The organism is Streptomyces monticola (genome assembly GCF_042665355.1).
In the GTDB taxonomy this organism is placed as follows: Bacteria; Actinomycetota; Actinomycetes; order Streptomycetales; family Streptomycetaceae; genus Streptomyces; species Streptomyces monticola.
In genome coordinates, this window is record NZ_JBHTCF010000012.1 from 1 (window position 1) to 115,343 (window position 115,343).

97 protein-coding genes and 1 riboswitch (1 of these 98 running past the window's edge) are annotated in these 115,343 nt (G+C 71.8%); of the genes, 47 read left to right on the forward strand and 50 right to left on the reverse strand.

The genetic code is table 11. The features are described from left to right. Positions 1-447: 447 nt before the first annotated feature. Positions 448-897, forward strand: coding sequence for a PTS sugar transporter subunit IIA (locus tag ACFQVC_RS25460; protein WP_381834755.1), 450 nt, complete (start codon positions 448-450; stop codon positions 895-897). Positions 898-978: 81 nt separating this feature from the next. Beyond that, positions 979-2,649: a phosphoenolpyruvate--protein phosphotransferase gene (ptsP, locus tag ACFQVC_RS25465; RefSeq protein WP_381834757.1), complete on the forward strand. Its 1,671-nt coding sequence runs from the start codon at positions 979-981 to the stop codon at positions 2,647-2,649. A gap of 78 nt (positions 2,650-2,727) precedes the next feature. Here ptsP and ACFQVC_RS25470 read toward each other — a convergent pair whose 3' ends face one another. Further along, positions 2,728-3,615, reverse strand: coding sequence for a hypothetical protein (locus tag ACFQVC_RS25470; RefSeq protein ID WP_381834759.1), 888 nt, complete (start codon positions 3,613-3,615; stop codon positions 2,728-2,730). Between the two features lie 79 nt (positions 3,616-3,694). Continuing rightward, complete coding sequence (locus tag ACFQVC_RS25475) at positions 3,695-5,680, reverse strand: acetoacetate--CoA ligase (RefSeq protein ID WP_381834761.1); 1,986 nt, start codon at positions 5,678-5,680, stop codon at positions 3,695-3,697. 215 nt (positions 5,681-5,895) lie between these two features. On the opposite strand from ACFQVC_RS25475, the gene ACFQVC_RS25480 reads away from it, so the two are divergent. Next, on the forward strand, positions 5,896-8,271 hold the full coding sequence (locus tag ACFQVC_RS25480; protein ID WP_381834763.1) for a glycoside hydrolase family 31 protein: 2,376 nt from the start codon (positions 5,896-5,898) through the stop codon (positions 8,269-8,271). Positions 8,272-8,426: 155 nt separating this feature from the next. After that, the gene (locus ACFQVC_RS25485) at positions 8,427-8,813 is read left to right on the forward strand and encodes a GNAT family N-acetyltransferase (protein WP_381834765.1); all 387 of its coding nucleotides are present in this window, start codon (positions 8,427-8,429) and stop codon (positions 8,811-8,813) included. A gap of 13 nt (positions 8,814-8,826) precedes the next feature. Here ACFQVC_RS25485 and ACFQVC_RS25490 read toward each other — a convergent pair whose 3' ends face one another. Then, the gene (locus ACFQVC_RS25490; RefSeq protein ID WP_381834767.1) at positions 8,827-9,453 is read right to left on the reverse strand and encodes an NUDIX domain-containing protein; all 627 of its coding nucleotides are present in this window, start codon (positions 9,451-9,453) and stop codon (positions 8,827-8,829) included. Between the two features lie 59 nt (positions 9,454-9,512). Between ACFQVC_RS25490 and ACFQVC_RS25495 the strand changes: the two genes are divergently transcribed. From ACFQVC_RS25495 to glpK, 6 genes are all read left to right on the forward strand, one after another. Then, on the forward strand, positions 9,513-10,322 hold the full coding sequence (locus ACFQVC_RS25495) for a M15 family metallopeptidase (RefSeq protein ID WP_381834769.1): 810 nt from the start codon (positions 9,513-9,515) through the stop codon (positions 10,320-10,322). Positions 10,323-10,493: 171 nt separating this feature from the next. Further along, the gene (locus ACFQVC_RS25500) at positions 10,494-10,937 is read left to right on the forward strand and encodes a Zn-ribbon domain-containing OB-fold protein (protein ID WP_381834771.1); all 444 of its coding nucleotides are present in this window, start codon (positions 10,494-10,496) and stop codon (positions 10,935-10,937) included. Continuing rightward, positions 10,934-12,127, forward strand: a complete 1,194-nt coding sequence (locus ACFQVC_RS25505) for a lipid-transfer protein (RefSeq protein ID WP_381834773.1) — start codon at positions 10,934-10,936, stop codon at positions 12,125-12,127. The genes ACFQVC_RS25500 and ACFQVC_RS25505 overlap by 4 nt, the downstream gene beginning before the upstream one ends. Positions 12,128-12,316: 189 nt before the next feature. After that, positions 12,317-14,233 (forward strand): EAL domain-containing protein, encoded by a 1,917-nt coding sequence (locus tag ACFQVC_RS25510; RefSeq protein WP_381834775.1) that lies wholly within the window; start codon positions 12,317-12,319, stop codon positions 14,231-14,233. A gap of 321 nt (positions 14,234-14,554) precedes the next feature. Next, positions 14,555-15,283, forward strand: coding sequence for an MIP/aquaporin family protein (locus ACFQVC_RS25515; RefSeq protein WP_381834777.1), 729 nt, complete (start codon positions 14,555-14,557; stop codon positions 15,281-15,283). Positions 15,284-15,465: 182 nt separating this feature from the next. After that, complete coding sequence (glpK, locus tag ACFQVC_RS25520) at positions 15,466-16,977, forward strand: glycerol kinase GlpK (RefSeq protein WP_381834779.1); 1,512 nt, start codon at positions 15,466-15,468, stop codon at positions 16,975-16,977. Positions 16,978-17,144: 167 nt separating this feature from the next. On the opposite strand, the gene ACFQVC_RS25525 is transcribed toward glpK, so the two are convergent. The 5 genes from ACFQVC_RS25525 to ACFQVC_RS25545 all read right to left on the reverse strand — a co-directional run bounded on the left by ACFQVC_RS25525 (position 17,145) and on the right by ACFQVC_RS25545 (position 25,659). Then, the gene (locus ACFQVC_RS25525) at positions 17,145-17,753 is read right to left on the reverse strand and encodes a GTP-binding protein (protein ID WP_381834781.1); all 609 of its coding nucleotides are present in this window, start codon (positions 17,751-17,753) and stop codon (positions 17,145-17,147) included. A 339-nt stretch (positions 17,754-18,092) separates the two neighbouring features. Next, positions 18,093-21,752, reverse strand: a complete 3,660-nt coding sequence (locus tag ACFQVC_RS25530; RefSeq protein WP_381834783.1) for a hydantoinase B/oxoprolinase family protein — start codon at positions 21,750-21,752, stop codon at positions 18,093-18,095. A gap of 38 nt (positions 21,753-21,790) precedes the next feature. Beyond that, positions 21,791-22,186 (reverse strand): DUF742 domain-containing protein, encoded by a 396-nt coding sequence (locus tag ACFQVC_RS25535; RefSeq protein ID WP_381834785.1) that lies wholly within the window; start codon positions 22,184-22,186, stop codon positions 21,791-21,793. A 9-nt stretch (positions 22,187-22,195) separates the two neighbouring features. Then, on the reverse strand, positions 22,196-22,618 hold the full coding sequence (locus ACFQVC_RS25540) for a roadblock/LC7 domain-containing protein (RefSeq protein WP_381834786.1): 423 nt from the start codon (positions 22,616-22,618) through the stop codon (positions 22,196-22,198). Then, positions 22,615-25,659: a sensor histidine kinase gene (locus ACFQVC_RS25545; protein WP_381834788.1), complete on the reverse strand. Its 3,045-nt coding sequence runs from the start codon at positions 25,657-25,659 to the stop codon at positions 22,615-22,617. The genes ACFQVC_RS25540 and ACFQVC_RS25545 overlap by 4 nt, the downstream gene beginning before the upstream one ends. A gap of 768 nt (positions 25,660-26,427) precedes the next feature. Between ACFQVC_RS25545 and ACFQVC_RS25550 the strand changes: the two genes are divergently transcribed. Beyond that, positions 26,428-26,856: a hypothetical protein gene (locus ACFQVC_RS25550; protein ID WP_381834790.1), complete on the forward strand. Its 429-nt coding sequence runs from the start codon at positions 26,428-26,430 to the stop codon at positions 26,854-26,856. 130 nt (positions 26,857-26,986) lie between these two features. Here the strand turns inward: ACFQVC_RS25550 and ACFQVC_RS25555 are convergent, their stop codons facing one another. Together ACFQVC_RS25555 and ACFQVC_RS25560 are read right to left on the reverse strand one after the other, a co-directional pair. Beyond that, the gene (locus ACFQVC_RS25555) at positions 26,987-28,189 is read right to left on the reverse strand and encodes an FAD-dependent oxidoreductase (protein WP_381834792.1); all 1,203 of its coding nucleotides are present in this window, start codon (positions 28,187-28,189) and stop codon (positions 26,987-26,989) included. Continuing rightward, positions 28,186-28,527 carry a bifunctional 3-phenylpropionate/cinnamic acid dioxygenase ferredoxin subunit gene (locus ACFQVC_RS25560; protein WP_381834793.1) on the reverse strand — a complete coding sequence of 114 codons (342 nt, stop codon included), beginning with the start codon at positions 28,525-28,527 and terminating at the stop codon, positions 28,186-28,188. Before ACFQVC_RS25560 ends, ACFQVC_RS25555 begins: the two co-directional genes overlap by 4 nt. A 588-nt stretch (positions 28,528-29,115) precedes the next feature. On the opposite strand from ACFQVC_RS25560, the gene ACFQVC_RS25565 reads away from it, so the two are divergent. From ACFQVC_RS25565 to ACFQVC_RS25590, 6 genes are all read left to right on the forward strand, one after another. After that, on the forward strand, positions 29,116-29,859 hold the full coding sequence (locus tag ACFQVC_RS25565) for an IclR family transcriptional regulator (protein ID WP_381835193.1): 744 nt from the start codon (positions 29,116-29,118) through the stop codon (positions 29,857-29,859). Positions 29,860-30,224: 365 nt separating this feature from the next. Further along, complete coding sequence (locus tag ACFQVC_RS25570; RefSeq protein ID WP_381834795.1) at positions 30,225-31,310, forward strand: S-(hydroxymethyl)mycothiol dehydrogenase; 1,086 nt, start codon at positions 30,225-30,227, stop codon at positions 31,308-31,310. Beyond that, complete coding sequence (locus ACFQVC_RS25575) at positions 31,310-31,927, forward strand: MBL fold metallo-hydrolase (RefSeq protein ID WP_381834797.1); 618 nt, start codon at positions 31,310-31,312, stop codon at positions 31,925-31,927. Before ACFQVC_RS25570 ends, ACFQVC_RS25575 begins: the two co-directional genes overlap by 1 nt. A 110-nt stretch (positions 31,928-32,037) precedes the next feature. Further along, positions 32,038-34,554, forward strand: coding sequence for a GcvT family protein (locus ACFQVC_RS25580; protein WP_381834799.1), 2,517 nt, complete (start codon positions 32,038-32,040; stop codon positions 34,552-34,554). Positions 34,555-34,590: 36 nt separating this feature from the next. Beyond that, entirely contained in the window at positions 34,591-35,745 is a 1,155-nt protein-coding gene (solA, locus tag ACFQVC_RS25585; protein WP_381834800.1) for an N-methyl-L-tryptophan oxidase, read from the forward strand. Positions 35,746-35,755: 10 nt separating this feature from the next. Continuing rightward, a complete protein-coding gene (locus tag ACFQVC_RS25590; protein WP_381834802.1) occupies positions 35,756-36,880 on the forward strand; it encodes an aromatic ring-hydroxylating oxygenase subunit alpha in 1,125 nt (374 codons plus the stop codon). On the opposite strand, the gene ACFQVC_RS25595 is transcribed toward ACFQVC_RS25590, so the two are convergent. The 4 genes from ACFQVC_RS25595 to ACFQVC_RS25610 form a co-directional block, all read right to left on the reverse strand. Then, positions 36,877-41,607, reverse strand: a complete 4,731-nt coding sequence (locus ACFQVC_RS25595; protein WP_381834804.1) for a coiled-coil domain-containing protein — start codon at positions 41,605-41,607, stop codon at positions 36,877-36,879. The genes ACFQVC_RS25590 and ACFQVC_RS25595 overlap by 4 nt on opposite strands. A gap of 124 nt (positions 41,608-41,731) precedes the next feature. Further along, entirely contained in the window at positions 41,732-42,628 is an 897-nt protein-coding gene (locus ACFQVC_RS25600) for a hypothetical protein (protein WP_381834806.1), read from the reverse strand. A 145-nt stretch (positions 42,629-42,773) separates the two neighbouring features. Beyond that, entirely contained in the window at positions 42,774-44,279 is a 1,506-nt protein-coding gene (locus ACFQVC_RS25605) for a hypothetical protein (protein ID WP_381834808.1), read from the reverse strand. A 174-nt stretch (positions 44,280-44,453) separates the two neighbouring features. Then, entirely contained in the window at positions 44,454-45,149 is a 696-nt protein-coding gene (locus ACFQVC_RS25610; RefSeq protein WP_381834810.1) for a GntR family transcriptional regulator, read from the reverse strand. Positions 45,150-45,276: 127 nt separating this feature from the next. Between ACFQVC_RS25610 and ACFQVC_RS25615 the strand changes: the two genes are divergently transcribed. From ACFQVC_RS25615 to ACFQVC_RS25635, 5 genes are read left to right on the forward strand one after another with little or no spacing between them, the layout of a single operon-like run. Next, positions 45,277-46,581 (forward strand): MFS transporter, encoded by a 1,305-nt coding sequence (locus tag ACFQVC_RS25615; RefSeq protein ID WP_381834812.1) that lies wholly within the window; start codon positions 45,277-45,279, stop codon positions 46,579-46,581. Continuing rightward, the gene (locus tag ACFQVC_RS25620; RefSeq protein WP_381834814.1) at positions 46,578-47,366 is read left to right on the forward strand and encodes a putative hydro-lyase; all 789 of its coding nucleotides are present in this window, start codon (positions 46,578-46,580) and stop codon (positions 47,364-47,366) included. Before ACFQVC_RS25615 ends, ACFQVC_RS25620 begins: the two co-directional genes overlap by 4 nt. 20 nt (positions 47,367-47,386) lie before the next feature. Further along, the gene (locus tag ACFQVC_RS25625) at positions 47,387-48,151 is read left to right on the forward strand and encodes a LamB/YcsF family protein (protein ID WP_381834816.1); all 765 of its coding nucleotides are present in this window, start codon (positions 47,387-47,389) and stop codon (positions 48,149-48,151) included. Beyond that, a complete protein-coding gene (pxpB, locus tag ACFQVC_RS25630) occupies positions 48,148-48,858 on the forward strand; it encodes a 5-oxoprolinase subunit PxpB (protein WP_381834818.1) in 711 nt (236 codons plus the stop codon). Before ACFQVC_RS25625 ends, pxpB begins: the two co-directional genes overlap by 4 nt. Then, on the forward strand, positions 48,855-49,718 hold the full coding sequence (locus ACFQVC_RS25635; protein ID WP_381834820.1) for a 5-oxoprolinase subunit C family protein: 864 nt from the start codon (positions 48,855-48,857) through the stop codon (positions 49,716-49,718). Before pxpB ends, ACFQVC_RS25635 begins: the two co-directional genes overlap by 4 nt. A 120-nt stretch (positions 49,719-49,838) precedes the next feature. On the opposite strand, the gene ACFQVC_RS25640 is transcribed toward ACFQVC_RS25635, so the two are convergent. The 5 genes from ACFQVC_RS25640 to ACFQVC_RS25660 form a co-directional block, all read right to left on the reverse strand. Further along, entirely contained in the window at positions 49,839-50,690 is an 852-nt protein-coding gene (locus ACFQVC_RS25640) for an SGNH/GDSL hydrolase family protein (protein WP_381834822.1), read from the reverse strand. Continuing rightward, entirely contained in the window at positions 50,687-51,922 is a 1,236-nt protein-coding gene (locus ACFQVC_RS25645) for a glycosyltransferase (RefSeq protein ID WP_381835195.1), read from the reverse strand. Before ACFQVC_RS25645 ends, ACFQVC_RS25640 begins: the two co-directional genes overlap by 4 nt. Before the next feature lie 32 nt (positions 51,923-51,954). Continuing rightward, the gene (locus tag ACFQVC_RS25650; protein WP_381834824.1) at positions 51,955-53,082 is read right to left on the reverse strand and encodes a glycosyltransferase family 4 protein; all 1,128 of its coding nucleotides are present in this window, start codon (positions 53,080-53,082) and stop codon (positions 51,955-51,957) included. A 132-nt stretch (positions 53,083-53,214) separates the two neighbouring features. Continuing rightward, positions 53,215-54,636, reverse strand: coding sequence for a HEAT repeat domain-containing protein (locus tag ACFQVC_RS25655; RefSeq protein ID WP_381834826.1), 1,422 nt, complete (start codon positions 54,634-54,636; stop codon positions 53,215-53,217). Positions 54,637-54,899: 263 nt separating this feature from the next. Then, on the reverse strand, positions 54,900-55,292 hold the full coding sequence (locus ACFQVC_RS25660; protein WP_381834828.1) for an ankyrin repeat domain-containing protein: 393 nt from the start codon (positions 55,290-55,292) through the stop codon (positions 54,900-54,902). Positions 55,293-55,645: 353 nt separating this feature from the next. Between ACFQVC_RS25660 and ACFQVC_RS25665 the strand changes: the two genes are divergently transcribed. Beyond that, positions 55,646-55,840: a hypothetical protein gene (locus ACFQVC_RS25665; RefSeq protein ID WP_030360399.1), complete on the forward strand. Its 195-nt coding sequence runs from the start codon at positions 55,646-55,648 to the stop codon at positions 55,838-55,840. Positions 55,841-55,880: 40 nt separating this feature from the next. Further along, positions 55,881-57,434, forward strand: coding sequence for an ATP-binding protein (locus ACFQVC_RS25670; RefSeq protein WP_381834830.1), 1,554 nt, complete (start codon positions 55,881-55,883; stop codon positions 57,432-57,434). 215 nt (positions 57,435-57,649) lie between these two features. On the opposite strand, the gene ACFQVC_RS25675 is transcribed toward ACFQVC_RS25670, so the two are convergent. Beyond that, on the reverse strand, positions 57,650-59,161 hold the full coding sequence (locus ACFQVC_RS25675; RefSeq protein ID WP_381834832.1) for an SCO1417 family PLP biosynthesis transcription factor: 1,512 nt from the start codon (positions 59,159-59,161) through the stop codon (positions 57,650-57,652). 130 nt (positions 59,162-59,291) lie between these two features. On the opposite strand from ACFQVC_RS25675, the gene yczE reads away from it, so the two are divergent. From yczE to ACFQVC_RS25695, 4 genes are all read left to right on the forward strand, one after another. Then, entirely contained in the window at positions 59,292-59,963 is a 672-nt protein-coding gene (yczE, locus tag ACFQVC_RS25680; protein ID WP_381835197.1) for a membrane protein YczE, read from the forward strand. An 8-nt stretch (positions 59,964-59,971) separates the two neighbouring features. Beyond that, the gene (locus ACFQVC_RS25685; protein WP_381835199.1) at positions 59,972-60,736 is read left to right on the forward strand and encodes a glycerophosphodiester phosphodiesterase family protein; all 765 of its coding nucleotides are present in this window, start codon (positions 59,972-59,974) and stop codon (positions 60,734-60,736) included. Positions 60,737-60,792: 56 nt separating this feature from the next. Next, positions 60,793-62,145 (forward strand): MFS transporter, encoded by a 1,353-nt coding sequence (locus ACFQVC_RS25690; protein ID WP_381834834.1) that lies wholly within the window; start codon positions 60,793-60,795, stop codon positions 62,143-62,145. A 255-nt stretch (positions 62,146-62,400) separates the two neighbouring features. Next, complete coding sequence (locus ACFQVC_RS25695) at positions 62,401-62,778, forward strand: RNA polymerase-binding protein RbpA (RefSeq protein ID WP_119288540.1); 378 nt, start codon at positions 62,401-62,403, stop codon at positions 62,776-62,778. A gap of 270 nt (positions 62,779-63,048) precedes the next feature. Here ACFQVC_RS25695 and fxsA read toward each other — a convergent pair whose 3' ends face one another. From fxsA to ACFQVC_RS25715, 4 genes are all read right to left on the reverse strand, one after another. Then, positions 63,049-63,630 carry an FxsA family membrane protein gene (fxsA, locus tag ACFQVC_RS25700; RefSeq protein WP_381834836.1) on the reverse strand — a complete coding sequence of 194 codons (582 nt, stop codon included), beginning with the start codon at positions 63,628-63,630 and terminating at the stop codon, positions 63,049-63,051. Between the two features lie 46 nt (positions 63,631-63,676). Continuing rightward, positions 63,677-64,456: a polyprenol monophosphomannose synthase gene (locus tag ACFQVC_RS25705; protein ID WP_381834838.1), complete on the reverse strand. Its 780-nt coding sequence runs from the start codon at positions 64,454-64,456 to the stop codon at positions 63,677-63,679. Between the two features lie 508 nt (positions 64,457-64,964). Beyond that, positions 64,965-66,614: an amidohydrolase gene (locus tag ACFQVC_RS25710; RefSeq protein ID WP_381834840.1), complete on the reverse strand. Its 1,650-nt coding sequence runs from the start codon at positions 66,612-66,614 to the stop codon at positions 64,965-64,967. A gap of 81 nt (positions 66,615-66,695) precedes the next feature. Continuing rightward, positions 66,696-67,136 (reverse strand): Lrp/AsnC family transcriptional regulator, encoded by a 441-nt coding sequence (locus ACFQVC_RS25715; protein WP_381834842.1) that lies wholly within the window; start codon positions 67,134-67,136, stop codon positions 66,696-66,698. A gap of 473 nt (positions 67,137-67,609) precedes the next feature. Between ACFQVC_RS25715 and ACFQVC_RS25720 the strand changes: the two genes are divergently transcribed. Then, complete coding sequence (locus ACFQVC_RS25720; protein ID WP_381834844.1) at positions 67,610-68,032, forward strand: hypothetical protein; 423 nt, start codon at positions 67,610-67,612, stop codon at positions 68,030-68,032. 32 nt (positions 68,033-68,064) lie between these two features. On the opposite strand, the gene ACFQVC_RS25725 is transcribed toward ACFQVC_RS25720, so the two are convergent. Together ACFQVC_RS25725 and ACFQVC_RS25730 are read right to left on the reverse strand one after the other, a co-directional pair. Next, the gene (locus ACFQVC_RS25725; protein ID WP_381834845.1) at positions 68,065-69,159 is read right to left on the reverse strand and encodes a phosphotransferase family protein; all 1,095 of its coding nucleotides are present in this window, start codon (positions 69,157-69,159) and stop codon (positions 68,065-68,067) included. A 43-nt stretch (positions 69,160-69,202) separates the two neighbouring features. Next, a complete protein-coding gene (locus ACFQVC_RS25730) occupies positions 69,203-70,324 on the reverse strand; it encodes an Rv3169 family protein (protein WP_381834847.1) in 1,122 nt (373 codons plus the stop codon). Positions 70,325-70,532: 208 nt separating this feature from the next. Here ACFQVC_RS25730 and ACFQVC_RS25735 point away from each other — a divergent pair, with 208 nt between their 5' ends. After that, on the forward strand, positions 70,533-70,862 hold the full coding sequence (locus tag ACFQVC_RS25735) for a hypothetical protein (RefSeq protein ID WP_381834849.1): 330 nt from the start codon (positions 70,533-70,535) through the stop codon (positions 70,860-70,862). A gap of 40 nt (positions 70,863-70,902) precedes the next feature. Here ACFQVC_RS25735 and ACFQVC_RS25740 read toward each other — a convergent pair whose 3' ends face one another. Continuing rightward, complete coding sequence (locus ACFQVC_RS25740) at positions 70,903-72,078, reverse strand: acyl-CoA dehydrogenase family protein (protein WP_381834850.1); 1,176 nt, start codon at positions 72,076-72,078, stop codon at positions 70,903-70,905. Between the two features lie 435 nt (positions 72,079-72,513). Between ACFQVC_RS25740 and ACFQVC_RS25745 the strand changes: the two genes are divergently transcribed. Next, positions 72,514-73,752 (forward strand): glycoside hydrolase family 18 protein, encoded by a 1,239-nt coding sequence (locus ACFQVC_RS25745; protein WP_381834852.1) that lies wholly within the window; start codon positions 72,514-72,516, stop codon positions 73,750-73,752. Between the two features lie 94 nt (positions 73,753-73,846). Here ACFQVC_RS25745 and ACFQVC_RS25750 read toward each other — a convergent pair whose 3' ends face one another. Beyond that, the gene (locus ACFQVC_RS25750) at positions 73,847-74,470 is read right to left on the reverse strand and encodes a TetR/AcrR family transcriptional regulator (protein WP_381834853.1); all 624 of its coding nucleotides are present in this window, start codon (positions 74,468-74,470) and stop codon (positions 73,847-73,849) included. Positions 74,471-74,679: 209 nt separating this feature from the next. On the opposite strand from ACFQVC_RS25750, the gene ACFQVC_RS25755 reads away from it, so the two are divergent. From ACFQVC_RS25755 to ACFQVC_RS25765, 3 genes are read left to right on the forward strand one after another with little or no spacing between them, the layout of a single operon-like run. Further along, positions 74,680-75,228, forward strand: coding sequence for a DUF6230 family protein (locus ACFQVC_RS25755; protein ID WP_381835201.1), 549 nt, complete (start codon positions 74,680-74,682; stop codon positions 75,226-75,228). Then, complete coding sequence (locus ACFQVC_RS25760) at positions 75,219-76,178, forward strand: DUF6114 domain-containing protein (RefSeq protein ID WP_381834855.1); 960 nt, start codon at positions 75,219-75,221, stop codon at positions 76,176-76,178. Before ACFQVC_RS25755 ends, ACFQVC_RS25760 begins: the two co-directional genes overlap by 10 nt. Before the next feature lie 45 nt (positions 76,179-76,223). Beyond that, complete coding sequence (locus tag ACFQVC_RS25765; protein ID WP_381834857.1) at positions 76,224-77,180, forward strand: hypothetical protein; 957 nt, start codon at positions 76,224-76,226, stop codon at positions 77,178-77,180. Here ACFQVC_RS25765 and ACFQVC_RS25770 read toward each other — a convergent pair. Together ACFQVC_RS25770 and ACFQVC_RS25775 are read right to left on the reverse strand one after the other, a co-directional pair. Beyond that, entirely contained in the window at positions 77,158-77,313 is a 156-nt protein-coding gene (locus ACFQVC_RS25770; RefSeq protein ID WP_381834859.1) for an SCO1431 family membrane protein, read from the reverse strand. The genes ACFQVC_RS25765 and ACFQVC_RS25770 overlap by 23 nt on opposite strands. Before the next feature lie 123 nt (positions 77,314-77,436). Continuing rightward, the gene (locus ACFQVC_RS25775; RefSeq protein ID WP_381834861.1) at positions 77,437-78,786 is read right to left on the reverse strand and encodes a peptidase C39 family protein; all 1,350 of its coding nucleotides are present in this window, start codon (positions 78,784-78,786) and stop codon (positions 77,437-77,439) included. 327 nt (positions 78,787-79,113) lie between these two features. Here ACFQVC_RS25775 and ACFQVC_RS25780 point away from each other — a divergent pair, with 327 nt between their 5' ends. Together ACFQVC_RS25780 and ACFQVC_RS25785 are read left to right on the forward strand one after the other, a co-directional pair. Beyond that, positions 79,114-79,752: a uridine kinase family protein gene (locus tag ACFQVC_RS25780; RefSeq protein WP_381835203.1), complete on the forward strand. Its 639-nt coding sequence runs from the start codon at positions 79,114-79,116 to the stop codon at positions 79,750-79,752. A 472-nt stretch (positions 79,753-80,224) separates the two neighbouring features. Next, positions 80,225-82,105: an AAA family ATPase gene (locus ACFQVC_RS25785; RefSeq protein ID WP_381834863.1), complete on the forward strand. Its 1,881-nt coding sequence runs from the start codon at positions 80,225-80,227 to the stop codon at positions 82,103-82,105. A gap of 65 nt (positions 82,106-82,170) precedes the next feature. On the opposite strand, the gene ACFQVC_RS25790 is transcribed toward ACFQVC_RS25785, so the two are convergent. The 10 genes from ACFQVC_RS25790 to ribD all read right to left on the reverse strand — a co-directional run bounded on the left by ACFQVC_RS25790 (position 82,171) and on the right by ribD (position 90,873). Beyond that, positions 82,171-83,265, reverse strand: coding sequence for a hemolysin family protein (locus ACFQVC_RS25790; RefSeq protein WP_381834865.1), 1,095 nt, complete (start codon positions 83,263-83,265; stop codon positions 82,171-82,173). Beyond that, positions 83,262-84,608: a hemolysin family protein gene (locus ACFQVC_RS25795; protein WP_381834867.1), complete on the reverse strand. Its 1,347-nt coding sequence runs from the start codon at positions 84,606-84,608 to the stop codon at positions 83,262-83,264. The genes ACFQVC_RS25790 and ACFQVC_RS25795 overlap by 4 nt, the downstream gene beginning before the upstream one ends. A gap of 338 nt (positions 84,609-84,946) precedes the next feature. After that, positions 84,947-85,384, reverse strand: a complete 438-nt coding sequence (locus ACFQVC_RS25800; RefSeq protein WP_381834869.1) for a PH domain-containing protein — start codon at positions 85,382-85,384, stop codon at positions 84,947-84,949. A 19-nt stretch (positions 85,385-85,403) separates the two neighbouring features. Beyond that, positions 85,404-86,252: an ATP phosphoribosyltransferase gene (hisG, locus tag ACFQVC_RS25805; protein WP_381834871.1), complete on the reverse strand. Its 849-nt coding sequence runs from the start codon at positions 86,250-86,252 to the stop codon at positions 85,404-85,406. 54 nt (positions 86,253-86,306) lie between these two features. Next, positions 86,307-86,579 (reverse strand): phosphoribosyl-ATP diphosphatase, encoded by a 273-nt coding sequence (locus ACFQVC_RS25810; RefSeq protein ID WP_381834873.1) that lies wholly within the window; start codon positions 86,577-86,579, stop codon positions 86,307-86,309. A gap of 35 nt (positions 86,580-86,614) precedes the next feature. Continuing rightward, complete coding sequence (gene ribH, locus ACFQVC_RS25815) at positions 86,615-87,100, reverse strand: 6,7-dimethyl-8-ribityllumazine synthase (RefSeq protein ID WP_381834875.1); 486 nt, start codon at positions 87,098-87,100, stop codon at positions 86,615-86,617. A gap of 98 nt (positions 87,101-87,198) precedes the next feature. Then, a complete protein-coding gene (locus tag ACFQVC_RS25820; protein WP_381834877.1) occupies positions 87,199-88,503 on the reverse strand; it encodes a bifunctional 3,4-dihydroxy-2-butanone-4-phosphate synthase/GTP cyclohydrolase II in 1,305 nt (434 codons plus the stop codon). Next, positions 88,500-89,150 carry a nicotinamide mononucleotide transporter family protein gene (locus ACFQVC_RS25825; protein ID WP_381834879.1) on the reverse strand — a complete coding sequence of 217 codons (651 nt, stop codon included), beginning with the start codon at positions 89,148-89,150 and terminating at the stop codon, positions 88,500-88,502. Before ACFQVC_RS25825 ends, ACFQVC_RS25820 begins: the two co-directional genes overlap by 4 nt. Next, complete coding sequence (locus ACFQVC_RS25830) at positions 89,147-89,758, reverse strand: riboflavin synthase (protein ID WP_381834881.1); 612 nt, start codon at positions 89,756-89,758, stop codon at positions 89,147-89,149. Before ACFQVC_RS25830 ends, ACFQVC_RS25825 begins: the two co-directional genes overlap by 4 nt. A 2-nt stretch (positions 89,759-89,760) precedes the next feature. Then, positions 89,761-90,873, reverse strand: coding sequence for a bifunctional diaminohydroxyphosphoribosylaminopyrimidine deaminase/5-amino-6-(5-phosphoribosylamino)uracil reductase RibD (gene ribD / locus ACFQVC_RS25835; RefSeq protein ID WP_381834883.1), 1,113 nt, complete (start codon positions 90,871-90,873; stop codon positions 89,761-89,763). 148 nt (positions 90,874-91,021) lie between these two features. Next, positions 91,022-91,152, reverse strand: a riboswitch (FMN riboswitch). A gap of 145 nt (positions 91,153-91,297) precedes the next feature. On the opposite strand from ribD, the gene ACFQVC_RS25840 reads away from it, so the two are divergent. Together ACFQVC_RS25840 and ACFQVC_RS25845 are read left to right on the forward strand one after the other, a co-directional pair. Continuing rightward, the gene (locus ACFQVC_RS25840; protein WP_381834885.1) at positions 91,298-92,191 is read left to right on the forward strand and encodes an RNA polymerase sigma-70 factor; all 894 of its coding nucleotides are present in this window, start codon (positions 91,298-91,300) and stop codon (positions 92,189-92,191) included. A gap of 107 nt (positions 92,192-92,298) precedes the next feature. Next, positions 92,299-93,045 carry an SDR family oxidoreductase gene (locus tag ACFQVC_RS25845; RefSeq protein WP_381834887.1) on the forward strand — a complete coding sequence of 249 codons (747 nt, stop codon included), beginning with the start codon at positions 92,299-92,301 and terminating at the stop codon, positions 93,043-93,045. A 226-nt stretch (positions 93,046-93,271) separates the two neighbouring features. Here ACFQVC_RS25845 and ACFQVC_RS25850 read toward each other — a convergent pair whose 3' ends face one another. Further along, positions 93,272-94,525: an ROK family transcriptional regulator gene (locus ACFQVC_RS25850; RefSeq protein WP_381834889.1), complete on the reverse strand. Its 1,254-nt coding sequence runs from the start codon at positions 94,523-94,525 to the stop codon at positions 93,272-93,274. A 154-nt stretch (positions 94,526-94,679) separates the two neighbouring features. On the opposite strand from ACFQVC_RS25850, the gene ACFQVC_RS25855 reads away from it, so the two are divergent. The 4 genes from ACFQVC_RS25855 (at position 94,680) to ACFQVC_RS25870 (ending at position 99,379) form a co-directional block, all read left to right on the forward strand. After that, complete coding sequence (locus ACFQVC_RS25855; RefSeq protein ID WP_381834891.1) at positions 94,680-95,942, forward strand: MFS transporter; 1,263 nt, start codon at positions 94,680-94,682, stop codon at positions 95,940-95,942. A gap of 124 nt (positions 95,943-96,066) precedes the next feature. Further along, on the forward strand, positions 96,067-97,461 hold the full coding sequence (locus ACFQVC_RS25860) for a uracil-xanthine permease family protein (RefSeq protein WP_381834893.1): 1,395 nt from the start codon (positions 96,067-96,069) through the stop codon (positions 97,459-97,461). 139 nt (positions 97,462-97,600) lie between these two features. Continuing rightward, positions 97,601-98,293: a DUF5995 family protein gene (locus ACFQVC_RS25865; protein WP_381834894.1), complete on the forward strand. Its 693-nt coding sequence runs from the start codon at positions 97,601-97,603 to the stop codon at positions 98,291-98,293. Between the two features lie 153 nt (positions 98,294-98,446). Continuing rightward, the gene (locus tag ACFQVC_RS25870) at positions 98,447-99,379 is read left to right on the forward strand and encodes a TIGR03619 family F420-dependent LLM class oxidoreductase (protein ID WP_381834896.1); all 933 of its coding nucleotides are present in this window, start codon (positions 98,447-98,449) and stop codon (positions 99,377-99,379) included. A 72-nt stretch (positions 99,380-99,451) separates the two neighbouring features. Here ACFQVC_RS25870 and ACFQVC_RS25875 read toward each other — a convergent pair whose 3' ends face one another. The 4 genes from ACFQVC_RS25875 to ACFQVC_RS25890 form a co-directional block, all read right to left on the reverse strand. Next, the gene (locus tag ACFQVC_RS25875; RefSeq protein WP_381834898.1) at positions 99,452-101,161 is read right to left on the reverse strand and encodes a flavin monoamine oxidase family protein; all 1,710 of its coding nucleotides are present in this window, start codon (positions 101,159-101,161) and stop codon (positions 99,452-99,454) included. Positions 101,162-101,262: 101 nt separating this feature from the next. Continuing rightward, the gene (locus tag ACFQVC_RS25880; protein WP_381834899.1) at positions 101,263-102,060 is read right to left on the reverse strand and encodes a carbon-nitrogen hydrolase family protein; all 798 of its coding nucleotides are present in this window, start codon (positions 102,058-102,060) and stop codon (positions 101,263-101,265) included. A 214-nt stretch (positions 102,061-102,274) separates the two neighbouring features. Further along, positions 102,275-102,727, reverse strand: coding sequence for an Lrp/AsnC family transcriptional regulator (locus ACFQVC_RS25885; protein ID WP_381834901.1), 453 nt, complete (start codon positions 102,725-102,727; stop codon positions 102,275-102,277). 10 nt (positions 102,728-102,737) lie between these two features. Further along, positions 102,738-104,234, reverse strand: coding sequence for an amino acid permease (locus ACFQVC_RS25890; RefSeq protein WP_381834903.1), 1,497 nt, complete (start codon positions 104,232-104,234; stop codon positions 102,738-102,740). Between the two features lie 348 nt (positions 104,235-104,582). Here ACFQVC_RS25890 and ACFQVC_RS25895 point away from each other — a divergent pair, with 348 nt between their 5' ends. Genes ACFQVC_RS25895 through ACFQVC_RS25905 form a run of 3 tightly spaced genes read left to right on the forward strand, consistent with a single transcriptional unit; the run spans position 104,583 to position 107,546 of the window. Then, positions 104,583-105,695 (forward strand): LLM class flavin-dependent oxidoreductase, encoded by a 1,113-nt coding sequence (locus ACFQVC_RS25895; RefSeq protein WP_381834905.1) that lies wholly within the window; start codon positions 104,583-104,585, stop codon positions 105,693-105,695. Beyond that, positions 105,692-106,531 carry an SDR family NAD(P)-dependent oxidoreductase gene (locus tag ACFQVC_RS25900; RefSeq protein WP_381834907.1) on the forward strand — a complete coding sequence of 280 codons (840 nt, stop codon included), beginning with the start codon at positions 105,692-105,694 and terminating at the stop codon, positions 106,529-106,531. Before ACFQVC_RS25895 ends, ACFQVC_RS25900 begins: the two co-directional genes overlap by 4 nt. A gap of 34 nt (positions 106,532-106,565) precedes the next feature. Then, complete coding sequence (locus tag ACFQVC_RS25905; RefSeq protein ID WP_381834909.1) at positions 106,566-107,546, forward strand: GDSL-type esterase/lipase family protein; 981 nt, start codon at positions 106,566-106,568, stop codon at positions 107,544-107,546. Here the strand turns inward: ACFQVC_RS25905 and ACFQVC_RS25910 are convergent. From ACFQVC_RS25910 to ACFQVC_RS25920, 3 genes are all read right to left on the reverse strand, one after another. Further along, positions 107,533-108,036 carry a GNAT family N-acetyltransferase gene (locus tag ACFQVC_RS25910; protein ID WP_381834911.1) on the reverse strand — a complete coding sequence of 168 codons (504 nt, stop codon included), beginning with the start codon at positions 108,034-108,036 and terminating at the stop codon, positions 107,533-107,535. The genes ACFQVC_RS25905 and ACFQVC_RS25910 overlap by 14 nt on opposite strands. Further along, complete coding sequence (locus ACFQVC_RS25915; RefSeq protein ID WP_381834913.1) at positions 108,033-108,920, reverse strand: IclR family transcriptional regulator; 888 nt, start codon at positions 108,918-108,920, stop codon at positions 108,033-108,035. Before ACFQVC_RS25915 ends, ACFQVC_RS25910 begins: the two co-directional genes overlap by 4 nt. A 76-nt stretch (positions 108,921-108,996) precedes the next feature. Further along, positions 108,997-110,445: a GuaB1 family IMP dehydrogenase-related protein gene (locus ACFQVC_RS25920; RefSeq protein ID WP_381835205.1), complete on the reverse strand. Its 1,449-nt coding sequence runs from the start codon at positions 110,443-110,445 to the stop codon at positions 108,997-108,999. Between the two features lie 352 nt (positions 110,446-110,797). Here ACFQVC_RS25920 and ACFQVC_RS25925 point away from each other — a divergent pair, with 352 nt between their 5' ends. Next, positions 110,798-114,118 carry a S8 family peptidase gene (locus ACFQVC_RS25925; protein WP_381834915.1) on the forward strand — a complete coding sequence of 1,107 codons (3,321 nt, stop codon included), beginning with the start codon at positions 110,798-110,800 and terminating at the stop codon, positions 114,116-114,118. Positions 114,119-114,190: 72 nt separating this feature from the next. Here the strand turns inward: ACFQVC_RS25925 and ACFQVC_RS25930 are convergent, their stop codons facing one another. Next, positions 114,191-114,523, reverse strand: coding sequence for a barstar family protein (locus ACFQVC_RS25930; RefSeq protein ID WP_381834917.1), 333 nt, complete (start codon positions 114,521-114,523; stop codon positions 114,191-114,193). Next, entirely contained in the window at positions 114,520-114,918 is a 399-nt protein-coding gene (locus tag ACFQVC_RS25935; RefSeq protein ID WP_381834919.1) for a guanyl-specific ribonuclease, read from the reverse strand. The genes ACFQVC_RS25930 and ACFQVC_RS25935 overlap by 4 nt, the downstream gene beginning before the upstream one ends. Positions 114,919-115,245: 327 nt before the next feature. Here ACFQVC_RS25935 and ACFQVC_RS25940 point away from each other — a divergent pair, with 327 nt between their 5' ends. Then, positions 115,246-115,343, forward strand: the beginning of a protein-coding gene (locus ACFQVC_RS25940; RefSeq protein WP_381835207.1) for an ATP-dependent DNA ligase. 1,456 nt of this gene lie beyond the right edge of the window; the window shows 98 of its 1,554 coding nt (coding positions 1-98); it begins with the start codon at positions 115,246-115,248; its stop codon lies off the right edge, out of view.

Sequence of the window (115,343 nt, forward strand, 5' to 3'; positions counted from 1 at the left end):
ATGATGGCCGGAGACGGGGTATCAACATATCTGGCGTTGACTTTTGGCACGCTGTTGAGTTCTCAAGGAACGGACGCTTCCTTTGTACTCACCCTCTCGGGCTTTCCTCCGGGCGCTTCCCTTCGGTGTTTCCAAACTCTATCAGGCCTTTTCCGCTCTCCCGACCACGGTCTCCGCGAGCACGCAGAACCGCATCCAGGGATAGGATCGACTCAATGAGGATGCCGCCGAGGCTTAACGCTTGGCGCGCTGTGCGGCCTCAGGCAGGAGTACGACAGTACATGCCGCCCCAGGGCGGACGCAAATCGTTTGCGGGGCGTCGTACGCCTGCCAAGTGGGACCAGTTGTGCGGAACCGGGACTTCTTATGACTTACCCTTCTGAACAGTGCGTCGTCCAGGACAGGTAGTGGCGGCGCTTATGACTCTCCACCCCTGGGAGGCTCCCCATGACGACCGTGACGTCCCCACTCGCCGGACGCGCCATCGGGCTTACTGCAGTGCCCGACCCGGTGTTCTCCGGCGCGATGGTGGGACCCGGTACGGCAATTGATCCCGCGCGTGAGCCTTCTGAGGCTGTGGCTCCCGTAGCCGGCATCGTTGTCTCTCTTCACCCTCATGCCTTTGTCGTCGTCGACGAACAGGGACACGGCGTCCTGACCCACCTGGGCATCGACACCGTGCAGCTCAACGGCGAGGGCTTCGAACTGCTCGTCAACAAGGGTGACACCGTGCAGCGCGGCCAGGCGGTCGTGCGCTGGGACCCGGCTGCCGTCGAGGCCGCCGGCAAGTCCCCGGTGTGCCCGATCGTGGCCCTCGAGGCCACGGCCGAGTCCCTCTCCGGTGTCACCGAGGACGGCGACGTGAAGGCCGGCGACGAACTGTTCAGCTGGCAGTGACGTCAGTGCCGCTCTGGGCGGCGGCAAGTACGACATCCACCGCGGCGGGCTGGTCCGCCGCATATATCGGAGACGGGTGAAATGGAGACAACGCTGCGAGGCGTCGGCGTGAGCCACGGTGTGGCGATCGGCGAGGTTCGGCACATGGGTACGGCGGTGCTCGAGCCGCCGGCGAAGCAGATTCCTGCCGAGGAGGCGGAGCGCGAACAGGGGCGCGCCCGTAAGGCGGTTGAAGCTGTCGCGGCCGACCTGATTGCGCGCGGCAATCTGGCCGGTGGTGAGGCCCAGGCCGTGCTCGAGGCCCAGGCCATGATTGCCCAGGACCCTGAGCTCATGGCTGATGTCGACCGGCGTATCGCCGTCGGCAGCACCGCTGAGCGCGGTATCTACGACGCTTTCTCGCACTATCGGGAGCTGCTTGCGGGCGCCGGTGAGTACATGGCGGGGCGCGTCGCCGACCTGGACGATGTGCGCAACCGGATCGTGGCGCGCCTGCTCGGTGTGCCGATGCCGGGTGTGCCCGACAGCGACGAGCCGTACGTCCTGATCGCCAGGGACCTCGCGCCGGCCGACACCGCACTGCTCGACCCCGCGCTCGTGCTCGGCTTTGTGACCGAGGAGGGCGGGCCGACCAGCCACTCCGCGATTCTGGCGCGGGCGCTCGGTGTGCCGGCCGTGGTCGCGCTGCCCGGTGCCGGTGAGCTGGCCGAGGGCACGGTCGTGGCCGTGGACGGCAGCACCGGTGACATCCACGTCGACCCGAGCCCCGAGAAGCGGGCCGAGCTGGAGCAGGCGGCCGAGGAGCGCAAGGCCGCGCTCGCCGCGTCGACCGGTCCCGGCGCGACGTCTGACGGGCACAAGGTGCCGCTGCTCGCCAATGTCGGCGGGCCCGCGGACGTGCCTGCCGCGGTCGATGCCGGTGCCGAGGGCGTCGGGCTCTTCCGTACCGAGTTCCTCTTCCTGGACGACAGCCAGAAGGCGCCGTCCGAGGAGAAGCAGGTCGAGGCGTACCGCAAGGTGCTCGAGGCGTTTCCCGAGGGGCGTGTCGTCGTGCGCGTACTCGACGCGGGTGCCGACAAGCCGCTGGACTTCCTGACGCCTGCCGACGAGCCGAACCCGGCTCTTGGTGTGCGTGGTCTGCGGTCGCTGCTTGACCACCCCGAGGTGATGCGTACGCAGCTGACCGCGCTGGCCAAGGCCTCCGAGGGGCTGCCGGTGTACCTCGAGGTCATGGCGCCGATGGTCGCCGACCGTCTGGACGCCAAGGCGTTCGCGGACGCGTGCCGTGAGGCGGGGCTGCAGGCGAAGTTCGGTGCGATGGTGGAGATTCCGTCCGCCGCACTGCGGGCCCGCTCGATTCTGCAGGAGGTCGAGTTCCTCTCGCTGGGGACCAACGACCTGGCGCAGTACACCTTCGCCGCCGACCGTCAGGTGGGTGCGGTGTCCCGGCTTCAGGACCCGTGGCAGCCCGCGCTGCTCGACCTCGTGGCGCTGTCCGCCGACGCCGCCAAGGCCGAGGGCAAGAGCTGCGGTGTGTGCGGCGAGGCCGCTTCGGACCCGGTGCTCGCGTGTGTGCTGACCGGTCTTGGTGTCACCTCCCTTTCCATGGGTGCCGCCTCGATTCCGTATGTGCGCGCGACGCTGGCCAAGTACACGCTGGCGCAGTGTGAGCGTGCCGCGGCCGCGGCTCGAGCGGCGGACACCGCCGACGAGGCGCGGGCGGCGGCGCAGGCCGTGCTGTCCGGCGAGTGACATGCGGACCGGCTTAGCGCCGGGCCGAGTTGAGCGAAGGGTGCCCCACTTGGGTGGGGCACCCTTCGTGCTGTGCCGTCAGTGCGGGTGCTCCTCTTCGTGGGGGCCGAGGTCGGGGGCCTGGCCGTATTCCACGCCGGGCTCGGGTGGGACCGGGTCTCCCGACCAGGAGTCCGTGCAGTAGGCGTCGAAGACCTCGGCTTCGGTGAGGGGGATGAGGCGGTCGGCCGTGAGGCGCCAGCCGCAGACCCGGTCCTGGGTGTCGGGGACGCTGGTGCGCAGGACGACTCCGCCGGGGCTCGAGGTGGCGATGCCCGCGGCCAGGACCGTGGTGAATTCCAGGGCGTCGGTCTCGTCCAGGTGGATCAGGCCGTCGGCTGTGCGCTCGGCGTGCAGGGCCGCAAGCAGCGGTTCTGTGTCCGTGGAGACGGAGCAGACGACGTGGTGGACGCCTGGCTGTGCCGTGTCGAGGATGCGGGTGAGGAGCAGGGCGGCCCGGGTGAAGGCGGAGCCGCCGATGTCCTCGCCGCAGTCCGCGCAGCGGCCGATGCCGGCGAGCAGCTCCTCGGCGTACTCCACGGTGGAGCGGCGCAGGGCCTCGTCGACCAGGTCGGGGACGAGGTCGTCGAGAGGGCGGCCGTCGTACGCCACGGTGGGGCCGGCGGCGGCGAGTTCCGCGGTGAAGCGGCTGCGGCCGTCCGAGGTGTCCGGGTCGAGGCCGGTGGCTGTGCAGTAGTCCGCGTACTCCTCGGGGTCGAAGAGGGCGAGTGTGGTGTGTTTGCCCTCGGAGGCGAAGGTGCGCAGGAGGCGCTCCACCTCGCGGAGGTAAGTGGCGTGGTCGCTGAAGGTGAAAGTGCGGTAGCGGCGCATCGCCGCGAAGTCCTCCGCGTCGGCCAACAGGCCGATGGTGCCGGCGACTTCGCGGCGCAGGATGCGGCGCATGGTGTGCTGCTTGGCTTCTGACATGTCTCCCCCTGGACACAGTTGATCAGTGCTCACTCACAGTAACGGGAGGCACTGACAATGCCGTCGGGGGACGGATGGGTCAGGTGCGGTCGCGGGCCACGTCGGCGTAGAAGCGGAGCAGGTCCAGGTTGTCCACGGAGCCCGGATTGACGGCCTTTTCCAAGGGGGTGCCTTGGAGCAGGCGCTTGACGGGGACTTCGATGCGCTTGCCGGTCAGGGTGTGCGGGACGCCGGGGGCCTCGATGATCTCGTCGGGGACGTGGCGCGGGGAGAGCTGCTCGCGGATGGTCTGCTTGATGCGGGTGCGCAGCTCGTCGTCGAGGACGGCGCCGGGGGCGAGGTGGACGAAGAGGGGCATCCAGTAGCCGCCGTCGGGCTGTTCGATGCCGATGACGAGGGATTCACGGATCTCCGGGAGGCGCTCGACGGCTTCGTAGATGTCGGCCGAACCCATGCGGACGCCCTGGCGGTTGAGGGTGGAGTCGGAGCGGCCGTGGATGACGACGGAGCCGCGCGAGGTGACCGTGATCCAGTCGCCGTGGCGCCAGACGCCGGGGTAGGTGTCGAAGTAGCTGTCGTGGTAGCGGCTGCCGTCGGGGTCGTTCCAGAAGTGGATCGGCATGGACGGCATGGGGTTGGTGACGACGAGTTCGCCGACCTCGTCCGTGAGGGGTTTGCCCTGGGGGTCCCAGGCCTGCAGATCGGTGCCCAGGCAGGGGGCCTGGAGTTCGCCGATATGGACGGGCAGGGTGGGTACGGCGCCCGCGAAGCAGGAGCACACGTCGGTGCCGCCGCTGACGGAGGCGATCCACAGGTCGGCTCCCGCGTCGGCGAACTCGTCGTGCAGCCAGCGGAAGCCGTCGGGCGGCAGCGGGGAGCCGGTGGTGGCGACGCACTGGACACGGGAGAGGTCGTGGTCGCGGGCGGGGTGGACGCCGGCCTTGCGGCAGGCCATCACGTACGCGGCGGAGGTGCCGAAGAGGGTGGCGCCGGTGCGCTCGGCGATGCCCCACTGGGCGCCGGTCTCGGGGTAGCCGGGACTGCCGTCGTAGAGGATGACCGTGGTGCCCGTCAGGAGGCCGGAGACGAGGAAGTTCCACATCATCCAGCCGGTGGAGGTGTACCAGAAGAACCGGTCGTCGGGGCCCAGGTCACAGTGCAGGCCGAGCTGCTTGAAGTGCTCGACGAGGATGCCGCCCTGGGACTGGACGATGGCCTTGGGCAGACCGGTGGTGCCGGAGGAGTACAGCACCCACAGCGGGTGGTCGAAGGGGACCTCCTCGAAGACCGGCTCCGTGTCGCCCGCCGTGAGCTCCGACCACTCCAGGGTGCCTTCGGGTGCCTCGGTGCCGAGCAGCGGGATGTGTACCACCGCGCGCAAGGTGGGCAGTTCGCGGCGGAGTTCGGCCACGGTGTCGCGCCGGTCGTGCTCCTTGCCGCCGTAGCGGTAGCCGTCGACGGTGAACAGGACGACGGGTTCGACCTGTTGGAAGCGGTCGAGGACGCTGCGGGCGCCGAAGTCGGGGGCGCAGGAGGTCCAGACGGCGCCGACGGCGGCGGAGGCGAGGAGTGCCACCGTGGCCTGCGGGATGTTGGGCAGATAGCCGCTGACGCGGTCGCCGGGCCGCACCCCGCGAGCGCGGAGCTCAGCGGCGAGGGAGCCGACCTGGCGGCGCAGCTCGGCCCAGGAGACGGGCTGCGGCTCGTGGGTCTCGTCGACGTACAGGAGCGCCGGGTCGTCGGGGCGGTCGGCGGCGGCGCGCAGGGCGTGCTCCGCGTAGTTGAGGGTGCCGCCGGGGAACCACTGGGCGCCCGGCATGGAGCGGTCGCCGATGACGCTCGTGTACGGCGTGGAGAACCGGATGCCGAACCAGTCGACGACGGCTTCCCAGAAGGTGTCCAGGTGGTCCACCGACCAGCGGTGCAGGGCCGGGTAGCCGCCCTCGGCGGGTGCGGCGTACCGCTCGGCGGCCCAGGCCTGGAAGCGGGTGATCGCTGCGGCGTCGACGCGGGCCCGGTCGGGCTGCCAGAGAGGCTGCGGCTGCTGCGGTGCGGCGGTGGACATGGGGCGGCTCCCAAGCTGTACGCGGTGTGTGCGTTCGGCACGCGCACGTGCCGGGGTGGTGCGCGTGACGCGGCTCTAGGGACGATGCCATGTGATCGACTTCCGCACCAGGGTCGCTCCCCCACAGTCCGTGGCGTGAAGGTGTGGTCGCACCACGGGTGAACGGCGCATGAACGCCCTACGCGGCACGCGCGCGTACTGGCAGGCTGAGCTGCATGGACGGTCATGGCCTGGTGCGGTCGGTGAAGGCGGTCGGGGCTGTCGGCCCGGCACAGGGTTTGCGCGCGGTGCGGGCGGCTTGGCGTAGGCGGCGTACGGACTCTGTGGGACTTCCGCGCAGGGGGGCCGAGCGGGCCCGGGTGCCGGGTCCCGTGACGCAGGTGGAGCCGGGCCCCGGCGGCGGTGTGATCCGGTTCGCGCGCTCGGAGCTGCGGGTGTGTGTGACGGGTGGCGGCGCGGTGTTCTGGGGGTGGGACGGCGCGGGGCCCGAGCCTTCCTACGCGCTGGCGGGCGGGGCGCCCGAGGCGGATCCGCGGGCACTCCTCGAGCCGGACAAGGAGGGCGGCTGGCGGGTGGTGTCGGAGCGGGTGACCGTCGTGGTGTCCCGGCACGGCGCCGTGGAGGTGCGTACGCCGGGCGGGGTGGTGTTGCGCAGGGATCTGCCGCCGCGGTGGTGGGAGCCGGCGTCGGGCGACAGCGCGCGGTGGGTGCAGCGGTCCGAAGTCGCCGCCGACGCGCGGTTCTTCGGGCTCGGCGGGCGTGCGGGCGGGCCGCGTCTGCGGGACGGGGCGTACCGGCTGTGGAACACCGATCCGGGCCACGCTTTCGGCCCTGGTGACGATCCGCTGTATCTGACGATGCCGGTTCAGATGGTGGTGGCGGACGCGGGCACGCATCTGGTGTTCCACGACAACTCGTGGGACGGCCTTGTGACGCTGCGCGAGGGTGAGGAGGGGGCGGGTTCCGGGCACGACCGGGCCGGGGGCAGTGAGCTGCGGATGGACGGGGGGCCGCTCAGGTGCTGGGTGGTGGTCGGCTCCCCCGCGCGCGTGCTGCATGTTTTCGCTTCTCTGACCGGGGCGACCGCGCTGCCTCCGGCGTGGGCCCTCGGTCATCAGCATGCGCGCTGGGGGTTCGGCAGCGAGCAGGAGGTGCGCCGGATCGTCGCGGGCTATCAGGAGCGTGGCCTTCCGCTCGATGCCTTGCACCTGGACATCGACCACTTCGCCGAGCGGCGGGTGTTCACGGTGGATACGGAGCGCTTTCCGTCGCTTCCCGCTCTTGCCAAGGACCTGGCCGACGACGGGGTCCGGCTGGTGTCGATCGTCGATCCGGCGGTCAAGGGGCAGCCGGGCAACGAGGTGTACGACTCCGGGCGCGCGGCCGACGCCTTCGTGCGTGACGCACGGGGGCGGGTGGTCAGGGGCGTCGTGTGGCCGGGTGAGTCGGTGTATCCCGACTTCACTTCCGCCGAGGTCCGCCGGTGGTGGGGCGGCCTCTATGAGGAGCGGCTCGCGCAGGGGTTCGCCGGGTTCTGGCACGACATGAACGAACCGGTGTCCTTCGCCGCGTTCGGGGACATGACGCTGCCGCGCAGCGCCCGGCACGCGCTCGACGGGCGTGGCGGCGACCATCGTGAGGCGCACAACGTGTACGGCCTGTGCATGGCCGCGGCCGGCTACGCGGGGCTGCGTCAACTGCGGCCCGGCGAGCGGCCGTTCCTGTTCTCGCGGTCCGGGTGGGCGGGGATGCAGCGCTACGGGGGTACGTGGTCGGGGGACGTGGCGACCGGCTGGCCGGGGCTTCGGGCCTCGCTCTCGCTGGTCATGGGGCTCGGCCTGTGCGGAGTGCCGTACTCGGGTCCTGATGTGGGCGGCTTCGACGGCAGCCCCTCGCCCGAGCTGTATCTGCGCTGGTTCCAGCTGGGGGCGTATCTGCCGCTGTTCCGTACGCATGCGGCGCTGCGGGCCGGGCGCAGGGAGCCGTGGGCGTTCGGTCCCGAGGTGCTGCGGCACGCGCGCGTGGCGCTGGATGAACGGCGCCGTATCCAGCCCTACTTGGTGACGCTTTCGCATCTCGCGCACCGCACCGGGGCTCCCTATGTGCGTCCCTTGTGGTGGTCGTCGCCGGAGGACCGGGCGCTGCGGGACTGCGAGGACGCATTTCTGCTCGGGGATGCGCTTCTCGTGGCCCCGGTTCTGGAGCACGGGGCCGACCGGCGTGCGGTGCGGCTGCCGCGGGGTCGCTGGTACGACACGGCGACGGGGCAGGCGTACGAAGGTCCCGGGCAGGTGCTCGTGGACGCCCCGCTGTCACGCATTCCCGTACTCGCGCGCGCGGGAGCGGTGCTTCCGGTCCGGGGAGCGGACGGTGGCCTCGAGCTGGAGGTGTGGGCGCCGCAGCGTGGGCGGAGTGGATCGGGCCTGGTGGTGCGGGACGCGGGCGCGGGCTGGGAGCTGCCGGAGGTCGAGCGGTATGTGTCGCGCTGGGCAGGGAGCGGTGAGGTGGTGGTCGAGCGGGAGTGCGCCGACGGTACGGCGGGCGAGGTGACGGAGCCGGTGCGGGTGCGGGGCCTTGAGGCGGGTCTGTAAGGGGCAGTGCGGGTCTGTAAGGGACAGTGCGGGTCTGTAAGGGACAGTGCGGATCTGTAAGGGGCAATGTCAGTGGGCGCTCCTATACTCGCCGCCATGGAGACGATCACGGTCAGACAGCTGTCGCCGCGGACGCCGACCGCCTCACCGCGCTGATGCGGGAGTCCGGCGCCTATCGGGGGCGGTACGCGTCGATCATCGCTGGGTACCGGGTCACGCCCGGGTACATCGACCGGCATCTGGTGTGCGTGGCCGACGCCGGGCGTGAGGGAGTCCTCGGGTTCTGTTCCGTGGTGTGCGAGCCGCCCGAGCTCGACCTCGCGTTCGTGACGGACGAGGCGCAGGGGCGCGGGGTCGGCCGACTGCTCGTGGAACAGGTGCTCCAGCGGGCGCGGGAGGCGGGCCTGAGCGACGTCCGCGTGGTCTCGCATCCGCCGTCGGAGGCGTTCTACCGGCGCTTGGGTGCGCGCCGCACCGGCACCGTGCCGCCGGCGCCGCCGAAGGTCGCCTGGGAGCGGCCGGAGTTGTGGTTCGACCTGTGAGCCGGACGCCCGGTCAGGGCGTCCTGTCGGCGTAGCCGCCCGCGAACCACTTCTGTGCGGCGGTCGTGTGGAGGGGGAAGCCAAGGGTGGCCGGGGAGCGCAGGAGGCTCCAGCCGTCCGTCTCCGCCGTGGGGGCCGACGGCGGCAACGCGCTCGCGGGCCGCGGCGGGAGGAGCCCGAAGAGCAGCAGGTGGCCGTCGGGTGAGCTGAGGACATCGGCGAGGGCGACCTCTTCGTACGAGGCCTCGATGCCGGTCTCTTCGGCCAGTTCGCGGACGACGGCGTGGCGCCAGTCCTCACGGTGGTCGATGAAACCCCCGGGCAGGGCGAGTGTGCCGTAGGCCGGTTCGATGGTGCGGGTGATGACCACCAGGCCGGTGGCGCCCCGGTCGGCGCGTCCGGCGCCGGCGGTACCGGCAGTACCGGATTCAGCCAGTGCCACACAGGGCGCGTCCTCAAGGTCTGCCACGACCGGAACCAGTGCCACCGCCACCGGCAGCGGATTGCGGTACGCCACATCCCCGCAGGACGGGCAGGTGCGGGGCCATCCGGAGACAGGGCCGTAGCGCGCGCCGCAGCTGGAGCAGTGCGCACCCCGCCGGGTCGCGGCGGGTGACGGTTCAGGAAGCGGCGAGGACACGCGCGGACTGTATCCGATCACCTTCCGCGCGGCCTCCGCGCCTGATAGACGGAGGTGCCATGACGCCAACTTCCGTGCTGCGCACGCTCCGTACGCTCGCCGTCGGTGCCGCCGCCCTGCTCGCCGCCACCACCGTGCCCGCCCCCGCCGCGGCCGATCCGGAGCCCAAGGCCCCGGAGGAGTTCGTGGCGCTGCGCGACGTGGATCCGACGATCCTGCAGGAGATGCGATACACGACGCCCCACAACTTCCTGGGCGAGCCCGTCGACGGCTACAAGAAGCCGCTCTGCATCCTCACGGAACCGGCCGCGAAGGCCCTGCACAAGGCGCAGCGCAAGCTGCTCCGCAAGGGCTACTCCCTGAAGGTGTACGACTGCTACCGGCCGCAGCGCGCGGTCGACCACTTCGTACGCTGGGCGAAGGACCTCGACGACGAGCGGATGAAGAAGGAGTTCTATCCGCAAGTCGACAAGTCGCGGCTGTTCGCGGACGGTTACATCGCGGAGAAGTCCGGGCACAGCCGTGGCTCGACGGTCGATCTGACCGTGGTGAAGCTGCCCGCGGCGCCCACGCGCCCTTATGTGCCGGGTGAGCCGCTGGTGGCGTGCTACGCGCCACAGAGCGAGCGCTTCCCCGACAACTCGGTGGACATGGGGACCGGGTTCGACTGCTTCGACACGCTCTCGCACACCGATGACCCGCGGATCACCGGCGTACAGCGGAAGAACCGGGATCTGCTGCGCGGCGTGCTCGCAGAGCAGGGGTTCGCCAACCTGCCCGAGGAGTGGTGGCACTTCACGCACAAGCCGGAGCTGTTCCCCGACACCTACTTCGACTTTCCGGTGTCGCGGAGGTCGTTGACCGGCTGATTCTCCGTATCCAGGCGGTCGTCGACCGGCTGATTCACGGTTCCGTGACGCTCGTCGGCCGACCGATTCGCCATAGCCCGGCGGTCGTCGGCCGACTGCCGCCCCTGTCCGTGTGCGGCCGGGCGTGGCACACTTCTGACGTTCCGTCAGATCCAGTGTCAGGGAGGGACCTTGTCGCGTCAGCGGACCCCGGTCGTAGCCGATTGGTTCGGCGGGGAGGACGACGGCTTCCGGCTGCTCGGCACGCGCTGTGCCGGCTGCGGCTCCGTCTTCTTCCCCCGCGAGGACACGTTCTGCCGCAATCCCGGATGCGCGGGCGGTGCGCTCGACGAGGTGCCGCTGTCGAAGCGGGGCCGCATCTGGTCGTACACCGACGGGCGCTATCGTCCGCCCGCCCCCTATGTCTCCGACCCGGACCAGGAGTGGCAGCCGTACACCCTGGTCGCCGTCGAACTCGAAGCGGAACGCATGGTGGTGCTCGGGCAGGCCGTGCCCGGTGTGACGCCGGCGCAGCTGACGGTCGGCATGGAGGTGGAGGTCGTGCCCGGCGTGCTGAACGAGGACGCCGACACCACCTGGACGACCTGGCACTGGAAGCCGGTGAGCGAGCGATGAGCACACGTGACGTGGCGGTGCTCGGCGCCGCGATGCACCCCTGGGGCAAGTGGGGGCGCAGCTTCATCGAGTACGGCACCAAAGCCGCGCGCGCGGCGCTCACGGACGCCGGGCTCGACTGGCGCGACGTGGGCTCGATCATCGGCGCGGATACGGTGCGCGGCGGCTATCCCGGCTATGTCGCCGGAGCCACCTTCGCCAAGGCGCTCGGCTGGCAGGGCGCGCGCGTGACCAGCGTGTACGCGGCCTGCGCCTCGGGTGCGCAGGCCATCAACACCGCCCGGACACAGATCCTCGCCGGACTTGCGGACGTCGTGCTCGTGGTGGGTGCGGACGCCGCGCCGAAGGGATTCTTCAAACCCGCGGGCGGCGACCGCGCCGATGACCCCGACTGGCTGCGCTTCCGGGTACTCGGCGCCACCAACCCGGCGTTCTTCGGCCTCTACGCGCGCCGCCGCATGGCGCTGCACGGGGACACCCTGGAGGACTTCGCGCAGGTCAAGGTGAAGAACGCCGCGGCAGGCCTGCTGAACCCCAACGCCCGCTACCGCAAGGCCGTCTCGGCCGACGAGGTGGCCGCATCCGCGGTGGTCGCCGATCCGCTGCGCCTGCTCGACATCTGCGCGACCTCGGACGGCGCGGCCGCGCTCGTGCTGTCCAGCACGGAGTTCGCACGCCGGCACGGAGCGGCGGATCCCGTGCGCGTGCGGGCGGTGTCCACGGTCACGCCGCAGTACCCGCAGACCGTCCTCGACCTGCCCGACATCGCGACGGACTCGGCCGCCGCCGTGGCCGCGCCCGCACGCCCGTTCCGCGCCTCGATCGCGCACGCGGCGTACGAGGAGGCGGGCATCGGTCCCGAGGATCTGTCGCTCGCCGAGGTGTACGACCTGTCCACCGCGCTCGAGTTGCAGTGGTACGAGGACCTGGGGCTGTGCGGCGAGGGCGAGGGGGCCAAGCTGCTCAGGGAGGGGGCGACGGCGCTCGGCGGCCGTATACCGGTGAACGTCAGCGGCGGGCTCGCGTCCTTCGGCGAGGCCGTGCCCGCCCAGGCCATCGCCCAAGTCTGCGAGCTGACCTGGCAGTTGCGGGGCACGGCGGGCGAGCGGCAGGTCGAGGGGGCGCGGGTGGGCATCTCCGCGAACCAGGGGCTCTTCGGGCACGGCTCCTCGGTGATCGCGGTGCGGTGAGCGCGCGCCGCGGGACCGCAGAGCGGTGGGCGCCGTGCGGTGATCGCAGTGCCCGGTCGGCCGGCGGCACCGTCATCCCGGCCCGCGGGCCGACCAGTTGATTCGTACGCACAGTGACCGGCCGGAAAGGCTGCGTGAACAGCGCATGAACTGGCCCCGGGCGGGTCCGGGCGGGGACATCATGCTGGCGTGTCTCCCTGGTCGGACTCGCTCCGTTTCGCGTTCCAACCGGTGGTCAATCTGGCCACCGGCGCCGTCGCCGCGCAGGAGATACTCGCCCGCCCCGAGTCGGGCGACATCCTCGCCGAAGCGCGCCGCGACCCCGAACTCGACGGCCGCCTCGCCGCGTTCGCGGTCCGCGCCGCATCCCGTCAGGAGACGCTTCTTCCGCTGCACGTCAACGTGTTCGCGGCGACCGTGGCCGACCTCGGCGGGCTCGGCGCGCTGCGGGACGCCGTGTACGAGGCGGGGCGGCTGCCGTGGGAGGTGACGCTCGACCTCGGGCCGCCGTTCACCCACGTACCCCACCGGGCGCTTCTCGAAGGTGTTGCCGCACTGCGCGGCGAGGGCTTCCGGATCTGTGCGGACGGGGTCGGCGACGGCGACGTACCGCTGCGTCTCCTGGTGGACATGGCACCCGAACTGGTCAAGCTGGACGCGTCGTTGCTGCCCCGCGAGCCCGCCGTACACGCCATGCGGGCGCTGTGCGAGCAGCTCGGGGCGCTGCTCGCGGTGGAGGGCGTCGAGACCGAGCGGCAGTGCGCGGCGGCTCGGGCCGCGGGGGCGCAGCTGGCGCAGGGGGTGCTGTTCGCGCCGCCGGCCCGCCGGCCCGCGGCGGATGTGTTCGTTCCGGCCACGGCGCCCGCCGTGCCGCCTTCCGCTCAAGGAGGGCCCGCGGTACGGCAGTTCGTACGCCCTGCGGCGCTGCTGCCCGCGTCCGCTTCGGCGGAGCGGGTGCGCAGCCTGCTCATCGGCTCCCCCGACGTCTCGGGGGTACTGCTCGTGGACGCACGCGGGGTGCCCGTGCGGGCCGTGGACCGGTACCGGTTCCTGCTCTCCCTGTCCGGGCGCTACGGGCACGCCCTGCACGCGGGACGGCCGGCGGCGCGGCTCGCCGACGATCCGCGTACGGTCGGCGCGGACGCCACCGCGTGGGAGGTTCTCGACGTCCTCGCGGACGGGGCGCGCGACCGTACCGGCGACGATGTGGCGGTGGTGGACCGGGACGGGCGGTGTGTGGGCGTCGTACGCCTCGCCGACCTGGTGCGGGCCCTGGCGGAGAACCGGGTCGAGGAGGCCGCGGGGCTCAATCCGCTGACCCGGCTTCCCGGTTCGGACGCCGTCACCGGTGAGGTCGACCAGTGGATCGCGCGCGGGCGGGGCTTCGCGCTGAGCTGGCTCGACGTGGACGACTTCAAGCAGGTGAACGACGGGGCGGGGTTCGCGGCGGGCGACGAGCTGATCCGAGCGGTGGGGTCCGCGCTCGCCCGCGCGGCGTCCGCTGTCGCATCGGGCGTGACGTCCGGGGTGCCGTCCGACAGGGCTTCCGGGATGCCGTCCCGCATGGCATCCGGGGAGCCGTCCCACATGGCCCGCGCGGCGTCCGAAGTGGCGTCCGATGTGACCCGTGCGGGACCTGCGGAGCGGGTACGCGTGGCGCACATCGGCGGCGACGACTTCCTGTTCCTGGCCGACCCCGAAGTGCTCGACGCGGTGGCGGCCGCGGTGCTCGACCGGCCCTGGTCGGCGGGCGGTCGGGACGTCACGCTCTCCCTCGCCACCGTGGAGTGCCCACCCGGCACGGTCACCGACCACCGGCAGGCCGCTGCCTGGCTCGCACCACTGAAGCAGGCCGCGAAGTCGCTGCGCGGGGCGAGCTGGGTCCTGGGACGCGCGGGCACACCGGGGTACCGGGTCAGGCGCGGGGCGGGGGCCGGTACCGGTGGTCCGGGGTCGGGTGCGGGTGCCGGTGGTTCGGGGTCGGGTGCGGGGGCCGATACCGCTGGTTCGGGGGCAGGTGCGGGCGCCGGTACCGGTACCGGCACTGGTCCCGGTACCGCGACGGCGAGCGCCGGGTGCGGGGCGGCCGAGACCTGGGTGAGGTGACCCCAGGCCCTCGCCTCCACCGCCCCGGCCCCGCCCGCGCCAACCGTTGTCGTCCGCGACCTTGACGCTCCCCCACCGCCGGTGAACACTTCCGGGTGTCAGTCGGCATCGCCGCACTTCGGCAAGGCGCCGCTCAGGGCCCCAGCTGTGTCTCGCAGCTTCAACGGGCCACTCCCCACGGGCGATTCGGCTGCGACGGCACGCTCGTCACGGACGCCGGGCGGGGCGCGGGAGACCCCTGTCCCAGGCCGACGTAGCCACGCACGCACCCTGCACGGAGGACCGGGGCGCAAGGCCCCGGGCGAGGGCCAAGGAGCCGCCATGTTTTCCAATGGGGACGTCTTCGTCGGTGAGATCATCGGCACCGCGATCCTGATTCTGTTCGGCGCCGGAGTGTGCGCCGCCGTCACGCTGAACCACTCGAAGGCCAAGGCCGCCGGGTGGGTCGTCATCGCCTTCGGATGGGGCTTCGGCGTCATGGCCGGCGCCTATACGGCGGCGCCGCTGTCCGGCGGCCATCTCAATCCGGCCGTCACACTCGGCGTCGCCATCGACACCGGGGACTGGGACCAGGTACCGCTGTACATCCTCGGCCAGATGATCGGCGCGATCGTCGGTGCGACCCTGTGCTGGGCGGCGTACTACGCGCAGTTCCAGGCGAACGCCGACAAGGAGACCGCACTGCCGACCCTGGGGATCTTCTCCACCGCCCCCGAGGTCCGCAATCCCGTCGCCAACATGCTGACCGAGATCATCGCGACCATCGGCCTCGTCCTGCCGATCCTGGCGTTCGGACTCACCAAGGGACTCGGCGAGTCCGGCACGACGGTCCTGATCGTCGCCTTCCTCGTCGTCGGCATCGGTCTCTCGCTCGGCGGGCCCACCGGTTACGCCATCAACCCGGCCCGTGACCTCGGTCCGCGTATCGCGCACGCGGTGCTGCCGATCCCCAACAAGGGTTCGTCCGACTGGAGTTACTCCTGGGTGCCGGTGGCGGGACCGCTGATCGGCGGTGCGCTCTCCGGCGTCATCTTCAACCTGGCCTTCTGATTCACCCTGGCCTACCGAGCCTCCGAGCCTCCGAGCTACTGAGCCTCTGAGTCACTGGGCCGAACCCACGCTCCGAGACGCCGTTCGAGCGGCCCGCCCGGCTGCCCGAACCTCAGCTTCCCGACCGGTCCTCCGCGCAGGCTTCCCACGAATCCGCGCAGACTTCGCACGAAGGGGACGTCATGACGGACAAATTCGTCGCCGCAATCGACCAGGGCACCACCTCGAGCCGCTGCATCATCTTCAACCAGGACGGCGCGATCGTCGCCGTCGACCAGCGCGAACACCGTCAGATCTTCCCCAAGCCCGGCTGGGTGGAGCACGACGCGACCGAGATCTGGTCCAAGGTGCAGGCGGTCGTCGCGGGCGCCATCGCCAAGGCGGGGCTGCGCGCCGACCAGCTCAGCGCGCTCGGCATCACCAACCAGCGTGAGACGACGGTCCTTTGGGACCGCGCCACCGGCAAGCCCGTGCACAACGCGATCGTCTGGCAGGACACCCGCACCTCGGCGCTCTGCAGCGAACTGGGCGGCAGCGACGGCCAGGACCGCTTCCGCGAGGCCACGGGGCTGCCCCTGGCCAGCTACTTCTCCGGCCCCAAGGCGGCCTGGCTGCTCGACAACGTGCCGGGCCTGCGCGCCAGGGCCGAGCGCGGCGAAATAGCCTTCGGCACCATCGACTCCTGGCTGATCTGGAATCTGACCGGCGGCACGGACGGCGGCGTCCACGTCACCGACGTGACCAACGCCGGGCGGACGATGCTGATGAATCTGGAGTCGCTGCAGTGGGACTCCTCGATCCTGTCCGCGATGAACGTGCCCGAGGCGGTCCTGCCGGAGATCAAGTCGTCGGCCGAGGTGTACGGAACGGCCGTCGGCCAGCTCGCCGGAGTGCCGGTCGCCTCGGCGCTCGGCGACCAGCAGGCGGCGATCTTCGGACAGGCCTGCTACGACACCGGCACCGCGAAGAACACCTACGGCACGGGCAGCTTCCTGCTCCTCAACACCGGTAACCGGCCGGTGCCTTCGAAGAGCGGCCTCCTGACGACGATGGGCTACCAGATCGGCGGCGAAGCGCCCGTCTACTGTCTGGAGGGCTCGATCGCGATCACCGGAGCGCTGGTGCAGTGGTTCCGCGACCAGCTCGGGATCATCCGCAACGCCGACGAGATCGAGACACTCGCGGCCAGCGTCGAGGACAACGGCGGCGCGTACATCGTGCCCGCGTTCTCCGGTCTGTTCGCCCCCTACTGGCGCTCGGACGCGCGCGGTGTCGTCACCGGTCTGACCCGGTACGTCACCAAGGCGCACCTCGCCCGCGCCGTCCTCGAGGCGACCAGCTGGCAGACCCGCGAGGTCGTGGACGCCATGTACCAGGACTCCGGCGTGCACATCACCACGCTCAAGGTCGACGGCGGCATGACCAAGAACAATCTGCTGATGCAGCATCAGGCGGATGTGCTCGACGTGCCGGTGGTACGCCCGAAGGTCTCCGAGACGACCTGCCTGGGCGCGGCCTACGCGGCCGGGCTCGCGACCGGCGTGTGGAACGACCTGGACGAGCTGAAGGCGCACTGGCAGAAGGACGCGGAGTGGACTCCGCAGATGAGCCAGGAGGCGCGCGACGGCGAGTACCACAACTGGCGCAAGGCGGTGGAGCGGAGCTTCGGCTGGCAGGAGGACGGCAAGGACTGAACGGACCGCGTCAGCTCCCGTCAGCCCCTGTTCGCTCCCGTCCACAAGCTTGCGGCTCGTACCCCGGTCGGCGGGGGTACGGGCCGCAACCCGTTCCCGGACCTGCCGCACCTGCTGGACCTGTCGGACCTGTCGGACCTCCCGGACCGACGGAGTCGGGGCGTGCCTCAGGTGGTGACCGGTTCCCGGGCCGCCTTCGCCCTGGCCATCGCGTGCTTCACCACGGTGACCAGGACCTCCTTGACGGACTCGCGGTCACGGGCGTCGCACAGCAGAACCGGGACGCCCTCGTCGATGTCGAGGGCCTGGCGGACCATGTCCGTGGGGTAACGGTCCGCGCCTTCGAAGCAGTTGACGGCGATCATGAAGGGGATGCCGCGCCGTTCGAAGTAGTCGACGGCGGCGAAGCAGTCCTCCAGGCGGCGGGTGTCGGCGAGCACCACCGCGCCGAGCGCTCCCTGCGCCAACTCGTCCCACAAGAACCAGAAACGATCCTGCCCCGGCGTACCGAAAAGGTAGAGGACCAGGTCCTCGCGGAGTGTGATGCGGCCGAAGTCCATGGCGACGGTGGTGGTGTTCTTGGCCTCGACGCCCTCGGTGTCGTCGACGGGCCGACCCGCCTCGCTCAGCGTCTCCTCGGTGCGCAGCGGCTTGATCTCACTGACGGCGCCGACGAGGGTCGTCTTGCCCACGCCGAAGCCTCCGGCCACCAGGATCTTGAGGGTGACCGGCTCGACCGGGGCCTTGCGCCGCGCAGAGCGGCCGAGGATCGCCATTGATCTCCACTCCTGGTGTGCCGACGGTGCGGAACTCCCCGCTGACATGGGCGAGTTCCGCAGCAGACTCTAGCGGCGGAGGGATTCCGGTTCACCGCCGGAGGGTGATCGTGGCCGGAACGATGCCGGGCTTCTGGGCCGGTTCGCGGGCTTCGCGGTGATCTGCCGTGCGGGTGGGTCCGGTTGTACGTCAGATACGTCCGGACATGCTTCCGGTTTTACGCCTTGATCTCGCCGGTCGGGGCGGGCCGCGGTCCGCACGCCCACCCACCCGTCTGCCTACCTGCCTGCCGTCTGCCTGTCTGCCGTCTGCCTGTCTGCCTGTCTGCCTGTCTGCCGTCAGGGAGTTCCGTATCCCCCGCCGCCGGGTGTCTCCACGACCAGGGCGTCCCCCGCCTCCAGCTGCGCCGAGTCCGCGCCCTGGAGGTGCAGGACCGTGCCGTCCGCGCGCTCGACGCGGTTGGCGCCGAGGGCGCCCGGCTCTCCGCCCGCCATGCCGTACGGCGGTACGCGGCGGTGGCCCGAGAGCGTGGAGACGGTCATCGGCTCGCGGAAGCGGATACGGCGCACCACCCCGTCACCGCCGCTCCAGTGCCCCGCTCCCCCGCTGCCCGCGCGTACCGCGAACTCCTCCAGGAGCACGGGAAGGCGCCACTCCAGGATCTCGGGGTCGGTGAGCCGCGAGTTGGTCATATGGGTCTGCACGGCGGGCGCCCCGTCGAAGCCGTCACCCGCACCCGAACCCGAGGCCACCGTCTCGTAGTACTGGAAACGGTCGTTGCCGAAGGTGACGTTGTTCATGGTGCCCGAGCCCTCGGCCTGCACGCCGAGCGCCGCGTACAGGGCGCCGGTGATGGCCTGCGAGGTCTCCACGTTGCCCGCGACGACGGCGGCGGGCGGTTCGGGTGCGAGCATCGAGCCGTCCGGCACGATGATCTCCAAGGGGCGCAGACAGCCGTCGTTGAGGGGGATGTCGTCGGCGACGAGGGTGCGGAAGACATACAGGACCGCCGCGTTGACCACGGCGTAGGGGGCGTTGAAGTTTCCGGGCAGCTGGTCCGACGTACCGGTGAAGTCGACGGTCGCGGAGCGCTGCCGGCGGTCGACGGTGACCCTGACGTGGATGACGGCTCCGGAATCCGTCTCATAGGCGTAGGTCCCGTCGTCGAGGGCGTCCACGACCCGGCGTACCGCCTCTTCGGCGTTGTCCTGGACGTGCTTCATATACGCCTGGACGACATCGAGCCCGAAGTGCTCGATCATCTTGCCGACTTCCTCCACCCCCTTGGCGTTGGCGGCGATCTGGGCGCGGAAGTCGGCGAGGTTGGTGGCGGGGTTGCGCGACGGGTAGGGCGCGCCGGTGAGGAGCTCATACGTCTCGCGCTCACGGAAGCGGCCGTTCTCCGCGAGCAGCCAGTTGTCGAAGAGGACGCCCTCCTCCTCGATCCGGCGGCTGTCGGCCGGCATGGAGCCCGGGGCGATACCGCCGATCTCGGCGTGGTGGCCGCGTGAGGCGACGTAGAAGAGGATCTCCGTTCCCGCGCTGTCGAACACCGGGGTGATCACGGTGACGTCGGGCAGGTGGGTGCCGCCGTGGTAGGGGTCGTTCACGGCGTACGCATCGCCCGGGCGCATCTCGGTGCGGCGCCGGATGACCTCCTTGACGCTGGTGCCCATGGACCCCAGATGCACCGGAATGTGCGGGGCGTTGGCGACCAGGCTGCCGTCCGGGTCGAAGAGTGCGCAGGAGAAGTCGAGCCGCTCCTTGATGTTGACCGACTGGGACGTGGACTCCAGGCGGGCGCCCATCTGTTCGGCGATGGACATGAAGAGGTTGTTGAAGACCTCAAGGAGCACCGGGTCGGCCTCGGTGCCGGCCGTCAGGCCCTCCGTCTCGGCGACCCGCTCCATCACCAGGTGGCCCTCGTCGTTCATGGCGGCCTGCCAGCCGTCGTCGACGACCGTGGTGGCGTTCGCCTCGGTGATGAGCGCGGGCCCGGTGATCCGTTCCCCGGGCGGCAGTTCCTCGCGCCGGTGCAGGGGTACGTCGCGCAGGGCGCCGCCCGTGTGCAGGCGGGTGGTCTGCGGGGCGGCGGCACGCGCGCGTGGTGCGGTCAGACCGGACAGGTCCGGTGGCTCGGTGACTCCGGTGGCCTCGACGGAGAGCGCCTCGACGACCAGAGGACGGTCCAGGGTGAAGGAGTACGTCGCGCGGTGCTGCTCCGTGAAATCCCGCTCCATAGCGACGGGTTCGGAAAGCTCCACTGTGAGGGCGGTGTCCGTGCCGTCGTAGCGGACCTGAGCGCGACGCGTGACACGGATCCGCTCCTCGGGCACGTCCTCGGCGCGCAGTTCGGCGCGCGCGGCCTCCTCCAGGGCGGCCGCCGTCTCCTCCACACCGGGCATCGCGGAGGGCTCCAGGGGCGCCTCCACGGACTGCTCGCGCATCGCCGTCGTATCGGCGAGCCCGATGCCGAGGGCGGAGAGCACACCGGCCATGGGCGGTACGAGGACGGTGCGGATGCCGAGCGAGTCGGCGACGGCGCAGGCGTGCTGGCCGCCCGCGCCGCCGAAGGTGGTCAGGGCGTAGCGCGTGACGTCGTGGCCCTTCTGGACCGAGATCCGCTTGATGGCCCCCGCGATGTTGGCGACGGCGATCTGCAGATAGCCCTCGGCGACCTGTTCGGGCGTGCGGTCGTCGCCGGTGCGCTCCTTGATCTCGGCGGCGAGCGCGGTGAAGCGCTCGCGCACCAGGCCCGCGTCCAGGGGCTGGTCGCCGTCAGGGCCGAACACCTGCGGGAAGTGGGCCGGCTGGATCCGGCCGAGCATCACGTTGGCGTCGGTGACGGTGAGCGGGCCGCCGCCCCGGTAGCAGGCCGGGCCCGGTTCGGCGCCCGCCGAGTCGGGGCCGACGCGGTAGCGGCTGCCGTCGAAGTGCAGGATCGAGCCGCCGCCCGCCGCGACGGTGTGGATGTCCAGCATCGGGGCGCGCATCCGCACTCCGGCGATCTGTGTGGTGAAGACCCGCTCGTACGCGCCCGCGTAGTGCGAGACGTCCGTGGAGGTGCCGCCCATGTCGAAGCCGATGACGTTCTCGAAGCCCGCGCGCTGCGACATCCGGGCCATGCCGACGATGCCGCCCGCGGGTCCCGACAGGATGGCGTCCTTGCCGCGGAACTGGTGCGCCTCGGCGAGGCCGCCGTTGGACTGCATGAACATCAGGCGTACGCCGTGGAGTTGGTCCGCGACCTGCTCGACGTAGCGCCGCAGGACCGGGGACAGATAGGCGTCCACCACCGCCGTGTCCCCGCGCGGCACCAGCTTCATGAGCGGGCTGACCTCGGACGACAGCGAGATCTGGGTGAAGCCGGTGCGGGCCGCGAGACGGCCGACGGCCCGCTCGTGCTCCGGGTGCAGATGGCTGTGCATACAGACCACGGCGACGGCCCTGATCCCGTCGTCGTGGACGCTCTTGAGCTCGGCGGCGAGGGCGTCGAGGTCGAGGGGTGCGAGCACGGTGCCGTCGGGGGCCAGCCGCTCGTCGACCTCCACCACGCGCGCGTAGAGCAGCTCGGGCAGGACGATCTCGCGGGCGAAGATCTGTGGGCGGTTCTGGTAGGCGATGCGCAGGGCGTCACGGAAGCCACGGGTGATGACGAGGGCGGTGGGCTCGCCCTTGCGCTCCAGGAGGGCGTTGGTGGCCACCGTGGTGCCCATCCGGACGGCGTCGATCCGGGCTTCTTCCAGGGGGACGTCGAGCAGAGCGCGAATGCCCGCCACCGCGGAGTCGCGATAGCGGGCGGGATTCTCCGAGAGGAGCTTGTGCGTGAGCAGCCGACCGTCGGGGCGCCGTGCCACCACATCGGTGAACGTGCCGCCGCGGTCGACCCAGAACTGCCAGCCCGGCCGCGTGCTGACGTCTTCGTCGTGCTTGTCCGACCCTGTGTCCGAGCCTGGGCGCGTGTCTTCGCCGTGCCTGTCCGACCCTGTGTCCGTCACGGAGATCTCCTGCTCAGAGCACGCGTGGACCGGTGGTCTCAGAGCGCGCGCAGACCGTTGATCACATCGCGCAGGATACTCTCGTCCGGCAGTTCGGCCGGGGGGACGGGGCGGGTCACATGGACCAGGTCCTCGGCGACCAGATCGCCGACGAGGACCCGGACCACTCCGATCGGCAGGTCGAGTTCCGAGGCCAGCTCGGCCACGGACTGCGGGGCGCTGCGGCACAGGCCGACTATGTCGACGTGTTCGGGGGCGAGGGTCTGGTCCGCCTCGGGGTCGTCCGCGTGGGTCTCCGCGACGACGACCGCGATCAGGTCGAGGCGATGCTGGCCGGCACTGGTGGTGCGGCCGCGCGTCATGGCGTACGGACGCACCACTGGTCCCGCGTCGTCGTCGAACCAGTGGGGCGTCCCGTGACCGTCGCTGTTCATGCCATTCCACTACCCTCCGGCGGGCAGATCGTTGCGCGGCGCCGTCCCCAGATGTACGCCGACCCGCTTCACCAGGAGCGTCATCTCGTAGGCGACCAGACCGACGTCGGAGTCCGCGTCCGCGAGGACGGCGAGGCAACTGCCGTCACCTGCCGCGGTCACGAACAGGAACGCGTCGTCCAGCTCGACCACGGTCTGGCGCACCCGGCCCGCGTCGAAGTGCCGGCCGACGCCCTTGGCGAGGCTGTGGAACCCGGAGGCCACGGCGGCCAGATGCTCGCTGTCCTCACGGGTCAGGGCGGTGGAGACACCGGTGGCCAGTCCGTCCGATGAGAGGACGACGGCCTTGCGGATGCTCGCCACGCGCGCGACGAGGTCGTCGAGGAGCCAGTTCAGCTCTCCCGTGTGTGTCGCGGTGTTCGGTGCGGTCATCGACCGTCCCCCTCCGGTGTGGTGCGGTGTGCTGCGGCGTTCTCGGCCGCGGGCTCTTGGGCCGCGGGTTGCTCCGCTGCGGATTCTTGGGCTACGGCTTGCCTCGCTGCGGCTTCTTCGGCTGCGGCTACTTCGGCTGCGGCTTGCCCCGCTGCGGTTACTTCGCCTGGGGCTCCATCGGCTGCGGTTCCTTCGTCCGCCTCGCCGTTGTCCCTGCGGCCGCGCTGCCAGCCGCGCTGCAGGGAGGCCATACGGCTGCGCACCTCTTCGGCGTCGCGGTCGGCCGGCGGCTCTTCCCGCGCGGGCTCGCGCTCGCGCTCCTGGGCGTCCTTCAACTGCGGGGCGAGGCTGGCCTGGCGGACCCGGCGCGGCAGGGACGTGGTGGGGGTGTCCACCGCGTTCTCGGGCCGGTCCCGGTTGGGAGCGGGGCGTATCCGCTCGGGCGCGGGCGCGGGGCGTTCGCGCTCGGGGGTGAGGCGTTCGCTCTCGGGCGCCGGTTCCGTGCGGCCATCGGGCTGCGTGGGCAGTCCGTTGCGGAGTTCGCCGAGCGGGGCCGCCTGTCGCCCCTCATCCGGGCCCGGTTCGCCGGGGCGCCCGGCCGAGCGGGACGGCGGCTCCGCGTCGCGTGACCTGGTGTGAGTGACGGGGCGGCCGTGCGAACTGACCAGCTTGGGGGTGCGGCTGCGGCGCGGCAGCGGCACAGGGCCCGCTGCGGCGTCGGGGCGGGCAGGCTCGGCCTCGCGGTCGGCGCCGTCCTCGGCCTGCTGGTGTTCGCCGCGGCTTTCCGGAGCGGGGCGGCCCTCAGAAGTGGGACGGCCCTCAGGGGTGGGACGGCCCTTGGCGGCAGTGCGGCCCTTGGCGGCGGTGCGGCGTGGCCGGAACAGGCCGCCGCGCTCGCTGTCCTCGTCCCCGATGTCCCCGAGATCGCTGATGTCACTGATGTCTCCGAGACCGAGCCCGAGTCCGCGGCTTCCGGCGTCGGCCGGCGCCTCGAGTTCGACCGGGCCGTCGAGTACGGCGGCCTCGATCACGGACTGCGGCAGGCTCGGCAGCTGGGCCGGCACCTTGGAGAGCTGAGCGGTGCGTTCCGCGGCCGGTTCGGCCCCGGGACCGCGGTCCAGGCGCATACCGCCCGTGCTCTCCCCTTCGGCCACCTCGGTGAGCAGGACGTCGGGCACGAAGACGACCGCGGTGGTGCCGCCGTACGGCGAGGGCTGCAGGGACACCCGGACGTTCTGGCGCTGCGCGAGGCGGCTGACCACGAACAGGCCGAGCCGGTCGGTGTCGGAGAGCTCGAACTCGGGGGTCTCGGCGAGCCGCAGATTGGCGTCGAGGAGCGCGTCGGGGGTCATCCCGAGGCCACGGTCGTGGATTTCCAGGGTGAAGCCGTTGGCGACGCGTTCACCGTGCACCTGGACCGCGGTGTGCGGGGGCGAGAACACCGTGGCGTTCTCCAGGAGTTCGGCGACGAGATGGGTGAGGTCGGCGACGGCGGGTCCGGTCACGGCGATCCGCGGCAGGCGGCGCACCTCGATGCGCTCGTAGTCCTCGACCTCGGCGACCGCCGCGCGCACCACGTCCATCAGCTGGACCGGTTTGCGCCACTGCCGCGAAGGGGCCGCGCCGGAGAGGATCACCAGGCCCTCGGCGTGCCGCCGCATGCGGGTGGTGAGGTGGTCGAGACGGAACAGGTCGGCGAGTTCCTCGGTGTCCTCGGTCCTGCGCTCCATCGCGTCGAGCAGGGTGAGCTGCTTGTGCAGCAGGACCTGGCTGCGGCGGGCGAGGTTGACGAACACCTCGGAGACGCCGCGGCGCATGTCGGCCTGTTTGACGGCGGCTTCGACGGCGGCCCGCTGCAGGGTGTTGAGGGCCTGCCCGACCTGGCCCATCTCGTCCCTGTCGTATTCGAGCCTGGGCGCCTCGGTCTCCACGTCGACCTGTTCGCCCGCGGCCAGGCGGCGCATCACGCTCGGCAGGCGTACGCCGGAGACCTCGTGCGCGTCCTTGCGGAGCCGGGACAGGTCGCGCACCAGGGTGCGGCCGACGCGTACGGACAGGACGACCGAGAACAGCAGGGCGAGCAGCCCGAGGAAGCCGGCGGCGCCGGCCCGCAGCAGAACGCCCATCGCCTCGGGCTCGACCCGCTCCTGATAGCGGTCGCCCGCGGCGGTGTTGAGCTCGGCCAGATCGTCCAGGACGGTCTTCGCGGCCTTGTCCCAGGTGGCCGACGTGACGCCGCGCGGCTTGCCGGGGCGGCCCTCGATGACGTTCTTCTCCAGCTCAAGGAGAGGGGCCGCAGCGGGGCTGCGCCAGAAGCGCTCGAAGCGCTCCTGCTCGTCCTGCGGCAGGATCTCCAGGCTGATCTCGTTGCGCAGATTGCGCTGTGCCGCGTAACCGGCGACCTTCCGCAGCTGGTCGGCGTCGAGCCGCCCCCCGACCAGGGCCGCCCCGAGCAACGCGTCCTCACGGGAGAGCAGTTCACGGGCCCGGACGAGGCCGACGAGGGCGCGGCCCTGCTTGTCGAGCTCCACGTCGTCCAGGGCGTGCAGGGTGAGCAGGAAGCTGTAACAGGGGTCGATGAGGCGGCTGTAAAGCGTCAGGGCCTGCTCGGCGTCGATCGAGCCGTCCTCGACCGAGCGGCGCAGGGAGCCGATGCCGTCGAAGGCCTCGAGGATGGAGTCGAGGCGGTTCGCGGAGTCGCCGGCCAGTTCCTCGCGTACGTCCGGGTCCTGGGCGTTCTCGCGGACCTTGCGGATCATGTCGTCGGTGGCGTCCCGCTGGTTCCGCAGTTTCGCGGGGGCGTCCGACGCTCGCAGGTCGGCGAGATAGACGAGGGTCTGACGGCGCTCGTCCTGGATGACGCGGACCGCGTCTTCGATGGGGTAACCGACCTCGTCGACGACATAGGAGACATCGAGCAGTTGGGCCGCCTCACGGCCCGTGATGAACGTGGCGAAGCCCCAGATGGCGGTCAGGGAAACCAGCGGCACAAGCAGCAACGCCACGATCTTCCGGCGGATGGACTTCCCGCGAAAGCGCATGGCCTCCCCCAGCTCAACCCCCGTGACCGGGGGTACGTGCGGCAATAAACGGCGTGAGCCTACTACTGCCACACGAACAACTCGAAGACACGTCCGGTCATGGCCGATCGCTTTTCGGCCGAAGCGGGCGCAGGGCGTCATGAGTTGTCGTTCTTACCGGGATATTGCCGCCCGGCTCCTGCCCACAGGGACGAGTCTCCAATGCGCCACCGGTCGGGAGGGGTTGGCCTGAATCTTTCGACGGGGGACGTGCGGAGGTACTTGCGCAGGCCTCGGCGAGGGTCGTTGCGGAAGGACGTGCGGAGGCCTCGGCAGAGGTCGCCGCGGGAGGCCGTGCGGAGGCCTCGGCAGAGGTCGTCGCGGGAGGCCGTGCGGAGGCCTCGGCAGAGGTCGCCGCGGGAGGCCGTGCGGAGGCCTCGGCAGAGGTCGTCGCGGGAGGCCGTGCGGAGGCCTCGGCAGAGGTCGTCGCGGGAGGCCGTGCGAGGTGACCGCGGAAGAGCCCCCGGAAGATCCCCGGATCGGGAATTCCCGGGCGCCGCCATTCGTCGTTTCGGTAAGGGAGTTGAGGGGGCATTGCGGGAGAGGCCGGGGGCGGCGGAGTTCCGCCGCACTGGGCTCTCCAGGCCCCTTGCCGAAGTGCTGTACGAGCAGCACGAGGGCGGGAAGTACACGACCAGGCGGCGTAATTCGGCGCAAGACGGGCAGCCACTGAAGGGTCGGGCGAGAAGCACCGGGACGACCGGCTGCACGGCGGTGGGGAGTGAGTCGATGAGCACGGCGGAGCGCGGGGGCCCGCAGCGGGACGAGGCGCCAGGGCGCCCCTTGTGGGTGGAGGATCCGGTCGGCAGGCCAAGCCTGCCCGATCCGGTGCGGACCGCGGCGGTCCGTGCGGTGATTCTGGTGGCGGTGACCCTGATCCAGGCGATGGTGGCCTTCCTGTGCACCTTCGCCGGGTCCTGGCTGGCCTTTCCGATGGTCCTCAGCAGCGTGGCGAGCACAGTGGTGGCCACTTGGGGGGTGCTCGACGTCTGGGTGACCCGGCAGGTGTGGAACCAGCGGCACGGCGTGGTGTCCTCCCCCGCCAGCACGGCGAGAAGACTGCGCAAGGAGCGCCGCCGCGCCCGCCGCGCCGCCCGCGCCGCGGCCCGGGCACGGCCAGCACGGACTGCGGGCCGGGGCGGGCTCTCCCGGGCCTGAGGCCGACTCGGGACCTCAGGACAGCTCAAGCCCTGAGGCCGGGCTCGGGACCTCAGGACGGCTCAAGCCCTGAGGCCGGGCTCGGGACCTCAGGACAGCGGGCAGCGGGCCAAGCAGCCCGAACCCCCTTTCACGGCGCACTCAGCGCCTTGCGTGCCCGCATGAAAGGCCGCGGGCGGTTCACCGCGAGGGCCGCGGTGACACGGCGCTCGCCCTCAGCTCCGCCCCCGCGCCCGGTCCCAGTCCCGCCCCCAACCCTGGCCCCCGCCTCAAACAGTGCGAGGAAACTGCCCTCCTCCAGGGACCCCTCCGCGATCCGGACGCTCTCGCCGCCCTCGCGCCGGCCGGCGAACTGGATGCGGGCGCCGTACTGGTCGGACCAGAAATAGGGCGAGGCGCGGGCGTGCTCCAGAGTGCGCCCGGCGAGGAGATTGCGCACCGCCACGGCCGGCTGTTGGGTCGCGCTGGTCCAGTGCTCCTGGCGGACCCCGCCGACCCGGGCCACATCGCCGACCGCGACGACCTGCGGCAGCGCCGTGACACAGCCGTCGTCGCACAGCACACCGTCGTCCACGGCGAGCGAAGAGCCGCTCAGCCAGGCGGTGTTGGGGGCGGCGCCGATGCCGACGACCACCAGATCGGCCGGCAGGGTGCTCCCGTCCGACAGGTCCACGCCGGTGACCGCGCCCCGCCCGTCGTCACGCAGGCCCGCCACCTGGCGGCCACAGATCAGGCGGACGCCACCGCGGGCATGCAGCCCGGCGCAGAACTCGGCCATCGTGGAGCCGAGTTGGGGCAGCAGCGGCAGCGGTGCGGCCTCCACCACCGTCACCTCATGGCCGAGCGCCGCACAGGACGCGGCGGTCTCGGCGCCGATGAAGCCGCCGCCGACCACCACGATCTGCCGTTGACCCACCGCCAGTTCGTCCCGTAGAGCGCGGGCGTCGTCGAGTGTGCGCAGCACTCGCACGCCGCGCGGCTGCGTCCCCGGAAGGCGTCGGGCGGACGCGCCGGTGGCGATCACCACGCCGTCGGCGGTGACGGTGCTGCCGTCCGCCAGGACGACGGTGCGGCCCCGGGAGTCCAGGCCGGTCGCGCTCACCCCGAGCAGCCACTCGGCGTCGAGTTCGGCCGTCTCCTCTCCGTCGGACAGGGCGAGTTGGTCCTCGTCGGCCTTTCCGGTGAGGAATTCCTTGGACAGCGGCGGCCGGTCGTACGGCTGATGCTCCTCCGCTCCGATGACGACGACCCGGCCGTCATAGCCCTCGGCCCGCAGGGCGCGCACCGCGGAGAGTCCCGCGAGCGAGGCGCCCACCACAGCGACGGTCCTCATGCGGCGCTGCCCTCCTCGGCGGCGTACCCGTTCTCCTCTGCGGCGTGGTGGACGTACACCGTCCCCTCGACGACCGAGACATGATGGGTGCGGACAGGGCGCCGGGCGGGCAGGCAGGTCGGCATGCCGGTACGCAGGTCGAAGGAGGCCGCGTGCAGCGGGCATTCGACCTGGCACCCCTCCAGCCAGCCCTCGGAGAGCGAAGCGTCCTGGTGGGTACAGGTGTCATCGATGGCGTAGAGCTCGCCGTCCGCGTGGAACACGGCGACCGGCGGCGTGGTGTCGAGGCGGACGGCTTCGCCGACGGGGAGGTCTTCGAGGCGGCAGACGGGAATCACGGGTCCCCCTGTGAAAGCACGGATGTAAGAGAACGGATGTGTACGCATGGGTGTGTACGCGCGGATGTGTACGCACGGACGGGACAGCACGGTGGAAACCCACCGATGCGCAGGCACTGGTGCGAACGCAGCGTTGTGAACGCACCGATGGGAAGGCGCCGATGTGGAAGTGGGGTGTGGATGTGCCGGTGGTACGGGAACCAGGTGCGCTTCGTGGGCGTGGACCACTGGACGGAACGAACTGGATGCACGACTGTTCGGTAACATCATGTTGCGTATAGCGCTCCAACGCGCGCTATACGCAACAGAATCCGGGCGGGAAGCAAGCCACGTCAAGCGCTTCCCGCAGATGCGGCGCGGAGCAGGCCGCCAGGTGGTGAGAACTGACCCATGACCGGCAAGCGGAAACAGGCTTCGACCAGCGAGGAGAAGCGGGAGAAGCAGGAGGAGCGCACCGTCCGAGCAAACGAGAACAGGCCGCGGCCAACCCGCCCGCAGGACCCGGCACATGTACCGCCGCAGGATCCGGCACCACGACCGTCGGCGGTCCCGGCCCAGGAGAAGGCCGGCCGCGGCAGCACCAGCGCGGTGCAGTCGGTGGACCGGGCCGTGAGCGTTCTGGAGATCCTCGCCAAGCACGGCGAAGCAGGCGTATCGGAGATCGCCGACGAGCTGGAGGTGCACAGGTCGACCGCGTTCCGGCTGCTCGGAGTCCTGGAGAACCGGGGCCTCGTGACCCAGTCCGCGGACCGCGGCAAGTACTACCTCGGGGCCGGCATCCTGCGCCTCGCGGGGGCGGCGGCCGTACGTCTCGACATCTCCCAGGAGGGCGCGCCCGTCTGCCGTGAACTCGCCGACGAACTGGGCGAGACGGTGAATATCGCGGTGCTCGACGACGACGCGGCGGTCAACATCATGCAGGCGCGCGGCTCGGCATCGGTGACCGCCCAGAACTGGCTCGGCAGGCGTACACCGCTGCACGCCACGTCAAGCGGCAAGGTGCTGCTCGCCCATGTGCCGCAGGCCCTGCGCGAGGGTCTGCTCGCCCGCACCCTGCCGCGCTTCACCGAGCACACGGTGACCGGAACCGTGCAGCTGCGCACCGAGCTGGAGAACGTCGCCGAGCAGGGTTACGCCCTGGCCATGGAGGAGCTGGAGATCGGCCTGACCGCCGTCGCGGCGCCGGTGCGCGCGCACGACGGCAAGGTGATCGGCGCGATCAGCGTGTCCGGGCCCGTCTACCGGCTGACCGAGGACCGCCTCATCGAGCTGGCCAAGCGGGCCGTCGTCGTCGCGGGGGACCTTTCCCGGCGTATGGGCTACGGATTCTGACGGAGCCTCAACTAGACGCACGCGCGGGCGCACACACGGACACCCGCACAAGGCCGGGACGGGGTACGCGAGCAGGTCCACACCGCGGGGCCGGGAGATCATCCCGGCCCCGCGTTCGTGCGCGGGGACCTTGCCGCGGGATCTTGCGCGGACGGCGCACCGGATCCGGCTCCACGTGACCCCCGACAGCTCCCGTGGCCGCGCCTCGGAGTGTGTCGGCGCCGTTTCCCCGAGGACCGTTCGCGGACCGACGTTTTGCGGAGCGTTAACTCGGCCCCCTTGACGGGCTGTTGATGCCGTTCCCACTATGTCTCTCATCGCGCAACACGGCGTGCAGTACGCAACAAGCAAAGGGGGTGAGGGTTGTGTCGTCCGAAGTGCGGGCCGTCGTCGCCGTCAAGAAGGGCGCGCCCGTCGAGGTGCAGCGGATCGTCGTACCCGATCCGGGTCCGGGCGAGGTCCTCGTGGCGGTGCAGGCCTGCGGGGTCTGCCACACCGATCTGCACTACCGGGAGGGCGCGATCAACGACGACTTCCCGTTCCTGCTCGGCCACGAGGCGGCGGGCACGATCGAAGCGGTCGGCGACGGCGTCGGCGAACTCGCCCCGGGCGACTACGTGGTGATCGCCTGGCGCGCGCCCTGCGGCGGCTGCCGGTCCTGCCGTCGCGGCCGCCCGTGGTACTGCTTCGACTCGCTGAACGCCACGCAGCCCATGACCCTGCTCGACGGCACTCCCCTGTCGCCCGCGCTCGGCATCGGCGCGTTCGCCGAGAAGACCCTGGTCGCGGCCGGGCAGGCGGTGAAGGTGGACCCGGCGGCGCGGCCCGAGGCGGCCGGCCTGATCGGCTGCGGGGTGATGGCCGGCTACGGCGCCGCGGTCAACACCGGCGGCGTGGGCCGGGGCGACACCGTCGCGGTGATCGGCTGCGGCGGCGTCGGCAACGCGGCCATCGCCGGGGCCTCGCTCGCGGGCGCCCGCCGGGTCATCGCCGTCGACATCGACGACGCCAAGCTGGACCGCGCCGAGCGGTTCGGTGCCACCCATACCGTCAACTCCCGTGGCACCGACCCGATCGAGGCGGTACGCGAGCTCACCGGCGGCTTCGGTGTGGACGTGGCGATCGACGCGGTCGGCCGTCCGGAGACCTACCGGCAGGCCTTCTACATGCGCGACCACGCGGGCACCCTGGTCCAAGTCGGCGTGCCAGAGCCGGAGATGAAGATCGAGCTGCCGCTCATCGACGCCTTCTCGCGCGGTGGCGCGATCAAGTCGTCCTGGTACGGCGACTGCCTGCCGACCAGGGACTTCCCGATCCTGATCGACCAGTACCTCAGCGGCCGGCTCGACCTCGGCGGCTTCGTCTCCGAGACGATCGCCCTGGACGAGGTCGAGGAGGCCTTCGCCCAGATGCACCGCGGCGCGGTGCTGCGCTCGGTGGTGGTGCTCTGATGGCCCGGGTGCGTGCCGAACGCGTCGTCACCTCCGGCACGTTCAGCCTCGACGGCGAGACCTTCGACGTCGACAACAACGTCTGGCTGATCGGCGACGACTCCGAGGTCCTGGTCGTGGACGCCGCGCACGACGCCGGGGCGGTCATCCGGGCCGTGGCCGGCCGGAGCGTGACGGCCGTCGTCTGCACCCACGGCCACGACGACCACATCGGCGCCGCGGTCGACCTGGCCGAGCACACCGGCGCCCCCGTACTCCTGCACCCCGACGACCTCCAGCTGTGGCACACGGTGCACCCGGACCGTAAACCGGACGGCGAACTGGCGGACGGACAGCGGCTGCACGTCGCCGGCGTGGCGGTCCAGGTGATCCACACCCCGGGCCACACGTGGGGCGGCTGCTCCCTGTACGTGCCGTTCCTGAACGCCGTCTGCACCGGCGACACGCTCTTCCACGGCGGCCCCGGCGCGACCGGCCGCTCCTACTCCGACCGTCACACCCTCGAGAACGCCATCCGTGAGCGGCTGCTCGTGCTGCCCTCGGACACGGTCGTGCACACGGGCCACGGCACGGACACGACCATCGGCGCGGAACGGCCCCACGTCCCCGCCGTGTAGACGCACCCCCGCGCAGACACCTGGCGCACCCCGAACTCCTCGCACACCTCACCCCGCCGGCGCGAGCCCGGTACCCCGCCCCACCCCCGGCATAGGAGGGTATGTCCCGCATGCCCGCACAAGGTCTCCCCGCACAAGGTCCCCCCGCACAGGATCCCCGCATCCGAGGTCCCCGCACCGTCGTCATAGGCGCCGGCATCGTCGGCTGCTCCCTCGCCGATGAACTCACCGCCCGAGGCCTGCACGACGTCACCGTCCTGGAGCAGGGTCCGCTGCCGGCGCCCGGCGGCTCCACCTCGCACGCGCCGGGCCTGGTCTTCCGGACCAACACGTCCAAGACCCTCACGGAATTCGCCGCCTATACCGTCGAGAAGTTCAACTCCCTCGAGGTGGGCGGCCTTTCCTGCTTCGAGCCGGTGGGCGGCCTTGAGCTGGCCACCACCCCCGAGCGCTGGGCCGACCTGCACCGCAGGGCCGGACTCGCCGCCGCCTGGGGCATCCGGGGCGAGCTGATCGGCCCGGCCCGCTGCAAGGAACTGTGGCCGCTGCTCGACGAGTCGAAGGTCTACGGCGGTTTCTTCACCCCCGAGGACGGCCTGGCCCGCGCCGTCCTCGCCGCCCGCGCCCAGATGGAGCGGGCCGAGCGGCGCGGCGCCCGCTTCCTCGACCGGCACACCGTGACCGGCATCGAGCAGGAGAACGGCCGGGTCACGGGCGTGATCACCGACCGGGGCACCTTCCCCGCCGACCACGTCGTGTCGGCGGCCGGGTTCTGGGGGCCCGTGATCGGGCGGATGGCCGGCGTGGACGTACCCCTGCTGCCGCTCGCCCATCAGTACGCGAGGACGGGCCCGGTGCCCGGCCTCCAGGCCGTCCCCGGCACCGAGGCCGCCAGGCCCATCCTCCGGTTTCAGGACCGTGACCTGTACTTCCGCGAGCACGGCGACCGCCTGGGCATCGGCTCGTACGCCCACCGGCCGCTGCCCGTCGACCCGTTCACGGTCCCGGCGTTCGACTTCACGGCCGCGTCGTACGAGAAGGCGGCGGCCCTGCCCACGCGTATGCCGTCGGCGCTGCCCTTCACCCCCGAGGACTTCGCCCCCAGCTGGGAGGACAGCACCTGGCTGCTGCCCGCCCTCGACGGCACAGAGGTCGACGAGGGCTTCAACGGCGTCTTCTCGTTCACGCCCGACGGCATGCCCGTCATCGGCGAATCCCGTGAGCTGCGCGGCTTCTGGCTGGCCGAGGCGGTGTGGGTGACGCACTCGGCGGGGGTCGCGCGCGCCGTCGCCGAGTGGATGACCACGGGCGCGCCCGGTATCGACGTCCACGAGTGCGACCTCACCCGCTTCGAGGACGCCCAGCGCTCCCCCGCGTATGTCGCCGAGCGCGGTGCGCAGCAGTTCGTCGAGGTGTACGACGTCCTGCACCCGCTGCAGCCGATGGAGCAGCCGCGCCCGCTGCGCGTCAGCCCCTTCCACACCCGCCAGCGGGAACTCGGTGCGTACAGCCTGGAGGGCGGCGGCTGGGAGCGCCCGCACTGGTACGAGGCCAACGCCCCACTGGCGGCAGGGATTTCGGTGCCCGCGCGGGACGCCTGGTCGGCCCGCCACTGGTCCCCCGTCGCCGCGGCCGAGGCACGGGCCACCCGGGAGCGCGTCGCCCTCTACGACATGACGCCGCTGCGCCGCCTGGAGGTCACAGGCCCGGGGTCACTTGAGTTCCTGCAGTACATGACCACCAACAACCTGGCGAAGAAGCCCGGTGCGGTGACCTACACACTGCTCCTGGACGAGCACGGGGGCCTGCGCTCCGACCTCACCGTCGCCCGTCTCGGCCCTGAGCGCTTCCAGATCGGGGCCAACTCCCCCGCGGATCTGGACTGGTTGCTCCGGCATGCGCCCGCCGGGGTGCAGCTGCGCGACATCACCGCCGGCACCTGCTGCATCGGCGTATGGGGGCCGCTCGCCCGTGACCTCGTACAGCCGCTGTCCCGTGACGACTTCTCCCACAAGGGCTTCGGCTACTTCAGGGCCAAGCAGGCCTACGTCGGCCATGTGCCGGTCACGGCGATGCGCCTTTCGTACGTCGGCGAGCTGGGCTGGGAGCTGTACACCAGCGCCGACCTGGGGCTTCGCCTCTGGGACACGCTGTGGGAGGCGGGCCGCGACCTCGGCGTGATCGCGGCGGGGCGGTCGGCGTTCAACAGCCTGCGCCTGGAGAAGGGCTACCGCGCGTGGGGCCATGACATGACGACCGAGCACACACCGTACGAGGCGGGTGTCGGCTTCGCCGTCCGCCTGGACAAGGGCGACTTCGTCGGCCGCGCGGCCCTGGCCGGACTCGACACGCCGCGGCGGAAGTTGACCGCCCTCACGCTCGACGACCCGGCCGCGGTCGTCCTCGGCAAGGAGCCGGTGTATGTCGAGGGGTCGGCCGGGCTCGCGTCGGGCCATGTGACCAGCGCCGCCTACGGCTACACGCTGGGCCGCTGCGTGGCCTACGCCTGGCTGCCGCCACTGGCGCCGGGCACCGCAGTGCACATCGAGTACTTCGGCGAGAAAGTGCCCGCGACCGTCGCGGACGAGCCGCTGTTCGACCCGAAGATGACCCGCATCCGCCGCTGACGACCGGACGGTACGCAACGTTCGCAAGGAGGCCCCGTGTCCCCCACCCATGACGTCATCGTGATCGGTCTCGGCGGTATGGGCAGCGCCGCCGCCCACCATCTGGCCGCGCGCGGCGCCCGCGTACTCGGCCTGGAGAAGTTCGGCCCGGTGCACAACCGCGGTTCCAGCCACGGCGGTTCGCGCATCACCCGGCAGTCCTACTTCGAGGACCCGGCGTACGTACCACTGCTGCTTCGCTCCTACGAGCTGTACGCCTCCCTGGAGCGCGACAGCGGCCGTCGCGTCGCCACCCTGTGCGGCGGCGTGATGCTGGGCCGGCCCGACAGCCGCACCGTCTCGGGCTCCCTCAGGTCGGCCGAGAAGTGGAACCTGCCGCACGAGATGCTCGACGCCCGCGAGATCCGGCGCCGCTTTCCGACCCTGACGCCGGACGACGACGAGGTGGCGCTCTACGAGGAGCGCGCCGGGCTGCTGCGGCCCGAGAGCACCGTGGCCGCCCATCTTCAGCTCGCCACCCAGGGCGGCGCCGATCTGCACTTCGAGGAGCCGGTCACACGCTGGGAGCCGTATCGCGACGGCGTCCGTGTGCACACCCCCGAAGACACCTACACCGCGGGCCAGTTGGTGATCTGTCCGGGCGCGTGGGCGCCGCGACTGCTCGCCGATCTGGGCGTGCCGTTCACCATCGAGCGGCAGATCATGTACTGGTTCCAGCCGGAGGGCGGTGTGCGGCCGTATCTGCCGGAGCGGCACCCCATCTACATCTGGGAGGACGCGGCCGGAGTACAGGTATACGGCTTCCCCGCGATCGACGGCACCGAAGGCGGCGCCAAGGTGGCCTTCTTCCGCAAGGGCAACGTCTGCACCCCGGAGACCATCGACCGCACCGTGTACGAGCACGAGGTGAAGGCCATGGCCGAGCAGGCCGGACGGCTGCTCCCCACCCTGCCGGGGACGTTCCTCACGGCGTCGACCTGTATGTACTCCACCACGCCCGACGAGCACTTCGTCGTCGCCCGGCATCCGGCCCACCCCGGCTCGGTGACCGTGGCCTGCGGCTTCTCCGGGCACGGCTTCAAGTTCGTGCCCGTGGTCGGCGAGATCCTCGCCGACCTCGCGCTCAAGGGCGGCACCGCGCACCCCATCGAGCTGTTCGACCCGAGCCGGCTGACCGCCGCGCACGTCTGAGAGGCGGACCATGACGACCACGCCCGTGGGCCCGGGCCCCAGCCTGATCGCCACCCTCCCCGGCCACCACTACACCGACCCGGAGGTCTTCGGGCGCGAGCAGGAGAGAGTCTTCGAAGCGCTGTGGTTCTGCGCGGTGCGCGGCGCCGACCTCACCGGGCCCGGCGCCTACCGCACCGTCCAGATCGGCCGCGAGTCCGTCGTCGTCACCCGCAACCGCCGCGGCGAGCTGCGCGCGTTCCTCAACATCTGCCGCCACCGCGGGGCCCGGCTGTGCACCGAGAGCGCGGGTGAGGTGCGACGCAGTCTGCAGTGTCCGTACCACGCGTGGACATACGACCTGGACGGCAAGCTCATCGCCGCCCCCAACCTCACGAAGATGGCGGACGTCGACCGCTCCTCCTTCGGTCTGCGCCCCGTTCACCTGCGGGAATGGCTCGGCTATGTGTGGCTGTGCCTGGCCGACGAGCCGCCGTCGTTCGAGGAAACGGTCATCGGTGCGGTCGCGGAACGCCTGGGTGACACGGCGGCCGTCGAGCGCTACGGCACCGAGTCCCTGGCCCTGGGCAAGCGCATCACCTACGACGTCGCCGCCAACTGGAAGCTGATCGTCGAGAACTTCATGGAGTGCTATCACTGCGCCACCATCCACCCCGAACTCACCGACGTACTCCCGGAGTTCGCGGACGGCTTCGCCGCCCAGTACTACGTGGGGCACGGCGCGGCCTTCGGCGACGAGGTCAAGGGCTTCACGGTGGACGGCACTTCGGGGTTCGACCGGCTCGACGGCGTCGCCGACGACCAGGACCGCCGCTACTACGCGATCACCGTCAAACCGGCCGTCTTCATCAACCTGGTGCCGGACCATGTGATCGTGCACCGGATGTTCCCGCTGGCCGCCGACCGCACGGTGGTGGAGTGCGACTGGCTCTACGCCCCCGAGGTGGTCGCCTCGGGGGCCGACCTGACGCATTCCGTGGAGCTTTTCCACCGGGTCAACGCACAGGACTTCGCGGCCTGCGAGCGCACCCAGCCCGCGATGAGCTCACGCGCCTACCGCGAGGGCGGCGTCCTTGTTCCCTCCGAGCACCACATCGGGCTCTTCCACGAGTGGGTGAGCGATCTGATCGGCTAGCGGCCGCCGTCAGCCCCCGGCACACCCGCTTCCGCCGGGCGCTTGTACATCCGGGTCGCGGTGATCTCGCCGTGCACCGTCTCCCCGTCCGGGTCCTGCTGCGGCAGGCCCGGACGCAGGTGCTCCTCCACGCTGATGTACTTCAGGCCCGCCCGCAGATCCGCGTCATTGCGCAACCTGATCACCAGCGGGAACTCGGCGAGCGCCGTCGTGTCGAACAGCCCGGTGGTGTAGAGGAGTTGCACACCGAGCGCGTCGGCGACGGCACGCTGCAGCTCAAGGAGATACGTGGCGTTGGCACGGCCGATCGGATTGTCCAGGAACAGGGTGCCGGCGTGCCGGTGCTTGTCACGGCCCCGGTCGTTGCTGCGCAGCGCCGCCATCGTGCAGTACAGGGCGATGGCGGCGGTGAGCAGCTGACCGCCGGAGAACACATCGCCCATCTGCCCCACGGGAACCCGCTCGGCCCGCAGCACGGCGTCCGGCTTGAGGATTTCCACGGCCACACCGCGCGGTTCGAGCGCGGCCTGAACTCCCCGCAGCAGCAGGGACATTCCGTCGCGCCGCAGGTCGGAGTTCTTCTTCACGGCGGCCCTTGTGGCCTCGTCCACGACCTCGCCGAGCCGCTCGATGAGCGTCGCCTGGTCCGGCTCGTCGAAGCGGATCCGCAGGAACTCCTGGCCCGACCACTCGCCGAGCCCTTCAGGGAGGCGGGAAAGGCGCTGTGCGGACCGCAGTGTGGCGAGCGCCGACTCGACGAGCCCGCGCAGCCGGTCCACGATCGAGTCGCGGTTGCGCTCCAGCTGCTCCAGCTCGTCGGTGAGGACCCGAAGGCGGGGCGCGAACGCCTCGGCCCACTTCTTGGCGTGCTCCGGCAGCGCGGAGGCGGGCAGTTCACGGATCTGCTGGCGCGCGGGGGTGCGCACCTGCTCGTAGCGGGTGGAGTTGGCATGGCGTACGAGCACATCGCTCGCCTCGCGCACCGCGGCCTCGGCCGACGACAGATCGGCGGCGAAGGCGCGCAGCGAGCGCCGTGTCTCGGCGGCGGACTGCCGGGCCTCCTCCAGAGCGCCCGGGTACGGCTCCGGCTCCTCGGCGCCCTCCTCCTCGTGGTGGTCCCGCAGGAGGTCCTTGAGCAGCGCGGCCGTCTCGTCGAAGCCGCCCGCGCCGTCCTCGGCGGTGCGGTGGGCGTGCAGCAGCTCGCTGTGCGCCTCGCGGGCCCGGCTCAGGGATTCCGTACGGGAGTTGAGCTCGGACGTGGCGGTGCGCAGGAGGGTCTGCGCGTGCTCGGCGTCGGAGGGTACGAGGTCGTCGGGCAGGTCGGTGTGGGCGTCGCCGTCCTCGGGGGCGAGCCGCTCGGCCTCGCCGCGCAGCCGGCCGAGCTGCTCGCTGGCGGTGGAGGCGCGGGTCTCCAGCATCTGCACGAGGGACTCGGCGCGGGCCGCGGCGGCCTGCCGGGAGGGGCTGTCGGCGCCGTCGGTGCCTTCGAGGAGCTGGGCCGCGCGGGTGCGCACCTTGTTGCTGAGCCGGTCGAGTTCGGCGCGGGCGGCGCTCTCGTCGCTTTCGGCGCGGGCCTGTTCGGCCCGCAGGTCGGCGCCGACGCCGACCTTTTCGTACAGCTGGGACGCGGCCCGGTAGGCCTCGCGCAGCGCGGCGAGGGGGGCCTTCGGCGGCTCCGCTTCCAGGGGTACGTCCTCGGGGGCGCCGGCGATCTCGGCGCGCTCGGCCCGCAGGGCGCGGGCGGTGCGGCGGGCGTCGTCAGCGGCGCGCTGGGCGGCGCGGCGGTCCTCGTCGGCGGCGCGGGCACGCTCCAGGCAGGACTGCGCCTTGGTCTCGGACTCCACTGCCTCGTCGGCGAGTTCGCGGAGTGTGGCCTGCCAGCCGGCGCGCTCGCGCAGCCGGAAGGCGAGCCCGGAGAGCGCGTCGGCACCGCGGCGGGCGCGCTGGGCGGCCTCCTGGCGCTCGTCACGCACCCGGGCGGCGTCGGCGGCGGCCTCGTCGGCCTCGGCGCGCGCGGTACGGGCCTCGGCGAGCTCCGCCTCGGCCTCCTCGGCGAACTCCCGTGCGGTGCGGGCGCTTTCGGCCAGCTCCCGCAGGCGTCCCGCCGGGCAGCCCGCGCGCCAGGACGAGAGGCGCGCGGCCAGCTCACGGTCCTTGCCGAGCCGCTGGGCGAGGTGCCGGATCTCCTCGTCACGCTCGGCGGCGCGGGTGCGCAGGGCCCGCCGCTCCTCGTCCGCGGCGTGCTCGTCGTGCATCGCCGGGTTCGGCGGTACGAGGAATACGTCGGACCGGCTGCTGCCCGCTTCGCCCGCGGCGACGGACGGTGTCGGGGCGATCAGGGCGGCGGCGGTGCCCACGGCGACGGTCGAGCGGGGCAGCAGGGCGGCGTCGGCGAGGACTTCGCGGGCACGCGCGTGGGTGTCGGGGTCGGTGATGACGACGCCGTCGACCAGCTCGGGGCGGGCGGCGAGCACGCGCGCGTGGTCGGCGGGGTCGACGGCCTGGGCCAGATAGCGCCAGCCGGGCAGTGCGGGGATGCCGTGCTCGCCCAGGTACTCGACGGTGGCCAGGACGTCGGGGCCCGGCGGGAGCAGACCGCCGTCGCCGAGGGCGCCGAGGATGCGGGAGTCGTCTGCGGCGGCGGTGCGCAGGTCGAACAGCTGCCGCTCGGCGGTGCCGACGCCCTGCTCCAGGAGCTCCTTGAGCTCGTCGGCGTAGCGGTCGAGCTCTTCGGCGGTGAGGGGGCCTTCGGGGGCGCCGGCAGGGGCGTCGTCCGTGTCGTGCCGGGCGGCTTCATTCGTGGCCGAGGCGGTGCCGGTCCCTGCGCCTGCCCCTGCGGTGCGCGGCTGCGGCAGTGCGGGGCGCACCGCCCGGCCGTCCTCGCCCGGCAGGCCGAGCAGTTCGGCGAGGCGCTCCTCGGCGGCCAGGGCGTCGGCCGCCTTGCGGTCCGCGTCGTGGGCGTGCTCCGCGGCATCGGCCGCGTCGGCGGCGCGGGCCGCGGTGAGTTCGGCGCGGGCCTCGGTGGCGGCGGCCTCCTTGGCGCGCTCTGCGGCGGTACGGGAGGCCTCACGGGCCGCGTCCCAGGCGGCCACCGCGGTCTTCTCGGCGTCACTGGCGGCGAGCGCCGCGCGGGCCGGGTCGGCGTCGGGTGCGGCGTCGTCGAGCCAGCCCGCGCGGACGGCCTCGGCGGTCTCCTGCTCGACCTCGGCGAGGCGCTGGCGCAGATGGCCCGCTTCACTGCGGGCGCGCTGGGCGTCGGTGGCGGCGGCGGTGGCGTCCTGGTGGGCGGTTTCGCCGGCTTCCTGAAGTGCGGCGGAGCGCTCCTCCTCCTCGTTGGCGAGGCGCTCGCCGTCTTCGGCGGCGGCGTGCAGGGCGCGGACCAGCTCGGATGCCGCCTTGGCGCGGGCGGCGAGCGCGGGTGCCGCGTCCCGCTCCGCCTCGCGGATGGCGACGGCCACGCGCGCGGAGCGGTCGGCTGCGGCCCGGTGGCGGAGCACGGCTTCGGCGGCCTGCCAGGCGGAGTGCAGCGTACGGGCGTCGGCGAGCTCACGCTTCTGGGCCGCGGCGGCCTTCTCGGCCGCGGCAAGGGCCAACGACGCGTTGCGATAGGCGAGTTCGGCGGCGATCAGGGAGCTGCGGCCGCGGGCCTGCTCGGCCTCGGTGACGGTGTGGGCGGCGGCGGTGACCTGCTGGGCGAGCTCGGTGGCGCGGCCGCGCTCCACGGCGGCGCGGGCCGAGAGGCGCCGGGCCAGGGTGCGGGTGCGGCGCTCGGCGCCCGCGTGCACGTCACGCGCGCGTGCCCGCACTTCCGTGCCCTCGACGATCCTGCCGAGGAGATCGACGGAGCCCGCGGTGAAGTCCCGTTCGGCGATGAGCTCGGCGCGCCGTCCCAGCTTGTTGCCGAAACCGCTGACCAGGTCGGCGAGGCCGTCCGTGTCCCGGGTGTCGGTGACCGCGCGGAGCAGCAGGTCGGTGAAGTCGGAGTCCTTCTTGACGGCGAAGAGACCGGCGGCCTCGCCCTCGTCGGCGTTCATCTCGCGCTGGTAGCGGAAGAGTTCGGGGTCGAGGCCCAGGTCGCCCAGGTGTTCGTTCCACCGGTCGTGGATCTCTTCCCAGTGCACTTCGAGGTGCGGATACGCCTTGCCCGCCTCGGTCAGGGCGTCCCTGAACCCCTTCATGGTGCGGCGCCGCCCCTGCGCGCCGGAGGCGCCCTCGGCGGAAGGGCGCACCGAAGTGGCCTCGGCCACGGGCAGGTTGTCCAGGCTGAGGCCCGGTCCCGGCCGGAAGGAGTACCAGGCCTCGGCGAACTTCCTCGGGTCGTTGGAGACCTGGCGGCCCCGCCATTCGCTGACCTTGCCGACGACGACGCACTCGCCGGTGAGGGTGTGCTGCCATTCGAGCGCCACATGGCCGCAGTCGTCGGCGAGCAGGAACTTGCGCAGGACGCCGGAGCTGGCGCCGCCCAGGGTGTTGCGGTGGCCCGGCAGCATCACCGAGAAGATCAGCTTGAGCAGGACGGACTTGCCGCCGCCGTTCTCCAGGAAGAGCACACCGGCGGGGGCGGGGCGGCGCGGCGGGCCCGCGGGCTCGTCCGCGAAGAACTCCGCCTGGGTGGGGGCGGGGTCGGGCACGGCGGCGCCCACTCCACGCAGGTCGAGCACGGTGTCGGCGTAGCGCGCACCGGCTGGGCCAATGGAGTAGAGGCGGACCCGGGACAGCTCGTACATGGCGGCGGACTCTCGTCGTAAGTCTTCGTAGGTCTGAAGGAGGCCTGGAAGCGTGGGGGGTGGCGGCGGTCGGGACGGCGCAGGCGGTCGGGGCGGGGGCGGCCGGGGCCTGCCCGTGTCCGCTCTACGTGCGCTCGCCTGCGTGGAAGGGCAGTCCGGCGCCGGCGGCCAGCTCCAGGTCCTCGCTTTCGTCGGCCGGGATGAGGCTGGCGGTGCCGTCGGTCACGGGCACGACGCCGAGGTCGAGGAGCTCGGCCATGGCGGCGCTGCCCGCCATGTCGCGCACCTGCAGCTGGTAACGGGCGGTGGTGCGGTAGGTGCCGCCCGAGTCGTCCCCGGTGCGCTGCAGGAACCCGGAGTCGGTGAGGAATGCGACGGCCTTGCCGATGATGCCGGTGGTCGATCCGGCGAGGCGCCGGGCGTCCTTGGTGGCGCCGGTGGAGCTGCGCCGCGCCCAGATCCGCCAGGCGGCCTCCAGGCCCGGGGCGTCGCTGGCCGGGTCGGTGTTCTCGCCCTGCTCCTCCGCGCGTTCTTCGAGGCGGCGGCAGGCCTGGCGGACGAAGGCGTCCACGCCGTTGACCGTGACGCGGCCGATGTAGCCGTCGTCGGCGAGGTCTTCGGGCCGCGGGAACGCCAGGGCGGCGACCGCGAGATGCGCGAGCCCGTGCAGGAAGCGGTCGCCCGCGTCGGACGAGGCACGGCGTGCGTAGTCCCCCATGCGGACCGCGAAGACGGAGTCCTCCGCGGCGGTGACCGCCATCCCCGCGCGCGGGGACACCTCCAGGACGACGAGTCCGAGCCCCGTGGCGACGGCGTCGGCGAGCCGCGCGAACGCCGGGTCCTCGCGGTACCGGCGCAGGAGCTCGGTGTACTCGGCGTCCCGCGCGGGCTGCAGTTTGGGCTGGAGCCCGAAGGACACGAGCCGCGCGGCGTCGGCGGCGTCGGCCGGGGTGACGGGAGCGGGCGCGGGGCGGGCCTCGGGCTCGCTCCACGCTGGGCTCTCGGTGTGCTGCTCGCTCACAGGTACTGCTCCTTGCACGTCTCAGCCCGTCCGGCGCTTGAGGACGAGCCCGCGGGGCGATCGGGGTCCGGGGCGAAGCCCTGGTTGCGGGAGGGGGCGACGCCCCGGCTGCGGGACGGGGCGGGGCCGGGGAAGAACGAGACCGTCACGCCGCCACCGTCCGATCCGCCGCCATCCCCACCGCGTCGAGCAGCGCCGTCCCCACGATCAGGTCCGCGCCCCCGAACTCCGGGTCGTCGAGCTCCGTCCCGTCGTCCACGGCGAACAACAGCTTCGGCTCCCCCTGCCGGTACGCCGTACCGACCGGAGGGCTGGCGGCGTGCACCGCGAGCAGCGCCACGAGATACGGCAGTTCGGGGTCGCGCCGCCGGGCCTCGGCGAGCAGCCCGGAAAGGCGGCGCGGAGCGTCGTGCTCCAGGTCGAGCAGCTCCATGGCCACGGCCAGTTGCTCCTCGCTGAACCGGCTGTCGTCGGGGGTCGCGATGAGATCGGGCTCCGGCATCTCCGCGCCCAGGTGCTCGCGCTCTATGGGCGGCGTGAGCAGCAGCTCGACCAGGTCTCCCACGCGCACCGCCGAGGGGGTGCGCAGGCCGGTGCCGCGGGCGAAGAAGGCGTCGGTGACGCGCAGTGCCCGGTCCACGGGGAGCGGAAGGAGCGGGGCGACCAGCTGGCCGTACAGATCCAGTCCCGCGCGGGCGGTGGGGGTGGCGAAGGCCTGCCGGTCCTGCTCGGCGCGGAAGAGCGGGCCCGCTTCGAGGAGGCGGGACTGCAGTTGTGTGTGGCGCCGGATGCAGTCCTTGACGATGTCGACCAGCTCGGCCGCCCGCCGCTTGTGCTCGGGGTCCTCGGCCTCGTCACGGGCCTTGCGGATGTTGGTCAGGATGGCGTTCTCGTGGCGGTAGCGGTCGGCCACGTGGTCGAGTGCCTCGGCGATCATGTCGGGCACGGTCTCGAGCCAGTCGACCGCGCGGACGTTGCGCCGGGTCGCGTCCAGCGCGCGGCGCAGCGTTTCCGAGTACTGCACGGTGCGGTAGCGGGCCTGCTCCGCGGCGAGCTGGGCGTCGGCGAGCCGGCCGCGGCTGATCAGCACTTCGAGCTTGACCTCGGCCGCGATCTGGGCACTCGTGACATCGGTGTCGAGGGCGCCCACCAGGACGTTGACCGCTTCGTCGGTGGTGCGCAGATAGACACCGCCGCCGTAGCCGGGGACTTCTTCGATCAGCTTGAAGTCGTAGTCACGGCGGACATAGGTGCCGTCGGGGCCGAAGGTGCCGTAGACCGCGCGGAAGCCTCGGTCGACGCTGCCGACGTTGATCAGGTTCTCCAGGACCCAGCGGGCCACCCGCTCGTGCTCGGCGGCGGGGCGCTGTACGGCCTGGGCGGCGACGCGCGGGATGAGCCTGGCCACTATCTGTTCGTGGTCGGCGCCCGTGTCGAAGTCCATGTTGAGCGTGACGAGGTCGATGGCCGAGAGGGCCACCTCCGCCATCGCGTACACCGAGTACTCACCGGCGAGGTTGGCCTTGCGCACGTCGAGGTCGTGCAGCGGGGCCGTGCAGGCGAGGGCGCGCAGGCGCCTGGCCAGGCCTTCGTCGGCGGCCGGGCCCTGGGCCGGGGACGGTACGGCGTTGGCCGGGGCAGGTGCAGTCACGACGGAAAGATTAGGCGGTCCCACTGACAACGGTCGAAACGACGCAGATGAGACGGGTGGCTATACCGTTTCACGTCCGTTTTGCCCTATTTGTCGAGCTGTTGGCGTGAAGGACACCTCCGGGACCTCCCCGCGCACGGCCGGGCCGGTCAGCCGGTCCTCGTCCGCGCCCGGTCAGCCCTCGTCCGCGCCGCTCTCCTCCAGCCCCGCCTCGTACGCCTCGATCATCCGCTGCCGCGAGTCGTCGAGATACTCGGCGAGCAGCCGCTCGGCCGCCACCCGCTCACCGGCCTGCAGGGTCTCCAGGATCCGGCGGTTTCGGGCCAGATACGGCTCGTGCAGGCGGCGCGGATCGTCCACCACGTGGAAGACGAGGCGCAGTTCCGCGAAGACGCTGCGCATCAGCTCGTTCATACGGGCGCTTCCGGCCAGGGCGACCAGCTCCCCGTGGAAGTGGATATTGGCCGTGCCGACGCCCTTCCAGTCCCGCTCCCGCGCCGCCTTGCGCCCCTCGGCGACGGCTTCGGCGGGGCCGTCGAGCACGTACGGCGGACGGCCGAGTCCGCGCACCACGGCACACTCGACCAGGCGCCGCGTACGGAAGATGTCCTCGACGTCATCGACGGTCAACACCCGCACGAACACACCGCGGTTGAGTTCGTGTACCAGCAGCCGCTCGTGCGTGAGCAGCCGGAACGCCTCACGCAAAGTGTTGCGCGAGACCTTGAGCGCGGAGCCGATGCTCTCCTCCGAAAGCCGCTCGCCCGGCGGGAAGTAGCCGTCCGCGATCCGGCCGCGCAAGATGTCCGCCACCCGCTCCGCCGTGCTCGTACGACCAAGGAGTGCGCGATCGTCCACGAGACCGTTCATGACGGAATTCAAGCGCAGATACAAGAACGAAACAACATGGGTATTGAGGGATTGTTGAACAATCCCCTACGGTGCTGAGCACGCGAACTCCCGAAGCGCCCTCCTCCCACTCCTTGCGAGGTGCCGGATGAGTACGACCCCTCAGCCCCACCCAGCGGCGCAGGACTCCCCCGCCGGACCCCAGGGCCAACTGCCCGACGCCGGCGGCCCGTTCGGCTGGCTGCGTGCGCTCGGGCCGCGCGGCAGGCGCGCCTTCGCCGGCGCGTTCGGCGGCTATGCCCTGGACTCCTACGACTACTTCACGCTGCCCCTGAGCATGGTGGCCATCGCCGCCTACTTCAGCCTGGACAGCGGCCAGACCGGTCTGTTCACCACCGTCACCCTGGTCGTGTCCGCCGTCGGCGGCGCACTCGCGGGCGTCCTCGCCGACCGCGTGGGCCGGGTCAAGGCGCTGATGCTCACGGTGATCACATACGCCGTCTTCACCGTTCTGTGCGGCTTCGCCCCCAACTACGAGACCCTGCTGGTCTTCCGCGCCCTCCAGGGCCTCGGTTTCGGCGGTGAGTGGGCGGTCGGCGCGATCCTGGTCGCCGAGTACGCCACGGCCAAGCACCGCGGCCGCACCCTCGGCGGCATCCAGAGCGCCTGGGCCGTCGGCTGGGGCCTCGCGGTGATCGTCTACACCGTGGTCTACCAGTTCCTCGACGAGGACATCGCCTGGCGCGTGATGTTCTTCACCGGCGCCCTGCCCGCCCTGCTCGTGATCTACGTACGCCGCAACGTCAGCGACGCCCCCAAAGCCGCCGAGGCGCGCCGGCAGAGCCGCGACAAGGGCTCCTTCGCGGCGATCTTCAAGCCGGGACTGCTGCGCACCACGCTGTTCGCCGGGCTGCTCTCCACCGGCGTGCAGGGCGGCTACTACACGCTGTCCACCTGGATCCCGACCTATCTCAAGACCGAGCGCGGCCTCTCCGTCGTCGGCACCGGCGGCTATCTCGCCGTACTCATCTCGGGCGCCTTCATCGGCTATCTGACCGGCGGCTATCTGACCGACCGGCTCGGCCGCAAGAAGAACATCGCGCTCTTCGCGTTCCTCTCCGCCCTGTGCATCCTGGCCTTCTCGGCCATCCCCGAAGGCTCCAACAGCACGCTTCTGGTGGTGAGTTTCCCGCTCGGCTTCTGCATGTCGGCGATCTTCAGCGGTTTCGGCTCGTTCCTGAGCGAGCTGTACCCGACGGCGGTACGCGGCACGGGGCAGGGCTTCACGTACAACGCGGGACGGGGCGTGGGCGCCGTATTCCCCACTCTGGTGGGCTTCTTGGCGGAGAGCTGGGGCGTGGGCGGCGCGCTCGTGTTCGGGGCGCTCGCCTACGGGATCGCGGTCGTGGCCCTGCTCGGGCTGCCCGAGACGCGCGGGAAGGAGCTGACATGACCCGCACGCACGCGCGCGTGGGTCCCCGGGCGGCCCGCGCCCGCTTCCGCGCGGGCAGCGGTGGACCGACGGCGGGCCTCGCCCCCGGGCACACCCAGGCCAACCTGATCGCCGTCCCCGCCGACTGGGCGTACGACATGCTGCTGTTCTGCCAGCGCAACCCCAAGGCCTGCCCGGTCCTCGACGTCACCGACGCCGGGGAGTGGACCACGCACCTGGCCCCCGGCGCGGATCTGCGCACCGATCTGCCCCGCTACCGCGTGTGGGAGCACGGCGAACTCGTCGACGAGCCCACCGACGTGAGCGGCCACTGGCGCCCGGACCTGGTGACGTTCCTGATCGGCTGCAGCTTCACCTTCGAAGCGGCGCTCGCCGCCGCAGGGGTGCCGATCCGGCACATAGAGCAGGGCCGCAACGTGCCCATGTACGTGACCGAACGGCGCTGCCGCCCGGCGGGACGCCTGCACGGCCGCATGGTGGTCTCGATGCGCCCAGTGCCCCAGGACCGAATCGCCACCGCGATCCACGAGACCGCCCTCTACCCGGCCTGCCACGGCGGCCCCGTGCACTGCGGCGACCCCGCGGCGCTCGGCATCGACGACCTCGCCCGGCCCGACTTCGGCGACGCGGTCACCGTCGGGCGGGACGAGATCCCGGTGTTCTGGGCCTGCGGAGTCACCCCGCAGGCCGCGGTCATGGCCTCGCGGCCGCCGTTCGCGCTCACCCACGCACCGGGCCAGATGTTCCTCACCGACGCCCGCGACGAGCACTACCGCGTGGCCTGAGCAAAGGACGTACGCACTACATGACCCCGGCTCTGATCGACCTGAACGCCGACCTCGGCGAGGGCTTCGGCCGCTGGCGCCTGACCGACGACGAACAGCTGCTCTCCGTCGTCACCAGTGCCAACGTGGCCTGCGGCTTCCACGCGGGGGACGCCGCGACGATGCGGCGGGTGTGCGAGCTCGCCGTGGAGCGCGGCGTACGCATCGGCGCCCAGGTGTCCTACCGGGACCTGGCGGGCTTCGGACGCCGCCCGATGGACGTGCCCGCCGACGAGCTCGCCGCCGAAGTCGCCTACCAGATCGGCGCCTTGGAGGTCTTCGCCCGGGCCGCGGGCGCCCGCGTGACGTACGTCAAACCGCACGGAGCGCTCTACAACCGGGTCGTGCACGACGAGGAGCAGGCCACGGCCGTGGTCGACGGCGTGCTGCTCGCGGGCGGCGGCCTGCCGCTGCTCGGCCTTCCCGGCGCCCGGGTCCTGGAGGTGGCGGACAAGGCGGGACTTCCCGTCGTGGCCGAGGCGTTCGCGGACCGCGCCTACACGGACGAGGGCACGCTGGTGCCACGCGCGCGTGCGGGCGCCGTCATCACCGCGCCCGACGCGGTCGTCGAGCGTTCACTGGGGCTGGCCACCCGGGGGGCCGTCACCTCCCTGTCGGGCCGAAGGGTCGGAGTGCGGGCCCGCTCTCTGTGCCTGCACGGGGACACACCCGGCGCGGTGGCGCTGGCCAGAGAGGTCCGCGGCCGCCTGGAGTCGGCGGGCGTCGAGGTACGGGCCTTCGCATGAGGGCACCCGCAACGTCCGCCGCGTCGCACCCGCGGATCCGGCCCGTGGGCGAGCACGCCCTTCTCGTGGAGCTGGACAGCGGCGCCGATGCCGAGGCCCTGCACGCCGCCCTCATCGAACGCCGCGCGGCGGGCACCCTGCCGCCCGTGCGCGAGATCGTGCCCGCCGCGCGCACGGTGCTCCTCGACGGCGTCGAAGACCCGCGGGCGCTGGCCGCGCAACTGGTCACCTGGGACATCCCGGCGGCGCCCCCGCGCGCGCAGGAAGTGGTCGAACTCCCCGTGCGCTACGACGGGCCCGATCTGGCGGAGGTCGCGGCACTGTGGGGCGTGGCCGCCGATGAGGTCGTACGCATCCACTCGACGACCGAATTCCGCGTCGCCTTCTGCGGGTTCGCACCCGGCTTCGGCTATCTGACGGGACTGCCGGAGCGGTACACGGTGCCGCGCAGGGCCACCCCGCGCACCTCGGTACCGGCCGGCGCCGTCGGTCTCGCGGGCCCGTACACCGGCGTCTACCCGCGGCCCTCACCGGGCGGCTGGCAGCTCATCGGAACGACGGACGCACCTCTGTGGGACCACGCGCGCGTACCGGCGGCTTTGCTGTCACCGGGTACCCGGGTGCACTTCGTGCCGGTCACGGGTGCGTCCGGGCCTGTCGGCGCCGCGGCGAAGCCTGTGTCCGTGCCCACGGCGGAGCACGCATGACGGACCGCGCCCTCGCCGTCGTCCGCTGCGGTGCCCTCACCACCGTGCAGGACCTCGGCCGCCCCGGCCACGCCCACCTGGGCGTCCCCCGCTCCGGTGCGCTCGACCAGCCGGCCGCCCTGCTCGCCAACCGCCTTGTCGGCAACGCCCCTTCGGCCGCCGTCCTGGAGACCACGCTCAACGGATGTGCGGTACGCCCGCGCCGCGCGGTGACGGTCGCGGTCACCGGCGCCCCCTGCCCTGTGACCGTCGACGGCGCGCCCGCGCCTTGGGGCGCGCCCGTGCGGGTCCCCGGCGGGGCGCTGCTCGCCATCGGCGCCGCGGACCAGGGCGTACGTTCCTACGTCGCGTTCGGCGGCGGCATCGGCGGGGAACCGGTGCTCGGCAGCCGCTCCACCGACCTGCTCTCCGGCCTGGGCCCCGCACCGCTCACCGACGGCACGGTGCTGCCTCTGGGCCCGGAAACCACCCCGCACACGCACGTGGACGTGGCCCCACAACCTGCCCCGCCCACCGCCCTCGTCCTCAGGGTGACCCCGGGCCCACGCACCGACTGGTTCACCCCTGCGGCCCTGAAAACCCTGACCACGCGCACGTACCGGGTCTCCGCCGCCGCCAACCGCATCGGCCTGCGCACCGAGGGCCCCCCGCTGGAACGCGCCGTCAAGGGCGAACTCCCCAGCGAGGGGATGGTCTTGGGCGCCGTCCAGGTCCCTCCGGACGGCCGCCCGGTCGTCTTCCTCGCCGACCACCCGACGACCGGCGGCTATCCGGTGGTGGCGGTGGTACGCGAGTCCGACGTATGGACGGCGGCACAGGCCGGACCGGGCACGCCGGTGCGGTTCATCGGCCGGCTGTGACGTGAGCGGGCGCGGCGCGGGGAGCCGCAGCGGCTGGTGCGCAGGGGGCGCTGGTGCGGGGCGGTCGTCCGCGCTCTGACTTGAGCGGGGCAGTCGTCCACCCCCTCACGCTCCCCCGCCTCACCCCGCATCCACAGCCACAGACGCCAGCGCCGCGGACACGGCCGCCGACGCCCGTACGTCGAGCCGCCACCGCGTGCCCCGCACTTCGTGCCGTACCTCGTCCGCCGCGAGGGCCATCAGCTGTGGCAGCAGATCCGTGCAGCGGCGCGCGACCCATCCCGTGCCCGCGGTCGCCAGCCAGCGAAGACTCGCGCTCCGGGTGGGCTCCGGCCGCTCGGGCACGCACGACGGCGGTGGCCCGAGCTCCCGGCCGGAGGCGGCGAGCCGGGCGTGGAAGCGCGCGGCGAGCATCCGGTGCCCGCGCTCCCCCGGGTGCAGCCGGTCCGCGCTCCACATCGCACGGTCGGCGATCCACTCGCCCACCGCCGCGTGCAGATGCACCACCTCATAGCGCTCGGAGAGTGCATGGACGACGGTGTTCACCGCCCGCTGGCGACGCCCGAGGGGGCGGGCCAGGGTGCCGGGCAGACCGAGCATCGCCCCCGGGTCCGGCAGGCAGGCGGTGAGCAGCAACGCGCCCTGTCCGGCGCACGCGGCGTACACCGCGTCGAGGCGGGCGGCGATGCCATGGATGTCGAAGGTGCAGCGCAGGGTGTCGTTGACGCCCACAAGGACGGCGACCACGTCGGGCCCGAACTCCAGCGCCTGCGGCAGCTGCCGCTCCAGGACGTCCCGGGTCTGGGCACCGCTGACGGCGAAGTTACGGAATTCGACGGGGACTTCGCCCGGCGCGAGCCCTTCGGCGAGCAGTGCGGCCCAGCCGCGCCAGCCGTCGCCGACGGGGTCTCCCACACCTTCGGTGAGCGAGTCGCCGAGCGCGGCGAACCGCACCCCGTGCTCCGGGCTCATGCCGCACCCCGCAGCGGCAGCTGGACAGGCGGCCCGGGCACATCGTGCGCGGCCAGAAACGCCCCTATGGCGCCGTCCCAGCCGAAACACTCCGCACGCGCGCGTGCGGCCTCCCTGCGGGCACCTTCGGGCCGCGCGAGCAACTCCCGTACCGCGTGGGCGAAATCCTCCGCTCCGTCCGCGGCGGCACCGGCGGGCCCCAGGATCTCCGGCAGCGCCGACGCCGCGCTGGCCACCACCGGAGTCCCGCAGGCCAGTGCCTCGAGTGCGGCGAGCCCGAAGGTCTCCGCGGGCCCGGGGGCGAGGCACACATCTGCGGTCGCCTGCAGCACGGCGAGTTCGGCGCGGTCCGTGAGATGCCCGAGGAACGTGACGGGCAGTCCGCGTGTGTGTGCCCGCTGGGCGAGCCGGTCGCGCAGGGGCCCGTCCCCGGCGACCACGAGCCGGGCCCGCACTCCGCGTGCCCGCAGCGCTTCAAGGGTGTCGAGGGCGACGCCGGGCCGCTTCTCCACGGACAGCCGCGAGCACAGCACAAGCAGCACCTCGTCCACGCGCGCGTGCCGCTCCCGCACCCCTTGGTCGCGCAGACCGGGACGGCAACGCTCCAAGTCGACGCCCAGTGGGGCCCGTACGACATTGCGCGCGCCGATGCGGACGAACTCCCGCTCGGCCCATTCGGTGGTGCACACCACGCGCGCGTAGGCATGGGCGGTACGGGAGTTGAGGACGTCGGCCGCGCGCCGCGCGGCGGCCCGTGGCAGCCCCCAGGCGCGAAGGACACCGTCGGCCGTCTCGTGGGAGACCATGACGGCCGGGATCCGGGCGCGGCGCGCCCACTCCCCGGTCCAGCGCAGTGTGGTGCGGTCGGAGACCTCGAGCCGGTCGGGCCCGAGCTGCTCCAGGAGGCGAGCGAGCCGGGCCCGGTCGGCGAGGATCCGGTAGCCGCCGGTGCCGGGCAGCACGGGCCCGGGCAGCGTGATGACCCGCCCCTGTGGTGTCTGCCGGTCGGAGGCCCGCTCGCCGGGCACGACGAGAACGGGTTCGTGGCCCGCCGCCAGATATCCGGCGCCCAACTCCCGCAGTGCGGTGCGCAGTCCGCCGGACGACGGGGTGACGAAGTTGGCGAGGCGCACGATCCGCAGACTCGTACCACCACCCCTCCGGCTCCCCGGACCACCCGGCGCACCGCTCGGCTGGGCGTCCCCCGTAGCGCTCCGCCGGGCGTTGCCCATACCGCTCCGCCGGGCGTTGCCCATACCGCCCCTCACGCCGCCACCGCCGCCCGCTCGGAGAGCACCTCGCTGTAGTGCTCGATCAGCTGGTCCCCCACGGCTTCCCAGGTGTGCCCCTCGACGGCCGCGCGCCCGGCGCTGCCGTACGCCGCGCGCAGCCGCGGATCGGCGCTGAGCGCCCAGACGGCGTCACGCACGGCGGGCGCGTCGCCCGGCGTCACGAGCAGCCCGGTGCGGCCGTGGCCGACGAGGTCGAGCGGCCCGCCGGCCGCGGGTGCCACCACGGGCACCCCGCTGGCCATGGCCTCCTGGACGGTCTGGCAGAAGGTCTCGTAGGGGCCGGTGTGCACGAAGACGTCCAACGAGGCGAAGATCCGGGCGAGTTCGTCGCCGGCGCGACGGCCGAGGAAGACGGCCCCGGGCAGCGCGGCGCGCAGCGCGGGCCCGCTCGGCCCGTCGCCGACGACGACCACGCGTACCCCCTCCAGGGCGCAGGCCCCGGCGAGGAGTTCGACCTGTTTCTCCGGGGCCAGACGGCCCACGTAGCCGACGATCAGCTCGCCGTTCGGCGCGAGTTCGCGGCGCAGGGCCTCATCCCTGCGCTCGGGCCTGAAGCGTTCGGTGTCCACACCGCGCGGCCACAGGCGCACCCGCGGCACCCGGTGTTCGGTCAGGTCGCGCAGGGCGGCCGTGGACGGGGCGAGGGTGCGGTCGGCGGCGGCGTGGACGCTCCTGATCCGCCGCCAGGCCGCGGCCTCACCGGCCCCGACGTAGGTCCGCGCATAGCCCGCGAGATCGGTCTGGTAGACGGCGACGGCGGGGATGCGCAGGCGCGCGGCGGCCGCCATACCGCGCACACCGAGCACGAACGGGCTGGCGAGATGGACGAGTTCGGCCCGGTACGCCGCGAGGGCCGCGGCCACTCGGCGGCTCGGCACGGCCACTCTGACCTGCGGATAGCCGGGCAGCGGCAGGGACCGGACACGGACGACCTGGCAGGGCGCCTCGGGCTCGGGCGCGGTGGCTCCCGGCGCGGTGGCGGGAGCGATGACGAGTGGCTCGTGACCGCGCCGCAGGAGGTGGCGGGCGGTCTGCAGGGCGCAGTGCGCCACACCGTTGACATCGGGCGGGAAGGATTCGGTGACGATGACGACACGCATACCCGTGTTGTCGTCGGCCGCGGCGTGGCCACGTCAACGTGGATCTTTCCGGCCGCGGAACGTCCCATGAGCGTTCCGGGCCCAGGGCGGGCCCGGCAGTCGTCGGCGGGTGGTCCGGTCCCTGAACGCGGCCTATACGGCGGGGGCGTCGGGGCCGATCCGGCTGCGTACGGCCGTCTGTACGTCGTCCTCTTCGGCCGGGTCGGCGGCGAGCCGGCGGAGCTGGTCGACCACGCGGGCGTCACCGGTCTCGGCGTGACGGGCGGCGACTTCGCGGGTGGACTCCTCGCAGTCCCAGAGGCATTCGACGGCGAAGCCCGCGGGAAAGGTCGAGTCGGTGGCGGCGAGGGCGCGTGCGGCCCGGCCGCGCAGATGGGACGAGGTGGTCTCGCGGTAGACGTGGCGCAGGACGGGGGCCGCGCAGCGGATGCCGAGGCGTCCGGCCCCGTCGACCAGGGTCCACAGGGTCGCCGCGTCGGGTCCTTCGCCGCGCACCGCCTCCCGCAGCGCCTCGAGGACGAGCTCGGCGTCCTGTGCGCCGCCCCTGCAGGCGAGGACACGGCCGGCGGCGGCGCCGAGTTCGTCGGGCCGCCGCACCCAGGCGCGGGCCCGCTCCACGGCGGCGTCGCCCCGCATCCGCTCGAAGGCGTCGACGGCGGCGTCCACGACGGTGCGCGAGCCGTCACCCACGGCGTCGGAGATCAGATCGAGTACGGCGGGGTCCTGAGCCCCGGCGAGATAGCGCAGGGCGGTACTGCGGGCCCCGTCGGTACCGGCGCGGGCGGCGAGGAGGATCTCGTCGCGGTCCTCGGGCCCGGCCACGGCGGACAGACAGCGGGCGGCCGGCACATGGAGTCCGGCGCCGCGTCCGATCGCCTCCTCGGCCCAGTCGAAGACGGCGCGCACGCTCCACCCGGGCTGCGGCCCCGGTGAGCGCAACTGGCGCTGCCACTGGTCGAAGGAGCCGCGCTCCTGTGCGGCACGCACGCGTGCCGCGAGTTCGGGGCGCGTCGCATCCTCGGCCCACAGCCGCCACGGCCGTGGCTCGAAGGCATCCCGTACGGCGGCGGCGAGTTCGCCCTCGCCCTCGGGGGTGCTCGGGAAGCGCGCGAGGACGGGTTCGGCCAGGGCGCGGAGCCCGGAGTCCTCGTCGCGCAGGGCGAGTTCGTCCAGGGCCCAGGCCCAGTTGCTGCCGAAGGCGGCGTAGCGGCGCAGGAGCGCGAGGGCGTCACCGCGGCCGTACGAGGCGAGGTGGCCGAGCACGGCGAGGGCGAGACCGGTGCGGGTCTCGTCGGTGTCGAGCACGTCACCGGCGCTGAAGAGGTGCCGCTCGATGTCGCCGAGGCCGCCGTGGAGGTCGAGATACAGGCGTGCGTAGTACAGGGAGCGGTTCTCCACCTGCCAGTCGTGGCGTGGGTCGCTCAGCACGCAGTGATTGATGGCCGCGAGGGCCTCCGCGCGGGGCGCTGTGAGCGCGTGCAGCGTGCCGTCGCCCCGGCCCCTCTGGAGCAGGCCGAGCAGCGTACCGCTGGGCGCTATGACCGTGTCGAACATGGAAAATGCCTCACATCAAGCTGTCGACGCAACAGGGGATCGTGCACTACCTGCCGGCGCAACAACACGTGCGGCTGCCCGTCGTCTCTTGCTTGCTGTAGACCATCTTCCTCTGCCTCTCGTCGGTGACCCGGAACGGGCCGTTCACGGCCCGCGTGCTGCAGCGTCTGCCCAGCAGTCGTGTCCGTGAATCACGACGTCATGATGGACCAGCGGCTTCGGCCACCGCGACCACATTTCCGGCTGCCCCCCGCGGCGCCCCGCTACTGGGCGCCGAACAGCTCCAGGAGCTCGGCCTTGCCGAACATCCGGGCCGTGTCGATGGCCGACGGCGTACCGGCGGCCGGGTCGGCGCCGCCGTCGAGCAGCGCCTTGATCACCTCGTCCTCGCCCTTGAAGACCGCCCCGGCCAGCGGGGTCTGCCCGCGGTCGTTGACCCGCCCGGCGTCGGCGCCGCGGGTGAGCAGCGCGCGCACCGCGTCCGCGTGCCCGTGGTAGGCGGCGAGCATCACGAGGGAGTCACCGCGGTCATTGGTGAGGTTCACCGGCACGCCCGCGTCGACATAGGCGGCGAGCGCCTCGGTCTCGCCCTGCCGCGCCAGATCGAAGATCTTCGTGGCGAGCTCCACGACCTCCGGATCGGGGGCTTCAGTCATGGGCAGGACCGCCTTTCGCTGCGAGTGATGGGTACTGGGGGTGCGGGGTGGGTCCGTTACGTACCGCCGACGGGTACGCGTCATACGTCACCTCGGGGGCCGCCGCCCCGTCGGCCGTATGAGTGAATCGCCAGCGTACTGCCCTCCTGAGTACATGAGCGCCGGTGGCAGAGGCAAAGATCACCTCGGGCCGGACGGTGCCCGCACCAGGGGCCCCGGGTGGCCCACCGGCATGCGGCCATTCTGGCGAAATTAGCGGAAATTCACTCGCTTGCACCTTTTGTCGTATGGATACATGCTGTGAGCCTGGAAGAACTCATGGTGACTGTCCCCACCAACCAGGAGAAACCATCATGATCCTGTCCATCTCAGGCGTCGTGCTGCTCGGAGTCATCGTCTTCCTCTTCTTCCGCAAGGACGGACTCAAGGCCTCTCACGCGCTGGTCTGCGCTCTCTTCGGCTTCTATCTCGCGGGCACCGCCATCGCCCCGAGCATCAAGGCCGGCGGTGCGAGCCTGGCCAGCCTCCTGGGCGGGATCAAGTTCTGACCCCCAGACCCCTGCGGAACAACAACTTCAGGAGACCGACGTGGCCAGGCGACCACTCCCCCGCATTCTGACCAGCGGCACTGCCTCCATCGCCAGGAGCAGAGAGCTGGCGAGGACGGCTGCCGACAGCGCCACTGACGTCCTCCATCCCCTGATCACCATCACTCGGGGACTGCGCCGCCTCGCTGCCGCCGGGCGGCGCAAATGGACCGAGACCCCCAAGGACCGGCGCGGCCCGGTGCTGTTCCTGGTGGCCTCCGTGGTTCTTGTCGTGGCCCTCATCCCGTACGGCCCGCTGCTCGCCCTGATCACCCTCATGGCGACCGCCGCCTGGAAGGGCCGTGACCGCACCCCGGTGCAGGCGGGGCCCGACGAGGCCCAGGTCCAGCGCCTCCAGTCGCTCTACGAGGCGCTCGTGCCGTACTTCTCCGTGGCCGAGGACCCCAGTCCGCTGTACTCCCACGGCGGCGACTGGGAGCAGGCCTTCGGCTCCTACGACTTCGACGACAACGGCCGGATCTCCCGCCTGGTGCTGCGCTACCCCGCCTACTTCACCGACGGCGAGGCGGCCTCCCGTGCCCGTATCGAGCAGCTGCTGCACGCCAAGTCGGGCCGCGGCCGCGAGTACCACTTCGACTGGGACGAGGAGGGCAACGAGCTCACCGTGACCGTCCTCGCCCCGCTGCCCACCGACATCGCGGCGCAGCGCTTCGTGACGTCGCCCGGCGAGACGGTCCTCGGCTTCACCGACGAGACGTCCGTGCAGCGCACCCTGCCGGTGGCGGACGGCGAGGAGCAGCGCGATGTGCCGCCCGTGGTCTGGCGTACCGGTATCCGCTCCACCGAGCCGCATCTGCTGATCGTCGGCCAGCCGGGCAGCGGCACCACCACACTGATGCGCTCGGTGGCCCTCCAGGCCCTGCAGCACGGCGACGTCCTCATCGTCGAGGGCAGCGGCACCGGCGAGTACGCGTGCCTGACCGGCCGCGCCGGTGTGCTCGCCGTCGAGTGCGGCCTCGCGGGCGCGCTCGCCACCCTGGAGTGGGCGGCCCATGAGACGGAGCGGCGCCTGATCGCCGCCAACCGCGCACGGCAGGCCGGGCAGCCCGCGCCCGAGGACAGCAAGCGGCCGCTGTGGATCCTGCTCGACCGGCCGAGCGCCCTCGGGCACCTGGCAGCGGTGGACGGCCGCAACGACCCGCAGGCACTGCTCCAAGTCCCGCTGCGCCATGGGCGTGCGGCCAATGTGACGGTGGTGGTGGCTGAGCAGTGGGACAGCCTGGACGCCCTGATCGATCCGGTACGCCAGCACACGCGCGCGCGTGTGGCGCTCGGCCCCGCGACCGCCGATCAGCTGGCCGAGGTGCTCGGCGCGGAGCCGCACACGACCACCACGCCCGACGTACCGCCGGGCCGCGGCTACGCACGGATGGGCACAGGCCCGGTGCACCGGCTGCAGGTACCGGCGACGCCCGACCCGTACGACGAGGCGACGAGCGAGACGCACCGGCAGGCCGTCCTCGACCTGCTCCCGGAACGCTCCGCCCCTGCGGACGCCGAACCGGAACCGGAGCCCGCGGTCGCCGAGGGCTGAGCCGGCGGTCACCGAGGAGGCCGAGCCGGGAGCCGAAGCACCGAAAGCCGCCCCCGCGCGGACGTGACTTTTCCCGAACCCCCACCGCGCGGGCCGGCCCCTCAAGACCGCCGCACCGCCGGGGCCCGGCCCTCCAGCAGCACCGCACCCCACACCGCGCGTGCGCCCCGTACACCGCGCGGGCGCCTGTTTTCAGGCCACGGGCCTTCGCGGCTTCAGGCCACGAACGTCCGCGAAGCCTCCGTCGCCCCCGTGCCCGCGCCGCCCGCGCCCGAGGCCACGAGCCGGGCGGCGGCCGCGAGGCGCACCGCCGCCTCCTCGGCCAGCGGCCCGCCGACCGTGAACGGCAGCCGCACATACCCCTCGAAGGCGCCGTCCACGCCGAACCGCGGCCCGGACGGAACCCTGACGCCGACCCGTTCCCCCACCTCGGCGAGACGCGATCCGGAGAGACCGCCGGCCCGCACCCACAGGGTCAGGCCGCCGCCGGGCACCTCGAACTCCCAGTCCGGCAGCTCCCGGCGCACGGCGGCCACCAGAGAGTCCCGGTTCTCGCGGGCCTGCACCCTGCGGATTCCGACGGCCTCCTCCCAACCCCCGGTGCTGAGCAGCCAGTTGACCGCGAGCTGCTCCAGAACGGGGGTGCCGAGGTCGGCGTACGCACGCGCCGAGACCAGACTGCGGATGACGTCGGGCGCGGCCCGCACCCAGCCGATCCGCATGCCGGCCCAGAAGGCCTTGCTGGCCGAACCCACGGTGATCACCGTGGCCCCGCCGGGGTCGAAGGCGCACATCGGGCGCGGCAGCCGAAGATCCTCGTCCAGCCACAGCTCCGACATCGTCTCGTCGGCGACCAGGACCGTCCCCGCGGAGCGGGCCGCGTCGACCATCTGCCGGCGCTGGTCCTCGTCGGGCAGGGCGCCGGTCGGGTTGTGGAAGTCGGCGACGACATAGGCGAGACGCGGTGCGGCGTCGCGCAGCACCTGGCGCCAGCGGTCCATGTCCCAGCCGGTCAGGCCCTCGGCCATCGCTACGGGTACGAGGCGGACGCCCGCCTCGCGCATCAGCTGCAGGATGTTCGCGTACGAGGGCGACTCGACGGCGATGCGCTCACCGCGCCCGGCGAAGAGATGACAGATCGCGTCGATGGCGCCCATCGCGCCGGTCGTCACCATGATCTGCTCGGGCATGGTCGGGATGCCGCGCTCGGTGTAGCGGTCGGCGAGCATCTGGCGCAGCGCGGGCAGGCCGGCAGGGTAGTCGCCGTGGGTGTGCGCGTACGGCGGCAGCTCCTCAAGGGCGCCCTGCACGGACCGGGTCAGCCAGGGCTCGGGCGCCGGCAGCGCCGCACAGCCGAGGTCGATCATGGAGCCGAGCGCCTCGGGCGGCAGCGGTTCCAGGCCCCGCGCGGGCAGCGGATTTCCGGCCGGCACAGCGGTCCAACTGCCCGCCCCCCTGCGGGATTCGAGGAACCCTTCGCTGCGCAGCGCCTCGTAGGCGGCGGCCACCGTGGTGCGGCTGACATTGAGGGAGAGGGCGAGCTCCCGCTCCGCGGGCAGCCGTGCGGCCACCGGGACCCGCCCTTCCAGGACCAGGAGGCGGATGCCGTCGGCTAGCGCCCGGTAGGCGGGCGGACGGCGACTGCCGGGCCCCGGTGGACGGTCCTGCTGGGAGGCGATCAGACGGGCGAGCTGAGCTGCGCCCACCGCCGAAGTCCACTGCGCCATCGCGACCAGTCCACCTTCCCCGAATTGGCCATGGTTGGCCCTGCCTGACAAGCCACAGAGTGTCACGAGTCAGGCCACCACCACCATCAGGGGCCGCCGAAAGGCCGGTCTCCCACCATCAAAGGGGACGATCTTGTCCGGATCCCGGACCTCGCGAGGCGCTCAACTGCCCCGCCGGGTAGTGCAGTTGTACGTCGGTCTCGCGCTGTACGGCGCGAGCTCCGCGCTGCTCGTACGCTCCGGGCTCGGTCTCGAACCCTGGAACGTGCTCCACCAGGGCCTGGCCGAGCGCACCGGCCTGACCATCGGGGTCGTCTCGATCTTCGTCGGGGCGGCCGTGCTCCTGGTGTGGATCCCGCTGAAGCAGCGCCCCGGGCTGGGCACCGTCTCCAATGTGTTCGTGGTGGGCCTCGCCATGGACGGCACCCTGGCGCTCGTGCCCGACGCCCACTCCCCGGCGGTACGGATCGCGCTGCTCGTCACCGGCATCGTGCTCAACGGCGCCGCCACCGGGCTCTACATCTCCGCGCGCTTCGGCCCCGGACCGCGCGACGGCCTCATGACGGGTCTGCACCAGGTGACCGGCCGCTCGATCCGGCTGATGCGCACCGCCGTCGAGGTCGCCGTGGTCGTGGCCGGTTTCGCCCTGGGCGGCACGGTCGGCGTCGGCACCGTCGCGTACGCCCTCGCCATCGGCCCCCTCGCCCAGATCTTCCTGCGCGTCTTCGACATTCCGGCGCCGGCCGGCGGCAGCACGGTGGTCGCCGGTGCGCCACGGAAGCGGGCGATACTGCGACGGTGAGCACCGGCATAGAGCAACCCCGCCACCCGTATCTCGACACGGCCGCGCCGATCGCCTTCGCCCACCGGGGCGGCGCCGCCGACGGCCTGGAGAACACGGCCTCGGCCTTCCGGCGCGCGCTGGACTGCGGCTACCGCTACCTGGAGACGGACGTCCACGCCACGGCCGACGGCAAGCTCGCCGCCTTCCACGACGCGACCCTCGACCGGGTCACCGACGCGGGCGGCAGGATCAGCGACCTCAAGTGGGCCGACGTGCGCCACGCGCGCGTGGCGGGCAGCGAACCCGTACCCCTCTTCGAGGAGCTGCTCGAAGAGTTCCCCGGGGCCCGCTGGAACGTCGACATCAAGGCCGAGCCGGCCCTGGTCCCGCTCGTGGAGCTGATCCGCCGCACCGGAGCCTGGGACCGGGTCTGTGTCGGCTCGTTCTCCGAGGCCCGGGTGGCCAGGGCACAGCAGCTCGCCGGGCCGCGCCTCGCGACCTCCCTCGGCACCCGCGGCGTCCTCGGCCTGCGCCTGCGCTCATACGGAATCCGGGCCGCCCTGCGCCGCTCCGCGGTCTGCGCCCAGGTGCCCGAGACCCAGTCGGGGGTGCGGGTGGTGGACCACCGCTTCGTGCGCACCGCGCACGCCCTCGGTCTCCAGGTGCACGTGTGGACCGTCAACGACCGCGAACGGATGGCGGCCCTCCTGGACCTCGGCGTCGATGGCATCATGACCGATCATCTCGGGACGCTGATCGACGTCCTGAAGGAGCGCGGCGCCTGGGAGTAGGGCACGACACGCCCGAGCGGCGCTCCACGGTCTACGGGGACGGCAAGGGGACTCGGGTGGGCGCGGACACCGTGCGGACGACGGCCACGGCCGCGGCACAGGAGCGGCGGCGCGAGCAGCGCGGCTGGTACTTCTACGACTGGGCGTGCTCGGTCTACTCGACGAGCGTGCTCACCGTGTTCCTGGGCCCGTATCTGACCTCGGTCGCCAAGTCGGCGGCGGGCCCCGACGGCTTCGTGCACCCCCTGGGCATCCCGGTCCGGGCCGGCTCGTTCTTCGCGTACTCCGTCTCGCTGTCGATCATCGTGGCGATCCTGGTGATGCCCCTGGCGGGTGCGGCCGCCGACCGCAGCGGCCGCAAGAAGCCGCTGCTCGCGACCGCCGCCTATGTGGGCGCGGGCGCGACGGCCGGCATGTTCTTCCTGGACGGCGACCGCTATCTCCTCGGCGGCCTCCTCCTGGTGGTCGCCAACGCCTCGCTCGCCGTCTCGATGGCGCTCTACAACGCCTATCTGCCGCAGATCTCCGAGCCCGACGAGCGCGACGCGGTCTCCTCGCGCGGCTGGGCCTTCGGATACGCCTCGGGCGCCCTGGTCCTCGTCCTGAACCTCGTCCTCTACAGCGCGCACGACTCCTTCGGCCTCTCCGAGGCGATGGCCGTACGCATCTGTCTGGCCTCGGCGGGGCTGTGGTGGGGCGCCTTCACGCTGGTGCCGCTGCGCCGCCTTCGCGACCGCCGGGCGCCCGCCGATGACGGCGCCCGGGCCCTGGGCGGCTGGCGCCAGCTCCTCGCGACGCTGCGCGACATGCGCCGCCACCCGCTCACCCTCGCCTTCCTGCTCGCGTATCTCGTCTACAACGACGGCGTGCAGACGGTGATCTCACAGGCATCGGTGTACGGCTCCGAGGAACTCGGACTCGACCAGACGACACTGATCGTGGCCGTGCTCCTGGTCCAGCTGCTCGCTGTGGCCGGCGCGCTCGGCATGGGCCGTCTGGCGCGGGTGTACGGGGCCAAGAGAACGATTCTCGGTTCACTCGTGGCCTGGACTCTGACGATCGGAGCCGGATACTTCCTGCCCGCGGGTGCACCCGTCTGGTTCTTCGTCCTCGCCGTCGGCATCGGCCTGGTACTCGGCGGCACGCAGGCACTGTCCCGCTCGCTGTTCTCGCACCTGGTCCCGCGCGGCAAGGAGGCCGAGTACTTCTCCGCATACGAGGTCAGCGACCGGGGCATGAGCTGGCTGGGGCCCCTGGTGTTCGGCCTCACCTACCAGCTGACGGGCAGCTACCGGGACGCGATCATCTCCCTGGTGGCCTTCTTCGTCCTCGGTTTCGCGCTGCTCGCGCGGGTGCCGGTACGCCGCGCCGTACGCGCCGCGGGCAATCCCGTGCCGGACCGGATTTAGCCCCAGGGGCCAAAGGCCGGTAGTGTACGCCTTTGGCCTGCCAGGCGGACCGTTCCTGCGTGCTAAAGAACGAACAACGCTGGGTGACATCTCCTGTCAGATGTGACAAAGCGGGCGCCGGTGGGTACAACAAGGGGCGGCTACGACGGCGACGCATGACCCAGAACGGGAATCTTTACCGCCGACCGGACGTTGACCGGATGACGACGACAGCGACACCTGTCCTGTGGGCGACAAGCCCGGGAGGCACGATTCATGAGTGAGCGAGCTCTTCGCGGCACGCGCCTCGTGGTGACCAGCTACGAGACCGACCGCGGCATCGACCTGGCCCCACGCCAGGCCGTGGAGTACGCATGCCAGAACGGACATCGATTTGAGATGCCGTTCTCGGTAGAGGCGGAAATTCCGCCGGAGTGGGAGTGCAAGGTCTGCGGGGCCCAAGCACTTCTGGTGGACGGCGACGGGCCCGAAGAGAAGAAGGGCAAGCCCGCGCGTACGCACTGGGACATGCTCATGGAGCGGCGCACCCGCGAGGAGCTGGAGGAAGTCCTGGCCGAACGCCTGGCCGTCCTGCGCTCCGGTGCCATGAACATTGCCGTGCATCCGCGCGACAGCAGCCGCAAGTCCGCGTAACTCCGCGTATTCAACGGCGAACTACTGCAAGAGCCGTGGGGCGGCAGCACAGAGTTGTGCTGCCGCCCCACGGCTCTTCGTCATGCCCGCCGCGGGCCCGCCGCGGGTCGGTGACATCTGCCCGCCGTACGGGGGCGGCGGCATCCACGAAATCCCTCTCCTCCTACCCCTCGCCCTCTCCCCCGGCCCCGGCAGTCCCCCGTGACAGCAAGAAGGCACCCAGGGCGCCGCTCAGCGGCCTGGGCGCCTTCGGTCGTCCGTGGGGAGCCCTCAGCCGGTGATCGGCGGCCAGGGGCCGTCCTCGCGCCGCTCGTCGGGCCGCGGAGGCATGTCCTCCCTGATGACCTCGCCCTGCACGACCTTGCCGTCGGGGCGGTGGATACGGGCCTGCTGGAAGGCGTTCTCGAAGGTGCCGGGCCCGGCCTCGCGCACCCGGCGCTCGAAGGACTTCTCGGCGCTGCGGCTGACGGCGTTGCGCACGGGCGGCAGCAGACACAGCAACCCGAGGAAGTCGGAGATCAGGCCGGGCATCATCAGGAGCAGGCCGCCCAGCATCGTCAGCGCGTTCCCACCGCTGCGCTCGCTCCGCTCGGGCATCACGCCCTGCTGTGCCTGCTGCAGCTGCTCGCTCAGGCCCTGGAAGGCGCGGCGGCCCGCGCGCTTGATGACGACGGCGCCGAGCACGACGCCGGCCACCAGAAGCAGAAAGACGGTGAGCCCGCCCGCGGCCTTCGCGACCACGGTGAGCAGCCAGATCTCAAGGACCAGCCACGCGGCGATGCCGAGGGGCAGAAACCTGCGCAGCCGCGAGCGGCGGGCCGGACGGAGGGGCGGAGGAGAGCCGGTCGTCATACCCCCAGTGTGCCGAACACCGTGTGGGGGCCGCATAAGAGGGCCGTCAGGACCGCTTGCGGCCGAGCACCTTCCCGGCCGCCTTGCCCGCCCGCTCGCCCACACCCCAGGCCGTGACCCGCCACAGCGCCTCGACGAGGATGTCCCGGCTCATCTTGGAGTCGCCGAGTTCGCGCTCCACGAAAGTGATGGGCACCTCGACGACATGGAATCCGGCCTTCACGGCACGGCGCGCGAGGTCGACCTGGAAGCAGTAGCCCTGCGAGGCGACCTCGTCGAGGCCGAGTCCCTCCAGGGTCTCCGCGCGGAAGGCGCGGAAGCCGCCGGTGACATCGCGGATCGGTACATCGAGCAGCAGGCGCGAGTACATGCTGCCGCCGCGGGAGATCATCTCGCGCGACTTGGGCCAGTTGACGACCCGTCCGCCCGGCACCCAGCGCGAACCGAGCACCAGATCCGCGCCCTTGAGGGCGGTCAGAAGACGGGGCAGCTCCTCCGGCTTGTGCGAGCCGTCGGCGTCCATCTCGACCAGGACGCCGTAGCCGTGCTCGATGCCCCAGCGGAAACCGGCGAGGTAGGCGGCGCCCAGGCCCTCTTTGCCCTTGCGGTGCAGGACTTGGACGTGGTCGTCCTCCGCGGCCAGTTCGTCGGCGAGCTTTCCGGTGCCGTCGGGGCTGTTGTCGTCGGCGACCAGGATGTGTGCATCGGGCACGGCGGCCCGTACCCGGCCCACGATCGGCTTGATGTTCTCGGCCTCGTTGAACGTCGGGATGATCACCAACGCTGTGCCGAGCGGGCCGTACTGCCGCTGACCGCCGTCCTTCACTGCTGCCCCTTAAGTCCGTACGCAGATGCTCCACCATAGTGCGCGCACCGTCACGAGCTGCAGGTGCAGGGGCGGGTGTCGTCGGAGACAGGCGGGAGGGGAACTACGGATCGGGGCCCGGCGCCCTTCGGGCCGACCTGGGACCCGCTGGCTGCGGGTCGACCGAAAGCCGTTGTCTACTGAGCGTCCGGGCCCCACCCGGGTCACACCTGCCGACCGGGCGGGACCTGCCATCGCCCCCGAGGCGCGGGCACTGGACCTGGCTCCCAGTGGCGGTGAACCGGTGCGGCACACCACCCCATGGCCCAGTGGCGTTCGACGACTGCGCGGCGGTTTCCCGGTCGGACGTCCTGTGGTGGACCCGGCCGAACCTACCCGTCCCGGTCCGCCGTCTGTCAACAGTCGTTTGACCTGCGGCGTTTCCCCAAATCGCCAGTTCAGCGCGGAGGATACGCAGGTCGTGCGACCGCGCCTCGCGCTTCGAACGGCGTCGCGGCACTCCGGGACATCACCCGCCCGGCCGTACGAACACCTCCTGACCCGCCACCACGGTCCGCAGACAGACCGGGAGTTCGGCGCCGGGCGTCAGGTCGGGAAGGCCGGGGGTGCCGGAGCGCGGGTCGGTGGACCAGCGGGCCACGCGGTCGTCGGGCGCCTGCACCACGAGGTCGTCGGCGCGCCATACGGCGTAGTCCGCCGGGGCGCCCGGTACGAGCACACCGGCGTCGTCGCGGCCGACGGCCCGCCAGCCGCCGCGCGTGTGGGCGGTGAACGCGGCGCGCACCGACACCCGGTGCTCGGGCGTGCGGTGGAAGGCGGCCGCCCGCACGGTCCCCCACGGGTCGAGCGGGGTGACCGGGCTGTCGGAGCCGAAGGCCAGGGGCACACCTGAACGGAGCAGCGCGGCATAGGGGTTGAGGGTGCGGGCCCGCTCGGCGCCGAGGCGGTCCGCGTACATGCCGTCCTCGCCGCCCCACAGCGCGTCGAAGGCGGGCTGCACGGAGGCGGTGAGGCCGAGTTCGGCGAAGGCGGCGATGGTCTCGGGGGTCAGCATCTCGGCGTGCTCGACGCGGTGGCGGGCGGCGCGGACCCGGTCGAGGCCGGTCTTCTCCGCGGCGGCGCGGATGCCCTCGACGACCGCGGTGACGGCCGCGTCGCCGATGGCGTGGAAGCCGGCCTGGAGGCCGGCTTCCGTGCATGCCGTGACGTGCGCGGCCACGGCGGCCGCGTCGAGGTAGGCGGTGCCGGAGTGCGGGGCGTCGGCGTACGGCTCGTGCAGGCAGGCGGTGTGCGAGCCGAGGGCGCCGTCGACGAAGAGGTCGCCCGCGGCGCCGGCCGCGCCGAGGGCGCGGACGCGGTCGGCGTCCGCGGCCGATGACACCTGCTCCGCCCAGTAGCCGAAGACGCGCGGGCCCGGCTCCTCGGCGGCCAGGGCGAGCAGGCCGGTGAGGTCGTCCTCGGAGGAGATCTCGGGGCCCGCGCACTCGTGCACGGAGCCGATGCCGAGAGAGGCGGCGTGGCGCAGGGCGGCGCGCTGGGCGGTGGTGCGCTGGGCGGCACCGACCGCGCCCTGGGCGGCGGCGCGCACGGCGTGGTGGGCGTCCTTGGTGAGGGGGGCGTCGCCGTCGTAGCCGGGGAGTGCGGTGATGCCGGGTACGAGGTCGAGCAGCGCGGTGGTGACGACGGCGGAGTGGACGTCGATCCGGGTGAGGTACAGCGGGCGGCCGCCGGTGGCCTCGTCCAGCTCCGCGCGGGACGGCGGGCGGCGCTCGGCCCAGCGGGCGGCGTCCCAGCCGTGTCCGATGAGGACCCGGTCGCCGGGGTGGGCGGCGGCGTGGGCGCGGACGAGAGCGAGGGCGTCGGCGAGGCCACGGGCGCCGGTCAGGTCGAGCCCGGAAAGGGCGAGGCCGGTCGCGGTGGTGTGCACGTGGGCGTCGGTGAACGCCGGGGTGACGAGGGCCCCTTCGAGGTCCACCACCTCTTCGACGCCGCTCGCGAAGGCGTCGGCGGCGCCCTCGGAGCCGACCCAGGCGATATGGCCGCGCTCGACGACCATCGCGGTGGCGAAGGGGTCGGCGGGGCTGTGGATGTCGCCGCCGCGAAGGAGGACGGTGCTGTGGCCGCCCTCGGCGGCCGAGGTGGTGGTGCGCTCGCTCATGGGGACCAGTCTCGCGCCTGCGGCCCTGTGCTCCGCGCGTGGGGTCGCGGGCCGCCGCCGACGCGAGGGACCCGGCCGTGGTCAGACTCGGGGCGGCCGTGCCTCGTACGGCGTGGAGAGCACCACTGTCGTGCGGGTGGAGACGCCGGCGAGGGAGCGCAGGCGGCTGAGCAGGTCCTCGAGTTCGAGCGGGGTGGCGACACGGACCTTGAGGATGTAGTTCTCGTCGCCGGCGACGCTGTGACAGGCCTCGATCTCCGGGACCCCGGCCAGGCGTTCGGCGATGTCGTCGGGGGCGCTCGGGTCGAACGGCTTCACCGAGATGAACGCCGTGAGCGGAAGGCCCACCGCTTCGGGGTCGACCACGGCCGCGTAGCCACGGATGACACCGCGCTGCTCGAGCCGGCGCACCCGCTGGTGCACGGCTGACGTGGACAGGCCCGTGGCCTTGCCCAGGTCGGTGTAGCTCATCCGCCCGTCCTTGACGAGCAGCTGCACGATCTGACGGTCGAGCTCCTCCATGGCGTCGAACCTACAGGGCCGTGATCCCCCGTGACACCCGGGCGGCTGCCGGACGAAGGTCCCCGACCGGTCCCGGCAGTCCGGGGCCGAACGGCCGTACCCGCGCGTCCGGCACGAACGGACGATGGTGGAGTCGGTGGTTCCGGCGACGGGACCTGAGCGGGCCGGGGACGGCCGGGCGTGGGAAGTGAACGACCTATGGAGCGTGTGGCGCTCATCGCGATGCTCACCCTCTTCGGGGCATGCGTTGTCTTCATCGGGTTCTGTGCCGAGCAGTACGCGGCCGTGGCGGGCGGTCTCTGACGGTTGCCGGCTGCGTGTGGGGAGCGGCATCTGCGGCGGGCATGTGACCAACGCCACAGGTTTGCGGCCGGGTCCGGCGGTTGAGCGCGATTACCCGCGGGACGAGGCGGGAAATGCTTGCTTTGGCCGAGGCCGCAGCGCCCGGCCGGCCCATCAAGGGGGAGAGTCCCATGCAGAGTGTGAAGCGCCCTGGCCGCACCGCCCGGAACCGTCAGCAGCAGGCTGCCGAGAACACCGCGCCCGCTCCGGAGGGCGTCGAACCCGGCTTCGTGGACGACGAGTCGGACGCGTACGACACCTTCGAGATGTACCGGGTGATCTGCCCGGACTGCGCTCAGCCCATCGCGCTTCTGGCCGATGAGGACGTCCTGCCCGAGCACGCCCTGTGCCCGACTCCCTGGAACCCGTTCGGACTTCAGGTCTGCTCGGGGACCGGTCGCGAGGCGGCCGACGCCCGTCCCGCCGACGACAGCCTGGAGGCCCAGGAGCAGGACACCGCCCTGCTCCTGACGCTCCCTCAGGGGCTCGACTGGCGCACACAGCCCTTCTCGCACGTGGGCGGGCCGGGCTCGCGGCCCATGAAGGCCGCGTAGCCGTACCGCGCCGCCCGCGCGCCGACAGTCCGTCAACTCCCGTAGTCGCCCTGCACCATGGCCGCAAGACTGGCGTGGTGCAGGATCAGCTTGTCCGGGTCATCGGGCACGACGGCCTCACCGAAGTGCACCTGCCGGTAAGCGACCCGGAGCATCACGATGGCCTGCCTGAGTGCGGCGTACAGGACGTAGAAGTCCATGGCGCGCGGGGTGTGCCCGGTCAGCTCCGCGTAGCGGGACTCGATGCGGTCGCGGCGCAGGAATTCGGGCAGCCCCGGCTGGCCGAAACTCACCGTCAAGTCCTGGAAGAAGCGGTGCAGATAGACCGTCCAGCCGAGGTCGACCTCGCGCGGGGCGAGCGCCGCCATCTCCCAGTCGAGCACGGCCGCGGGGGTGAACCCGTCGTAGATGATGTTGCCGATACGGGCGTCGCCCCAGTTGAGGACCGCGTCACCTTCGTCCTGCGGCCATAGCTCCATGAGCCGGTCGAAGGCGCTCTCGATCAGCGGCGAGCGCGGTCGCCCGTCCACCACCCAGGCGTAGTAGGCGCGTTGGGACTCGACGTGCCGGTGCAGCGCGCTGCCCTCGCCCGGCAGGGCGAGGAAACCGGCCTGCTCGACGGGGCAGCGGTCGTGCAGTTCGGCGACGATCCGCACGGTGGCGTCCTCGAGTGCGGCCCGCTCCGCGTCGCTCGCGGCGTGCAGCCAATTACCCTCGTACGTATAGGGCATGACGTCCGGCGGCACCCTGCCCTCTTTGCGTTCCATCACGAAGAACGGCGCGCCGAGCGGTCCCGGGTCCTCCTCGAGCCACAGCACGCGCGGCACCGGAAGTGCGGTGTGTTCGGCGACCAGGCGCATGGTGTCGTACTGCCGCCTCATGTCGTAGACGGGGAAGATCGTGTACGCGTCCGGGTCGGCGGCCACCCGCAACGCACAGGCCCGCAGGGGCGGTTCGGGGTGCTCGATGTCGAAGAGCAGGGTCTCGCTCGACATGCCGTTGGACTCGGGCACGGTCACCCCGGTCGCCTTGGCGCCGGGCAGCCGGGTGCCGAGCCAGGCGGTGAGGCGGCGGGCGAGCTCCTCCGGGTCGCGGGTGCTGGTACGCGGACGTGGTGCCGTGGCCATCGTCGAACTCCCTTCGCGGGCGGGAAGGTTGAAAGCGTGCCGTTCAGGGGGCGACCGAGTCGAAGGCCGTGAAGCCGCTCGGGTCGTGGCGGCCGAAGCTGCCGTGCTCGAAGATCCCGTACCCGACCTGCCCGTCGAGCGTGAAGCGGGCGGCGTGGTCGGTCACCCCGTAGGCGGCCAGGGGATGGGCCGACGGGTCGGAGAGATCGTAGGCGCGCCGGTCGGTCCAGCCGCGGCCGCGCCAGGTGCCGTGCTGCCAGTCGTCGGCCGGCGGGTATCCGGCGCCGACGGCGAGCGGTGACGAGGCGAGCACCCGCACACCCAGCTCAAGTGGCTTGCGGGCGGGGTCGGTCAGATGGATGACGGCGCTCTCGGGGTGCCGGGTGCCGGAGCGGTAGCGGATGTCGGTGTGCGGCCAGCCGAGCTGGATATCGCGTTCGCCGTTGCGTACGAGCAATGCCTCGTTCAGGGTGCGGTGGCCGTCGGCGTCCTCCTGCGCGATCACCATCACGAAACGGTCGTCGAAGCGGACCGGCACCCAGAGCCAGTGGAAGCCCTCGGGCCGGTGCTCCTCGGCGCCCCGGCCGCCCTCCTCGCCCGGGATCGGCCGCACACCCCAGCTGCGGTCCCGGGTCGCCGTCCACTCCCCCGGGCCCACGGCGATATCCTCGCCGCCGATGTGGATCGTGCCGCGCACACTGCCCGCCTGCACGAAGCGGCGGCCCTCCAGGGTGAGCCGGTCACCGCGCCGCTGGACGTGGTGGGGCTCCCACACGGCCGGGAAGTCGGCGCTCCAAGTGATGTCGTACGCAAGGGAGTCGGGGCCCTCCGGCGCGCACTGAAGGCGGATCTTCTTCAGGGGCTGTTCGACGGTGATACGCAGCGGGCCTACGGCGAGATTGTTCATCCGGTCGTCGCCGAGGGCGTCCGATGCGCGTACGGCGTGCAGGGTGTCACCGACCCGCAAGGTGGCGTAGGCGTCGATCACCCCGGCGTTGGGGTACACCCCGAGGCCGAGGATGAGCAGGGCCCGGCCCTCGTGGTCGAAGACATGGAAGATGCAGCGGTCGTAGGCGTTGCGGTCACCGGTCGCGACATGCTTCATCGACAGCGGGACCTGGTGGATGGGGTATTCGTCGAGCGGCACCGGGCGGTCGTCGGCCACGGCACACCTCCCTGGGCACACGGCAGTTGGGGGCGCGCGGAGGGATGCGGGCCCCCGGGCGGCGAGAGATGACGGTACGTCAGTTTCTGTGCGGGTGGCCATACTCGTGTCAGCCCCTGCCGCAGCGCGCGCCCGGCGCGACGGCCGTGAACGCACGCGCGAATCCCGGTGGCGGTAACCCCAGGGGCATATGCAGCGTTGTCCGGGTATGACCGCCTTGCATGAAGCGATCGGCAGGCGCCGACGCACGCTCTACGTTCCCGCCCCCGAAGAATCGGTTCAGCAGTCGGTTCGCCAGGCCGACAACGGACGCTCCGCCGCCCCCGCCACCCCTTCCGACCCGCCCATCTACCGCGCGCTGGTGCACCACTGGGCGGCTCGCGGCATGACGCTGCCGGGCAGTCGTGACCCGGAGTGGGCGAGGCTCGCGGCGCCCACCGTCCGCACCGGCCAGTTCGGCTCGACCACGCCGTTCAACTACCGTCCGGCGCACGGCGTTTCAGGGCTCGAGTCGCGCGCGGGGGCGGGCGTCAGGTGACCACCGGGGGCGCCGCCACGCCCCGGCACGCCCCCGGTGGTCAGCGGCTCTCGGGCCCGATCAGATGGCGGGCGATCACCATGCGCTGGATCTGGTTGGTGCCCTCCACGATCTGCAGCACCTTCGCCTCGCGCATCAGGCGCTCCACGGGGAAGTCGAGCGTGTATCCGTAACCGCCGAGCACCTGCACCGCGTCCGTGGTGACCCGCATCGCCGTGTCCGTGCAGAACAGCTTGGCCATCGCGGCCTGCCGCGAGAAGGGCCGCCCGGCGTCGCGCAGCCGCGCCGCCTCCAGATACAGCGCCCGGCCCGCCTCGATCTGGGTGGCCATGTCGGCGAGCATGAAGCGCAGGCCCTGGAAGTCGGCGATCGGACGGCCGAACTGACGGCGCTCGGCGGCATAGGCCACCGCTTCGTCCAGGGCCGCCTGGGCCACGCCGATCGCGCAGGCCGCGATGCCGAGGCGCCCCGAGTCGAGGGCGGACAGGGCGATGGCGAAGCCCTGGCCCTCCTCGCCGATACGCCGGGCGTCGGGGATACGGACGCCGTCGAAGTGCAGCTGGGCGGTCGGGGACCCCTTGAGGCCCATCTTCCGCTCCGGCACGGCGGCGCTCAGACCCTCCGCGTCACCCGGCACCAGGAAGGCCGAGATGCCCTTGGCGCCCTCGCCGCCGGTGCGGGCCAGGACGGTGTAGAAGTCGGCGACGCCGCCATGGGTGATCCACGCCTTGGTACCGGTGAGCACCCAGTGGTCGCCGTCGCGCTCGGCCTTCGTCCGCAGGGATGCCGCGTCGGATCCCGAGGAGGGCTCGGAGAGGCAGTATCCGCCGAGCAGGCCGCCGCCGAGCATCGCGGGCAGGAACTCGGCCTGCTGCTCCTTGGTGCCGTAACCGGCGAGGGCGTGACAGGCCAGGGAGTGCACGCTGACGCCGAGGCCCACCGTGAGGCGGGCGGCCGCGAGCTCTTCGAGTACCTGCAGATAGACCTCGTACGGCTGGTCGCCGCCGTCGAACTCCGCGTCATAGGGGAGGCCGAGCAGGCCGGACTCCGAGAGCAGGGAGAAGACCTCGCGCGGGAAGCGGCCGGCGTCCTCCTCCTCCGCGGCCCTGGGGGTGACCTCGCGCTTGACGAGCTCACGGACCAGGACGAAGAGATCACGGGCCTCTTCGGTGGGCAGCTGACGCTCCACCGGCTGGTGCGGCGCATGCTCCGGCATGGGGGGCTCTCCTCCTTGTCGGCGCGGCGAACGCTCTCGGGTCGGGCGGCGCCGCCGAAGACTGACAACAGGCCGCCGGTGGCCTCGTCGGGTCTCGAACAACGGTCGACCAGCGGCTGTTGGCGCCGAGTATGCCCGATCGGAGGCCGCACGTCATCAGGTTCACGACCGTTCACTTCACTTATTCGGAGTACACCATCCCGGTTGCCGTCGGGCGACCGCCACAGGGGTGCGGAACAGCCGCTCAGAGCGCTTGAGAATTGGTCCGAACCATTGACCGCACTGGTCTAGTCCTCTACTGTTCCGGCGAACGTCTCACCGCGTTCATGTCAACCCATGACCGGGGTCCCGCGCCGGTGACAGGCACGGCGAACCCGGGGCACCGCGCAAGGTCAGCAGCACTTCCCCCCTCTCCCTCCCCCACGAGGAGACACGATGCTCAGACCGCACCGCCCCCGCGCCCGGACCCGGGCGCTGCTCGCCGCGGCGTGTTGCGCCGTACTAGGCGGTGGCCTGCTCGCCGGAGCGCACTCCGCGGGCGCGGCCGGCCAGTCCCCCACCGAGAAGGCCGCCGCAGGATCGAAAGTTGTCGGCTACTTCACCGAATGGGGTGTCTACGACCGCAACTACCACGTCAAGAACATCGAGACCTCCGGCTCCGCCGGGAAGCTCACGCATATCAACTACGCCTTCGGCAACGTCCAGGGCGGCAAGTGCACGATGGGCGACGCCTTCGCCGCGACCGACAAGGCGTACACCGCCGACCAGGCGGTGGACGGGGTCGCCGACACCTGGGACCAGCCCCTGCGGGGCAACTTCAACCAGCTGCGCAAGCTGAAGAAGCTGCACCCGGACCTCAAGGTGCTGTGGTCCTTCGGCGGCTGGACCTGGTCGGGCGGCTTCACCGAGGCCGCCAAGAACCCGGAGGCCTTCGCGCAGTCCTGCCTCGACCTGGTGGAGGACCCGCGCTGGGCGGATGTCTTCGACGGGATCGACATCGACTGGGAGTACCCCAACGCCTGTGGTCTGAGCTGTGACACCAGCGGGCGCGAGGCGTACAAGAACGTGATGGCCGCCATGCGCGGCAAGTTCGGCGACAAGCTGGTCACCGCCGCCATCCCGGCCGACGCCAGCGACGGCGGCAAGATAGACGCCGCGGACTACGCCGGGGCGGCCCAGTACGTCGACTGGTACAACCCGATGACGTACGACTACTTCGGCGCCTGGGACGCCAAGGGGCCGACCGCCCCGCACTCGCCGCTCGGCAAGTACGACGGCATCCCCAAGGACACCTGGAACTCCGAGGCCACGATCGCCAAGCTCAAGGGTCTCGGCGTACCGGCCGACAAGCTGCTGCTCGGCGTCGGCTTCTACGGGCGCGGCTGGACCGGCGTCACGCAGAAGGAGCCGGGCGGCACGGCCACGGGTCCGGCAGCGGGCAAGTACGAGCAGGGCATCGACGACTACAAGGAACTCAAGTCGAAGTGCCCGGCCAACGGCACGGTCGGCGGCACCGCGTACGCCCACTGCGGCAACAACTGGTGGAGCTACGACACCCCGCAGACCCTCGCGGGCAAGATGGACTACAAGAACGCGCAGGGGCTCGGCGGCACGTTCTTCTGGGAGCTCAGCGGTGACACGGCGGACGGCGAGCTGATCAAGTCGATCAACTAGCCATTGTCGTACGTGCGTTGGGGCGGGCAGTCGGATGACTTCCCGCCCCTTTCCGTGCCCCGCTTCCTCGCGCGACCAGACGGCAGCACCCTCGTCACGTCACGGGCGCCGGGTACTCCGGGGTGAACTCCTCGATGGTGCGCAGGGTGTTGCCCAGGGTGCGGACGAGGAGTTCGCGCACGGTGTCACGGTCCGGCTCCTTGCGGCCGAGCCAGTCGAGGGTGATGCCCTCCACGCCGCTCATCCAGCCGATCAGGGCGAGACGAGCGAGGGCCGGGATCTCGCGGTGGCCGTACGCGCCCTCCGCGATGGCGCCGAGCAGCTCCTCGCGGACCGCGTCCCGGATCGCCAGGACCTGCGAGTCGAAGCCGACGCCGCCGGTCACGATGGCGCGGTACGCGGCCTGGTGGTGCTCGGCGTAGCGCAGATAGCCGTCGACGGTGCGGTGCACCCGCTCGGCGCGCGGCAGTTCGGTGTCACTGCCCGCGCGCGCGACGAGCCCGGCGACGGAGTCCTCGACGATGGCCAGGTAGTAGCCGCGTTTGGACTTGAAGTAGTAGTAGATGAGCCCCTTGGCCACACCCGCCTGCCGGGCGATGTCATCCATCGACAGCGCGTCATAGGAGGTATCGGCGAACAACTTCCGGCCAATGGCGATGAGTTCGGCGCGCCGCACCTGGGAACGTTCGGTGCCGCCACGCTGTTGACTATTATTCAAATTGCGCCCTAGTCTCCAACTGCCACGGGATGGCCGCAGTATGGCAGAACACCACGCCACCTGCGCCGACACAGCCCGCAGGCGAGTAGTGACGCACTCCCCCTTACGCACAAGAACGACGTACGGGAGGAACAGTGAGCGCAGCTAAAGACCAGACGTCCAAGAGCGTTGTGGGCAGAACCAACTGGAAACGGACCGCGGTCGTCGCCATGCCCGCGGTCCTCGCGGTGGGCGCGATGGCCTCGGTGATGGCCGAGGGGGCGCTCGCCGCCTCCTTCGCGGTCTCCGGCACCAGCTTCCAGGTGTCATCGGGCAAGCTGAGCAGTCAGGGCCTGTCCTCGTTCGTGCAGACGGACCGCTCCGTCGACGGCAAGGGCCATCCGGTGGCGCTGCTCGGCATCGGCGACGCGACCCTGACGGACATCTGTCAGGCGGCCGAGGTCAAGACGCCGCTCGGCACCGTGGTGTTCAAGCTGACGGCCGGCGGGCAGGCCGGCAATGTCACGGCGAGCAACCTGGTGATCGACGGCGAGGACCTGGTGGGCGACGCCCGCTTCGGCACCGCGCAGATCGGCCGGGACGCCTCCACGCTCGACGAGGTGGAGGGCATCAAGGGCGAACCCGGCAAGTTCGGTCTGCAGGCCGGTGACATCGAGGTGTCCGCCGTGCGGTCCAACGCGTGGTCGGCCACCGGCGGCAACTTCCGGCTCAAGGGCATGAAGGTCGACGTCAGCCTGGACGGCAAGAAGTGCTTCTGAGCAGCCTGCGCGAGGGCGGCAGGGGCTGGCTCGACGCGCGCCTCCCGATGCCCGAGGCGCGCCGCACCCTGCGCAAGTGGCGCCGCACCCGGCCGTTCTGGGGCGGCCTGCTGCTGATTCTGGGCGGTACCGAGCTTCTGCTCGTACCGCTGTCGCCGCTGACGGTCCTGGTGAGCCTCGGCCTCGGCGGGATCGCGGCGATCGGCATCGGGCTCGGCCTGGTCGCGGCCGGGATCTTCCTGTGGCTGATGCCGCACGCCCGGCACTACGTCAGCATCAACGCCCTGATCCTGTCGGTGCTCTCGTTCGCCGCGACCAACCTCGGCGGCTTCCTGGTGGGCATGGGCCTCGGCATCGCGGGCAGCGCCATGGGGTTCGGCTGGACGCCGGTCGACCCGGACGAGGAGGAGACCGCCGAACTGCCCTCGGTACGCGACGGACAGGGCACCCGCACGCTCGCCGTGCTGCTTCCCGTGGTGCTGCTCGCGGCGGTCTTCGGACCCGGCGTGAGCAGCGCCAGGGCGGCGCCGTCCGGCGGCGTGGTCGCCCCGAACACCCCGCCGTCCGTCACCACCACACTGTTCGCGCCGCAGGGCTTCACGATCGCCGACGTACGCGAAATCCCCACCGCCAAAGGGCCGTTGAAGGTCATGGTCCTGCGCATGAAGGCCGCCTCGCTGACCGACTACCGACTCAACACGCGCGACGGCCGTGGCGAACTCGCCCTGGGCGCCGACACCTTGGAGCTCAGCGGCGATGTGACGCTCTACCTCACGAAGTTCAGCGGCTGCCTGGAAGGCCTGCTGTGCCTGACCTTCACGCCGGACAAGCTGCCGGTGCCGCCGGTGGTGCCGCCGTTCGTCTTCATGACGGAGGTCAAGGCCGAGCAGGCGCTGGTCACTTCGGACGAGATCGTGGCCGGCGGGCTCACCCTCAAGGCGTCGGCGTAACCGGCAACGACCGGGAACAACCGGGAAAGAGAAAGGGGCCGCAGCGTGATCCAGATCCAGGCCGCCCTGTTCTGGGCGTATGCGATCGGCGCGACGTTCGCCCTGTCGGCGGGACGTCAGCTGCAGATCTGGGAACGTCTGAGCGTCGGCGAGGGTCCACGCACCCGCAGCCGCGTCGCCAACCCGTATCTCACCCTGACCCTGCTGTTCGCGGCGATCCTGCTGGTGCCGACCGGGCTCTTCGTGCTCTGGCAGAACCCGTCGTGGGCGACGATGCAGGTGGCCGGGGACCGCGAGGGCATCTGGGCGGGATTCGTGCTGTTCTACGCGGGCGGCATCCCCGTCGCCACGCTTCTCGGCTTCCTCGCGGCGCAGGCCCTGGTGCTCGTGGGTGCGGGCTACTGGGCGTATCTCCAGACCGTGGGCGGCTACTTCCTGGTGTTCGGGACGCTCGTCCACGGCTGGGACGGCCGCGGCTACGAGCGGTTCTTCGCCACGAGCGACGAGGACTTCGCGAACTGGCCGAAGGACTCGGTGGTCAACAACATCCTGGACTTCCTGACCTCCGGCACCTTCCTGGCGCTGCTGATCTTCGGGGCCGGGGTCATCGGCACCATGCTGCTCACCGAGATCGGCTGGCTGATGGAGGGCTGGTCGCTGCCGGGAGCGGACGAGGACCGCAAGGTGCCGAAGCTCCTGGCCATCGCGATCGCCGCCGCGGGCGTCTACGGCCTGCCGTTCCTGGGCGCGCTCACCGCCAGCGCCCTGATGCGTCTGCTCGGCGGTCTGCTCGGCCTGCTGCTCTTCGCCGTGATCGCCGGGGCGGTGCTGCTGCCGAAACGGTCGCCGGTGCGCTGGCTGTACGGCCTGGTGGGCATCCCGGACCGGCACTGGCGGGCGTCGGGGGACGCGGCGAAGGGGCCGGCCGTCACCGCGGATGCCGCGGTGACGGCGGGTACCGCGGTGACAGGTACCGGGGTTACAGCAGACCGGCCTGGGTGACGAACATGGCGAGGACGACGACCAGGGTCCAGCCCAGCACATGCTCGAGGATCTTGGGGCCGTCGTCCTTGGGGCCGCCGGTGCGGGCCCGGGCGTGGCTCCGGGCGTCGGCGGTGGTGGCAGAAGCAGTCATGGTGCTCGCTCGCAAAGGTGGTCTGTCGGGCAGTGGTCCCCCCACTGACCCGACCACAGTGCCAGTCGCGCCCGGCCCCGTGGTAGAGACGTACGTCACCCGCCACGGGGCCGGACGCCCCGCTCAGCGCACCCCGACCGCCGCGAGAGCCTTGAGCTGCGCGGCATTCGGCTTCGCCGGGAAGTACAGGTAGCAGACGCCGCCCGTGCCCGATGTCACTTTGCCCTCGGCGTTGTAGCGCTTGGTGCGCAGCCAGATGTTCTCCCACTCGCGGCGCTTGTAGACACGGCGCACGGCCGTGTTGCTCGGCGACGCCGGGTCGTTGGCGATCACGTCACCGCTCTTGGTGAAGCCGATCACGGTCATCAGGTGTCCGGCGGTGCCGTAGCCGGCGCCGGTGAGTTCCTTCGCCAGGAACGACTGCGACGTTATGGCCGGGATACCGGCGGCGATCAGCGTCTCCAGATCGGTGAGCGACCCGAGCCGGGTGACGACTCCCTGCATGTCCTTGTACGTCGCCGCGTAGGCCGCGTTGAACGGCCAGTTGCCGCAGCCCTCGTACTGGTAGTCGAAGGTGAAACGGGCCGCGTGGCAGACCTGCGGGTCGGCGAAGTCCGGGTTCACCCAGGCCAGGTCCTCGGCGGTGGGCTTGCGTCCCCAGTACTCGAGGATCATCTGCGAGGAGGTGGGGCTGCACCAGGCCTCGCCGCCGTTGTCGTACTCCGGGTACTGGCCGATGTGGGTGTTCTGCGAGTAGCGCGGGACCTTGAGCTCCTTGGCGAGGCCCGGCTTGGAGGCGGGCACCGTGAAGCGGTCCGGGATGTCGGAGCCCATGGCGCCCAGGCGCCACACGGTGGGCGTGGCCGTGCCGCCCGGCTCGCGGTAGAGCGTGAGCCGCAGCTGGTAGGCGGCCAGGCGCAGGCCCGACGCGGTGTCGTCGATGGCGAAGGTGTCGGTCCAGATGGAACTCTTGCCGTCCTTCTGGCCGTCGACCGAGGTCCGCCGGATCGTGGACGTGCCGCCCTCGCGGTCGTCGCCCGACGTCCAGCGCCCCATGACGTACCAGGGGCTCTGCTTGCCGTCGCTGTAGGTGCCCCGCAGCTCGACCTGGAGCCAAGTCCCTTCCGGAGTACGGGCGTTCCAGGAGGCGATGGCCTCGGTCGAGGGGTACTTCAGCCGGTGCACCGGCGAGGTCCACGACGCGTACTCCCACGTCGCCGTCCGACCGGTGTGCGGGTCCTTGTACTCGGTGGTGCCCGCCGGGGCGGCGATCTCCACGCCGGGGCGGGTGCCGGTGACGACCCGGGTACCGCGGCCGGTGCCCGCGCTCCAGTCGGCGCCCGATGTCCAGAAGCGGTTGTCGACCCGGCGTGCGGCCGCCTGCACGGCGGCGCCGCCGGACGCCGCTGCCGGCGGGCCCGCCGACGCGGCGACGGCCGCCCCCGCGGCGACCGCCACGGCGGCGGCGAGCACGGATCTGCGGGTGGTACGCGGAGAGGCGGGGCGAGGAGAAGCGGGCTGAGGACCGGAGGAAGGAGAGCCGGAGTGGGAAGGACCGGGTGGGAGGGTCATGGCAGGGGCCCCTAGTCGAGTCGGCGTCGGGTCGCGTCCGGCCGGCGGTCGGTTCCGGGAGTCCGGGCGGCGTACGGCGTGAGCGGCAGGTGCATGACTGTGGGCCAACTATCTCCGGTGACGGCGGGCCTGTGCCAGCACTTCGACCCGCGTCCCGGCACCAATATTGGCCTGTACCACTGGAGTGACCTGCGGCGGCGTGGCGGCGGCGCCCGTAGCCTTGAGGCGATGGACCACCTCACCGAGCTCTCCGCCCTCGCCCGTGACCTGCTCTCCCTGCCGCCCTCCTGCGGGCCGGTCAGGCTCGTCGCCGTGGACGGGCACGCGGGCTCCGGCAAGTCGACCTTCGCGGACGGCCTGGCGGCGGCTCTCGGGGGTGCGCCCGTGGTGCGCCTCGACGACATCAGGAGCCACGACGAGCTCTTCGCCTGGACGGACCGGCTGCGCCGCGAAGTGCTCGCACCGCTCGCCGAGGGGCGCACAGCGCGGTTCTCGGCCTACGACTGGAACGTCCGCCGCTTCACCACCGAGCAGACCGTGCCGCCCGCGCCCGTCGTCCTGCTCGAAGGTGTCGGCGCCGGACGGCTGGCGCTGCGGCCGTATCTGGCGCATCTGTACTGGATGGACCTGCCGCACGACGCTTCCTGGGCGCGCGGGCGCCACCGGGACGGCCCGGCCCAGGGCGACTTCTGGGACGGATGGGAGCCGGCGGAACATCGTCATTTCGCCGAAGACCCCACGCGGGAACGCGCCGACTCGCTGGTACGCCAGTGTCCAGAGGGATATGTGGTGCTGCCGGGACGTGATGAGGCGTCTTCGTCCCCCCAAGCCATCACGCACCGTGACGACCCGTCGGCGAAGCGCTGAGCGGCCGGAAAACGCCGTCCACCAGTCCCCCAACTCGGCTTGACCCAGGGGTCGTACAGGACTTACGTTCTCAATGTGCGGTCATTCGAGACCGCACCACAGACGCGAAGCCCCCGGTTGTTCCCCCGTGATCGGGGGCTTCGTTCTGCCCTTTGTCCCCTTTCGCGAGCGCGCCCAGGCGTGGATCGCTCACACTGGGTCACCGCCCAAGTCCCCCCGCATACGGCGCTCTTCGCGCTGATGACTGGCGCGGCACCCTACGGCCGACCCCTCCCTCGCAGGTACGATGCCTCTCGGTGCGACCTTACGGACGGCTCTCGGTGCTCCCTCATGCACGGCGGTGGTCGGCGCCGGTCAACTCCCGTCCGTGGCACGACGGTTCGGTTCTTCGGCGGTCATCCGGGCCGGCGGACGCCACCGGCGGGCACACGCCCGGCGGCACACCACGGGGGCACGGTTTGTGGGGGAACGGATGACACAAGGCGCCTTCGGCCCGCAGGGCACCTCGGCCCCGGCCGACCTCGCCTGGCTGCGAGGGGTCGACGCCTACACGATGGGCGCCTATCCGCAGGCCGAGGAGGAGTTCCGGGCAGCGGTGCGCATGGACCCGGGCATGGCCGACGGCTGGCTCGGCCTGCACGCGCTGCGGATCGACACCACGACAGCGCTGTTACGCATGTACCGGCACCGCGAACGCTTCGGCGAGCAGCGCGCCCGCCACCGACGCACCCTCAACTCCTGGTACTGGCTCGGCTGGTGGGTGCAGCCCGTACTCGAATCGCCGCGCGATCTGCTGCTCGCGCACGCCTCGCACTGGCTCGACGGCCGCCATGTCCCCGAGCTCGACCGGGCCCTGGCCGGACTGCCGCCCGTCGACGCCGATCCGCAGGTGCGCTTTCTGCACGCCTGCCGCGCCTATCTGGTCAAGGACTGGGAACAGCTCGTACGCCACACCGACCCGCTGATCGACGACGCGGTGCTCGGGATCGAGGCCGGGCTCTTCGGCGGGATGGCGCGGGTCCGCCTGGAGATGTTCGGCCAGGCCGAACCCCTCCTCTCGGCCGCCCTGATGCGCTGCCGCAGCGAGCAGCCCCAGCGCAAGGAGCTGCGCTACTGGCTGGCCCGCGCCCACGAGGGCACCGGACGCAGCGCCGCCGCACTCCCCCTGTACCGCGCCGTGCACCGCGTCGACCCCGCCTTCATGGACACCTCGGCACGGCTCGCCGCCATCGCGGAGTACGACACCTTCGACGGCACCGACGACCCGGCCGACCTCACCTCGCTCACCCTGGCGGGCGGCGGCCAGGACGCGCTCGACGGACAGGACGCGCTCGACGGGCAGTACGGCGCCGAGGGCCTCGATGTGAAGATCGGCACCGAGCCGGAGGGGATGACGCCTGCGCCCGAGGCCGACGCGGTGCGCGAGAAGGCCGTGATCCCCGTGCCGCCCCCGCAGCTGCCGGCCGGCTCCGCCGATCCCGTACTGCTGCAGGAGGCGCTCGCCGAACTGGAGCGGATGGTCGGCCTCGAGCCCGTCAAACGCCAGGTCAAAGCCCTCTCGGCGCAGCTGCGGATGGCCCGTCTGCGGGCCGGTCAGGGCCTGCCCGTCCAGCCGCCGAAACGCCACTTCGTCTTCTCCGGGCCCTCGGGTACGGGCAAGACGACCGTCGCGCGCATCCTCGGCCGGGTCTTCTACGCTCTCGGACTGCTCGGCGGCGACCATCTGGTGGAGGCCCAACGCGCCGATCTGGTCGGCGAGTTCCTCGGCCAGACCGCCGTCAAGGCCAATGAGCTGATCGACTCGGCGATCGGCGGGGTCCTCTTCGTCGACGAGGCGTACGCCCTGTCCAACTCGGGCTACAGCAAGGGCGACGCGTACGGCGACGAGGCGCTGCAGGTGCTCCTGAAGCGGGCCGAGGACAACCGGGACCACCTGGTCGTGATCCTCGCCGGCTACCCGGAGGGCATGGACCGGCTGCTCGCCGCCAACCCCGGCCTCTCCTCGCGCTTCACGACCCGCGTCGACTTCCCCTCGTACCGGCCCCTCGAACTCACCTCGATCGGGGAGGTCCTCGCCGCGGAGAACGGCGACGTGTGGGACGAGGAGTCGCTCGAAGAGCTGCGCTCCATCAGCGGGCACGTGGTGGACCAGGGCTGGATCGACGAGCTCGGCAACGGCCGGTTCCTGCGCACGCTGTACGAAAAGAGCTGTGCGTACCGGGACTTGAGGCTCTCGGGCTACCCCGGCGCGCCCACCCGCGACGACCTGGCCACGCTCCGGCTGCCCGATCTCATGCAGGCGTACGGCGAAGTCCTGTCCGGGCGCGGGCCCACGGCGCCGCCACCGATGTAGCGGACACAGCCCGGGGGTGGTGCCCGCCGTACCAAGGCGGGCACCACCCCCGGGCCGGTGTTCCGTCAGCGGGCCATCGCCTCCGCGGGCGCCGCGGCCGTCGCCGCCGACCTCGGCTCCGACACCCGGGCCACCGGCAGGTCCCGGTGCGTGGGGTCGCGGACCTCGCCCACCAGGAGTTCGAGCACGTCCTCCATGGTCACCAGACCGAGCACACGCCCGGACGCGTCGGCCACCTGGGCCAGGTGCGTGGCGGCGCGGCGCATGACCGTCAGGGCGTCGTCCAGGGGCAGTTCGGCGCGCAGGGTGGTCATGGGCCGCCACACCTGCTGCGGCACCGCACGCTCCGGGTCCTCCACGTCGAGAACGTCCTTGACGTGCAGATACCCCATGAAGGCACCGCCTTCCGCGCACACCGGAAAGCGCGAGTATCCGGTGCGCACCGTCAGCTCCTCGATCCGCCGCGCGGTGACCGAGGGGTCGACGGTGACCAGCGAGGCACGCGGCAGGAGCACATCCGTGACGGGGCGCGAGCCCAGTTCGAGGGCGTCCTCGAGGCGCTCCTGCTCCTCGGGGCCGAGCAGCCCCGCCTGGCCCGAGTCCTCGACCAGACGCCCCAGTTGGACGCTGGTGAAGACCGCCTCCACCTCGTCCTTGGGGTCGACGCGGAACAGCCGCAGGACGAGCCGCGAGCACGCGCCGAGCGCCGCCGTCACCGGGCGGCACAGCCGGGCGAAGGCGACGAGACCGGGGCTGAGCCACAGGGCCGTCTTCTCCGGTGCCGCCATCGCCAGGTTCTTCGGCACCATCTCGCCGATGACGAGGTGCAGAAACACGACGACGGCGAGAGCGATGACATAGCCGAGGGGATGGATCAGGCCCTCCGGGACGTGCGCCGCGTGGAAGACCGGCTCCAGGAGGTGCGCCACGGTCGGCTCGGCCACCGCGCCGAGCGTCAACGAGCAGATGGTGATGCCGAACTGGGCGGCCGCCATCATCTGCGGCAGATGCTCGAGGCCGTACAGGACCTGCCGGGCGCGCTTGGTCGTCAGCGGCTCGATCTGGCTGCGGCGCACGGACACCAGGGCGAACTCCGCCCCGACGAAGAAGCCGTTGCCGAGCACGAGCAGCAGCGCGAACAACAGCTGCAGCGCACTCATCGGACCGCCTCCATGGACAACACGGCCGGTGCCGTGGCCTCGGCCGTGCGCACCAGGCGGACCCGCTCCGCGCGGTAGTGGTCGACCGCGCGCACCGACAGGCGCCAGCCCGGGAGTTCGGCGCGGTCGCCGGGGGCCGGGATCCGGCCGAGCAGATCCGCCACGAGTCCGGCGACGGTCTCGTACGGCCCCTCGGGCACATCGAGGCCTATCCGCTGCAGGGTGTCGACCCGGCAGCTGCCGTCCGCGTCCCAGGCGGGCCGGCCGTCCTCGGCCGGGGCGGCGGCGAGTTCGGGCAGGTCATGGGCGTCGTGCTCGTCGCGGACCTCGCCGACGAGCTCCTCGATGATGTCTTCCAGCGTGACGACACCCGCGGTGCCGCCGTACTCGTCGACGACCACGGCCATCGGCTGCTCGCTGCGCAGCCGGGCCAGGAGCGGCTGCACGGGCAGCGTCTCGGGGACGAGCAGCGGGGGCACCGCGATCCGGCCCACCGGTGTGCGGTGGCGTTCCGAGGTGCGTACGGCCAGGGCGTCCTTGAGGTGGACGACGCCGATGATCTCGTCGATCCGCTCGCGGTACACGGGAAAGCGGGAGAGCCCCGTGGCGCGGGTGAGGTTGACGACATCGGCGGCGGTCGTGGCCGACTGCAGCGCGCTGACCTTCACACGCGGCGTCATGACGTGCTGTGCCGTCAGCTCGCCGAGCGAGAGGGTGCGCACGAACAGATCGGCGGTGTCCGCCTCCAGGGCACCGGCCTGGGCCGAGTGCCGGGCCAGGGAGACCAGTTCGCCGGGGGTGCGGGCCGAGGCCAGCTCGTCGGCGGGCTCGACGCCGAGGACGCGCACCAGACGGTTGGCGACGGCGTTGAGCCCGGCGATGACCGGCCGGAAGAGGCGCGCGAACAGATGCTGCGGGCCGGCCACGAAACGCGCGACCTGCAGGGGCCGTGACACCGCCCAGTTCTTCGGCACGAGTTCACCGATCACCATCTGCACGCCGGAGGCGAGCAGCATGCCGATCAGGACCGAGACACCCGGTACGGCGCCGTCCGGCAGGCCGGCCGCGGTGAGCGGTCCGGCGAGCAGATGCGCGAGGGCCGGCTCGGCGAGCATGCCCACCACGAGTGACGTGATGGTGATGCCGAGCTGGGTGCCGGAGAGCTGGAAGGACAGCTCGCGCAGGGAGGTCACGACGCGGCGGGCCCGCCGGTCGCCCCCGGCCGCGGCCCGCTCGGCGTCGGCGCGCTCCACGGTGACGAGGCCGAACTCGGCCGCCACGAAGAATCCGTTGGCGAGGATCAGGAGAAAGGCCGCCGCGAGAAGCAGCAAAGGGATGGTCATGCCGCCGCCTCCGGTGAGGGGGCGGCGCAGGTACTACCGGACGATCCGTCCATTGCCGGAGTAAGTCACTCCTCGGGTCGTAGGAGGCCCCGCCGGCCGGGCAAGGCCGGGGGTCTTCGGTGCGGGGCGGGGCGCGCTGAGGTCGCCACCGGCACCAGAGTAATCAAGAGGACCGCTCTTGGGGCAGGTGCGGCGGGGCCCTGGTCCGGTCGGGTGAGGCCGGGGTCAGGTCCCGAGTCCGGTTCGGTTAGTGCGCCCCAAAGGGGCGCGAGGAACTGCGCGACCAGCCACGACGCACCCGCAGGTGGTGGTGGCGCACCGGACCTACCGCGGAGCGCTCACCCGCCCGTTCCCCGCGATTCCGCGAGGGCGCGCAGCGTACGGGCGTCGCTGATGGCCTTCTGCCTGGCGATGCCCGGCTGGATGCCGAGGGCGGGCAGGCTGGTGCCGTCGCTGAGGTCGAGGAAGACCCAGGGGTCGCCGGGGCGCAGATTGACCCGGAGGATCTCCGCCCAGGCGAGCCTGCGCCGGGTGGCGAGATTGACGACGGTGACCCCGGACTCGTCGGCGACCACCTTGGGGCGGCTGAGCAGGACGAGCACCCCGAAGAGGAGGGCGCCGGTGAGGATGAAGCTGGCGCGCTCCCCCGGGCCGATCTTCGGCAGGATCAGCGCGATCACCGTGAGGACGGCGAACATCACGGCGCCGACGGTCAGCAGGACCGCCCGGGTCCGGTTCGGCCGGAAGGTGACGGGCAGGGCGGGAAGGTCCGACATGGTGTGCGGGTCCCCCGGCTCAGAGGCGGCAGGCGTGGATGGCCGTGGTCAGGATGGCCCGCGCGCCCAGGGCGTACAGGTCGTCCATGATCCGCTGGGCGTCCTTGGCGGGCACCATCGCGCGTACGGCGACCCAGCCCTCGTTGTGCAGCGGGGACACGGTCGGCGACTCCAGGCCCGGGGTGAGGGCGACGGCCTTCTCGAGGTGCTCGGCACGGCAGTCGTAATCCATCATCACGTACGTCCTGGCGACCAGGACGCCCTGCAGACGGCGCAGGAACTGCTGCACCTTCGGGTCGTCGCCGTCGGCGCCGGTGCGGCGGATCACGACCGCCTCGGACTTCATGATCGGCTCGCCGAAGACCTCGAGGCCCGCGTTCCGCAGCGACGTACCGGTCTCCACGACATCGGCGATGACCTGCGCGACACCCAGCTCGATGGCCGTCTCGACGGCGCCGTCGAGGTGCACGACGGAGGCGTCGATGCCACGGTCCTCGAGGTGCTTGGCGACGATGCCTTCGTACGACGTGGCGATGGTCCGGTCCGCGAGGTCCTCGATGGACGTGGCCGTGCCGGGCCGTCCCGCGAAGCGGAAGGTGGAGCGGCCGAAGCCGAGCGGCAGGATCTCCTCGGCGTCGGCGCCGGAGTCGACCAGGAGGTCACGCCCGGTGATGCCGATGTCGAGCTTGCCGGAGGAGACGTAGATCGCGATGTCCCGGGGACGCAGGTAGAAGAACTCCACCTCGTTGTCCGGGTCGACGAGGACGAGCTCCTTGGACTCCTTGCGCTGCTGGTAGCCGGCCTCATGGAGCATCGCCGACGCAGGTCCTGACAGTGAACCCTTGTTGGGGACGGCGATGCGCAGCATGAGGTCGGCTTCCTTTACGTGTGGGAGTACGGCAGGGGGTGGAGCGGATGCGGATCAGAGGTTGGCGTAGACGTCGTCGAGGGAGATGCCGCGGGCGACCATCATCACCTGTACGTGGTACAGGAGCTGGGAGATCTCCTCAGCGGTGGCTTCCTTGCCCTCGTACTCGGCCGCCATCCAGACTTCGGCGGCTTCTTCGACGACCTTCTTGCCGATCGCATGAACACCCTTGTCCACCAGCTCGGCGGTGCGGGAGGTGGCGGGGTCGGCGTTGGCGGCCTTGTGCTGGAGCTCGGTGAAGAGCTCCTCGAAAGTCTTCTTGGACATGGTGGTGCTCACTCTACGCGGGTGACGGGTGCTGCTCAGCGCCAGGGCTCGGAGACGGTGCGCAGGGTGGTGGCGGTGGCGACGGCGGCGGTGACGGCCTCGTGGCCCTTGTCCTCGCTGGAACCCTCGATTCCGGCGCGGTCCAGGGCCTGCTCCTCGGTGTCGCAGGTCAGAACGCCGAAGCCGACGGGGACTCCGGTGTCGACGGAGACCTGGGTGAGGCCGTTGGTGACGCCCTGGCACACGTAGTCGAAGTGCGGGGTGCCGCCGCGGATGACGACGCCGAGGGCGACGACCGCGTCGTAGCCGCGGCCCGCGAGGACCTTGGCGACCACGGGCAGCTCGAAGCTGCCGGGCACGCGCAGGACGGTCGGCTCGTCGATGCCCAGTTCGTGCAGGGCGCGCAGGGCGCCGTCGACCAGACCGTCCATGACCTTCTCGTGCCACTGCGCCGCGATCACCGCGACCCGGAGGTCGCTGCAGTTCTCCACGCTCAGTACGGGTGCGCCCTTGCCGCTCACGTTGCTCCTAGGGGTGTGCTCAGTGCTCTGTGATCTGTGTTCTGGTGCTGCTGGTGTGCTGCTGTGCCGGTTCCTGGTACTGCTTGCCGCTGCTACTGCTACTGCGCGTCGAGCCAGGGCAGTTCGTGTCCCATCCGGTCTCGCTTGGTGCGCAGATACCGGAGATTGTGCTCGCCCGCCTGCACGGGCATGGGCTCACGACTTGTGACTTTCAGGCCGTGGGCGGTGAGCGCCTCGCTCTTGTCGGGGTTGTTGGTCATCAGACGCAGGCTGCGGACGCCGAGGTCGGCGAGGATCTGCGCGCCCGCGGCGTAGTCCCGGGCGTCGGCGGGCAGGCCCAGCTCCAGATTGGCGTCGAGCGTGTCGCGGCCGCGCTCCTGCAGGGCGTACGCACGCAGCTTGGAGAGCAGTCCGATGCCGCGGCCCTCGTGACCGCGGAGATAGACCACGACGCCGCGGCCCTCGGCGCTGATGCGCTCCATGGACGCCTCCAGCTGCGGGCCGCAGTCGCAGCGCAGCGAGTGGAAGACATCTCCGGTCAGGCACTCGGAGTGGACCCGCACGAGGAGGTCGTCGCCGTCGCCGATCTCGCCCTGCACGAGGGCGACATGCTCGACGCCGTCGACCGCGGAACGATAGCCGTACGCCGTGAACTCGCCGTGGGCCGTGGGCAGTTGGACCTTGGCCTCACGGCGCACCGTGGGCTCGGAGGTACGGCGGTAGGCGACCAGGTCCTCGATGGAGATGATCGTCAGGCCGTGCTTGCGGGCGAACGGGATCAGCTCGGGGAGCCGCAGCATCCGGCCGTCCTCGCCGGCGATCTCGACGATGGCGCCCGCCGGGCGCAGGCCCGCGAGCCGGGCGAGGTCGACGGCGGCCTCGGTGTGGCCGTTACGGACGAGGACGCCGCCGGGCCGGGCGCGCAGCGGGAAGATATGTCCGGGCCGGACGAAATCGGCCGGGCCCGCCTTGCCGCCCGCGAGCAGCTGCAGCGTGGTGGCGCGGTCGGCGGCGGAGATACCGGTGCTCACACCGTGGGCGGGGGTGGCGTCCACGGAGACCGTGAAGGCGGTCCGCATCATCTCCGTGTTGTTCTCGACCATCTGCGGCAGTTCGAGCCGGTCGAGCTCGTCGCCCTCCATGGGCGCGCAGATCAGGCCGCGGCACTCGCTCATCATGAAGGCGACGATCTCGGGCGTCGCCTTCTCCGCGGCGATGACGAGGTCGCCTTCGTTCTCGCGGTTCTCGTCGTCGACCACGACGACCGGGCGGCCGGCCGCGATATCGGCGACGGCCTGCTCGATCGGGTCGAGCGCGAGGTCCTCGGCGTTGTCGAGCGAGTACCAAGGGGGTCCCCCCTGCTCGAGCGAAGCCGAGAGCTTGGGGGAGGGTGCTGTGGTCATGCCGGAGCTCCTTCCAGGGCGGGCGCCGCCGCACGGGAGCGCAGCCACCAGTCGCGCATCCCCCACAGGACGAGGGCGAGGTAGATGACGTAGACGAGGCCGGAGAAGGCCAGGCCGCTGTTGAAGGCGAGGGGCACGCCGACGAGGTCGACGAGGAGCCAGGCGAACCAGAACTCCACCAGGCCACGGGCCTGGGCGACCATCGCGACCAGGGTGCCGACGAAGATGTACGCGTCGGCCCACGGGCTCCACGAGAGGGACGGGAAGGCGGCGAAGAGGCTGCCCACCACGAGGGTGCCGGCCGCCGCGGCGGCGACAAGGGCGCCGCGCTCCTTCCAGGAGGCGAACCGTACGGCGATGGAGCCGTCCTGGGCCTGCTGCCGGCCCCGGCCCCACTGCCGCCAGCCCCACACGGCGACACCGATCACGAGAAGCTGCTTGCCGACGCCGCCGGACAGGTGCGCGGAGGCGTAGGCGGCGACGAGGATGACGCCGGACAGGAACTGGGCGGGCCAGGTCCATATGGAGCGCCGCCAGCCCAGGGCGAGGGCGGCGAGCCCGACGCTGTTGCCGATCATGTCGGACCAGATGACGTGCTGCCCGAAGGCGGTGAACGCCTCGGAGTTCAGCCAGGACACGGCGCTCACTTGGCGGCTCCCTCGACACCCTGGGCGCCCAGGAGGCGCTCGACGTACTTGGCGATGACGTCCACTTCGAGGTTGACCGGGTCGCCGGGCTGTTTCAGGCCGAGGGTGGTCAGCGCGAGCGTGGTGGGGATCAGGCTGATGGTGAAGTAGTCGGGCCCTGCCTCGACGACGGTGAGGCTGACGCCGTCGACGGTGATGGAGCCCTTCTCCACGACGTAGCGGGCGAGTCCGTCCGGGAGCGAGACCTTGACGATCTCCCAGTTCTCGGACGGCCGGCGCTCGACGACCGTGCCGACCCCGTCGACGTGACCCTGCACGATGTGGCCGCCGAGCCGGGCGCCGACCGCGGTGGGCCGCTCCAGGTTGACGCGGGAGCCGGTGGTGAGCGCGCCCAGGCTGGAGCGGTTCAGCGTCTCGGCCATCACGTCGGCGGTGAACTCGTCGCCCTCGTGGTCGACCACGGTCAGACAGACGCCGTTCACGGCGATCGAGTCGCCGTGCTTGGCGCCCTCGGTGACGACGGGGCCGCGCAGACGGAAGCGGGAGGCATCGTCGAGCTTCTCGACGGCGGTGACCTCACCCAGCTCTTCGACGATTCCGGTGAACACTCTCAACGCTCCTTGTGGGCACGGGTGGTGGGGACGGCGGTGATCCGCAGATCGGGGCCGATGCGCTCGGTTTCGGTCACATCGAGCCGCAACGCGTCGGCGATCGTGGTGATTCCGGCGTCGGCGAGCGCGGTGGGACCCGCGCCGAGCAGTACGGGAGCGAGATAGCCGATCACGCGGTCGACGGCGCCCGCGGCGACGAAGGCCCCGGCGAGGGTCGGGCCGCCTTCGAGGAGTACGGAGCGGACGTCGCGTTCGTACAGGGCGGCGAGCAGCGCGGGGATGTCGATGCCCCGGCCGTCCGCGGCGCGCGGCAGGCCCCAGGGCTCGCCCGCCGGCAGCTCCGCGAGCCGGTCGGGCTCCAGGTCGTCCGCCACCACGACCACCGTCTCGGCCGTGTCGTCGGCGACCCGCGCTCCGGGCCTGACCGCGCGGGCTTCGGTGTCCACGACCACCCGCAGCGGCTGGACGGCGCCTTCGACACCGCGCACGGCGAGATGCGGGTCGTCGGCACGCTGGGTGCCGGAGCCCACGACGACCGCGTCCGACTCGGCGCGCAGCCGGTGGACATCGGCCCGGGACTCGGGCGAGCTGATCCAGCGGCTGGTGCGGTCGGCGGCGGCGATCCGGCCGTCGAGCGTGGCCGCGTACTTCCAAGTGACGTACGGGCGCCCGTACTTGACGGAGTGCAGCCAGGCGGCGTTACCCGCGCGCGCCGCGTCCTCCAGGAGTCCCGCCTCGACGTCGACGCCGGCCTCGCGCAGTGTCCGCGCGCCGCCGGTGGCGTCCGGGTTGGGGTCGCCCACCGCGTAGACGACCCGGCTGATGCCGGCGGCGATGAGCGCCTGGGAGCACGGGCCGGTGCGGCCGGTGTGGTCGCAGGGTTCCAGGGTGACGACGGCGGTGCCGCCACGGGCCCGGCCGGCGGCGGCGCGCAGGGCGTGCGCCTCGGCGTGCGGGGTGCCGGCGCCCTGGTGGTAGCCCTCGCCCGCGATCTCACCGGAGGCGTCGAGGATGACGCAGCCGACGACGGGGTTGGGGCTTGTGGCGCCGAGGGCGCGGGCGGCGAGCACGACGGCGCGACGCATGGCGTCTGCTTCGGCTGCGGTGGCCACCGGGTCCTCCTGCCTCATAGGGCACGGACTCCGGGGCCTGTCGATGACGACAGAGATCACGGGCATACGGCGCCGGGGACGCCGGACGGCGGTGCGTCCTGGAAAAAGGACGGACCGACGGCGCGGCATACACGGATGTGCCTGCCCGCCGCGCACTGCCTCCCATCCGGACTTTCACCGTCGGTCCAGGAATTTCACCTGGTCAACCGGCCACTGGAGGTGACCGGGTCGCGGACTGTAACCGCCGGTTCGGAATTACACCGACCCCGGAGTGCGCTGCTTCTGGTACATGGCCAGTGTGCCACGCCTGATCGTCGCCCATGCGGGCGAAGCCTGTGGGCTGGCTCACAGGCGCCCGCCATGGACTTCTTACGACGACGGCTCCCCCGACGGTGCGCGCGGGCCGCTCTGGCAGGCTGTGGCCGTGACGACGCCTGCGCCCGCCGAGGAATTCCAGCAGTACCGCCCGCGCCTCTTCGGCCTCGCCTACCGAATGCTCGGCTCGGCCGACGAAGCAGAGGACATGCTTCAGGACGCGTATCTGCGCTGGTCGGGGGCGCGGCGCGAGGACATCGAGCAGCCCGGGGCCTGGCTGGCCAAGGTCGTCACCAACCTCTGCCTGAACCGGCTGACTTCGGCCCGCGCGCAGCGTGAGCGGTATCCGGGACCCTGGCTGCCGGAGCCGGTGGTGACGGAGGGCGGGGCGCTGGGGCCGCTGGAGTCCGCCGAACAGCTGGACACCGTCTCGACCGCGCTTCTGGTGCTGCTCGAGCGGCTCACCCCGGCGGAGCGCGCGGTGTACGTGCTGCGGGAGGCGTTCGCGTACGGCCATCGCGAGATCGCCGCGGTGCTCGATCTGAGCGAGGCCAACTGCCGGCAGCTGTACCGCAGGGCGACGCAGCGGGTGGCCGCGCCCACGCCGCGTTTCACACCGCGGCCCGAGCAGCGGCGGAGCCTGGTCGAGTCGTTTGTCGCGGCGGCCCGCGAGGGTGATGTGGCGGGCCTGGAGAGACTGCTCGCCGACGACGTGACCTGGTGGAGCGACGGCGGCGGCAAGATCACCGCGGCCCGCAGGCCGATCATGGGGCGCGAGAAGGTGCTGCGGTTCCTGCGCGGCGCGCTCGACGGCTACGCCGCGGGCATCACGCTGTCCGTCGCCGAGGTCAACGGTGCGCCTGCGCTGCTCGCACACCAGGGTGACGCGCTGGCCGCGGTCGTCTCCTTCGAGGCCGGCGGCGACGGCGCCATCAGCGAGCTGCGGGCCGTGGTGAACCCCGGGAAACTGGGCTTCGTACAGCGGCAGCTGGCGGCGCTCTGAGCACTCCGGGTCCCGGCTGTCACATTTCCGGGTGCCCGCCGGTTCTCAGCGGCGACGGACGGTCCGCACGGGAGCGTCCGGACGCACGCGGAAAGGACCGAACCACGATGACGACGATCCTGGTGACCGGAGGCACGGGCACCCTCGGACGGCTCGTGACGGAGCGGGTGCGCGCCGCGGGCCACGAGGCGCGTGTCCTCAGCCGCCGCTCCGAGAGCCACCCGGTGGACCTGACCACCGGCGCCGGACTCGACCGCGCCATGGCGGGCGTGGACACCGTCGTGCACTGCGCGAGTTCACCCAAGGGCGGTGACGAGGACGCGGCCCGGCATCTCATCGAGGCCGCGCGCGGGGCCGGGGTGCGGCATGTCGTCTACATCTCGATCGTGGGCGTCGACCGGGTGCCGCTCGGTTACTACAAGTCGAAGCTGCGGGTCGAGCGGCTCCTCGAAGGGTCCGGGCTCGGGGTGACGGTGCTGCGGACGACGCAGTTCCACGATCTGGCGCTCGACATCGCGCGGACGCTGGCGAAGCCGCCGGTGGTCCCCGCGCCGTCGGGAGTACGGATCCAGCCGGTGTCGGCGGCCGAAGTCGCAGAGCGGCTCGTGGAGTTGGCGCTCGGCGAGCCCGCCGGTGCCGTGCCGGACATGGGCGGGCCCGAGGTGTTCACGATGCGCGAGCTCGCCCGCGCGTATCTGCGCGCGAGCGGGAAGCGGCGCCCGGTCGTGAACGTACGCCTCGCGGGCAGGACGTACGCCCGGCTGCGGCAGGGCGGCAACCTCACTCCCGAACCGGCCGCGGGCAAGAGGACGTTCGAGGAGTTTTTGCAGGAACGGGTGGGTGCGGGGCACTGAGCCTGGCGGGGCGGGGCACTGAGGCTCGGGGGCACGGGGCACGGGGCACGGGGCACTGAGGCCCGGGGCACGGGGCACTGAGGCCCCGGGCACTGAGGCCCGGGGCACTGAGGCCCGGGGCACTGAGGCCCGGGGCACTGAGGCCCGGGGCCACTGAGGCCCGGGGCACGGGGCACTGAGGCCCGGGGGCGGAGCTCGCTGCGCGGGGCGACCGGGCCGGGCAGGCTCAGCCGGGCCCGGCGAACAGCTCGTCCTGTGCCGCGTCCCGCGCCGTGAACAGCGCGCCCCGCAACACCGCCGCACCGCCCAGGTCGCCCGCCCTCACCTCGGTGGCGAGCGGGGAAAGGGCGGTGAGGCGCCGCTCGACCCGCGCGGCGAGCGCGGCGCCCCCGGCCTGCCCGGTCTCACCGCCGAGTACGACACAGCCGGGGTCGAGAACGGCGGTGACGGAGGCGGCGCCGAGGGCGATCCGGTCGGCGAGGGCGTCCAGGAAACGAGCCGCCGCGACGGGATCCGCGGGCCCGCCCGCCGGGGCACCGCCCTCCCCCGCCACTGCCGAGCCCGCACCCGGCGCCTGGCCCACCGCCGCCGCGCTCGCCGCCACCACGGCCGCCGCAGCGGGCTCCGAAGGGGCGGCCTGCGGGATCAACAGGCCGTGTTCGGCGGCCAGTTCACAGATGGCCGCCGAGCAGGCGAGCGCGTGGAAGCCGCCGCCGCAGTCCGTGGCCGACGGCAGTCCGCCGGTGCCGGGCACCGGCAGGAAGCCGATCTCGCCCGCGCCGCCGGACGCACCGCGGCGCAGCTTTCCGTCGAGTACCACCGCGGCGCCGACACCGTGGCCGAGCCACAGATACGCGAAGGTGTCCCGGTCCTGGGCGGCGCCTGCGCGCAGTTCGGCGACGGCGGCGAGATTGGTCTCGTTCTCCACCAGGACGGCGGCCGGCTGCTCCTTCTGCAGAGCGGCGACGAGACGCCGGTGCCAGGCGGGCAGGCCGGTGGAGTCCCGCAGTTCACCGGTGCCGGGGTCGATCAGGCCCGGAGCGCCGACGCCCACGCTGTGCAGCCGGCCGGCGCCGGCCTCGCGCGCCGTGGACTCCAGGAGCGCCACGGCCTGTTCGACGGCGGGTTCGGTGCCGAGGGCCGGGTCGATGGGCAGCGCTCCCTCGGCGAGCACCGCGCCGAGCAGATCGGCGACGACGACGGCGACCCCCTGGGTGCGTACGTCGAGGGCGGCCAGGTGGGCACGGTCGGCGACGATCCCGTACACACGCGCGTTGGGGCCGCGGCGCTGCTCGCCCGCCTCGCCCACGACGGCGATCAGCCCCGCGCCCTGCAGCCGTTCCACCAGATCGGCGACCGAGGGCCGGGACAGGCCTGTGTGCTCCTTGAGCTGTCCCGCCGTCAGCGGGCCCCGCTGCTGCAGGAGGCGCAGGGCGAGCCGGTCGTTGATGGCCCTGGCGGTACGGGGCGATGCGGGCATGCCGGGATCCTTCCAGACGTCACGGCGCGCAGCTCGGGAAAAGGGCTCGCGCTGCCCCGTATTTATCAGGCAGGGTTCCTGATAGTTTACCGCCGCAGCATGGGGTACGTAGCCGGGGGACGCAGCCGGTACGCAGTCACGGGGAAGGCCGCACATGAGTGAACCCGACTTCGCCACACGGCAGTTGAAGCGCGCGCGGTACGCCGTGGCCGCCGTCTTCTGCGTTCACGGATCGGTCACCGGCTCCTTCGCGACCCGGGTGCCCTGGATCCAGGAGCACGCGGACGTGAGCGCGGGACAGCTGGGCATGGCGCTCGCCTTCCCGGCCATCGGCGCCTCGGTCGCCATGCCGCTCGCCGGGGCCATCAGCCATCGCTACGGGGCGCGCACCGCGCTGCGCGGACTCCTCGCCCTGTGGACGCTCTCGCTGATCCTGCCCGCGCTCGCTCCGAACCTGGTCACCCTGTGCGCGGCGCTCTTCGTGTACGGCGCCACGGCCGGGATGTCCGATGTCGCCATGAACGCGCTCGGCGTGGAGGTGGAGAACCGCCTCGGCCGCTCCATCATGTCCGGCCTGCACGGCATGTGGAGCATGGGCGCCCTGCTGGGTTCGGCGGCGGGCACCCTCGCCGCTCACCTGGGTGCCGACGCCCGCCTTCACCACACCCTCGCGGCGCTCACCCTCACCGCGCTCGGCCTGGTCTTCTGTCAGGGCGTCCTCGATCTGCGCAGCACGCCCGGCGAAGAGCCGCCGCCGCGGTTCGCGCTGCCGCCGAAGTCGGCCCTCCTGATCGGACTCGTCGGTTTCTGCGCGGTGTTCGCGGAAGGCGCGAGCCTCGACTGGTCGGCGGTCTATCTGCGCGACGAGCTGCAGACATCGGCCGGACTCGCGGCCGCGAGCACCACGGCCTTCGCCCTGACCATGGCGGCGGCGCGGATCGCGGGCGACCGGATCGTCGACCGGTTCGGCGCGGTGCGTACCGTACGGGTGGGCGGGGTCGTCGCGACGCTCGGCGGCATCCTGGTCGTGACCTCCTCGCACCCGGCGCAGGCCATGGCCGGCTTCGGCTGCATGGGCCTCGGTATCGCGGTCGTGGTGCCCCTCGCCTTCGCGGCGGCGGGGCGCAGCGGCTCCAACCCGAGCCTGGCCATCGCGGGCGTCGCGACCATCACGTACACCTCGGGCCTCATCGCCCCCTCCGCGATCGGCGCCATCGCCGACACGACCTCGCTCGTGACGTCCTTCGGCCTGGTGACGGCCCTGGCCTTCGGACTGATCGTGTTCGCGGGGGTCCTCGGGAAGAAGCGGGAGGACGGGGTGAAGGCCAGGGGCGAGACGGCCGGGGCCCGGGCGGCGACAGCGAGCCCGTCCGGGGACACCACCGGGGGCACCCCCAGCGAGGGCAGGGGAATGTAGCCGGGGAGATCGAGGACGGGCCCGCGGGGCGACCCGCGGCAACCCCGGCTCGGGGCGCCGACACCGTCACAACACACTTAGCATGGCCCTGATCTTTTCCATGTACAGAAAGTGAACCCCGGCCATGAACCTCGGCGTCCGCTGGTCACTCCACGGCGACGGCCGCACTCCCGCCCCGGGCGCCGTGGTCCGCCCCGACGAGCGGCTGTCCTGGCCGCGCACCGTCGGGCTCGGGGCGCAGCACGTGGTCGCCATGTTCGGGGCGTCCTTCGTGGCGCCCGTGCTCATGGGGCTCGACCCCAACCTGGCGATCATGATGTCCGGTGTCGCCACCGTCATCTTCCTGCTCGCCACCCGCGGCACGGTCCCCAGCTATCTGGGCTGTTCGCTCTCCTTCGTGGGTGTGGCCGCCGTGATCCGCGCGCAGGGCGGCTCCAGCGCCGCGGTCACCGGCGCCGTGTTCGTCGTGGGCGCCGCCCTGTTCCTGTCGGGTCTCGCGGTGCGGAAGTTCGGGGCGCGGATCATCCACGCGGCGATGCCGCCGATCGTGACCGGTGCCGTGGTCATGCTGATCGGGTTCAACCTCGCCCCGGTCACGGCCAGCACCTACTGGCCACAGGACCAGTGGACCGCGCTCCTCGTGATGCTGTTCACCGGATTGGCCGTGGTCTGCCTGCGGGGTTTCTGGTCCCGGATCGCGATCTTCCTCGGACTGCTCTTCGGGTACGGGATCTCGTGGCTGTTCGACCGGGTCTTCGGGATGATCCACTCGGCGGGCGGCGACGGCAAGGTCGTCGACCACTGGCGCCTCGATCTGTCGGGCGTGGGCAAGGCCGAGTGGATCGGACTCCCGTCCTTCCACGCGCCGAGCTTCGAGTGGTCCGCGATCCTCGTGGCCCTGCCCGTGGTGATCGCCCTGATCGCCGAGAACGCCGGACACGTCAAGGCCGTCGGCGAGATGACCGGTGACGACCTGGACGGCAAGCTCGGCACCGCGATCTCGGCGGACGGCGCGGCGTCCATGCTCTCGACGGCGGTCGGCGGCCCGCCCAACACCACGTACTCCGAGAACATCGGCGTCATGGCCGCGACCCGGGTCTACTCCACGGCCGCGTACTGGGCCGCCGCGGGCTTCGCCCTGCTCTTCGGCCTGTGCCCCAAGTTCGGCGCGATCGTCGCCGCGATCCCCGGCGGTGTACTCGGCGGCATCACCGTGATCCTCTACGGCATGATCGGCCTGCTCGGCGCGCAGATCTGGATCAACGCCGGGGTGGATCTGCGCAATCCGCTCAATCTCGTGCCGGCCGCCGCGGGCATCATCATCGGCGTCGGCAATGTGTCCATGAAGTTCACGGACACCTTCGAGCTCAGCGGCATCGCCCTCGGCACCCTGGTCGTCATCACCGGCTATCACGCGCTGCGCGCCATGGCTCCGCCGCACCTCAAGTCGCAGGAGCCGCTGCTCGACGAGGGCACCTCGCGCTACGACGCGGCCGACGACGGCCAGGCCAAGTCGTAGGCGCCAGGCCTCAGACACAGCCCCGCCCCGGCTCCGGCTCCGGCCCCAATGTGCGTTCCCCGCTTGGCCGTTCCCCCGTTTCGGGGAAGCGACCGGCCTGGCGGGCTCCGACCGGGCGTGGGCCTGCCACGCTGCGTGTATGGCGCAGTTGGGACAGCTCGAGGCCGGAACGGCCGAGGTCGGCACAGTGCTCTCGCGGATGCGCGCCCTCGGCGCCGACTGGCCGCGCACGGACGGCGTGGCCGTCTTCAACCGGGTCTATCTGTCGGTCACCGAAGAGGTGGCCCTGCGGATCGGGCAGGGCGCGTTCCCCGACGCCGCAGCCGCGGCGACATTGGACGTACGGTTCGCGGAGCTCTATCTCGCGGCGGTGGACGCGGCGGCGCGCGGGCACAGACCCGCCGCGTGCTGGCGGCCGGTGTTCCAGTACCGGCGCCATCCCGGCGTACGCCCGCTGCAGTTCGCGCTCGCCGGGATCAACGCCCACATCGGGCACGATCTCGCCCTGGCGGTGGTGGACACCTGCCGCAGCCTGGACTGCGAACCCGCCGACCTGGAGGGCGAGTTCGACCACGTGGGCGACATCCTGGTGGCCCTTGAGGAGCGGATCCGCGAGGATCTGATGCCGGGGCCCGATCTCCTCCAGGTCGCCGATCCGCTGACGCATCTGCTCGGTTCCTGGAGCCTGGAGCGGGCCAGGGACGGCGCCTGGTCGGCGGCCCGGATCCTGTGGGGGCTGCGCGAACTGCCCGATCTGGCGGAGGAGTTCAGGGAGCGCATGGACGCCGGGATCGGCCTGGTGGGCCGCTGCCTTCTGACCCCGTGGCGCTGAGCGGCGCCCGCTCGTGAACGCCCGCCCTCACCGTGGCGCATGAGTCCCATGAGTCCCATGAGTCCGGTAAGCCCCGTGAGTCATACCCGGCATACGTGATACGCCTGGTACTGACGGCAGTTGAGAATTGGACTACCTCTCAGGAGGACTGGCATGGCGGTCAAGCTCGGGCTCGGACTTCCGCAGATGAAGCAGTACGACATCGGCCGTGACATCCCCGACGTGGCACGCGCCGCCGAGGAGACCGGCTACGAGAGCCTGTGGGTGTTCGAGCGGATCCTCTTCCCGACACCCGCGACCCAGGGCCTGTACGGCATCGAGGGGCTGCCCTGGCCCGACCTCTACCGCTCGGTGGCCGAGCCCTTCGTGTGCATGACCCTGGCCGCGGCCGCCACCCGGCGGGCCACGATCGGCAGCAGTGTCCTGGTGGCACCGCTGCACCAGCCCTTCGAACTGGCCCGTTCCTTCGCCACGTTGGACGCGGTGAGCGGCGGACGGATGGTGGCGGGCCTCGGCACCGGCTGGTCCCACGACGAGTACGCCGCCCAGTCCCCCGCCCCCTTCGCCGAGCGCGGAAAGGTGCTCGACGAGGTGATCGACGTGTGCCGCGCGGTGTGGGGCCCCGACCCGGTGTCGTACGAGGGGGCCCTCACGACGATCGCCCCCTCGGAAGTGGGCCCCAAGCCGGCCCACGAGATCCCGGTCTATCTGCCCGCTCTGAGCCCGCGCTCCGCCCGCCGCCTCGTGGACCGGGCGGAGGGCTGGATGCCCGCGGCGACGGGACCGCGGCAGCTGGCCGATGCCTGGCGGCGGCTGCGTGAACTGGCCGCCGAACGCGGCCGCGAGCGCCCCCTCGCGGCCGCGGTGCGGGTGAACACGCAGTACTCGAAGAAGCCGTACGACGGCCAGGACCGCCGGCCGTTCCAGGGCGACGTCGGCCAGATCGTGGAGGATCTGGCCGCGCACGTGGAGGCCTCGGGCCTTGAGGAGTTCTTCCTCGAACTGCAGGGCGGCACCCGTGACGCGGAGGAGCTCAAGGACGTGGCCGCGGAGGTGTACACGGCGGCCAGGGCCGCGGGCATCTGACCCCCACGGCCGCCGCGGCCGCCGCGGCCCCCGCAACCCAGCCGGCCGGTCAGCCCTCCGGCGGCGCCCGTCTCAGTCCTCCGGCAGCTCCACCGGCGCGATCTCCTCGTACAGGTCGCCGGGGCCGGGGTTGGCCGGGTCGGTGGTGCCGCCGAACTGGTGCATGACACCCCACACCGCGTTCAGGGCGGTCTGCACGGCGCCCTCGGCCCAGCCCGCCGTCCAGGAGATGTCGTCGCCCGCGAGGAAGATGCCGCGCTTGTCCTCGGGGAGCCGGTCCTGCATGAAGTGGGTGAACAGGCGCCGCTGGTAGCGGTAGTGGCCCGGCAGGTTGGCCTTGAACGCGCCCATGAAGTACGGCTCGTTCTCCCATGACACCGTCACCGGGTTGCCGATGATGTGCCGCCGGATGTCGACCTGCGGGTAGATCTCCGAGAGGGACTTGAGCATGACCTCCATCCGCTCGTTCGCGGACAGCGGCAGCCACTTGAGGCTGTCGTCGCACCAGGTGTACGAGAGGCAGATGACGGCGGGCTTGTCCGGGCCGTCGTCGAGCAGGTAGGTGCCGCGCGTCATCCGGTCGGTGAGCGTCATCGACATGACGTCCCGGCCGGTCGGGTTCCCCTTGTCGTCGACGGCCTTGTCCAGCCAGAACGGCCTGTCGACCGGCACGAAGAGCTTGCTGGACTCCATGTAGTGGGTGCGCTCGATCGCCGTCCAGTGGTCGATCGGGAAGAGCGAGTCATCGCACTCGATCTTGGAGAGCAGCATCCAGGACTGCGCGGTGAAGATCGCGGCACGGAAGGTGCGGATGTCGCCGCTCGCGTCGGTGACCGTGATCCGGTTGCCCGCGGTGCGGTGCAGCCGGGTCACGGCGGGACGCGGCGTGCCGTTCTCGTGCAGCGAGCTCAGGGAGGTGCCGAGGGCCCAGTGCACGATCTTCTGCGGCTCGCGCTCCCAGAGCCGCAGCGGGAGCTGCTGGCTGCCGCCGACGATGCCGCGGTGGTGGTCGTCGGCCTCGGTGTAGACGACCCGCAGGATCTCCAGGATGGAGTTGGGGAAGTCGGTGTCCCAGCCGCCCGTGCCGAAGCCGACCTGGCCGAAGATCTCACGGTGCCGGAAGGACTTGAAGGCCTCGGACTCGCAGAGGAAGCCGTAGAAGGTCTGGTTGTCGAGCTTCTCGACGAGCTTCGCCCAGATCTCCCGGATGCGCGGCACGTCGCGCTCGCGCAGCGCCTGGTTCATGTCGGAGAAGTCGGCGCCCTCCTCCAGGCAGGAGTTCCAGGCGGCGGCCACGTCACGGTAGACCTGCGGCAGGTCGTCGACCGTCTCGGCGTAGTGCGACTCGCCCTTGAGGTCCACGACCGTCGACGGCGTGGACTCCGCGAGGGGGTTGGGGAACGGCCGGGTCTTCAGGTCCACCAGGTCGATGTAGTGCTGCAGCGCCGTGGAGGACGGCGGGAAGCGCATCGCTCCCATCTCGGCGGTCAGCTCGGGATCGCAGCCGGGGAAGCCCACGGTGCGGAGCCGGCCGCCGATCTGGTCGGCCTCGTACACCACGGGCTTGAGGCCCATCTTCATCAGCTCGTACGCCGCGACGATGCCGGAGAGCCCGCCGCCGATGACGGCGACCTCCTGGCCGTGCTCGGCCGCGGGTATCTGGCCAAGGCCCGCGGGGTGCGCGAGGAAGTCGTCGTACGCGTACGGGAAGTCCGGCCCGAACATGGTGATCGGCGGCTGCGCATCGGTGTGCTGGATGGCGGTGGGCACCGTGGACGTCATGGGGTACGGACTCCTTGCGCGGTGAGCAGGACGGAACGAAGGACTGAGGGGTCGTACGGGGATGGGGTGCGGGGACGGGCGCCGCAGAGCGTCAGATCAGGTCAGATCAGAGAGGAGTAGAGCCCCGGGCGGCGGTCGCGCAGATACGGGTTGTGCTCGCGCGACGCGGCCAGGAAGCCGGGGTCGGCATCACCGATGACGAGATCCTCGCCGCGGCCCGCGCGAACCCGGGCGACACCGTCGGGGCCGGCGAGCGTGGAGAGCCCGACGAACTCGAACTCCCCCTCGGGGCCGGTCCTGTTGACGTACGCGACGTACATCTGGTTCTCGAAGGCCCGCACCGGCACCACGGACTCGGCGACGAACTGGAAGGGGTGCATCTGCGCGGTCGGCACGAGCAGCAGATCGGTGCCGGCGAGGGCGTGCGCCCGGACGTTCTCCGGGAACTCCACGTCGTAGCAGATCATGATGCCGACCCGGAGCCCGCCCAACTCGGCCTGGACGACGGGCACTTCGCCGGGCGTGAAGTGCTCCTGCTCGAAGCAGCCGAAGAGATGGGTCTTGCGGTAGCCGGCGAGGACGGTGCCGTCGGGGCCGGTCAGCTGCGCGGAGTTGAAGACCTGGCCGTCGGCGAGTTCGGGGTAGCCGTGGAGCACGGCGAGGCCGTGGAGCACGGCGATATCCGCCACGGCGCGCGCGGAGGGGCCGTCGGCGGGCTCGGCGAGGCGGCGGATGCCGTCGCCGATCGCATAGCCGGTCAGATACATCTCGGGGCAGACCAGGAGCCCCGCGCCCGCGGCGGCGGCACGGGCCGCGGCGGCGTCCAGGAGCTCCAGGTTCTTCGCGACGTCACCGGGCCGTCCGGAGCTCTGGAGCAGGGCGGTGCGCAGCGGCGGCATGGGCTGACCTCGGCGGTACGTGTGGGATTGCGGGGACGCAATGACGGTACGGTCGGCGGCCGTGCGGGGACAAGGCGCGTCCATTGCGCTCAGTCGGGCGATCTGTTGCGCGTTCCGGACGGGATACGGCGATTCGTTGCGCGGGCCCGCGAGGGGGGTGGTGTCTTCGCCGGACGGGCCGACGGGATTCTCGCCGGAGGGGCCGGCAGGGCGACTAGGCCGGCGCCCCGGAGGAGAACCGCCGCATCAGCGGCGAAAGCACGAGCACCGACTTCGTGCGCTCCACGAAGTGCTCGCCTGCGATGCGTTCCAGGACCCGCTCGAAGTGCCGCATGTCGGAAGCGAAGACCTGGACGATCGCGTCCGCCTCACCGGTGACGGTGGAGGCGGACGCGACCTCGGGGTAGCGCTCGAGGCCGCGCTTGATGGCCTCGGGCGAGGTGTTGCGCCGGCAGTAGATCTCGATGAACCCCTCGGTCTCCCAGCCGAGCGCCGCCGGGTCCACGCGCACCGTGAAGCCGGTGATGGCTCCGGTGGCGCGCAGCCGGTCGACGCGGCGCTTCACGGCGGGTGCGGAGAGCCCCACCATCTGGCCGATGTCGGCGTAGGAGCGACGGGCGTCCTCGGCGAGGGCGTGCACGATGCGTTCGTCGAGATCGTTCAGCACGGCGGGCGGTTCACTTCTCTAGGGGTGTCTCCGGGGACGGCACCTCGGCCGTCCCGTGGGTGGCCAGACGGGACCGGCGAAGGCCGTACACGAAGTAGAACACGAGGCCGACGGCCATCCAGATACCGAAGACGATCCACGTGATCACGTCGAGGCTGAACATCATCCACACACAGAACGCAAAGCCGAGCAGCGGGAACAGCGGCGCGAGCGGCACCCGGAAGGTCCGCTTCATGTCGGGCCGGGTGCGGCGCAGGACGATCACGGCGATGTTGACCAGGGCGAAGGCGAAGAGCGTGCCGATGCTGGTGGCGTCCGCGAGCTGGCCGAGCGGGATGGCGGCGGCGAGGACACCGCAGAACAGCGAGACGATCACGGTGTTCACGCGGGGTGTGCCGGTGCGCGGGCTGACCTTGGAGAACGCCTTGGGCACCAGGCCGTCGCGGGACATGGCGAAGAGGATGCGGGTCTGGCCGTAGAGCACGGTCAGGACGACGCTCGCGATGGCGATGACGGCGCCCGCGGCGAGGATCGTGCCCCAGAAGGTCTGTCCGGTGACGTCCTTCATGATCCCGGCGAGTGCGGCCTCGGAGTCGGTGAAGCCCTCCCAGGGGCGGGCGCCCACGGCGACGGCCGCGACGAGGACGTACAGCGCGGTCACGATGACAAGGGACAGCATGATGGCGCGCGGCAGGTCCCGCTGCGGGTTCTTGGCCTCTTCACCGGCGGTGGAGGCGGCGTCGAAGCCGATGTACGAGAAGAAGAGCGTGGCACCGGCGGCACTCACGCCCGCCATGCCGAGGGGCATGAAATCGGAGTAGTTGCCGGACTTGAAGCCCTGGATGCCGATGGCGCAGAAGAGCAGCAGCGCGGCGATCTTCACGGCGACCATGATGGTGTTGGCGCGGGCGGACTCACGGGCGCCGCCGAGCAGGAACACCATCGCGAGCAGCACCACGATCAGCGCCGGCAGATTGAAGATCCCGCCGTCGCCGGGCGGCGCGGAGAGCACATCGGGGATGGTCACGCCGATGGTGCCGGCGAGCAGTTCGTTGAGGTACTCGCCCCAGCCGACGGCGACGGCCGCGACGGAGACGCCGTACTCAAGAACGAGACACCAGCCGCACACCCAGGCGATGAGTTCACCCATGGTTGCGTACGCATACGAGTACGAGGATCCGGCGACCGGGATGGTACCCGCGAGTTCGGCGTAGGACAGGGCCGAGAAGAGAGCCGTGAGACCGGCGATCACAAAGGACAGCGTGACCGCGGGACCGGCCTTGGGGACCGCCTCGCCGAGCACCACGAAGATACCGGTGCCGAGGGTCGCACCGATGCTGATCATCGTCAGCTGCCACATGGAGAGAGTCCGGCGCAGCGTGCCGCCTTCTCCCTTGCCACCCTCGGCGACCAGCAGTTCTACGGGCTTGCGGCGCATCAGCCTGCGGCCGATGGCGGGCGACGGCTGCGGGTCGGGGGTCGGCGGGGCGGCGCCTTGGTCGAGCACTCGAGGGCTCCTCATCGCTGCGGGAAGGACGGCAGCGACCGCGGCGGCCGTGCGGAGCGGCGGCCACCGAGCAGGCGGTCACCGCCATACGAAGTACAGCGCATGACCTTAGGGGGCTCGGCTTCACTTGCGTAATGAAGCAACCTTGCGCATACGGGCAAGATCATTGCGTACCCCTGAAAAATACGGGAGTTCGTTGCACATCAGTTTTCGATCGCTGCGCGAACGTGACCATTGACACATCACGGACGCTCCTCCATCCTCCTCGCCGCCCAGGCGGACCGCTCTTCGAGATATCGAAAAACGCACCCCGGTCCGCCCCGCGACAGACCCTTCACGGGAGGCCCGATGGACCTGGACGTGCTCTACGAGATCGATGTGCCGAAGCCCTGGAACGGGCCCCATCCCTACGGCCAGCGCGCCGCCGAGCAGCGCGCCTACCGCGAGGCCGTGGAGCAGATCCGGCTCGCCGACAAGGTCGGCTTCCGCACGGTGTGGGCGGTCGAGCACCACTTCCGCGAGGGCCGCTCGCACTGCCCCGCGCCGGAGGTGCTGCTCGGCCATCTGGCGGGTCTGACCGAGCGGATACGGCTCGGGTTCGGGGTGACGCTCACACCGTTCGGCTTCACCCCGCCGCAGCGGATCGCGGAGAAGGTCGCGGCCGTCGATGTCCTGTCGGGCGGGCGCGTGGAGTGGGGCACGGGCCGTTCCACACCCATGGAGCAGACGGCGTTCGGTGTGGACCGGGAGCGGTCGCGGGACGACTGGCGCGAGGCGATCGAGATCGTCACCGGGATGTGGCGCGAGGAGTACTTCGAGTACGCCTCCGACCGGTTCACGTTCCCGCGCCGGATGGTCACGCCGAAGCCGGTGCAGGACCCGCATCCGCCGGCCTGGATGGCGGCCACGTCGCCCGGCTCTGCCGAGGTCGCGGGGGCGAGCGGCCTCGGACTCCTCTCGTTCTCGATCATGCAGCCCCTCGATGCGATGGCCCGGCAGGTCGCCGCGTACCGCGAGGCGGCCCGCGCCCCGCGCCCGATCACCGACGTCACGACGGACCGCGTCAGCGCGTACACCCTGGTGCACGCCACGGACCGGCCGGGCAAGCGGGTCTGGGACTCCGTCGCCTGGTGGTACAGCAACCTCGCCCGCTTCACCCTCGACTGGGAGCTGCCGCACCTGTCCCCCGAGGAGCGCGAGAGGACCTTCCCGCTGCTCACCCCGATCCTCGAAGGGGACGTGCCCGTACGGGACTTCAACGACGGCGACATGATCCTCATCGGCGACGCCGAGACCATCGTGCGCAAGGCCAAGCGCTACGCCGACCTCGGCATCGACCAGCTCATCGCGTACGTCCAGTGGGGCTATCTGGAGCACCAGGAGATCCTGCGCACCATCGAGATCCTCGGCAAGGAAGTCATCCCCGAGCTGGCCGCGTACCGGCCGAGGAGGCCCGCGTGAGCACACCACCGGACTCTCCCCCGCCGGGCACCGCCCCGCTCGACGACTCCCCCGTGCCCGACTACGCCGCCCTGCACCGCCTCGACGGACGTGTCCACGTCGTGCTCGGCGCGGGCAACGGCATCGGACGCCAGACCACCCACGCCCTGACCGCGGCCGGGGCGCGGGTGCTCTGCGTGGACGCCGACAAGGAGCGCACCCGGGCGGTGGCGGCCGAGACCGGGGCCGTCCCGTATGTCGCCGACATCACCCGGCGCGCCGAGGTACGGGACCTCTTCGCCTTCTGCGCCCGGGAGTTGGGGGCCGTGCACGGCGTCGTCGACATCGTGGGCATGGCACGCTACGCCGACCTCGCCGACCTGGACGACGCGGCCTGGGACTGGCACTTCGACATCGTCCTGCGGCACGCGTGGCTCACCGTGCAGTACGGCGCCGAGGCGGTCGCGGCCTCCGGCGGCGGCCCGCTCGCCTTTGTCGCCTCGGTCTCCGGACTCACCGGCGCACCGCGGCACGCCGCCTACGGGGCCGCGAAGGCGGGCCTGGTCTCGCTGGTCCGCTCGGCGGCCGTGGAGTACGGGCCGCGCGGTGTACGGGTCAACGCGGTGGCCCCCGGCGTGGTGTGGACGCCACGGGTCGCCGGCCTCATCGGCGCCGAGGGCAGACGCCGCAACGCCGGCAACGCACCGCTCGGCCGGGTCGCCGAGACCTCCGACATCGCCGCCACCCTGCTCTTCTTGTCCACGCCCCTGTCCGCCTACGTCAGCGGGCAGACCCTGGTCGTGGACGGCGGGGTCGGCGTGAAGTTTCCCTACCCGACCGTCGGAGGTCCCTCATGAGCGTCATGAGCGCGCTCCTGGCCGGAGGCCCCGCGTGAACGGGCTGCTGCGGGGCGTGCGTTGGTACGACGGCGCGCGGCCGGTGCGCGCCGATCCCGCCGACCGCGACCGCCTCCCGGCGGACACCTGGGACCGGGCGACGGTGCCCGCCGGGGTGCGCCTGGAGTTCATGACGGGCGGGGGCGGCGCGCGAGCGGTCGAGGTGGCCTACTCGGGGTCCGCGCCGCTCGCCGCGGACGCGTACCGGCCCTCGGAGCCCGTGTTCACCCTCCTCAGGGGCGAGGACACGATCGCGGAAGCGGCGGCGAAGGCGGCGCCGGACTCGGTCGTACGCCTTGAACTGCCCCCGGACGAGGGGCCGTTCACGCTGCATCTGCCGGAGACGCTCCGCCCGGTACTGCACTCCGTGCGCGGCATCGGCGGAGCACTCGACGCCGTGCCCGCACGGCCGCCCCTGCTGGTCTACGGCGACTCCATCGCGGAGGGCTGGTCCGCGTCACGCCCGCACCGAGCCTGGCCCGCCGTCGCGGGCCGGGCGCTCGGCCTGGACACCGTGAACCTGGGGTACGCGGGGGCGGCGCGCGGAGAGCTCGCCTCGGCGGAGCAGCTGGCCGCCCTCCCCGGCGCCGTGATCACGGTGGCGTTCGGCACCAACTGCTGGTCCAGAACGCCCCATTCGGCGCCGCTGTTGCGTGAGCAGGTCTGCGCCTTCCTCGCCCTGGTCCGGCGCGGACACCCGCACACCCCGCTCCTGGTGGCGTCCCCGGTCCTGCGCCCCGACGCCGAGGACACCCCGAACGCCCTGGGCGCCACCCTCGCCGAACTGCGCTCCGCCGTGGAGGAGGCGGCGCGGGCCGAGGGTGTGGCGCTGCTGCCCGGCGCGGAGCTGCTGCGGGCCGAGCATTTGGTGGACGGCGTACACCCCGGCGACGCGGGTCACGCACGCATCGCGACGGCCACGGCGAAGGCCCTGCGCCCCCTGCTCGGAGATCCGCCGCCCGTCACAACTCCTTGACCAGAAAGGTGCATTGATCGGCACACTCCACCCGCCGCCCCGCCATGTCGACGTACGCCCAGCGGTCCGTGTAAAGCACCGACGGCCGGTAGCCGAGGCGTTCGTAGAGGGCGGCGGCGCGCGGGTTGGCGGTGTCGACGCCGAGGCCGATCGCGGGCAGCCCCCGCTCGCGGGCGAGCTCCTCGGCCGCCCTGATCAGCGCGCTCCCGATGCCCCTGGACCGCAGCTCCGCGGCCACGCCCAGGCCGTTGGTCTCCGGGCAGTCCCCGTGCACGGCCCGCACCTCGGGGGCCGCGCAGCCCTGCCAGCGCACCTCCGCATGCCCGGCGGGCAGCCCTTCGTGCCAGGCGATCAGATAGGTGGAGAGCCCCTTCTCCTGGCGTGCGCAGCGGGCGGCGTGGTGGGAGTCGGCGCTGTTGGACGGCAGCTGCCGGTCGAGGAGGGCGAGGTCGTCCGCGCGGCAGGGCTCGATCCGGGGGGTGATCTTCACCCCGGCGACCCTACCGGCGGCCGCCCGCCGATCTCCTGGCTCAGCACCCGCCCCACGGCGGTGAGTCGCCCCGCGAGCTCCTGGACGCGCGCGCCCGCCAGCGGGGGCAGGCCGGTCGCCGTGAGTGCCAGGGCGACCGTGCCGTACTGGTCGAAGACGGGGGCGGAGAGGGTGGCGAGGCGGTAGGTGGCGCGCGGTGCGACCTCGAGGAGTTCGTAGTCCTCGCCGAGGGCGAGCACCGACTCGGCGACCCGGGTACGCAGTTCGCTGTCGCGCGGAGTGTCGGCGAGCTGCGCGAGGGTGGCGCCGAGTGCGGTGCGGGCGGCCGTGTCCCGGTGCGCGGACCAGCCCCGCTCGCGGACCACCGCGAGCGCCGTGTCGAGGTGCGCGGGCAGCGGCACCCCGGCGGCCGTGCGGTCCAGCCAGCGCCTGATGTCGCCCGCGCCCGACCAGGCGAGGAAGACCTGCCCGAGCGGCGGCAGCAGCGGAAGCCGCTGGCCCGCCCAGACCTCGGGCGTGGTGGGGCGGCCCTCGACGCCGAGGATCACGATGCTCTCGCCCGCTACGGCGCTGATCACACCGGCGGCGCCCGACTCGGCGGCGAGCGCCCGCAGTTCGTGCCGCGCGCGGTCCACGACCCGGTGCCGGGTCAGCGCGGCGTGTCCGGCGGCGACGGCCGACATGCCGAGCCCATAGGTCTTGCGCCCCGGATGCCGTACGAGATACCCGGCGTCGGTGAGCGAGCGCAGGACGGCGAGCAGCGAGGGCGCGTTGATATCCAGGGCGGTGCTCAACTCGCTGAGGGAGTACGAGCGTTCGGGGTGCGCGGCGAAGTGGTCGAGGACGGCGAGGGCGCGGGTCGCGGCGAGCGCGGGACGTACCACGGCCCCGATCGTAGGGAGCCGATCGGGGCCGTGAACAGGGGTGGGGCGCGGTGCGGTCAGGAAACCGCCGGCGCCGCTACTGCCAGCTGGCGTGCAGCGGCTTGCCCTCGGCGTATCCGGCGGCGGACTGGATGCCGACGACGGCCTTCTCCTCGAACTCCGCGAGGGAGCCCGCTCCGGCGTAGGTGCAGGAGGAACGGACACCGGCGATGATCGAGTCGATCAGGTCCTCGACGCCCGGACGGGTCGGGTCGAGGAACATCCGCGAGGTGGAGATGCCCTCCTCGAAGAGCGCCTTGCGGGCCCGGTCGTACGCCGACTCGTCGCTGGTGCGGTTGCGCACGGCGCGGGCCGACGCCATGCCGAACGACTCCTTGTAGAGCCGGCCGTCGGCGGACTGCTGCAGGTCGCCCGGGGACTCGTAGGTGCCCGCGAACCAGGAGCCGATCATGACGTTGGACGCACCGGCGGCGAGCGCCATGGCGACATCACGGGGGTGACGGACGCCGCCGTCGGCCCACACGTGCTTGCCGTACTTCTTCGCCTCGGCGGCGCACTCCATGACGGCGGAGAACTGCGGCCGGCCGACGCCGGTCATCATGCGGGTGGTGCACATGGCGCCGGGGCCCACACCGACCTTGATGATGTCGGCGCCCGCGTCGATGAGGTCCTTGACGCCCTCGGCGGCGACGATGTTGCCCGCGACGATCGGGACCTGCGGGTCGAGCGCGCGGACCTTCTTGATGGCCTCGATCATCGACTCCTGGTGGCCGTGCGCGGTGTCGATGACGAGCGTGTCCACGCCCGCGTCGAGCAGCTGCTTGGCCTTGCCCGCCACATCGCCGTTGATGCCGACGGCGGCGGCGATCCGCAGGCCGCCCTTGGCGTCGACGGCCGGGGTGTAGAGGGTCGCGCGCAGGGCGCCCTTGCGGGTCAGGATGCCGACCAGCTTGCCGTCGGCGTCCACGGCCGGGGCGACCTTGCGGTGGCCGGCGTCGAGCTTGGTGAAGGCCTCGCGCGGGTCGATGTCGGCGTCGATGAGCAGCAGCTCCTTCGACATGACCTCGGACAGCTGCGTGAAGCGGTCCACGCCCGTCAGGTCGGACTCGGTGACGACACCGACGGGACGGCCGTCGGCGTCGACCACGACACCGGCGCCGTGCGCCCGCTTGGGCAGCAGCGACAGGGCGTCGGCCACGGTCTGGGACGGGGCCAGGATGATCGGGGTGTCGAGCACGTGATGACGCGTCTTGACCCAGGAGATGACCTCGGTGACGACCTCGATCGGGATGTCCTGGGGAATGACGACGAGCCCGCCGCGACGGGCCACGGTCTCGGCCATCCGGCGGCCGGCGATGGCGGTCATGTTGGCCACGACCAGGGGGATCGTGGTGCCCGTACCGTCCGGGGCGGAGAGGTCCACGCCCTGCCGGGAGCCGACGGCGGAGCGGCTCGGCACCATGAACACATCGTCGTACGTGAGGTCGTACGGCGGCTTGATGTCATTGAGGAAACGCACGTGCAGAACATCCCAGTCGTTCGGAGTTGACCCTCGGGCAGGTCAGCCGGAGGAAACGCACGTACTTCATTGTCCCATGCCGCCGCGATTGCGCCGCCCGGACAGATCGTCCAGGGGAACGCGACGTTCCTGGTCGGATCCTCCAAGCCCGCCGGGCCGTCAGGGCGCGAAGGGCTCGTCGGGCGGGTCGCCGAAGGCCCGTCCAGAAGGTGCCGATCGTGAATGGCCGGTTCCCCGGCCAACCATTCCGTCACCTCAGCCGCAGCGTTGAGCGGCCCCGCCCGCATCGGCATACTGCGCGCACTCAGGAGCAGCGGCTCCAGCTCCAAGATCTCCAGGGGGAGACTTGCGCAGACAAGTGAAAAGAGCCGGCGTCACCACCGTGGCCGTGGCCGCGGCCGTGGCCCTCGCGGCGGGAATGACCACCCCGGCGACCGCGACGGCGGAGCGCCCGACAGGCGGGGCGCACAGCGCCGCGCCGAAGCACCGCGTCCAGCTGATCACCGGCGACCGTGTGGTGGTCGACGGCAAGGGCCGGATGGTCGGTCTGGAACGCGCCGAAGGGCGCGAGGACGTACCCGTGCAGACCGTGAAGGCGAAGGGGCACACCCTCGTGCTGCCCCTCGACGCCCGCCGCCTTATCGCGGACGGCAGGCTCGACCAGCGCCTGTTCGACATCACGGAACTCAGCAAGGCGGCGACGCGCAAGGCCCACAAGAAGGGCCTCAAGGTCATCGTCGGCTACAAGGGAGCGGCGGCCGAGGCCAGGTCCGATGTCCACGCCGTGGACGGCACGAAGGTCCGCAGAACCCTCAAGTCACTCAACGCCGAGGCACTGACCGCGCCGAAGCAGGAGGCGACCGCGCTCTGGCAGGCCCTCACCAGCGAGCGCGGCGCGGGCGCCCGCACCACCGCGTCCGGTGTGCAGCGCATCTGGCTCGACGGCACCCGCAAGGCGACGCTGGACAAGTCCACCAAGCAGATCGGGGCCGACAAGGCCTGGGCCGCCGGGTACGACGGCAAGGGCGTGAAGATCGCCGTCCTGGACACCGGGGTCGACCAGACCCACGCGGACCTCAAGGACCAGGAGATCGCGGAGAAGAACTTCTCCGACGCCGCCGACGCCAAGGACCGCTTCGGCCACGGCACCCACGTGGCGTCCATCGCGGCCGGTACGGGGGCCAAGTCGGGCGGCAAGTTCAAGGGCGTCGCGTCCGGCGCGAAGATCCTCGACGGCAAGGTGCTCAACGACTTCGGCGGGGGCGACGACTCCGGCATCGTCGCCGGCATCGAGTGGGCCGTCGCCGAGGGCGCCGATGTGGTCAACCTCAGCCTCGGCGGCGGCGACACCCCGCAGGTGGACCCGCTGGAAGCGGCCGTCAACAAGTTCTCCGCCGAGAAGGGCACGCTCTTCGCGATCTCGGCCGGCAACTCCGGGCCCGGCGGCCGGTCCATCGGCTCCCCGGGCAGCGCGGACGCCGCGCTCACCGTCGGCGCCGTCGACGACAGCGACAAGCTGGCCGGCTTCTCCAGCCGCGGCCCGCGCATCGGCGACGGCGCGATCAAGCCGGATGTCACGGCCCCCGGAGTGGACACCACGGCGGCCGCCGCCCCGGGCAGTGTGCTCGACCAGGAGGTCGGCCAGAACCCGGACGGCTATCTGACGATCTCCGGTACGTCGATGGCGAGCCCGCATGCCGCGGGCGCCGCGGCGCTGCTCAAGCAGCAGCACCCGGACTGGAAGTACACCGAGCTCAAGGGCGCCCTCACGGCCTCCGCCAAGCCCGGCAAGTACACGGCGTTCCAGCAGGGTTCGGGCCGTATCGCCGTCGATCAGGCGATCAAGCAGACCGTGTTCGCGGACCCGGTGTCGGTGAGCTTCGGGGTCGCGCAGTGGCCGCACACCGACGACCAGCCGATCACCAAGAAGGTCACGTACCGCAACACCGGCACCAAGGACATCACCCTCGACCTGACCGCGACGGGCACCGACCCCCAGGGCAAGCCCGCCCCCGCGGGCTTCTTCACCGTCGCCACCAAGCAGGTCACCGTGCCCGCGGGCGGCACCGCGAGCGCCGACATCACCGCCGACCCGAAGCTCGGCGGCACGGTCGACGGCTCGTACTCCGCGTACATCGTGGCGACCGGCGGCGGCCAGACCGTGCGCACGGCGGCGGCGGTCGAGCGTGAGGTCGAGTCGTACGACGTGACCCTGAACTCCATCGGACGCGACGGCAAGGCCTCTCCGTACAGCTACTCGCTGCTGCTCGGTGTCACGGGCCTGGGCGCGGACCTGGTGGACTTCCCCCACGACCCGTCCGGCACGGTCAAGATGCGCCTGCCCAAGGGCACTTACCTGCTCGACACGATCGTGGCCGTCAACGGCGACGACAGCACCCAGGGCCTGGACTCGCTGGTCCAGCCGAAGGTGACCATCAACAAGCCGACCACGCTGACACGCGACGCGCGGACCGCGAAGCCGGTCGACATCAAGGTGCCCGACGCCTCCGCCGCGCCCCGCTTCGCCGCGATGTCCTACGAGTTCATGACCGAGACCTGGGGCTTCTTCTCCTCCCTCGCCGTGCCGACGTTCGCGGACATGCGCACCCGGCACATCGGCCCGGCGGCCACCGGCCTGAGCCAGCAGTGGACCGGCGAGTGGGCCAAGGGCGCGTCGGCCCAGTACGACGTGGTCCTCGGCGGCAAGGTGAAGCAGCTCGCCACCGGCTACCAGCGGTCGCTCAAGAAGGGCGATCTGGCCACCGTGAAGGTCGCCATCGGCGCATCGGCCGCACAGAAGACCGGCGGCGTCTGGGCGTGGGGCTTCCTGCCGAGCGGGGGCGCCTTCGCCACGCGCCCCGCGACGCAGAAGATACCGAGCACCCGCACCCTGTACGTGTCGAGCCTCGACAAGGCGCAGTGGTCCTTCGACGTCGACCAGTACGGCGGCAAGGACGCCGAGGGCCGGCCGCTCCTCGAAGCCGCCTACACGCTCGGCGCCCCGCAGACCTTCAGCGCCGGCAAGAGCTACGAGAAGGTCTTCAACACGGGGGTCTTCGGGCCGCGCGTGGGCGGCGTGTACGGCGTCTACCGCATCGGCAACGTGATGGTCGGCTCGCTGCCGATGTTCGCCGACGGCAAGACGCACGCCGGTGCCTCGGTCTACTCCTCGGTGAAGACCACGCTGTACCGCAACGGCACCAAGCTCTTCGAGAACGCCGATCCGCTCTTCGGTGACAGCGTGTTCACGGTTCCGGCGGCGGACGCCGCGTACAAGCTGACCACGTCCATCAAGCGCGACCCGAAGGTGGCCACGGCCTCCAGCCGGATCGACGCCAGCTGGACGTTCCGCTCCAAGATGGTCGAGGAGGCGATGCTCCCGGTTTCCATGGCCCGCTTCGGCGCCACGGTCGGCCCGGACTCCACCGCCCCCGCCGGCAAGACCGTCACGATCCCGGTGACGGTCCAGGGCGCGGCGGCCGGATCCAACCTCAAGTCGCTCTACGCGTACGTGAGTTACGACTACGGCAAGACCTGGAAGCAGCTCAAGATCAAGGACGGCAAGGTGACCGTGAAGAACCCGGCGAAGGGCAAGGGAATCTCCTTCCACGCCAAGGTCACGGACAAGAAGGGCAACAAGACGACGGTGTCGATCTACGACGCCTACCTGGGCAAGTAGGCCTGGGCAGCGGCGGTCCGCACGGACTCCAGGTGCGGACCGCCGTGTCGTCCCCTCCGTCCCACTCTCATCTCACTCCGGCGCGAGGGCGAGCAGCACGGAAAGCCGCTCTCCGGACGACGCCTCGCCGAGCACTTCCTGCGCGATGGCCCACTCCTCGGGGCGGGCCGCTGCGTAGTCCTGCCAGCCGGTGACCACGAGCAGGGTGCCGGGCGGCAGTTCGGTCAGACAGTCGGCGAGCGCGTCCCAGTTGCGGCCGAACCAGCCGGGCAGATCCAGGTCACGGGCGCAGCGCTCCATGAAGGCGGCCTTGTCGGTGACCCCGCCGAGTGCGAGCACGACAGCGCCGGTACCGGCCGCCCGCGCGGCGGCGAACAGCCTGCCGAGGGGGGTCGTCTCCGTCATCGCAGGACCGCCTTGAACGTCTTGTAGTGGTCGTCGGTGTAGTAGATCTCGCCGCCCCGTCCGGTGACGATACGGCGGGCGCCCCGGTCGCGTTCGCGCGGCGTCCGCACGGTGTACTCGCGGTAGTAGCCCCGCTTCTGCCGGGGCAGGACCCGCTCGTAGTTCCCGAAGGACGCCCCGTCCTTCTCGTACGGAAAGGGCCCGCCGGCGTCGATGAGCCGCAGCGTCTCACGCGCCTCCCCCGGAAGCGACCCCACCTGAACGGCCCCCATCCCCCGAGCCCACGAGGGAACAGCCGCAGGCGCCTCGGCCCCGCCCTTGCCCGAGCACCCCGCGAGCAGCACCCCGAAACAGACAAGAACCACGGCAAGCGGCCGCCCGAGACGCTGGATCATGAGCCCGATGCTGCCACAGGGACGCCCCACAGGCCTGCCCGGCAACTCACAGCCCGAAGGGCGGCCTCACGGCCGAGGCACCACACAATTCATCCCGCCCGGCACATAAACCAGCCCGCCCGGCGCACAGATCAGCCCGTCCGGCGTTTGAGGACAAGCCCGAAGGGCGGTCTCGGGGCCACCCCGCCGCGGGGCGAGGACAAGCAAAACAGCCCGTCCGGCGCTTGAGGACGAGCCCGGAGGGCGACCTCCGGCCACCCCGGCACGGGGCACGCCACGCAACGGCCACCCCGGCGCCGGGCGCCATTCCCTGCGACCATGAAACACATGCTGCTCGCCGACGTGGCCACAACCTCGCGGGAGATCGCCGCCACCGGCGCGCGCTCGAAGAAGACCGCGCTCCTCGCGGAGCTGTTCACCAAGAT

Coding starts and splice junctions, on each gene's coding strand:
- ACFQVC_RS25460 (WP_381834755.1), top strand. CDS start 448: ATGACGACCGTGACGTCCCCACTCGCCGGACGCGCCATCGGGCTTACT.
- ptsP (WP_381834757.1), top strand. CDS start 979: ATGGAGACAACGCTGCGAGGCGTCGGCGTGAGCCACGGTGTGGCGATC.
- ACFQVC_RS25470 (WP_381834759.1), bottom strand. CDS start 3,615: ATGTCAGAAGCCAAGCAGCACACCATGCGCCGCATCCTGCGCCGCGAA.
- ACFQVC_RS25475 (WP_381834761.1), bottom strand. CDS start 5,680: ATGTCCACCGCCGCACCGCAGCAGCCGCAGCCTCTCTGGCAGCCCGAC.
- ACFQVC_RS25480 (WP_381834763.1), top strand. CDS start 5,896: ATGGACGGTCATGGCCTGGTGCGGTCGGTGAAGGCGGTCGGGGCTGTC.
- ACFQVC_RS25485 (WP_381834765.1), top strand. CDS start 8,427: ATGCGGGAGTCCGGCGCCTATCGGGGGCGGTACGCGTCGATCATCGCT.
- ACFQVC_RS25495 (WP_381834769.1), top strand. CDS start 9,513: ATGACGCCAACTTCCGTGCTGCGCACGCTCCGTACGCTCGCCGTCGGT.
- ACFQVC_RS25505 (WP_381834773.1), top strand. CDS start 10,934: ATGAGCACACGTGACGTGGCGGTGCTCGGCGCCGCGATGCACCCCTGG.
- ACFQVC_RS25515 (WP_381834777.1), top strand. CDS start 14,555: ATGTTTTCCAATGGGGACGTCTTCGTCGGTGAGATCATCGGCACCGCG.
- glpK (WP_381834779.1), top strand. CDS start 15,466: ATGACGGACAAATTCGTCGCCGCAATCGACCAGGGCACCACCTCGAGC.
- ACFQVC_RS25525 (WP_381834781.1), bottom strand. CDS start 17,753: ATGGCGATCCTCGGCCGCTCTGCGCGGCGCAAGGCCCCGGTCGAGCCG.
- ACFQVC_RS25535 (WP_381834785.1), bottom strand. CDS start 22,186: ATGAACAGCGACGGTCACGGGACGCCCCACTGGTTCGACGACGACGCG.
- ACFQVC_RS25540 (WP_381834786.1), bottom strand. CDS start 22,618: ATGACCGCACCGAACACCGCGACACACACGGGAGAGCTGAACTGGCTC.
- ACFQVC_RS25545 (WP_381834788.1), bottom strand. CDS start 25,659: ATGCGCTTTCGCGGGAAGTCCATCCGCCGGAAGATCGTGGCGTTGCTG.
- ACFQVC_RS25550 (WP_381834790.1), top strand. CDS start 26,428: ATGAGCACGGCGGAGCGCGGGGGCCCGCAGCGGGACGAGGCGCCAGGG.
- ACFQVC_RS25555 (WP_381834792.1), bottom strand. CDS start 28,189: ATGAGGACCGTCGCTGTGGTGGGCGCCTCGCTCGCGGGACTCTCCGCG.
- ACFQVC_RS25575 (WP_381834797.1), top strand. CDS start 31,310: ATGGCCCGGGTGCGTGCCGAACGCGTCGTCACCTCCGGCACGTTCAGC.
- ACFQVC_RS25580 (WP_381834799.1), top strand. CDS start 32,038: ATGCCCGCACAAGGTCTCCCCGCACAAGGTCCCCCCGCACAGGATCCC.
- ACFQVC_RS25590 (WP_381834802.1), top strand. CDS start 35,756: ATGACGACCACGCCCGTGGGCCCGGGCCCCAGCCTGATCGCCACCCTC.
- ACFQVC_RS25595 (WP_381834804.1), bottom strand. CDS start 41,607: ATGTACGAGCTGTCCCGGGTCCGCCTCTACTCCATTGGCCCAGCCGGT.
- ACFQVC_RS25610 (WP_381834810.1), bottom strand. CDS start 45,149: ATGAACGGTCTCGTGGACGATCGCGCACTCCTTGGTCGTACGAGCACG.
- ACFQVC_RS25615 (WP_381834812.1), top strand. CDS start 45,277: ATGAGTACGACCCCTCAGCCCCACCCAGCGGCGCAGGACTCCCCCGCC.
- ACFQVC_RS25620 (WP_381834814.1), top strand. CDS start 46,578: ATGACCCGCACGCACGCGCGCGTGGGTCCCCGGGCGGCCCGCGCCCGC.
- ACFQVC_RS25625 (WP_381834816.1), top strand. CDS start 47,387: ATGACCCCGGCTCTGATCGACCTGAACGCCGACCTCGGCGAGGGCTTC.
- pxpB (WP_381834818.1), top strand. CDS start 48,148: ATGAGGGCACCCGCAACGTCCGCCGCGTCGCACCCGCGGATCCGGCCC.
- ACFQVC_RS25635 (WP_381834820.1), top strand. CDS start 48,855: ATGACGGACCGCGCCCTCGCCGTCGTCCGCTGCGGTGCCCTCACCACC.
- ACFQVC_RS25640 (WP_381834822.1), bottom strand. CDS start 50,690: ATGAGCCCGGAGCACGGGGTGCGGTTCGCCGCGCTCGGCGACTCGCTC.
- ACFQVC_RS25645 (WP_381835195.1), bottom strand. CDS start 51,922: ATGGGCAACGCCCGGCGGAGCGCTACGGGGGACGCCCAGCCGAGCGGT.
- ACFQVC_RS25650 (WP_381834824.1), bottom strand. CDS start 53,082: ATGCGTGTCGTCATCGTCACCGAATCCTTCCCGCCCGATGTCAACGGT.
- ACFQVC_RS25655 (WP_381834826.1), bottom strand. CDS start 54,636: ATGTTCGACACGGTCATAGCGCCCAGCGGTACGCTGCTCGGCCTGCTC.
- ACFQVC_RS25660 (WP_381834828.1), bottom strand. CDS start 55,292: ATGACTGAAGCCCCCGATCCGGAGGTCGTGGAGCTCGCCACGAAGATC.
- ACFQVC_RS25665 (WP_030360399.1), top strand. CDS start 55,646: ATGATCCTGTCCATCTCAGGCGTCGTGCTGCTCGGAGTCATCGTCTTC.
- ACFQVC_RS25675 (WP_381834832.1), bottom strand. CDS start 59,161: ATGGCGCAGTGGACTTCGGCGGTGGGCGCAGCTCAGCTCGCCCGTCTG.
- ACFQVC_RS25695 (WP_119288540.1), top strand. CDS start 62,401: ATGAGTGAGCGAGCTCTTCGCGGCACGCGCCTCGTGGTGACCAGCTAC.
- fxsA (WP_381834836.1), bottom strand. CDS start 63,630: ATGACGACCGGCTCTCCTCCGCCCCTCCGTCCGGCCCGCCGCTCGCGG.
- ACFQVC_RS25710 (WP_381834840.1), bottom strand. CDS start 66,614: ATGAGCGAGCGCACCACCACCTCGGCCGCCGAGGGCGGCCACAGCACC.
- ACFQVC_RS25715 (WP_381834842.1), bottom strand. CDS start 67,136: ATGGAGGAGCTCGACCGTCAGATCGTGCAGCTGCTCGTCAAGGACGGG.
- ACFQVC_RS25720 (WP_381834844.1), top strand. CDS start 67,610: ATGCAGAGTGTGAAGCGCCCTGGCCGCACCGCCCGGAACCGTCAGCAG.
- ACFQVC_RS25725 (WP_381834845.1), bottom strand. CDS start 69,159: ATGGCCACGGCACCACGTCCGCGTACCAGCACCCGCGACCCGGAGGAG.
- ACFQVC_RS25735 (WP_381834849.1), top strand. CDS start 70,533: ATGACCGCCTTGCATGAAGCGATCGGCAGGCGCCGACGCACGCTCTAC.
- ACFQVC_RS25740 (WP_381834850.1), bottom strand. CDS start 72,078: ATGCCGGAGCATGCGCCGCACCAGCCGGTGGAGCGTCAGCTGCCCACC.
- ACFQVC_RS25745 (WP_381834852.1), top strand. CDS start 72,514: ATGCTCAGACCGCACCGCCCCCGCGCCCGGACCCGGGCGCTGCTCGCC.
- ACFQVC_RS25755 (WP_381835201.1), top strand. CDS start 74,680: ATGCCCGCGGTCCTCGCGGTGGGCGCGATGGCCTCGGTGATGGCCGAG.
- ACFQVC_RS25770 (WP_381834859.1), bottom strand. CDS start 77,313: ATGACTGCTTCTGCCACCACCGCCGACGCCCGGAGCCACGCCCGGGCC.
- ACFQVC_RS25780 (WP_381835203.1), top strand. CDS start 79,114: ATGGACCACCTCACCGAGCTCTCCGCCCTCGCCCGTGACCTGCTCTCC.
- ACFQVC_RS25785 (WP_381834863.1), top strand. CDS start 80,225: ATGACACAAGGCGCCTTCGGCCCGCAGGGCACCTCGGCCCCGGCCGAC.
- ACFQVC_RS25790 (WP_381834865.1), bottom strand. CDS start 83,265: ATGAGTGCGCTGCAGCTGTTGTTCGCGCTGCTGCTCGTGCTCGGCAAC.
- ACFQVC_RS25795 (WP_381834867.1), bottom strand. CDS start 84,608: ATGACCATCCCTTTGCTGCTTCTCGCGGCGGCCTTTCTCCTGATCCTC.
- ACFQVC_RS25800 (WP_381834869.1), bottom strand. CDS start 85,384: ATGTCGGACCTTCCCGCCCTGCCCGTCACCTTCCGGCCGAACCGGACC.
- hisG (WP_381834871.1), bottom strand. CDS start 86,252: ATGCTGCGCATCGCCGTCCCCAACAAGGGTTCACTGTCAGGACCTGCG.
- ACFQVC_RS25810 (WP_381834873.1), bottom strand. CDS start 86,579: ATGTCCAAGAAGACTTTCGAGGAGCTCTTCACCGAGCTCCAGCACAAG.
- ACFQVC_RS25820 (WP_381834877.1), bottom strand. CDS start 88,503: ATGACCACAGCACCCTCCCCCAAGCTCTCGGCTTCGCTCGAGCAGGGG.
- ACFQVC_RS25845 (WP_381834887.1), top strand. CDS start 92,299: ATGACGACGATCCTGGTGACCGGAGGCACGGGCACCCTCGGACGGCTC.
- ACFQVC_RS25850 (WP_381834889.1), bottom strand. CDS start 94,525: ATGCCCGCATCGCCCCGTACCGCCAGGGCCATCAACGACCGGCTCGCC.
- ACFQVC_RS25855 (WP_381834891.1), top strand. CDS start 94,680: ATGAGTGAACCCGACTTCGCCACACGGCAGTTGAAGCGCGCGCGGTAC.
- ACFQVC_RS25860 (WP_381834893.1), top strand. CDS start 96,067: ATGAACCTCGGCGTCCGCTGGTCACTCCACGGCGACGGCCGCACTCCC.
- ACFQVC_RS25865 (WP_381834894.1), top strand. CDS start 97,601: ATGGCGCAGTTGGGACAGCTCGAGGCCGGAACGGCCGAGGTCGGCACA.
- ACFQVC_RS25870 (WP_381834896.1), top strand. CDS start 98,447: ATGGCGGTCAAGCTCGGGCTCGGACTTCCGCAGATGAAGCAGTACGAC.
- ACFQVC_RS25875 (WP_381834898.1), bottom strand. CDS start 101,161: ATGACGTCCACGGTGCCCACCGCCATCCAGCACACCGATGCGCAGCCG.
- ACFQVC_RS25880 (WP_381834899.1), bottom strand. CDS start 102,060: ATGCCGCCGCTGCGCACCGCCCTGCTCCAGAGCTCCGGACGGCCCGGT.
- ACFQVC_RS25895 (WP_381834905.1), top strand. CDS start 104,583: ATGGACCTGGACGTGCTCTACGAGATCGATGTGCCGAAGCCCTGGAAC.
- ACFQVC_RS25930 (WP_381834917.1), bottom strand. CDS start 114,523: ATGACGGAGACGACCCCCCTCGGCAGGCTGTTCGCCGCCGCGCGGGCG.
- ACFQVC_RS25935 (WP_381834919.1), bottom strand. CDS start 114,918: ATGATCCAGCGTCTCGGGCGGCCGCTTGCCGTGGTTCTTGTCTGTTTC.